This window comes from Methanocorpusculum sp., assembly GCF_030655665.1.
Taxonomy (GTDB): Archaea; Halobacteriota; Methanomicrobia; order Methanomicrobiales; family Methanocorpusculaceae; genus Methanocorpusculum.
In genome coordinates, this window is the sequence record NZ_JAUSPQ010000007.1 from 1 (window position 1) to 114799 (window position 114799).

Consider the following 114799-nt stretch of genomic DNA (forward strand, 5'->3'; position numbering starts at 1 on the left):
ATGATTCGCGTTTTGTCCTCCACTTAAACAGCTCTACTATATCAGCATCAGATGCTTATATAGTCTTCGAACCGAATCCCCTTGGAGCCAGGCACGGAGTGCCAAGCCCTTTGGAGGTCAAATCCGAAGGCCTTGCGAGGTAACATAGTTACCCCCAATCACTTATAAACCCACCGAAACAGAGAAGGAACACACCCGGAGAAAACCAGGAGATTTCCAACGCAGATCGGTTGGCTTGTGAGGTAATAATGTTAGGGATTCCGGCATATAAAGACGCCGGTTTTATGAAGACAGCTAGACCATAAACATCATTATCATGGACCACGCAGACAAAATAATAAACACAAATCACAGGACAAAACACCCTTGTCAAAAGAAGAAATAACCCTTAGCGAAGTCCGTTCGTGGAACTCATCCGAAATCGTCGACCTTTATCGAACCGGCGGATGGTGGGACATGGGATGGAGTACAGACCGTATCGCGCAAATTCTTGATGGAAGCTTCATCCTCATAATCGCCCATGACAAGCAAAATCGCGCAGTCGGCATGGGACGCATGATCTCCGATGGAGTAGCTGACGGATACATTCAGGACGTGGTCGTCTTCCCCGAATATCGTGGACGCGGCATAGGAGAGCGCATAGCAAAAACGCTCAGGCGACTCGGATTGGCACACGGTTTGACATGGATCGGCCTCATCTCTGCACCCAAAAAAGAATCGATCTATCTCAGAGCAGGCTTCTCTGAAATGAAAAACTACACACCCATGCTCTTTGAAAATGAAAAGAACTGACTTCCAAAGAATAACCCTCGCGGAAAAACCCATCATCGATGACTACTTTCAGCGATTTCCCCAATATCACTCGGAACACAACTTCCTTACGTTATTCTCGTGGGAACACTACTCGCCCTGTGAATATGCAGTGATAAATGACCACCTGATCCTCTCTAACACGGTCAACGGCAAAAGCACGTGTCATGCCCCTGTTGGTGAATTTGACCCCATCATATTTGAAGAACTCCTGCACTTCGCCAAAAAACATACCGGCGACTGCGCTATTGCCTTCTATGAAGAGAAATATCTCCCGTATATGAAAACGCATCATCCCGAAACACCGGTGTATGAATCACGCGGATGCAGCGAATATTATTACAGAACAGAGGAACTTGCCGAACTCTCCGGACAAAAATACCTCAATATCCGAAGACAGATCAACCGGTTCAATACCAAATACCAGTACACGACTGAAGCTGTCACACCAGATATCATTACCGAGATTCATGAAATGCTCGATAAATGGAGCGACGCCAAAAACACCGAAGCAAATATTGTTCTGAAAGAAGAAGTGGGCGCTGCACACGCTGCACTGGACAACTGGGATGAACTCGGGTGTGAAGGACTGGTTATCCGGGTCCTACCAAAGAACAGAATAGGGGCAGTCGCCATTTGGGGGGAGATGAATTCCGAGACCGCAGTCATCCATTTCGAAAAAGGTATCTCCCAATACAAAGGTATCTACAAAGTCATCAATCAGGAAACCGCACGACTACTCCAAGGCAGATATGAGTGGATTAACAGGGAATCCGACATGGACGTCCCAGGACTCCGCGAGGCAAAACTCCGCTATCACCCGGGAAAGTGTGCCAAAACCTGGTACATCAAACGAAAAGAGATCGTATGATGTTGAAGGACGTTGGTAGTCACAAAAACGTTACTGATGCTTCCTGACCCCACAGATATTATTAGCCAGACCGCACATCTATAAAGCGGATGAACCTGTTGTTTGAACTCTCCGGAGAGAATCTATCTCTGGCAACTGCCGAACTATCCTGTGTGGGAAACGTGATCCGCACAGAGAATGGTATTGCCATCGTAGATGTTGACGATCCGGGAAGAACGACACGGCTCGCTCAGACGCATGTCGTAATGCGCCTCCTAGGCGAATGTGATGCCACAAAAGAAGACCTCGAACGTCTTCTTGAAAGCCTCGCACTCACAGCCCCCGGCAGTTTCTGCTGTCGGGCAAGAAAGATTCATCCAGTCACTGTCAATGCATCCCAACTGGAACTCGAGCGCATGATGGGACAAAAAATTCATGGTAATGTTGACCTCAAAGATCCCGATATCGAATACCGTGCGGTATTCACAAACGGTAGATGCTTTTTCGGGGAAGTACTTCACACCATAGACCGTGGGTCATATGCTTACCGAAATCCCCAGAGAAGAGCATTCTTCCACCCGGGAGTTATGATGCCTCTGATGGCACGGACAATGGTCAATTTGACTCATGTTGAACCCGGCCAATTGTTATGCGATCCCTTCTGTGGAACAGGCGGCATGCTCCTCGAATGTGATATGATGGGGATCGAAGCAGTCGGAAGCGATTATGATCCCGAGATGCTCATTGGATGCCGGCAGAATCTCCCAAACGGAGCTTACATCCGGGCCGATGCAACAAACATGCCTTATCCAAACGAAGCATTTGATGCAATCGCAACCGACCTGCCGTACGGTCAGTCAACAACCATCGGAGCTGACAGCATTGATACCCTCTACACCGGATCCCTGAAAGAAATCAGGCGTGTTCTCAAACCCGGAGGGAGGGCAGTCATAGTGACTCATACAGACATCAGACCTCTTGCAAAAGATCTCTTCGAGATCGTCGGATACTACGAGCAGAGAGTGCATAAAAGTCTCACGCGACGGATTCTCGTCCTCGCATAAAATAAACTATGAAACAAGAAAGCGGAGAGTTGTAATGCTCTCATGGATTAGTGAGCAGTTCAGCCACTACAAACCTGACCGGGCAATTGCTGTAAGAGCACTGCGTCACATGCGTCCAGCCGAACGCAAAAACCTCTTCTCGGAAGACATAATGCTGATGCGGACGGCCGAAGGATACTGGTTTGAAAATCTCATATACGAACAGCTCATCAGGATCGCGGAAAAAACCGATACTATCAAGAAGGTCGTAAGAAAAGGCGCCGATGTCCCAAAACACCGAGAAAAAATCAGACTCGGAGTGAACGGCATCTATTCTGCGGAAAAAGGCGATATCAGAGTCAGAGGAAACGGTCAGGATCTGGCAGAGGTGGATCTCCTCCTCTTCGATAAAGATAAACAGGTCGTATTCAGTGAGATCGTGACCAGTCCTGCCGATCTAAAGGACCTTGAAGCAGAGATCATCTATAAGAAAAAGCTGTTCGGCTACATGTTCAATCAGGAGCATGTGGGATTCATTCTCTTCTCATCCGTTGATATCTCCGGAACACAGGTCGTGCGAAGGCTGGTTGCCGATCCGGATAATGCGTACATTGGGACACATGAATGTGAAGTAATGAAATCCTGCCTTAAAGGTCTCCGGATCACATCCATCCTTACACATCCGGAAAAAAATCCGGTACTCACCCCAAGTGAGACCTTAAAGATACGCGACTTCGATTATAAAAAACTCCACGATGACGCACTCACAAAGCTGTTTTTCGCAATGGATCATAATATGTCGCCTGACCAGTACTTCTCAGACCCTTCTGTCTCCCCTCTCGTAAAAAAAGTAATCTGCGGAGGCTTGTACCCCTCGGCGATCAAAGCAGTGATCGCAAATTATGGTCTTCGGGTAAAGTCGGAGATCCTTGATGCCGATTCGATCATGGAAAACTACTCTAGAGTGATCCTCGCCGTAGATTTCCCCGAGATGTCACCTGTGATTTATCTCAAACCAAAGAAACAGCGGACATATCTAAAGATGATCCCGTCAAAAACGGGCGGCTTCAAATATGAACGTCCCACTCCTTCACGGGTAGGATTCTATTTATGGCTGGAGGCAACAAAACCGGCAATCGGGGCCGAGCGGTTACTAAGTGTGCTGCAGTATTGTAATACCCCCGTAAAAGACTGTGTCTCTGCACCCATCACTGCGCTTCCACCGGGCAGTGTTGTACCCAAACATCATTACCATCCACGAAGAAAACGGAAGTAAGAACTATCATCCTCTTTTTAACGTTGGAGCATAGCACGGACATCGGACGATGAGAAGACCGCCAACCAAAACCACAACTCCGACTAAAATAAAGACCCCAAAATATCCGATGGGAAGAACAATGAGACCAGTGATGAACGGTAAAGCCGCCATGCCTGCATACTGCATCGTCGTAAAGAGTCCATTCATCACGCCCTGGGGGTGAGGAGTTCCGGCGATATAATTCAGTACGGCAACCGATATCACGCCAAATACAGCCCCGACGAGGATCATACCTATAGGTGTAAAGAAGACAAGTGGAACTGAAATGGCAAGAACAACCGCTGATTTCCGGATAACCCCTAGTGAATCCAAAAGAGCGAATCGTGATGCGGCGAAGACGCATATGGCTGTAGCTACACTCATCAGTGCAGTCACAACTCCGGAAATTTCGGCTGAATATCCGGACATTTCCGGATACATACTCGTAACAACACCTGTAGCTCCCGCAAAAACAAATAGAGTCACCCAGAGCCATTTATGATATTGAGTGATCGAAAAAATCATCTTTACCGGTATCATTATGGAAATAAATCCATCTGAATCTCGGAAAAAGATTCCAATAAGAAAAGCAGCCCCGGTCAAAATGCCGAACACGAGCACCCCAGCATACGGATAAATTACGGCGAGTACTCCTGGAATAATAAGCCCAGCCACCAGACCCACATTTATCAAAGCAACAAACGTACCTGACAGTTTTTTATGGTCAACCTCAGAGTTGACGTAGGATAGAGCGGATGACACAAACATCCCCGTAAACAGACCTTCCAGGAATCTGAGACCGACCGTAACCACAGGATCCCCCACCAAAAACCAGATCATGATCCCGGACAAAAAGGTTCCGGCAAGCCCTATTTTAATGAGAGGAGCTCTCCCGATTTTATCAGATATCCAGCCGGCAGGGAACACCATGAAAAAGGCGCCCAAAAAATAAGCAGAAAATACTGCCCCCTGCATTGCGGCATCCGGAGTGATAATTGCCAGAATAGGCACGACCGAATTTGAAAGTGCCATAGTGGCAAAAACTCCCAGATAAATGGCAATTCTTGAAATATTCATCAGCGTTTCAGGACACCTATTTCTGACAGCATTGACGGGAGATATTCTTTCGTAACGAAATCAAGACCGCGGCTTGCAAATGCCTGCTGTTCAGACTTCAGATTCATTTCAAGCTGCAGATTGATCTCCTTCCTCCAGAAATCAGTCGCAAACCGCGGATCGGTCAGTTCCGACCTTAGTGCAGCAACATCCTGTTCTGTGAGTTTATCGGCAGGCAGATTGTACCGTTGGATATCCGAAGGTTTTACCCCGATAAACTGGGCAGAAGGCGTTGCCAAAAGTTCTGACATGTGGGCAGACTTGATCGAACCGTAGGCAACAGATGCATAAATACGGTAAGACCAGGGATCGCCGTCGGTGAAAACCACAACCGGGATGCCCAGTTCCTCGTTCATTCGTTTCAGCATACGCCGTGTCGCCCGGGCTGGCTGACCCTTCAGGTGAAGAAGGACAGCATTGTAATCTTCATCAAAGCCGTTTTCCTGTAAACGGGAAAACATACCACCTGTTTCGATGGCGATAACGCAGGAAGCATCATGATCCACAAGTTCCACGTTTTCCACATTATTCGGAATATTGTATCCGGCTTCTCCCACATCATCCTGACAGTGGATCTCTTTCATACCCCGCCTGGTATTTTCCCGGATGCGGATCGGGCCGAAAATCGAGGCCCCGTCCTCTTCCGGACGCATATGGAAAAACTCCCTCTGCATAGCAGTGATGATCTCGAGATCTTCGATCAGATAGTTACTCTCGTTCTGAGCTCCGAACTTCGCCTGCTTCCAACCCTCAGAGATGTAATACATTTCTCTTAAAGTCGAGGAACGGTTCTCCTGCAGCTGCGTTTTTATGAACCAGATAACATAGGCCATCTTGAGCATGTGCGTGGCCGACTTCGCAGTCCCGGCATTTCTGACGGACTCTTTGTCACCATACTTCCAGACCTCGGATTCATCATCATATTCGATATTGTATTTTGTCCTAGTAGGAAGAGTGATCGACGGGATCTCCCCGCTGTTCATCTGGTCATACCAGACTTTGGCCATTTCCATAAGACGCTTCTTCGTTGCCGTGTCTCTTTCAGTTGGGTCAGACATCCAGATCCACCACCACTTTGAGGTTTTCAGCCACTCCCTGCATCTCAATCATTCCTCCGCCAAGACCAGTATAGATCACTTCGAATACTTCACCGGCAGCAAGACCGAATTTCCAGATCTTCGTGTACTCGCCATCCATTTCAGATACGAATGAAGGAGGTACGGTCGCATCATCTGCGTTGTCTCCAGAGATATCATACAGGGATATTTCCTGTGATTTTGTTGTGTAGTTATCGATATGGATCATGACTTTCCCGCCGGCTGAGCTTTTCTTGAGAACCACACGACGCATGATCCTTCCCTCAATAATTGAAGTGTCTGGGGTTGGAAGCTCCACGATCTCACCGACCTTCACGGCGATCAGGGGAATCACCGAGCAGATCGCCCGGGCACGGTCATCCTGAAGTTTGTTCCTGTCGCGGCGGGACAGAAACATCTTTAGATCACGACCAAGTTCCTGAAGAGCAAGCGTGATCTCACGCTCGATTTCTGGCACTGCCGCGACGGCATCCTTTGATTCGCTCGTGAACGGAACGTTGGTTGCTGCCACATGCACGAGGATCATTATGGGGCCGGTGGGAAGTCCGGACTGTGAAACCCCATAGGATTTCCAGTTCACATTCTGAACCGCGTTTGTGATCGCACAGGCCCCCTGCTGATAGAGAAGTGGGACACGATTCGCGAATCGCAAAAGAATGGCACTTCCCTCCGGAGGAAGTTTTCCGCCGTATCCTATCGCCGCTTCCACGATGAACGAGTGACCGCCGTATACACTTCCTGGACGTGTCCGTGCCTTGATGAAGTCAAGTTCAAACTCCTTTTCCATTCCTTTCACGATAAGTTCGTCGGTGATTGGGGACAAACACTGTGATGCAGAAGGAGCCGGAATCCTGGTTGTCTGCATGGCATCAAGAAGAGGATTGAGCGATTCGAGACCAAGCGAGGCAACCTTTACTGCGGAATCAAGTTTTGCAGAACTGCAGATCTCAAGAGCGGTTTTCTCCCCGACCTTCGAGAAGCTTTCAACTAAAAACTCTCTAAGAGGCAGATCGGATGCGGTCGTCATCCGTTTTAAGACGCCAAGCTCTATGCCGTAGGGATGGGGTTTGATGGCCACTGGACATGGCGGGACCTCGGATGAAACGCGCTCAAAAGTAAAGGATTCGTCATCGATCTCAACACGGAATTTTGCGTGGGGGTTGACGATCGAGGTGTACTTCAGATACTCAATGAGTTTTTTCCTGGCAGCGATGTTGCTTTTGAACTCGAGTTGGACACGTGTCCCGTGAGGAAGGATCCAGTCTACTTCTTCATGGGAAAGAACTTCAGGTTCGTTTGTCTCTGTTTTGATGACAAGGGACATGGTATGTGCCTTGTTCTTCGCATCGGTTCGGGATGTTACAATCGTCGGTTTACCGGTGGTGAGCTGGGCATACAAAACGGCGGCTGAGATACCGATTCCCTGCTGACCGCGTGTCTGTCTGACCTGATGAAAACGTGAGCCGTAGAGAAGTTTGGCAAAAACACTCGGCATTTTTTCAGGAACTATTCCAGGACCATTGTCTTCGACAACAACACGAAACACATCGTTTGAGATCCGCCTGACCGAGACGAGAATGTCCGGGAGGACCTGTGCCTCTTCGCAGGCATCAAGTGAATTGTCGATCGCTTCTTTTATTGTGGTGATGATGCCCCGGGTTGGGGAATCAAAACCAAGCATCTGCTTATTTTTTTCAAAAAATTCCGCTACACTGATGCTTCGCTGGTTCTTGGCAAGCTCATCGGCAAGAACCATGAATTACCTCGATGGCAGATTCTAGTGGCATCTCAGTCTGGACTGCGGTTGTAAGATCTTTGAGTGTTATTGTTCCGGCATTTGCTTCTTTTTCTCCGATAACCACAGCAAAGGATGCCCCGGATTTCAGTGCCGAAGAGAGCTGGGCCCCAAACCCTCTGTCGAGCAGATCCATGACCGCTGTTATGCCTGCACTACGGAGTCCCGCGGCAACTTTGTAGGCCGGAAGACGTGTTTCCGGGGTACAGACCACCGCAACCACCGGTTTTGTCTCAGGCGTGAACTCGCCCAGTGAGACGAGGACCCGGTCGAATCCTATACCAAACCCACAGGAGGGAACATCCTTTCCGCCGAAAAGGTGGGCAAGTCTGTAGACCCCCCCACCAAGGATCTGGTTTTCCGCCCCGAGATTGTCGGCAAATGCTTCAAAGACCATCCCTGTGTAGTAATCGAGACCTCGTGCAATCCCGAAATTCTGTTCAAACGGAATGTTCTGCGCTTCAAGATACCCAAAGGTTTCCTCGATCCGCCCTTTTTCCGGAATATCTCCCGTTACTGCAAATACTTCTGAGAGGGTTTTTGCGGTGGTGAGTACCTTTAACGGCTCAAACAAATCAGAACGGTCAAGAGCTGCAAGCACAGTTGCAAGCAGCTCCATATCTCGTTTATCGAGAGCGGCCATTACCTGCTTCTGGGAAGGAGCATCCAGACCTGAAAGAAGATGTTTCATCGGTGCAAGATGTCCGATTTTCATAACAAAATGGACACCAGTACATTGCAAAAGTGCATAAGAAAGAGCGATAACTTCCGCATCTGCGGCCGCTGAGTCAGCACCGATAAGTTCAGAACCAAACTGCCAGAACTGCCGGTAGCGTCCTTTCTGCGGACGTTCATAACGGAAGCATTCCGCAAAGTAGAACCAGCGCAGAGGTTTTGGCGCCATCTGCGCTTCGTTGACATAGGCACGGAGAACTGCGGCGGTGAGTTCAGGACGGAGGGTGATTTTTCTGCCGCCTTTATCCTCGAAGGCATACATCTCACCGATGATCCCTTCGCCGGATTTTATTGTGAAGAGCTCCTGCTCTTCGAACATAGGGGTCACCACTTCGCCATAACCGAATGAAGCAGCGACGGCACGCATTTTTTGTTCGATAAACCTGCGCTGCGCCATTTCGATCGGGAGGAAGTCCCTTGTTCCGCGGGGTTTTTGTATCATATTTATTTTCTCTCCTGACGAGGCGCCGATCCGATGAACCGGGACCATGCAGATTCATTTCCTACCCATACATCCTCTTTCTTCAGTCTTGACTGAAGATACAGTGCAATCAACATACAGCCGACACCCAGATACATAAATGTAGTTTCAGCAAAACCGGCAAGAGCACAGCCGAACCACCCAAGAGCTGAGTAAAGAACACCCTGATAGGCAGCTTTCCGATATCCTTCTTTGCCGGTCCGGACAAAGATTCGGGTATCTCTTAGCCAGAGGAACGAAACGGAAGCTGCACCAAAGGCGATGATTATTATTATCGGGTCGATGTAGGACATGGATGCTGTACTATTTGGCGGGATTATGCATTAAAGATGTCACCCGAATTTCTCTTCTCAATGAGTATACAGTGGAGATCCAGTTGGATAATGCCCGGTATCCGTGATGATATGAATCCAGACTGAAAAAAAAGAAAAAGATCAGGTCCCGTCTTCGCCTTCCGGCAGGATGGGATCGATCTCATCAGGCGGAACAACGGCAACACCCGTGACCTTATCACCGGAGTCAACACGGATAACACGGACGCCTTGTGTTCCGCGTCCCTGGATCGAGATGTCCGAAGCCTGGGTCCGCAGGACAACTCCTGCAGCAGTCGTGATGATGACCTGATCATCATCCGATATAGCAAGGGAGGAGACTACTTTGCCGCGCTCGAAGTTCGCCACGATAGACTTCACGCCCTGCGTACCGCGTCCATGACCCATGAATGCATCGAACTCGGTTCTCTTACCATATCCTTTGTCGGTGATCATCAGCAGATACTGCGTCTCGACCAAGGTAAGAGCACAGACATAATCTCCCTCATACTTCAGCCGGATGCCGATAACACCCTGGGTGCCGCGACCGGTTGCTCTGACCTCATCCTCGGAGAATCTGAGCGCCTGACCGAACGCGGTCGTGAGCACAACATCAGAACTGCCGCCGGTAACGACCACATCGACAAGCTCATCACCGTCAAGGAGCGTGATACCGATGATACCCCCGGTCCTTGGCCGTGAGAACAGATCCTGACTGAACTTACCCACACGACCTTTCTTCGTTGCATACAGAAGATTCTTTTCAGCATCGAAATCGCGCATCGGGATGATTGCCGAAACTTCCTCGTCAGTAAGGTTCAGCAGATTTACGATTGCCTTACCCTTACTGGTTCTTGATCCTTCAGGGATCTCATACACACGGAGCCAGTACACTCTGCCTTTGTTCGTGAAACACAGCAGATAATCATGCGTGCTCGCCATGAAAACTTTATCGACGGAATCCTCGTCTTTTGTGGTCATGCCGATCACTCCTCTGCCGCCGCGTTTCTGCTGGCGATAGAGATCAAGAGGGACCCGCTTGATGTAATCCTGAGTCGTGAGCATCACAAGGGTCTGTTCGTCCGGGATCAGATCCATCATGTTGAAGTCGGTGTTTGCCGTGTAATCGATCTGAGTACGGCGTTCATCAGCATATGCTGAACGGACCTCGGCGGTCTCGGTCTTGACTACAGAGAGGATGTTCTCTTCGGATGATAATATCCAAGTGAGCTTGTCGATGATCAACTGAAGTGAGGTGGTCTCATCCACGATCTTCTGCTGCTCAAGGGCTGCGAGACGGCGAAGCTGCATCTTGAGGATCGCCTCGGCCTGAGCTTCTGAAAAGCCCAGCTTCGAAACAAGAGCTTCCTGAGCCACAGAAGCCTCCGGAGAGGCACGGATGGTCGCTATCACCACTTCGATCATATCGAGAGCCTTTAAAAGACCTGCCATGATATGCATCCGTTCCTCTGCTTTACGCAGATCAAAGAGCGAACGTCTGCGGACAACAGCAACACGGTGGGCGATGAAATAGCGCAGAAGTTCAGCGAGCGAAAGAATCTTCGCTTTCTTATCAACGATCGCCAGATTGATGATACCAAACGAATTTTCGAGCTGGGTATGTTTGTAAAGCAGGTTCAGAACAACATTTGCCTGAGTGTTCTGCTTGAGTTCGATGACAACGCGGATCCCGTCTTTATCGGACTCATCACGGATGTCGCTGATGCCTTCGATCACCTTTGTTTTTACAAGTTCGGCGATCTTCTCGATCATCGACGCCTTGTTCACCTGATAGGGTATCTCGGTGATAACGATCTGCTCGAATCCTTTTTTGCGTTCCTCAATCTCGGCAATACCTCGGAGAATGACTTTTCCCTGACCGGTCTGATAGGCATTGATGATACCGTCAGTACCCATGATCTTGCCGCCTGTCGGAAAGTCAGGTGCCGGAAGAATCTTCATCATCTCATCGAGCTGCATCTCCGGGTTATCGATGTAGGCATTGACCAGATCACAGACTTCTCCAAGGTTATGCGGCATCATGTTCGTGGCCATACCGACCGCGATACCTGTCGTACCGTTTACCAGAAGATTCGGGATCCGGCTTGGAAGAACATCCGGTTCCCGGGAAGACTCATCGTAATTCGGAACGAAATCAACGGTATCCTTGTCGATATCCTCCAGAAGAGACTCAGCTGCTTTGGTAAGACGTGCCTCGGTATAACGCATTGCTGCTGCCGAGTCACCATCAATCGAACCGAAGTTACCCTGACCATCCACTAACGTACAGCGATAGGAGAACGGCTGGGCCATCTTCACGAGCGTATCGTAGATCGCAGTGTCACCGTGCGGGTGATAATTACCCATCGTGGCGGCAACTGCTTTGGCAGATTTCTTGTATGCCTTATCGCTCGTGTTCCCCTCATCGTGGAACATGGCGTACAGGATACGCCGGTGTACCGGTTTAAGACCGTCTCGAACATCCGGGATCGCACGGCCAATGATAACACTCATCGCATAATCGATGAAGCAGTTTTTCATCTCATCTTCAATGTTGATCGATATCGTTTTGTGCGTGATGTTCTCTTCAGATGTCAAGGTTCTTCACCTCCCCTGCATGACGTTTAATGAAATCTTTTCTGGGCATGACATCATCTCCCATGAGTTTTTCGAATATTTCATTTGCATAACCTGCATCCTCTATCCTTACTTTCTTTAAGATACGGAATTTGGGATCCATGGTGGTGTTCCAGAGCTGGTCTGCATTCATTTCACCAAGACCCTTATACCGCTGGACCGAGATACCTTTGTCGCCAAACTCGGCGATTGCGAGACGCATTTCCTCTTCACTGTAAACGTATTTTTCCTGTTTGCCTTTGGCAATTCTAAAGAGAGGGGGCTGAGCGATGTAGATGTACCCCATCTCCACGAGGGGCTTCATGAACCGATAGAAGAAGGTCAGAAGCAAAATCCTGATATGTGCTCCATCCACATCCGCATCCGTCATGATAACGATATGGTGATACCTGGCACGTTCAGCATCGAACTTTTCCCCGTATCCGGCACCGATCGCTGTGATGAGTGTCTGAATTTCGAGATTCTTGAGAGCCTTATGTTCCAGTGCCTTCTCAACGTTAAGGATCTTACCCCTGAGAGGTAAGATCGCCTGAAACTTTCTGTCGCGTCCCTGCTTGGCTGAGCCGCCTGCAGAATCTCCTTCCACGATATATATCTCGCTTTTTGCCGGATCGCGTTCGGAACAGTCGGCGAGTTTGCCGGGAAGCCCGGACATCTCAAGAGACGTCTTTCTTCTGGCAAGTTCCTTTGCACGGCGGGCCGCTTCACGGGCATTCGCCGCATCAAGGGATTTTTTGGCAATAGCGGCGATAACCTTCGGGTTTTCTTCGAAGAACTCGGTCAACGCCTGATACACCATCGAGTCGACAAGACCTTTGACACTGCTGTTTCCAAGCCGCATCTTGGTCTGACCTTCGAACTGCGGGTTGGCGATCTTGACGCTGATGACTGCAGTCAGCCCTTCACGAACATCCTCACCGCGGACGGAGATATCCTCTTTGAGATGTTTGTTTGTATGGGCACTATTATTGATCGCCCGCGTAAGCGCCGAGCGGAATCCTTCCAAATGGGTTCCGCCTTCACGGGTATTGACGCTGTTTACATAGGTATAGAGTATCTCCCCATAGGTATCATTATACTGGAGAGCGACCTCCACCTCGATCTTGTTTGCCTCGTCGGATTTATCGACATAGATCGGCTCAGGGTGAAGGAGTTCTTTTCCTTCGTTTAAGTGAGTAACAAACTCGCGAAGACCCCCTTGATAACAGAAGGTGTCGGTGTCTCCAGTACGGTGGTCCTCGATCTGGATCTCCAAACCTTTATTTAGATAAGCAAGTTCTCTGAACCGGTGGGCAAGGACATCGTAATCGAACTCAGTCGTCTCAAAAATTGAGCCATCGGGATAGAAGGTGATCCGTGTTCCCGTGGTGGTTTCTTTTGCCTGACCAACCTTGTCCATCCGTTTCTGGCGCTGAAGATACTCTTCATCCGTTTCAGGCCTGCAGGAAAGCGGCTGCAGAAGGATGCCTTTTCCAAAGACCATGGAATAGATGTTTCCTTCACGGAAAACTTCGGCTACAAGACGTGTCGAGAGAGCGTTTACGACGGAAACACCGACACCATGCAGACCGCCTGAGACCTGATAGGTGTTTTTATCGAACTTTCCGCCGGCATGAAGCACGGTCATAACGACTTCAAGAGCGCTCTTGTTCTGCTTTGGCATGATATCGACAGGAATACCCCTGCCGTCATCCTCTACGCATACCGATCCATTCGGGTTGATGATGATGACGATATGTTTACAGAATCCTGCTAAGGCTTCATCGATCGAGTTGTCAACGACCTCATATACGAGGTGATGAAGACCGCGGGTATCGGTACTGCCGATATACATAGCAGGTCTTTCGCGGACAGGGGTTAACCCCTCCAGAACTGTGATGTGGGAGGCGTCGTAATTATCAGTCATCTAAATTTGGTTCTCCTTATCAATTGGACATATATTTGAGGGCGGTTTCGAAAATGGTTAACATGCTCGGAAGCGATTCTCAAAAATATATTTTCATTATTATATTAGTGCGGATTCCTTATTAATGTGGGTGAACCATAAATAGTATACCCGATGAAAATGGTCAGAATAGACAGGGAATCCGCCCTCATCCAAACACAGATGAAGGCAAAAAAGGAAGTATTTCATAAAGATGAAAAGGAGAAAATAACATCCCACTTCTCACTCGGTCATCTGAACATAATTCTTCAGAATCCTGATCCCGGCGTCCCCGCTTTTTTCCGGATGGAACTGAACACCCATAACATTGCCCGCACAAACGGCTGATGCGTATGATACGACATAATCGGTCGTCGCAATCGTAAAGTCGGGAGTTGTATCAGCATAATACGAGTGAACAAAATAGACATACGTCCCATCAGGTATTCCTTCAAACAGCGGATGACCTGAGGAAGAGATAGTGTTCCACCCCATCTGAGGGATCTTCATGCCGGGTTGTTTTGGAAACAGACGGACCGTTCCGGGCACAAAACCAAGCCCTTTGTGGAAACCGTGCTCTTCACTTTCCTCCAAAAGCATCTGCATGCCGAGACATATTCCCAGAAGAGGTTTCTTTGCCGCCTCTTCTTTCACAAGATCGATCAGGGGCGTGAGTTTGTTCATTCCTTCGGCAAAGGCCCCCACGCCAGGAAGGAGAAGCCCATCTGCCGATTGGATGATCTCAGGATCGTTCGTGATTTTCGGGCGGGCACCTGCGGCTTCGAGACCGCGGACCACACTTCGGAGATTTCCTAATCCATAATCCAGAACTGCGATTTCAGAAGTGCCCATCTATGTCACCATCTTCTTCATTTGTTTCACGGATCCTCCATAAACCTTTCGACGCCCATTCCTGTGATTTTCCGTTTGCATCCCCCCATGCTTTCAATTTCCGTTCCCAGTCAGCCCACATCTCCGGATAGCGTGCCTCAATATCCTTCATGCAGGCTATGTCGGACGACGGGCACATGAAACAACCGATTCGATCCAGACCAAGTTCGTAGAGTGGATTGTAGGGTGCTTTTTCCCGGAAAAGATACAGCCAGTCGTGCATAGCAGTCCAATGCTGGATCGGGGCAGCAGAAAGCTGGCAGGGAACATTCCTGTTTCTCCAGACCCTTGGACTCTGCATACGTTTTGCGGATTCAAACTTCCGTTGACCAATAAATGAAATAGCCTCGCCCCACTCATTTTCGATCAACGTCTTGACCGGAGTAAGTTTGCATGCGTTGCAGCACCACCTATAATCCACCGCAGGTGGGCCCAGCTTCTCGAATGCGTCCCAGAATCCCGAATCCCCCGACTCCTGAATAAGCGGAAGTCCAAATAGTTCAGAGACCTGATGGACATTTTCGATCGTTTCCGGGAACTCAAGTCCGGTATCCGCAAAGATCAACGGAAGTCTGAGCCCTGCCTTGAGAGTGATGAGAAGCATTACCAGACTGTCTTTTCCGCCCGAGTAAGAAACGGTCGCCTGGAGACCGGGATTTTTGGCGATGACATCATTTATGAACTCGATCGATTTTCTTTCATAGAGATCGAGGATGTTTTTATTTGCGGCAATTGCATCCTCCCAAGTCGAAGGAGCAACGTCCACCACTGGTTTCTGGGTCCGGCGGGTCCGAACAAGCTGACCGCGGGTCGCACCAACAGTTTCCTGATAGGACATCTTTGCTCTGCCAACTGCCACGCATTCACCTGACTCGGCAATGACGAAAACACTATCTCCTACGGCGATATCGGGAGATATAAAGGTAACGCCGGGTATCAGAACACTGCTTCCGTCCTTGATATACCCAGCTGCGTCATCAGTGACTCTGATAAAACGCTTGGTTGGCACGACCAGTGATGCCGCCGCTTCCCTTGGGAGGACTTCCCATCGTGACTCAGCCGGAATATATCTGATTGCACAGATTACCGCTCCACCGATGATGATCTCTTCCATCCGGTCCTCGTCAGGGACTTTATTCAGAATTGCTAGAAATCCATCAGGGATCAGCGGAACCCCGAACTGCTCTTCGAACAGGCGGTTCACGAGATTCCGGTCACGATCAAAAGCAGGGCGTACATCGCCCGGCGGAGTGACCGAGACAGGGCGGGTATTTTCTCCGCATGTGCAGAGTCTTCCCATGACCGGAGTGTGACATTTGTCACACCAGTAAAACGGCACGGGGGCAAGGAATGGGGAGTTTTTCATAATATTCACTCTATTAAAAGGAGCATGACGGTCGTCATCGGAGAATCCAGAACGGATCCGCCGTCAACCTTCGTGCAGGAGAGGATCTCTAGATCCCAGCCGACGGATGCGCAGGTGGCATACACATCGATCCCTGCAGCTTCCATACTTGGGCGCATCTTTCTTCTGTTCAGGCAGTCAGTGAGCTCTGCACCGTCATCTTTTGCAGTACAGTGCGTGCATAATCCGCACTGATGACCCGTATAGGCAAATGCCTTGTAAAAACCTGCGGAGAATGCCATCTTCTCAAGATCAAACATGACCCCCTGGACATAGGAGGTCATCTCACGGGAAACTAACCTCTCCGGCGTGGTTTCGCCGACATCGCCTAAAAATTTTATGAGGATGGCAATTTTGTATTCTTTGAGGACTTTCCGGGTCTCTGCAGGAGTTGGTGTATACGGAGGGCAGGAAAACCGGCGGCCAAATCCATTGCAGCCGTAGAAACACTTTTGTCGAACCCATTCGGCGGTGACGATATCTTTTGCAGGGATCATGGTCGCATCCCCGCCTTTTTCGACGATGAATCTGACAAGCTCTGATAGGTTATCCTGCTTTTCCTGTTTCTTCTCCTGCTTCATTGCGTCCGTCTCCTAACAGCTTCCTCGATGATCTTTGTCGAGGAGGTGAACGGCATCCCGGTGTACTCAGAAATGCGGACGACATCCGCACAGATACCGCGTTCGTTCATATCAGTTTTGAGCTTATCCTCAGACCATTTCTGATTGAATCCTATAGTGATAACTGCTGGATCAATCTCCCGAATCGGTTTATACATATCAGTATGGTCCCCCAAAACTGCGTGATCCACGCATCGGAGACTCTGGATCATTTTGAGCCGCTGATCTTCAGAAACGATCGGCAGGGGTTTGTGAACGACATTCTTTTCCCGCGCAACGATGACCCATAACTCGTCACCAAGTTTTTTCGATTCTTCAAGATAGTATATATGTCCGGGATGGAGGATATCAAAGGTCCCGGTGGCAACTATTTTTTTCATGGTATAACTTCCAGAGTTTTCTGCTTCCCGTCCCTGCCGTAACATCTCCATGAATTTTCATCGAAGGGCGCCCCGACGATGATATGACACTGACCGCTCTGTGCAAATGTGGTCAGATCCGCGTCGGAAGGAGATAAACAGCCATTCGGATGACTGTGTGCGGTCCCTGCGATATGCATGCCCAGAGGGATCATGTCCATGAAAATGTTTGCACTATCCTGTGAGACAGTAGTCCCGGGGATTGGATAGGTCACGTCGATGACGCCCTTTTCCATGCCCAGCATGACAATATATTCATCAGGAAAACTGGATTTACCCATCTCCAGAAGGAGTTCAAGTACTTCCTGATCTATGGCACGGGCTAACATTCAGTTACTTATATTGGAGAGTAAGAGAGATAATGTTTCACATTATGGTTTTGTCGATCGTGTGGAATGGACAACATATTCTTATTGAGATTATCTACTCTGATAGGAGACGGTCCTGGGCAATCGAAGTCAAAACCACAGGCGAGGTTCTCGTTCGGGTCCCTTGTGCCGTCTCAGAAAAAAAAGTGATGGAGATCGCACAAAGCAAGGCTGAGTGGATCGCAAAACAGCAGGTGAAATTCCAGACAAGAGAGAAGGAACTGCGCAGATATGCAGACGGGGATATGATTTCGTTTTTCGGGGAGCAGCTGATCATTGCACGTACCGCAGGCCCCTCCCGGGCGGAGATCTCCGGAGGATATCTCAACATATCCATACCCGATTCTTTTTCACCGGATGATGCCGAAATGATTGCCCGTGATGTGGTGATGCTTTTGTACCGGCGGCTTGGGACCACAGTTCTGGACGCATACGTGGAAAAGTATGCAGGTCTTGCCGGCGTGATAAAACCAAAACTGCGCATGAGACTTCAGAAGAAAAAATGGGGATGCTGTACACCAAAAAACGGGATAATCATCAATGCAAGGGTTTTACTTGCACCCAGAATCGTTGCCGAGTATCTGGTCGTGCACGAGATAGTACATCTCAGATATCCTCACCATCAAAAAGCATACTGGAGTGAGGTTGAACGGCTGATGCCGGAGTACCGGAAAGTCGAGATACTGTTGAAGGATGATGGATGGAAGTGGGAATTTTAGTTCCAGGAATTTTGCCCCGCATAAATTATGCAGGACTAAAAAATAAAAAAAATAATATTTATGCTTTCTTTACAAATACTGTAAGTCCGGTGGAAACTTCCACGAGGGATTTCCCATCAGCAGAGACAGTATAGGTGCCTGCGTTGAATAATGCGGAGGTTCCAGTGATCTTATAGGTCTTCTCTTCGACCTTCTCCCATGCCAGAGGGACGGTGGAGATGACACCAAACAGATAGAGGGTCAGAGTTCCGGTTCCATCATCATGGAACACAACGGGGATCTCGGTACCTGAGACGAGCCAGTCGCCAACGATCGGTTCACTGCCAATACATCCTGCAGCTCCCACAGAGACAAGCAGGACTGCAAGCACAGCTGCAATCAGAATTTTCTTCATAAGAATAGAAATGAGAGAGTGAAGTATTTCACTCTTTCTTTTTCCGATTACGCGGTTTTTATCTTCGCAACGTCTGCGAGATCAAGGTCGACAATGGATATCTCCTGCATATCACCCTTCTTGATTTTGCCGGTGACGGTCATTGGGAAGGTATCAACGAACTTGTAGTAACGCGGGATCTTGTGGCGGGCGATCTTGCCCTCAGCAAATGCCCGGATCTCCTCTTCCGTGATCGTCGTTCCAGGCTCTGCTTTTACCCATGCACAGAGTTCCTCGCCGTACTTTGCATCCGGGACCCCGATGACATAGATATCGGAGATCTTCGGGTGAAGGTGGAAGAACTCCTCAATCTCTCTTGGATAGAGATTTTCTCCGCCGCGGATAACCATCTCTTTCAGACGGCCCGCCATCCGAACGTAGCCTTCCTCATCCATTGTTCCAAGATCACCGGAGTGGAGCCAGCCGTCTTTGTCAATGACCTGCTTGGTTGCATTCGGATTGTTGTAGTAACATTTCATCTTCATGTAACCGCGGGCACATATCTCACCTTTTTCACCGAGTGAGACGATCCTTCCAGTCTTCGGGTCCGTGATCTTGATCTCGGTATGCGGGAATGCTCTGCCAACGGTCGCGACACGGTTCTCAAGGGTGTCAGAGGTGGTGGACATAGTGATTCCCGGAGCAGTTTCGGTAAGGCCGTAGACGATGACGATATCTTTCATGTTCATCCTGGTCGCGACTTCCCGCATCTTCTCGATCGGACATGGGGAACCTGCCATGATTCCGGTACGGAGACTTGACAGATCATATCGATTGAAATTCGGGTGTTCCAGTTCTGCGATGAACATGGTCGGGACCCCGTGAAGGGCCGTACACTTCTCCGCTTCAATCGCTTGGAGAACGGACTCGGCATCGAAGAACGGTGCAGGAATGACCATCGTGGATCCATGCGTCATGCAGGCCATGTTCGAGAGGACCATACCGAAACAGTGGTAGAACGGAACCGGGATACAGAGTTTATCATTCTCGGTAAAACCCATACCGTCACCGATAAACAGTCCATTGTTCAAGACGGAGTGATGAGATAATACGACCCCCTTCGGGAATCCGGTCGTTCCGGAGGTATACTGAATGTTCAGTGCATCATCGAACGAGACAGACTCCTCACGGTTTTCCAACTCGAAGTCGGAAACATACTCGCCCATTTCAAGAAGTTCGCTCCAGCGATACATACCGTTGTAGATGATCTCTCCCATGAATACGACGTTGCGTAAATACGGGAACTTCTCGGACCGGATCTTGCCGGGTTTTGCTTCGAATGCCTCGGGACATGCCTCGTAGAACATTCCGACATAATCAGATGTCTTGAACTTGCCCTGTAAGATCAGGGTGTCCACCTCGGATTGTTTGAGAGCGTACTCCAGTTCGAACGTCCGGTAGGCAGGGTTGATGTTGACCATCACGGCCCCGATTTTTGCGGTCGCAAACTGTACGAGTGCCCATTCTGCATAATTCATTGCCCAGATAGCAACACGTGTCCCGTGTTCCACGCCAAGCATCATAAGACCTTTTGCCACGGCATCTGTCTCAGCAAGGAACTCCGCCCAGGTGTAGCGAAGGACCTTAGACCCGACAGTGGTTAGGGTTCGTCCGGTCTCGCGGTACGAGTTCGGCTCGTCGGAAACGAGCCCTTCGTGGCAGTAATTTGCCGCGTCAGACATACACCGTTTACTGTAGGGATTCGGCTGAAAGGAGACTAGAGCATCGTTGCGGGGATATTTAGCCGCAATGCTGTTCAATACGTATCCTACGGTACTTCCCATAAGTGGTTTTTGGGAAGTCCCACACGCGTAGCTTTCAGACATGTGCTTACTACGTTAGAGTGGAGAATATAAAAAGCGTGTTACACCTGATTAAATCAGGTGCGTTTTACGGTGATCATCACATCATCAAGCATGATGACGTCGACCGATTCACCGGAAACCGAGTAGATGTAGGATGTGGTCCAGGCATTTTCCGGAACAGGAATTTCCTCGCCGTCAATAACAACTGTTGCCGGCGGAGTGATCTTGTCGGAATCCGAAAGGAGATTGACAACCGCCATAAATGCGCCTGCTTTATTCCGGAGGGTTTTACCTACCACTCCTTTATTGAAGACAACTTCGCCAACAGTCTTTTCAAGTGCAGGCTCCTCTGCTTTCCAGACGACCATCGCATTTATGGTCCGACCAAGATCGCCGGAGTCATCGATATCATGGGAAGGAGTATATATCGTGACATTTCCAAGAGGGGCATTGAGAGCAAGACCTGAATCATGCTTGTACTTTCGGAGAAGGCTGACGATCTTTACAATGAGTTCCCCATCACGCAGAGCATCCTCATCTTCGTAGGAAAACGTGGTCCACGGCTGGTCGATGATCCGCTTTCCACCGGATAAGTGGTGATAGCATTCCTGAGCAAAGAACGGAATATAGGGTGAGAGCATCGTACAGAGTGAGTCCAGGGTCGTTTTCAGCGTATAGATCGCACCGGCACGTAAGGGATCTTCACTGTAAAGTCTGCCTTTCACAAACTCAAGATATTCATCAGCCATCACATCCCAGGCAAATTCACGGATCGCCTTCAGACCCTTATCAAAGAGATAAGCATCCATGGACTCAGTAACTTCAGCAACCGTCTTTGAAAGGTTCGCAAGCATCCACCGGTCGATAAGCGTGGACGGAGCATCCGTCTCCGGGACTGAGGATTCTTTCTGAATCTGCATCAGGGAGAATCTGACAATGTTCCACATCTTCGTCTGGAATCTAGATGCAGCAAGCACATCGTTCCAGTTGAAGAGAATATCCTGACCTGTTGATGAACCTGCGGCTGCCCACTGTCTGAGTGCATCCAGACCATATGGACCCATAACATCTTCCGGACCGATCACGTTGCCGCGTGACTTGGACATCTTGAAACCATCCTCCCCCAAAACCATGCCGTTGATGAGGATACCATCCCACGGCTTCTCTCCAAGAATGGCCATGCTTCTGAGAATCGTGTAAAACGCCCATGTACGGATAATATCATGACCCTGCGGGCGGATCTGAGCCGGGAAATACGGTGGCATGCCACTTCCGTCCCATCCGGTAACGTGAAGATCCGTGATGGAGGAGTCCATCCAGGTGTCGAGAACATCCTTCTCGCCGGTGAACTCGGTTCCTCCGCATTTCGGACATGCATGTTTTGGTTTTTCCATGGTCGGATCTACCGGGAGATCTGCCTCGTCAGGGAGGATAAGCTCACCGCATTTGTCACAGAACCAGACCGGGATCGGAGTTGCAAACAATCTCTGTCTGGAGATACACCAGTCCCACTCCATTTGATCAGCCCAGTTTTCCAGGCGCTGGAGCATGTGTTCAGGATACCATTTGATCTCTCTGGCGGCCTTGACGATCTCGCCGCTGTTCACCTTAACAAACCACTGTCTTTCGGAAAGAATCTCGATCGGAGTCTTGCATCTCCAGCACCCTCCGACTCTCTGCTCAATCTTTTTCTGGTCTTTGAGGATGCCGAGCTCTTTCATATCTGCAAGAATCGCCGCACGACATTCCTTAGAAGGCATGCCCTCATATTTCCCGCAGATCGCGGTCATCGTACCTTTGGTCGTAAGAGCCTTGCGCAGCGGAAGGTGGTGTTTTTTCCACCAGAACACATCGGTCTTATCACCAAAAGTACAAATCATCACAGCACCGGAACCAAACGCCATATCTACAGCATCATCCGCAATGATGACGACATCGTGACCAAAGATCGGGACCGTGAGCGTTTTTCCTACGATAGATTTGTACCGCTCATCATCCGGGTGAACTGCGACCCCAACACAGGCTGCGAGGAGTTCGGGACGGGTCGTGGCGATCTCGATTCCGTCGAAATCGAAGAAGTTGAGAAGCGTCTCCCCATCGTAATATGAAACTTCGGCAAAGGCGATCGCCGTTTCACAGCGGGTACAGAAGTTGACCGGATGCTCGTCCTGATAGATGTAGCCTGCTTTGAGCATACGCAAAAACGACAGCTGGGTCTTTGCGTAGTAATACGGCTCCATGGTGATGTATTCGTTACTCCAATCGATGGAGAAACCCATAGTCCGGAGACTCTGCCGCATCAGGGCGATGTTTTCGACGGTGAGTTCCCTGCACATTTTGCGGAATTCTTCACGCGAGACATCGTTCTTTGTGATATGGTGGGTCTCTTCGACTTTTACCTCGGTTGGGAGTCCGTGACAATCCCAGCCCTGGGGAAACATGACATTGAAACCCGTCATGCGTTTGTAACGGGCAATGATATCCATGTACACCCAGTTAAGAGCATGCCCGATATGGAGTTTTCCAGTCGGATACGGCGGGGGAGTATCTATTACGTATTGAGGTTTTTTCGAGTCTTTATCGAAGTAAAAGTCGCTGTCGTCCCACTGGTCAAGCCAGCGTTTTTCGACAGAGGCAAAGTCGTAGGTCTTTGGAAGTTCCTCGGTCAACATGTGGAATACGTTTTGTTTTTCTTCCCATATAATCCTCCCACACCCGAGAGGAATTATTCTTCTACTGCGTTGAGTTTGCGGGAGACCGCCGGACGATCGAGTCGGTTATGCTGGATGAACTCAGCAAGACCGGCGAGTTTCTGATACTCAGCGACGAGTCTGTTGTAAGAGTCGAACTTCTTCTTTAGACGCTCGACATTTTTGTTGTGGATACACCGAAGCGTTTCATACTCTTCAGTTTTGCCTTCAGCACGCAAGACCGGCAGTTCATCCCGTGATCTGGTGAGCTCCTTCTTGAGCAGGAGAAGTTTCTCATGGAGGCGAACGATCTCCAGCGTAAGTGTTCCATTCTCGGATATTTTTTCATTGAGTGAGGTGAGTGTCGCGAGGATTTTTGCGACCTCTCGGATGCAGTCATATCGTTTTGTTCCGTGACCGATCGGGAAGACCTTAGGTCTGGAGATCGTGTCGGCATACTCCCCTGCGGGATGGCCAATATAAGATATCGCCGTGGTTTCGACGACCGCCTGACCGCATCCGGCAAAATCATACCCCGCAGGAGCGGGCAGTCCTGCGGTCAAATGATTTTCCTTGCCAAACTGAAGAATGGATACCGCATACCCCTCGTGGGAGAGGAGACCCGCAAGAAGCAGAGATTTGTCGCTGCATATCCCGGTGCCGTCAACGATCGTTTCGACCGGGAAACGGGGGGCTATTTCTATTGAGGAGAGTTTGTCTGTGTCATACGGGAGCGACTGGACGTAGGCGGTCAAAAGTTCCAGATACTCATCACCGTTCAGGTTTCGCTCATTTCTGATCCTGCGAAACTGTGATAAAAGCGTCTGATAAACACGCGTCTGGAATGGATCGAGAGCGAAGGCTTTGTAGTAGCCGTCAAGCCAGGCATCCTGGATCCCGGCAGGAACACGGGCGGATTTGCCCGAGAGCTTCGCGCCTTCATACAGAGATAGCGGGACTTCGATGGTGAACGAGTAGTTCAGATGACGATACGGAAACGCGATTTTTGCGGAAATCATTTCAGACTTTTTTGTCGGAACGATCGAGGGGTAGGTCACATATTTTTCCAGACCGCGTTTTGCCATGCTGAGTAATTTATTAGGAGTAGTATGAGAAAAAACCGGAGATTGTGATCCCAGAAAGAAACAGTTTCAGAGAGAAGAAAAGTGATAGGACATCAGGACCACGCATCATCACAACCTTGCGGTTCAGCGGGGGTAACTTTCATCATCTGTCCGATTAACTATTATATCACTCATCAATATCATTAATTCTTTGCAAAACATACTAGAACACAACATACTGCTTATGGTGGACAAGAGGACAGTAACAATTGGAGTGACCATCAATCTGGGCAATTACGAGAGCCTGAGGGTTGAAGTCTCCGATATAGCCGAAGATGAGATCGCTTTCAGAGACCTCGCGGATTTTCTCGGGAAGGCTCTGGACGAATTCGGCACGCAGGACGCCGCAACGAGAGCGGCGGTCGAAAGATATAAAGAGCGGGTGCTGGAACGATACGCGCAGGAAAAGGAGGAAGAAGCAGGATACTTCCCGATGGAAGAGATCCCCCTGACGCACCCGGTCGAGGAATATGAAGCGGAAGAGGAGATCCCCATGCAGGTTTTGGAAGACACGCGAGTCTCTCTGCCGGCTGAAATTGAGCCAGAAACACCAGCAGTCATGCCTGAACCGACACCTGCTGCCTCACCAGTCCCGGAGGGCGAGTTTGTCTGCGAAAAATGCGGCGTTCCGATATCCAAAGTGCAAAGAGACGTATCAAATCTTTTTATGGGAAAAACGCTCTGCAAGAAATGCATGAAATGAGGAGAAAATGAAAAAGAATCTGCTGATGTGGGACCAGACTCTTTTCAGAGACATAGAAGTCTTTGATATCTCTTTTGTTCCTGAGCAGTTCGATTATCGTGACGAACAGATAGAACGGCTTGCTTTTGCCGTTAAACCCGCATTAATGGGCGGAAACATCCTCAATACCATCTGCAGGGGCGTTCCCGGGACCGGGAAAACGACCTCGGTGAAGAAATTCTTCGAAGAGATCGAAGGAGCAACAACAAAGATCGTGCCGATCCACATCAACTGTCAGATCGACAGTACTGAATATGCAATTTTTTCCAGGATCTACACAAAACTGACGAAAAACAGTCAGCCGTCATCAGGCACTGCGTTCAAAGTACTCATCGACATGATCGCAAAATACATTGAGAAGGAGGGAGTTATTCCTCTTATCTGTCTGGATGATGCGAATTATCTGATTTATAATAAAGAGTTCAATAATGTCCTTTACGCAGCCCTGCGAATCCACGAAGTCTATGAAAAAGTCAGGATAGGGATCATTGTCGTCATCAGTGATCAGGATATCCGTCTCGAGGAGGTACTCGATGCACGTGTCTCCTCGGTTTTCAGATATGAAACGATCAACTTTGAGCCGTACAGTGCCGCAGAAATTGCCGGGATTCTATCTCAGAGACTGGCACAGGGTCTGTATCCGAACGTATTATCCTCCGAACAACTGGATTATATCGTGGACCGGACGATGCGGTGCGGAGACATTCGAATCGGTCTTGATCTGATCAAACGTGCCGTGATGTATGCCGAGACGGATGCACGACGGGAGGTCATGCAGACAGATTTGGAAAAAGCCTTCTCCGCCTCGCAGGATCTGCATCTTGCCGGAACGATCAGGTCTCTTTCCCCCGACGAGCTGAGTGTCCTTAGACAGTTGGTGAAAATGACTACCGATGACACGCTGATGACGACAGGGGATGTCAGAAGAGCGATGCCGAAGGAGGCTCCGAAAATCACCCGGTTCAATGAGATCATGGAGAAGTTCGACCATCTCCGGCTGATCACGATGGGATATGCAAACAAGGGAGAAGGAAGAAAACGCTATGTGAACCTCAGATATGATAAAGAGCGGGTGAACAAGCTTCTCCAAAAGAAGAGCTGATAAAAATCCCGACTCATAACTCTTATCTATTTGACGGTCCCATATCTGAATAATATTCCTTAGGGTGATTTATTTTGGTAAGTGTAAACGAACTTGGACTTGATCTCTTCGAAGAACTCGTAGAGAACGCAGATCTGTTTAATGTTGCATACCACGAACTCGACAACGGTTCCCGTGTAGTCGATTGTGGTGTGAGTGTTGCGGGCGGCTATGGAGCCGGAGACTACTTTACCCGTATCTGTATGGGCGGTCTTGGCGATATCGCATTCCGTCAGGGTATGGTCGGCCAGTTCCCGATGACCTTCATCGATGTGAACACCGATTTCCCGGCGATCTCCTGCCTCGGCTCACAGAAAGCCGGCTGGACAATCAAGCAGGACAACTTCTTCGCAATGGGATCAGGACCCGCACGTGCCCTGTCCCTTCAGCCGAAACACACCTATGAGGTCATCGGCTACGAGGATGAGTCGGATGCAGCAGTTATCTGTCTTGAATCTGACCGCCTTCCAAGCGGAGCAGTCATGGAAATGATCGCAGAGAAGTGTAAGGTCGATGTCGCAAATGTCTGCGCTCTTGTCGCCCCGACTTCCTCTATGGTCGGTTCGATCCAGGTCGCAGGACGCTGTGTTGAGACCGCAATCTACAAGCTGAACGAACTCGGCTTTGACACGACGAAAATCATCGCAGCAGCAGGTACTGCCCCGATCCCGCCGGTACGCGGTGCAAAACTCGCGATGGGCGTTACAAACGATGCAACGATCTACCACGGACAGATCAACCTGACGATGAACGCACCGGAGATCGTGGACTTCCTTGAGAAGATCCCGAGCTGCTCGTCCAACGGATACGGTAAACCGTTCAATGATATCTTCAAAGAAGCAGGATATGACTTTTACAAGATCGACAAGAGTCTGTTCTCTCCGGCAGAAGTTATCATCAACGAAGTCTCCACGGGCAAAGTGTATCAGGTCGGAAAGATCGATACCGCTGTGACCCTGAAGTCATTCGGTCTTGCATAAGACTGGGATCAGAACAGGGATTTTTCCCACTCTTTTTCCGCAGGATTAATAACTCCGTAAATAGTATTTAGTAAGGTAATTTGGACTCGTGGTCTAGGTGGTTATGACGCCAGCCTTACATGCTGGAGGTCAGGGGTTCGAATCCCTTCGGGTCCACTGTTTTTGATTTTGTTTTTTGGGGATATGTTTCAGTGTGCGTTTCCATCACACAAAATTATCTTAACTCAACGAAATACGCGAAAAGGCGATGATTTTTCCAATCGAATACATCAAGTGCATGGGAAAAATAGCTGAACATATCAGAAAAGAAGCGTCTCAACCAAAACATACGTAATTATAATCTTGAATAGAGCAATAGATATAGTAAATATCACAGACCCTGTTAATCATATGTAATTTACCTCTTCTTTAGGAAGAGAAAATAGTCAGGATATTTTTCTCAGAACCACCTCACCATGAAACTCATAACTGTAGCCGGCCCGCCCTCATCGGGAAAAACGTCGGTGATTCTCAAAACCATAGCCCATCTAAAGGTACCGGAAAACAGTGTTGGTGTTGTCAAATTCGACTCACTCACCTCGTTCGATCATCTTCGTTACGACGAACAGGGCATCCCAAATCAGACAGGATTCGCCGGAAAAATCTGCCCGGATCATTTCTTTGTGAGTAATATTGAAGACGCTGTGCAATGGGGACGGAGAAAAGGACTTTCTATACTCGTCACAGAAAGTGCAGGACTTTGCAACCGCTGCTCACCCCACATCAACGGCATTCTCTCCGTATGTGTCATCGACAATCTTTCGGGTGTCAACACGCCGAGAAAAATTGGTCCAATGCTCAAATACGCTGACATCATCGTCGTAACCAAAGGTGACATTGTCTCCCAGGCAGAACGCGAAGTGTTTGCCTTCAATATAAAAGAAGTCAATGCAAATGCTCAGATACTTTTTATCAACGGCATTACCGGACAGGGAGCATTTCTCCTCGCGAAATACTGGCAGGATACTCTGGATATCGACACTCTCAAAGATCGTAAACTTAGATTTACCATGCCGGCTGCAATCTGCTCATATTGCACGGGTGAGACAATGATCGGTGATACTTATCAGATGGGGATGCTGAAACGCATGGAGTTTGATAACGAATGAATACCGACGCATACTTTACGGAAGTCTCCACAACAAAGATCTGTGAACTGCTGAAACGCTACCCTCTTGCATCCGATTATCTGGCAAACATTCGTCTCGGCAAAATCAATCACGATCTGACACTCCCGGAAGCACTTCTTGATGTGGATGAAGATATTCTCGAAGAATTCGGTCTCACGCGTGACAGTGTGGTTCTGCATTTTTGTTCGTTTCTCTTAGCATTCTCCCAAAATACAGAACTGAACGGAGGTATTTCTTCGATAACCATTCTTGGCGGACAGGATAAATCAGGTAAACCTGAGCAAATCGAAATAACCGTTGTGCCCGGAGAGATCGTGAGTATTGTTGGTCCGACCGGATCGGGAAAAAGCCGCCTTCTGGAAGACATCGAATGTCTGGCCCAAAGGGATACGCCAACAGGCAGACAGGTCCTCCTGAACGGGGCTGCCCCGGATGATGAACGACGATTTGCGACAGGTGGAAAACTCGTTGCACAGCTGTCACAAAACATGAATTTCGTCATGGATCTAACGGTGCGTGAATTTCTGGAGATGCATGCAAAAAGCCGGATGACGACGGACCCGGCAGAGACGGCAGAACGATGTTTTGTCTGTGCGAACACTCTTGCCGGAGAAAAATTTACTCCGGAAACAAAAGTGACACAGCTTTCCGGAGGTCAGTCACGGGCATTGATGATAGCAGACACTGCCCTCATGAGTGCATCACCGATCATTCTCATCGATGAGATAGAAAATGCCGGTATCGACCGAAGAGAGGCGATAAAACTGCTTGCAAATCACGAAAAAATCATTCTGATGTCGACCCATGATCCGCTGCTCGCTCTTCGGGCGGATAAACGGATCGTGATCAAAAACGGCGGGATAGCAAAAATTCTCGTAACAACCGAAACAGAACGGCAAAGCCTCAACCATATCCAGCAGATGGATGAGATTTTGCAGAATCTGAGAAATCATCTAAGAAAGGGTGATACCATCACCATGGAAATGATACCAAAAATGGAGGACAATTATGTGGGAACTTTATGACGCTTTAATCGAACATATCCCTGACGATATTACTGCAAAAACTATTATCATCGGTAATGAGACAACAATTGTGGAATCCGATATTGGCGGAGTAGGATTCGCTCCATTCCGTGCCTACTTCCAGCGGGCACCGTCTTTAACTCAGAATAAACTAGGTATGCCGCTGAAAGAACTTGCCGAATGTGTAAAATCCTGGAACTTCCCCGAAGCTTCTGTCGGGAATGCCGCAATCAATGCATGGTATAATCACCCGGATACTGCCAAACGTGCAGGAATCGATGTCCCTGACCGAAAAACGATAAAGGACAGACTAAATGACCCGTTTATCAACTCGCAGAATCAGGTGAAGGGTAAGATGGTCTGCGTTGTAGGTCATTTCCCCTTTATAGAGAAACTGTTCGCACCGGTCTGTGACCTGCGCATCATTGAATGGGACCCAATAGAGGGAGACTATCCCTATACGGCATGCGAATATCTGCTGCCGGAATGTGATTATGCATATCTGACCTGCGCAGGACTTGGCGACAAAAGTCTGCCCCGTCTCCTGGAACTTTCCGAAAATGCAGAAAAAGTCGTTGTTGTGGGTCCGGCAACCCCGCTAGCAGCACCATTGTTTGATTTCGGGGTCGATGATCTCTCCGGTCTCGTAATAACAGACAATGCACTTGCACTGCGGATAGCATCCGGTGCAGAAAACCAGCGGATCTACAATGCAGGACAAAAGGTACATTTTTTGAAAAAGTAGAGAGTGCCTAAACGTAACATGAAAATGATTACTGATAACTAATTGTACATCAAATATGATATCCATGCATGAACAGAATATGGTCCATTTCGCACCGATTGGATGTGTCCATTCTCCTCACCAAGATCTTGCCGGGATGCCGATCCAGCCTCCTGCAGCCAAAGAATTTGCCGGAACAATAGAGATATTTCCTGAGTTTTCGGACGGGCTGAAAGATATAGAAGCTTTCACGAGACTAATGCTTATTTATCATCTGCATAAAAGTACCGGCTGCAATCTTACCGTGACACCGTTTCTCGACACACAAAGCCATGGTGTTTTTGCAACCCGAGTCCCGAAAAGACCGAATGCGATCGGTTTTTCCGTAGTTCGCCTGCTTGGGCGTGAGGGGAATATACTCCAAATCGGGGATGTCGACATCCTGGACGGCACGCCTCTTCTGGACATCAAACCCTATGTTCCATTATTCGACGCGTATCAGAATGAACGGTATGGATGGTTTGAAGGAAAGCTGACTGATATCGACGTTGCCCGCTCCGATGACCGGTTCAAAAAATAAAACAAGCATATTTTTTCCAGCATTCTTTTTTCATCATGCGAATAAAGCCATGTAAAGAAAGTTTTTTGCATTTATATTAATCATGTTAACTTAACATTTTAGAAATATATAATTAAATTATTTACATATGGTTGCCAATCTGTACATATGAAAAGATCAATTCTCTCTGTCTTAGCTGTATTTGCCATTCTTCTGGCAATCATCTGCTCTGCTGGTTGTATCGCGGAAGATCAGAAGTATGACGGCAAAAGTCTTCTTGTGTATTCCGGTGCAGGACTTAAAGGCCCCATGGCTGAAATCGGACAAGTATTCGGGGATAAATACAATGTGACCGTTGACCTCACCTATGGAGGTTCCGGCGTTTTGATTTCCCAGATGGCAACCACGAAGCTCGGCGATATTTTCATACCGGGTGGAGAACCTGATTATCAGAACGCTGTTGCGAAAGGTCTTGTGAGTGCAGAGTATCAGCCGGTAGCCTATCACGTGCCGGTTATTGCCGTTGCCAAAGGAAATCCGTATGGAATTACAACCGTTGAAGACCTTGCCAAACCCGGACTCCGTGTTGCTCTTGGAGATGTAAATGCTACTGCGATTGGAAAAGCCAGTGTCGTCATCTTTACTAAAGCCGGTGTTTTAGATGCCGTTGAAAAGAATGTCGTTCTTCGCGGGGCTACCATCAACGAAGTCGTAACGGCTCTTTCTACCGGAAATGCCGATGCAGCTGTTTTGACGCTTGACAGTGCCAATCAAGACCTTTTCACCACTATCGAAATCCCAGTAACGGAAAATTCCATCCTCGTTACGCCGATCGGCGTGACAACGTTCACCACTCAGCCGGAACTTGCCCAGGCATTCGCTGACTTTGTAGCATCCGACGAAGGAAAAGCGATCTTTGAAAAGTATGGATTCCCCGGATATCCGGATGCGAAATACACCTGAAGCATGTCGGAAACATTTACCCTTGAACAGATAGGGGTAATCCACTCCCCCTATACGGACCCCATGCAGACCCCTTTACAGAGTGTGTTCAGCAAAGGCAGGGGAACCATAGAGCTGTTCGCCGAATTTGCAGAAGGACTGGACCAGATTGGGTCATTTTCTCATCTGATCCTTATTACCCGTCTGCACAAAGCTCCATCAGAAATGCTTGTTGAAACACCCATGGTTGACGGCGGAATGCCGCACGGTATTTTTGCCACCAGACATATGTGCAGACCAAACCGTATCGGATTTTCGATCGTAAAACTCCTGTCGGTAGCAGATAACTCTCTCGTGATCGAAGGGGTAGATCTGCTTGACGGGACACCCGTTCTTGACATCAAACCCTATATCCCGGCGTTTGACGCTGTTTTGGATGCATCCTCCGGGTGGCTGAGCAGCCAGCATCTGGATAACATCCGGAAAAAAAGTCAGTCTCTTTGAATTATGGTACAGAGACGCTTACCCACCTTTTTTCAGGCCGTATGCATCGGGATCACACTCATCACAGTTATCATTCTGATAGCAGTTTTTTTAGGTCTTATCCTCTTCTCATCCCCGGAAGCACTGATCGCGAGTTTTCTCTCGGACGAAATATGGTATGCAATCAAGTTATCCATAATAACTGCGGTGATATCAACGCTCATTTGTTTGATTATTGCGGTACCGATTGCCTATTCCATGACACGATTCAGTTTTTTTGGGAAACAGTGGGTTAACGTTCTCCTGAATCTCCCTCTCTCCCTTCCACCGCTCGTAGCGGGTGTGGCATTGTTGATTTTTCTCTCTCCAGTCACATCACCGGTCGGTCAGTTTTTCACCGGCATGGGAATATATGTTGTTTACACTCCTGCGGCAATCATCATAGCCCAAGTCTTTGTGAATGCCCCATACATGGTCAGAATCGCCCGATCAACATTTGCTATGATAAGCCCGCGGTATGAACACGTGGCACGAACTCTCGGGTGCTCGGAGTTTGGAGCATTTCAAAAAATCACGCTTCCTATGGCAAAGAACGGACTGATCGGAGGAGTCATCATCACTTGGTCAAAAGCCATGGGTGAGTTTGGAGCTGTGTTGATGCTTGCCGGCGCGATTGCCATGAAAACAGAAACCTTGCCGATTGCCCTTTTCCTGAACATGTCCACCGGAGATTTGGATATGGCAATTGCGGCAGCACTTATTCTCCTGATAATTTCAGGAACTGCTCTCATTCTGTTTGAATATTTCGGGAAAGATGTTGGTGATGTATATGCTTGAAATAGATGCACTTTCCATTCAGCTCGGTGAATTTTCCTTTACTGATCTAAATCTGAATGTGAAGGAGGGGGAATACTGTATCATCCTTGGTCCTACAGGTGCGGGCAAAACGATCCTGCTCGAAACGATCGCAGGTATCCATTATCCAAAAAGCGGCAGGATACTTTTGAACGGAAAGGACATTACGAATACTCCGCCGGAATCACGCGGAATCGGGATGGTCTATCAGGATTACATGCTCTTCCCCCATATGACCGTGGCAGAAAACATCGGATTTGGTCTTAAGGAACGAGGGGTGCCCAAGCCGGAACGGGATGCTGCAGTACAAAAAATCGCTGCTACGTTTGGGATCTCCCACCTTCTCGAGCGTCATCCAAAGACCCTTTCGGGGGGTGAACAGCAGAGAACCGCGATCGCCCGGTCACTTCTCCTGCGTCCCTCGGTTCTTCTTTTGGATGAACCTCTTTCCGCTCTGGATACGATCACACGTGAGCGTCTCCGAGATGAACTCAAGGCGATCCACAAAGAAACAGGAATGACGATCCTACATATCACGCATCATTTTGAAGATATTTATGCCCTTGCCGATCGTGTGGTTGTGATGCGGGACGGGGGAATCGTTCAGGAGGGGACGCCGGATATGATCATGCGTCATCCGGTCTCAAATTTTATAGCAAACTTCACCGGCATGGATAATATTTTCACCGGGAATGCAGTAATAACTCAGGCAGGAATCGTTGAAATCCACATGGGTACGATGATTGTTCGTGCAGTAACAGAGTTGACCGGTCGGGTACATGCAGGAATCAGATCAGAGGATATGATCATATCCTCTGAACCGTTTACTTCATCAGCACAAAACTCATTTACCGGGATTGTTACCCAGATCATCGACATTGGTGCATATTCGAAGATTGTTGTGGATACAGGTCTTATTCTGACAGCAGTTCTCACCCGTCAAAGCATTCAGCGTCTTGGGATAACGGTGGGAACTTCCGTGTGGATCACGTTCAAGGCAACTTCCGTTCACGTGTTCAGGGAATGATCACTGATAAAGCAAAAAACAAAAACGCTACGAGTTAATTATAACGGAAAAAAGTGAATGGTTGTCAGCAAAAGAAGCTGGCTTCATTCGGTATTAGTCAACGGCTACCAGTACTTCGCTTGACTTGATGACCGCGTAAACGTCTTTACCCACGGCAAGGCCCAGGGATTCAGCGGATGTTTTTGTAATAACGGATACGATCTGCTGACCTTTGCCAATATCAATGACGATTTCGCTACTAACCATCCCGTGAGTTACTTTGACTACTTTACCTTTGATCTGGTTTCTTGCGCTAAGTTTCATACGTATCATATGTTACATGACCATACTGGATGATATAGATATTGATAGAGGCATTTAATTAACATAATTAATATAACACTGAAATATCCACATAAAAATTGACATTATGATCACTAATACCTGTCATATACATTCTTAATTTTTTCGACAAAAACCGGAAAGTGGGGACATACTGTAACTCGAAAAAACATAGTATCTCATAGGTCCCGATGTATTTTCCAGTCTGTCCTGAGTTTTTCATCACCACATATGAGTCATTACATACACATTCATCATAATTTGTTGACACATAATCATAATTATTAGACATTTAAGATTAAATATACTAAATTTGAAAAAAAAATATCGTCATTAATAATGTATTTATCCTTGTGAGTGAGAATATGCAACATAATGAATTGTCATACGATGTATAATCGTACCGTTGAAAATTATTGACATATCTAGGGAAGTTCAGATGGGAATGAGCACGATATATCCAAAATATTCTTGGAGAAGAGAAGGAGATACGGTAATTATGGAGCAGCGTCTGCTCAAAACAATAACTCACCTTCACTTATTTACCACCCGGTGTGCAGGCTGCGGCGTCTGCGTAGATGCCTGTCCAAAGGAAGCAATTCACCTTGGCATGGTCGGCGCATCTATCCGCGGTTTAACTGAAGACCCTCCCATATACATCGACCCGGCAAAATGTTCCTATTGTGGTGTCTGTGTGATTCTCTGTCCGTATTACGCACTTCGCCTGGAAATAGACGATAAACCAAGGCTTCCCATTTTGGAACATGGAGGATTCCCAACCTATGATGCTATTGCGGAAATTGATCTGGAAAAATGTGTCCGTTGTACAATCTGCTATGAAGTATGTCCAAACAACGCAATCATTAATGATATCCCTGTTTTTGAGGGGAAAGGGGAGGGAGGCGTCCCGCGCCAGAATGCACTCAACGCAAAGACGACGTTCGTTGTGGAAAAGGATAAATGTTCTATATGCGGGATATGTTCCTCCTTATGTCCGGCAATAACACAGAAACGTGTTCCGTTTAGTGCAGAAAATATTGGTTTTCAAGGAGAAATCCTCTGGAATGAAGAACTCTGTGATGCCTGCCAAATATGTGTCGAGGCCTGTCCCTACAATGCAATCACCGTCGAGCGGAAAATTAACGCCAAAACAAAACTTCCGGGAAAAGTCTCGATTAACAAAGCCAAATGTATGTTCTGCAACTGGTGTGAACAATCCTGCCCTACGAAGGCCATTCATATTGATATGGCCTTTGTAGGCGCAATCCGTGTTAATACCTGGACGTGCCCAGGCGGTTGTTCCACTTGTATTGATATCTGCCCATGCCGGGCATTGTTCCTGCCAATCCCGGTACCGGTGAGCGAGATGAATAATGATAGTATCAGACCAAATATTGCAATAAATTATAAACTTTGTAATGTCTGCGGCGCATGCGTGAATGCATGCCCGTCCGAAGATGCGATCAATATGAGAAGAACCGGCATCCACGTTATCGGAGAAGAAACCGATTTGTACAAAAAGATCCTGGCGAAACTGTGTGTTCCCCGGACATCCAAAGTGGTGGAATCCAAATTCGGGACAAGCGAAACGAAAGTACTGCCGCCGCTAAAAAAGAAGAAGTGAACTAACAGATAGCAGGATGATGAACTCATCCCCATTCACGTTCCTGTTGATTTGAAACTCTTCAATGCATCTGCAGAAGAGCATGATAAGATACCCCGGAAAAATCGATTTTAACCCTGTTTTGAGAATCATTATTGATGGTAAATCATGAGAATCAAGATTTTCTGTCGTATTTTCGCTGAGAAATAAATTGAACGGCAAATATAATTCAAATTGCAGCAAGTGTAAAATATATATTACATAATGTAATACATACTAGTCAATTAAATTTGGAGCGATGCTATCCTCTGGTGAAAACTGATGAAAAATAAATTACGAAAATCTCTGATGATGATTGGAGGTACAGCATTTCTTGCAGCTCCCGCATGTGCTGCCGTATGTCCTCGGGGTCATTCAGAATGCCCGTATCCCGGCAAGTGTTTTCTCTACGTTGATGCTGATGGAAACTCTCTGTGCGACTACACTTCCACAGATTCGGGTTCTACAGTAAGTACGACAGATGCATCAGCAATATCTGAGAATTCTGTGCAGGTAGCATCTGGAAGTCAGACTGACAGTGTTGGCGATATCGTTTCGTCTGCTGTATCTACAGAAAGCATAACTACATCATCCGCAGACTCGGGACTCAGTCCGCTGGTATTTTCTGCGGCAGGACTCTTGATTGGCGGTGCACTCATTCTTTTCCTGTATTTTGCGATGAAATATCTCAGGAAAGAAAAACCGGAAGCATACGGGAAAATATTTTTCTATGCAGGTTTTGTCCCGGTCCTGCTTGGAATACTGATCATTCTCAATGATCCTGAGTCATTTGGATTTACAGGGACATTGGCTGATATAGCTGCATCTTATTCAGGCATCATGTATATGTTTGGAGGCACCCTTCTGATGGCTGCCCTCTGGATGAGAAAAATCCTTTCAAAAGCGGCTTTGATCTCTGTACTTCTCCTTACATCAGCGGCAGGATTTTTGCTTGTCGTGCCAATAACACCGGACGGTTTTTACGTAACCGTATCATCAATTTCTACCCTTTCATTTGCTGGTCTTGGTTTTGCGGGATTGTTGGCGCTTATCATTATCTCAGTTATCTTCGGCCGTGTGTTCTGTGCTCACATGTGTCCTGCGGGGGCACTGCAGGAACTGCTCTCCCGTATACCCGTGAAAAAACTGCAGATCAACAACAGGAAGATCCCAAACACAATACGTGCTCTCGTGTTTGTAGCCCTTTTGACAGGTGCGGTATTTTCCTATAATATCTTTGAATATGTCGGCATTTCGTCGTTCTTTGCCCTCATGTTTACAACGGCAGCGTTCGTGTTTGCTATGATCCTTCTTGTATCGGTCTTCGTCTACAGACCATTCTGTACGTTCTTATGTCCGTACGGATTTGTTCTTTCATTGTTTGCACGTTTCGGACGTTTCGGCCTGAAAAGGACGAACACATGCATCAACTGCAGAAAGTGCGAGAGGATCTGCCCGACAAAAGAAGCAGGAAGGAAGGACACAAAGGCTGAGTGCTATCTCTGCGGAAGATGTATCGAAGTCTGCCCGGTTGAATCAGCTATCGTATACGGAAAAAGGACGCATAAGCGGGAAAAATAGTAGTAATCTAAAAAAAGAAGGGGATTCAAATCTGGATTACCTTCTCAGAATATCCTTCGCGATCCAGTCGCCGATATCCGACGTATGCATTGATCCGCCCATATCCTTGGTGACCGCCTTTGCAAGGATCGAATGTTCAATCGAGCTGACAACAGCTGATGCCGCCGCGTGCTCACCGAGCGAATCCAGCAGAAGTGAGCCCGACCAGATCGTTGCAAGCGGATTTGCTACATTCTTTCCTTTATACTTCGGCGCAGATCCATGGATCGGCTCGAACATCGACGTCCCCTTCGGGTTGATGTTTCCTCCCGGTGCAAGACCCAGACCTCCCTGGATCATCGCCCCAAGATCCGTGATGATGTCCCCGAACATATTCGGCGTGACGACCACATCGAACCATTCCGGATTCTTCACAAACCACATCGTGATCGCATCAACGAAGTTATATTCGGTTGTCACGTTCGGGTAGCCCTTCTTCGTCTCCTCGAACACTTCACGCCAGAGTCCGTACACATCCGTCAAAACATTCGCCTTATCGACAGACGTCAGTTTCTTTTCCCGGGTTTCCGCAAGATCGAATGAATACTCCATCACGCGCTTCGAACCCTCGCGGCTCACGACGCCGATCTGGTACGCAAGTTCATCAGAATCGGTTTCCACATCGATCCCGAACTTGACCGAGTAAAGATCGCGGATCACCTCTAAATGATCCCGCTGTTTCCCCGCCTTAGCGCGTGAACCGATACCCACATAGAAGTCCTCGGTGTTTTCCCGCACGACCACGAAGTCGATATCCTCGGGCTTCTTATTCGCGAGAGGGGTCTCGACTCCCTGCAGCAGTTTGATCGGACGGAGATTTACATACTGATCGAAGTAGAATCTGATAGCGAGCAAGACCCCTTTCTCCAGGATTCCCGGTTTGACCCGGTCATCACCGATAGCGCCGAAGTAGATCGCCGGGAATTTTCCCAGTTCTTTCAGTTCATCCTCAGAGATCAGTTCCCCGGTCTGCAGATACTTCTCTGCTCCGGTATCGAAATCGGTCCAGTTGATATCGAACCCGAACTTCTCTCCGGCAGCGTCCAATACTTTTCTTCCTTCGGCAATGATCTCAGGACCAATGCCGTCGCCCGGCATACATGCCGCATTATATTTTGTCATTTATTTCCTCGCATTTTTGCGTATTCAACAAGGCCGCCAGCCTCAACTATTCTCATCATAAACACCGGGATCGGTTCAAGCGGATACTGCTTTTTGTTTACTTCGATGTATGCCTCCTTGAGGTTCACGAAAACCTCTGCTCCGTCGGCAATCTTGTCCGTATCCGGACAAACGAGCGGCAATACTCCGGTATTTATCGCATTCCGGTAAAAGATCCTGGCAAACGATTTTGCAACCACAAAACCGATACCTGCTCCTTTCAATGCAAGGGGTGCATGCTCACGCGATGAACCGCAGCCGAAATTCCTGCCGGCAACTATCACATCTCCGTCTTTTGCCTCTGCAGCAAATTCTTTCCGGGTGCCTTCGAAAGCATGCGATGCAAGCTCTTTTGGATCATAGATCGTCAGGAATCGACCCGGAATTATTGCATCGGTATCGATGTCGTCCCCGAACTTCCATGCTCTTCCCATGATTCAGACCCTCCTTGGGTCGGTGATCACGCCGGTAACCGCGCTCGCTGCAGCGGTCGCAGGAGAAGAGAGATACACGAAACTCTCGGTACTTCCCTGTCTTCCCCGGAAGTTACGGTTCGATGTCGAGAGGGAAACCTCTCCGGGAGCTAAGATCCCGAAAGCTCCGCCCATACACGGACCGCAGCACGGTGCTTCAACGAGTGCCCCTGCTTCGACGAACTTCTCGATAAGTCCTGCTTTGAGGACTTTCATGTACTCGGCTTTGGATGCCGGGACCATGATCACGCGAACATCTTCAGAGAAGACATTGTCGCCAAGAACCTCGGCCGCCTCAACAAAGTCTTCGTATCTGCCATTCGTGCATGATCCGATGAAGACCTGATCGATCGATTTACCGGCGACTTCGGTCACATCGACAACATTGTCGACATTATGCGGGACCGCGATCTTCGGATTGATCTTGGAAACATCATAATTTCGTTTTTCAAAGAAGACAGCATCCTCATCGCTTGCGAGGGAAAACGGCGTGCAGTCCGTTCTTCCCCGCAGATACTCCCAGGTTTTTTCATCCGGCGGGACGATGCCTGCCTTTGCTCCCATCTCGATGGCCATGTTTGCACAGGTCATTCTTCCGGGAATATCCATGTCGGAGAATGCGTTCCCGCAGAACTCAAGAGCCCGATAGGTCGCGCCGTCCGCACCGATATCGCCGGCGAGCGTCAGGATAAGATCCTTGGGACCTACCCGGTTCTGGAATTTCCCGTTTGCATTGATCTGGATAGTGTCGGGAACTCTGAAATAAAGTTCGCCGAATTTCAGAACATATGCCATATCAGTCGAGCCGATACCGGTGGAAAATGCACCAAGGGCACCATATGCACAGGTATGCGAGTCCGAGCCGACGACGATATCGCCGGGTTTTACGCGTCCCTTTTCGGGAACGACCTGATGACAGACTCCCTCTTTTATGTCATAGTTGTAGATACCCTGTTCGCGGGCAAACGTTCTCATCATCACATGATTTTCTGCTGCGCTGATAGAATCAGCAGGGATCTGATGGTCGAAGAGCATGATGACTTTTTTCGGATCAAAGACACTGCCTCCTCCCATCTCTTTCATCACATTGATCGCAAGAGGGCCTGTGATATCATGTATCATCGCACCGTCGACCGGTGCCATTACTACATCTCCTGCTCTGCACTCTTTTTTGCAGTGGGCGGAGAAGATTTTTTCTGTTATGGTCAATCCCATTTACATCACTTTCAGTTTTTTATTGTAGTTCATAGTCTTTTTACTGACGAAGAGCGGAGCCCGAGGATCCTCTCTGCAGAGCAACTCTGCCGGTTCGGACGAGTTCCAGAACACCGTAGGGACGCAAAAGGGACTCCATCGCAAAGATTTTTTCCGAGTCGCCGGTGATCTCAAGAACCAAGGTCTGAGCACCGACATCGATGATTTTCGCCCGGAAAATACCGGCGATCTGCATCACTTCGGAACGCTGAGATCCAGGTTCTGCATGAACTTTGATCATCGCGAGTTCGCGTTCGACATGCTCTTTTTCCGTGATATCCGTGATCTTTATGACATCGATCAGCTTATTGAGCTGTTTTTTTACCTGTTCAATGTGCATATCGTCACCGATAACCACGATCGTGATCCGGCTCATACCCGGCGTTTCACAGGTCCCGACAGCAAGACTTTCGATGTTGAATCCTCTTCGTGAGAAGAGACCGGCAACCCGTGCGAGGACACCCGCCTTGTTTTCAACAAGAACACTGATGATATGCTGTTTCATGTGTCGGACCCTCCGTTGTGATTATGTTTTCCGATCATTTCGCTGATAGCAGCACCTGCCGGAACCATGGGATAGACATTTTCTCCACGCTCGATTTGGAAATCCAAGAGATACGGACCGTCATAATCTAACGCGGTCCGGAGAGCCTCGTCGATCTGATCAACGGAATCAACTCTCATCCCCTGAATGCCGTAGGCTTTTGCGATCCCAACAAAATCAACGGACGGCAGTTCCGTGTAGGAATATCTTCTGTCGTAGAAGAGTTCCTGCCACTGTCTGACCATCCCGAGATACATGTTGTTCAGGATCACGATCTTCACCGGGACCTTGTACTGCGCGACGGTGGCAAGTTCCTGAATATTCATCTGGAAACTCCCATCACCGGCGATCACAACAACCGTCTCATCGGGCTTGGCAAACCAGGCCCCTATCGCAGCCGGAAATCCATATCCCATCGTTCCAAGACCCCCTGAGCTGATCCACTGGCGGGGCTTTTTAAAGCCGTAGTGCTGTGCGGTCCACATCTGGTTTTGACCGACTTCACTTACGATTATCCCCCCGCCGTCAAGGAGTTCAGAGAGCTTGCGGATGATGTTCTGCGGATGAACTTTCCCGTCATTTACCACCCGTAACGGATGATTTTTCCGCCATAACTTCACCTGTTCCAGCCATGGTTCAGAGATGCAGCCTTTCTTTTCCGCCAGACAGATCATATCGGCAAGGACGGATTTGGCATCGCCCACGATCGGCACGTCAGGATTGACATTTTTCCCGATCTCGGCGGGATCAATATCGATATGGATGATCTTTGCATGCGTTGCGAAATGACTCAGCTTTCCGGTTACACGATCATCGAACCGAGCACCTATCGCAATAAGCAGATCTGACTCGGATACGGCGTAATTTGCATATTCTGTCCCGTGCATCCCGAGCATTCCCAGATTTAACGGATGAACTGCCGGGATCGCACCAAGACCCATCAAGGTTGTCGTGACCGGGAGGCAGAAGAGTTCGGCCAATCGGACCATCTCTTCTGATGCACCTGCTGCAATTACTCCCCCACCCGCATAGATCACTGGTTTTTTCGCGTTGTATATCAGCTCAAGGGCCTTTTTGATCTGTTTGGAATGACCTTTTAATGTCGGCTTATATCCTCTGAGTTCAGGCTCGCCTGAGAGAACTTCTTCCGCTGCAACTTTTGCTGTCAGGACATCTTTGGGTAAATCGATGAGAACCGGGCCGTTACGTCCGGTTCCTGCGATGTAAAACGCGGCTTTCACCGTCATTTTGATATCACGCGCATCTTTTACCAGATAGTTGTGTTTGGTGATCGGCAGCGTTATTCCGGTGATGTCAGACTCCTGGAATGCATCATTTCCGAGCATTCCTGTCGGAACCTGACCGGTAAGTGCAACGATCGGAACCGAATCCATGTTAGCCGTAGCAATTCCAGAAATGAGATTGCAGGCTCCGGGACCGGATGTCGAAAGACAAACACCGACGCGTCCGCTCGCTCGTGCATATCCATCCGCTGCATGAACGGCTGCCTGCTCATGTCTTACAAGGATGTGTGTTAGCTCCGCATCATATAGCTCGTCATATATCGGGAGGACAGCCCCTCCCGGATATCCGAATATGATTTCAACACCCTCTTCTTTTAAGCTTTCAATCAGTATTGCTGCGCCTGTTTTCATTCTCATCTCTCAGTAATCTATTCATGCCTGCTATTACCGCCTCGACACTTGCCTCTACGATATCCGTTCTGGCACCCCGGGAGGTCAGAACCCTCCCATCCTTTCTCATTTTCACCGTTACATCGACCAGCGCATCTGTTCCACCGTTGATCGCATCCACATGAAACTCCTCAAGCGTGATGTCGCCGAACTGGGCGACCGACTGCTGAAGGACCTTGATGGTCGCATCGACCGGACCGGTCCCGGTAGCGGCTCCCGTAACCTTCACCCCGTTTACGAACATCGTTGCCGATGCCGTCGGAATCGCGTTACTCCCGCTTACGACCGTGAACTGTTTAAGGCTGATCACCGGTTTGCATTCAAGGAGCATCACCGAATCTGCGATCGCCATAACATCGGCATCGGTCACTTTCATGCCCATATCACCGACTTTCTTGACTCGCGCAACGATCTCGGCAAGATGTTTTTCTCCGGGTTCGTAACCAAGTTCCTTCAGGGCCGACTGAACCGACGCGGTTCCAGAATGTTTTCCAAGAACGATTCTTCGTTTTCTTCCTACCGTTTCAGGCGACATTGGTTCATATGTCGTCGGATCCCGCAGGAGTCCGTGTGCATGGATCCCGCTTTCATGGGTAAATGCCATTCCGCCGACGATCGGCTTATTGGCTGCGAGCGGTATCTTTGTCATCTGCGATACAAGGGTCGACAGTGCATAGATCTTGGTCGTATCGATCCCGGTATCATAACCGTATAGCTTTTCAAGCACCATCACAACCTCTTCGAAGGGCACGTTTCCTGCACGTTCGCCCATCCCGTTGATGGTCGTGTGGGCACAGGTAGCTCCCGATCTTAACGCCGAGATAGTATTCGAAAGAGCCAGTCCAAGGTCATTGTGACAATGGATGCTCAGGGGTGCGAAGCATAAAGGCGGGATAACCTCTGCGGTCCTTTCAGGCGTTAACAGCCCTACGGTATCACAGAAACAAAGCCTGTCAGCTCCGTGTGCTACTCCATCTCTAAAAAGTCGGGCCAGATATTCCTGATCTGCCCTCGAAGAATCTTCGCCCGAGAGTTCGACAGTAAGCCCTCTCTCTTTGGCATATGCAACGGTTTCCATTGCCATTGCATAGACTTCTTCGCGGGTTTTCCCGAGTTTTTTGGTTATATGAAGGTCAGAAACCGGAACTACAAGATGCACCGAATCCACACCGCATTTCACGGCAAGATCGATATCTTCGGTCTTTGCTCGCGCATATGTGCAGATCTCTGCGTTGAGTCCCGCGTCAGATATCAGCTTTATAGCCTCTCTTTCGCCTTCGGAAGCGATCGCGGATCCAGCCTCGATCACATTCACGCCGATTGCGGAAAGTTCTTCTGCGATTTTCAGTTTCTGTACGGGTGTCAGAGAGACGCCCGGCGTCTGTTCCCCGTCACGAAGTGTCGTGTCCAGGAAACGGATGTTTTTATAGCCAAATAAAACAATCACTCATGGGATTAAACTCCGGTTAGATAGTCTACATTCGATTGGTATATATAAGTTTTGGAGAATCACGAGAATCACGCGCTCCAAAAAATGATTTTTTAAAAATAGCGCATAATACCGGGCATGATGTCGGTTTTTGACGGATGAAGAGAAAGATTTATAATATTGTAATGCATTGATACTGGGTATGTCTCAGGAAGATGGGATCGGAGCAGTCACTGCGAAAGTGGCGGATTGCATTCTATTGCGATAAAAGTACAGTCAACACGAACAAAAGAGTGACTATTTTAGACACCACACTTCGTGATGGTGAACAGACTCCCGGCGTGTCATTCACACTGGAGCAAAAAATTGAAATCGCGCATCAGCTGTCCGATATCGGCGTTGATGTGATTGAAGCTGGCTTTCCGGCATCTTCGGATGTCGAATTTGAAACGGTCAAGAGGATCTGTGCTGAAGAGGGTATCCGCCCCCTGATATGCGGACTCGCACGCTCAGTAAAAGCGGATGTGGATCGTTGTATCGAGGCCGGCGTTGATATGGTCCATGTGTTTATTCCCGCATCTGAGATCCAGAGAACCTATACCATCAAAAAAAGTCATGCAGAAGTCCTGGCAATTACCCGGGAGATCATTACGTATGCACGTTCAAAGTGCGATCATGTGATGTTCTCACCGATGGATGCGACCAGAACAAAACCGTCAGAGCTGGTCGAAGTCTGTAAAGCAGCAGATGAAGCCGGCGTGACGATAATCAACATTCCCGACACCGTCGGCGTAAGCACTCCGTCGATGATGAAACCCCTCGTCGCGATGATCCGCGAAAACGTCAAATGCAAAATCGACGTGCATTGCCACAACGATTTCGGTCTGGCGACCGCAAACACCATTGCAGCAGTTGAAGGCGGAGCTGATCAGATCCAGGTCACCGTCAACGGTATCGGCGAGCGGGCAGGAAATGCGGATCTGGCCCAGACGGTCATGATCCTGAAATCGATCTATGGAATGGAAACCAACATTCAGACAGAAAAACTGGTCGAAACATCAAGACTGGTTTCCAGATTATCACAGATCGCCGTCCTCCCAATCCAACCGGTAGTGGGCGACAATGCATTCTCGCACGAAAGCGGGATCCACTCCCACGGCGTAATGGCAAACCCGGGAACATTTGAACCCGGGATCATGACGCCCGAAATGGTGGGTCACCGAAGACGCTTAAAGCTTGGAAAGCATGTTGGAAAACATGCCGTTCGGCAGATGCTGGAGGACGTAAACGTAAATCCGTCCGACCCGGAACTGGACATGATCGTCGCAAAGGTCAAGGAGATCTCCGGACGCGGACGAAAAGTAACCGAGTTCGACCTTTTCGAGATCGCAAAAAGCATCACCGGCAGTCATGATGACAAAAAAATGATCGAGCTGGATGATATTTCGGTATTTACCGGAAGCCATACGATCCCGACGGCAAGCGTACGGGTCGTGGTCCACGGGGAAAACAAAACCTGTTCCAGAACAGGAGATGGTCCTGTGGATGCAGCAATGAAGGCGCTTTTAGCGATCGCGCCGGGAAAAGTTCAGTTAAAGAGCTTTAAAATCGAGGCGATATCAGGCGGGAGCGATGCGCTCGGCTGTGTCACCATCGAAGTTGAAGACGAGAAAGGCAGGATCTTTGATGCAGCTGCTTCAAACAGTGACATCGTGATCGCATCCGCTGAAGCGATGGTGAATGCCCTCAATGTCGTTTACCGTTCAGGCGGATTCGACAGATAAACTATTTAATCATAAGAAGGTTAAATTACACAGTATTTACCAAAAAAGGAAGGAAAAAAAGATGATGGAAAAATATCATGAAACGGATGCGGACCTGAAAAATCTCTCAGGAAAAAAAATCGCAGTTATCGGCTATGGATCACAGGGAAGAGGCCAGTCACTGAATCTGAAAGACAGCGGCCTTGATGTGATCATCGGGATCAGAGCAGGAAAGAGCAGAGATCTCGCAAAGAAAGACGGATTTGCAGCCTACGACGTCGCTGAAGCTGCAAAGAAAGCAGATGTCATCATGATCCTCGTCCCCGACGAGACCCAGGCAGCAGTCTACAAAGCCGAGATCATGCCTTACCTGACAGAGAACAAGTGTCTCATGTTCTCCCACGGATTCAACATCCACTTCGGTCAGATCGTTCCCCCGGCAAACGTTGATGTGATCATGGTCGCACCCAAAGGTCCGGGCCACATGGTCAGAAGAACCTACGAAGAAGGAAAAGGTGTCCCCGCACTCATTGCGATCGAGCAGGACCACACCGGAAACGCAAAGAAATTCGCTCTTGCTTATGCAAAAGGAATCGGCGCGACCCGAGCCGTCGTTCTTGAAACGACCTTCAGAGAAGAGACCGAAACCGATCTGTTCGGCGAACAGGCTGTTCTCTGTGGAGGAGTCACCTCTCTCATCAAAGCAGGATTCGACACCCTCGTCGATGCAGGATATGCGCCCGAGATGGCATACCTGGAAGTTCTGCACGAGATGAAGCTCATCGTCGACCTGATCTACGAAGGCGGATTCACCAAAATGCGTGAAGCGATCTCCAACACCGCACAGTACGGTGACATCACCCGTGGCCCCCGTGTCATCGGTGAAGAATCCTACGAAGCAATGCGCGAGATCCTCTACGAGATCCAGTCCGGCGAATTTGCCAAAGAATGGATCCTTGAAAACATGGTCAACAGACCGGTCTTCAATGCACTTACCCGTGCTGACGAAGAGCATCTGATTGAGGAAGTCGGATCAGAACTCCGTGCAATGATGCCCCAGTTCAAAAAGAACTAAATTTCCCCTCCACTTTTTTTACGATTTTTATCGAACTGCTCTGCAGAATAAACATCCAGAGCACATGGTTTTATTACCGATCACGTGAAATGGTACTGGTATGTGTGACGGATGTCTGCCAGCAGAGCGAGGAATCGCAGCTAGCAGAAGCTCTGTACTGAGCACATCGCACAATTCACCTTTTGAAGATGTTCTGTCTGTGATCGCAGACACCCTAGCATCGGTATACTTCAGCGTAGCTGGCATTTTTAGCATTAGCTATGTATTCTGGTTTAGACAGTAGTCAAACTGCACCAGAATAGATTTCCATAAAATAACTCAAGCCTTTTATCGGGAACTCCTCTGGTGCAGTGGATACCAGATTTTTACAAAATTACCTGAATATTAAAAACACCGGAGAAAAAAATGAGAGGAAAAGAAATCAGACTCGAAAGAATCATGAAAAGAGATACAGGAACGACCGTCATTGTCCCGATGGATCACGGCGTGTCCAGCGGACCCATTCCCGGACTGATCGATCTGGAAAGATCGGTCGATCTGGTCGCAAAAGGCGGAGCCAACGCAGTAATCGGTCATATGGGCCTCGCCCTACACGGTCACCGAAAAGGCGGTCCTGACATCGGATTGATCCTGCATCTATCCGCAAGCACGGATCTGGGACCCGATCCGAACAACAAAGTCCTGGTCAACAGCGTGCAGAATGCGCTCAAAATGGGAGCAGACGGCGTTTCCATGCACGTAAATATCGGAGCCGAGTATGAAGCAAACATGCTTAGCGACCTTGGACGGGTCGCGATCGAGTGCATCGAATGGGGAATGCCGCTTCTCGCGATGATGTACCCCCGGGGAAAAGACATCACCTCCGAGAACATGCATGAAGCCGTCAAACTCGCGGCCCGTGTCGGCTCCGAACTTGGGGCTGACATCATCAAAACGGTTTACACCGGAGACCCGGATTCATTCAGAGAAGTGACCGAAGGATGTCATGTACCGGTAGTAATTGCCGGAGGTTCCAAGATGAGTGACTTTGCCACGATGCAGCTGATCGAAGGGGCGATGGAAGGCGGCGCTGCCGGAGTATCCATCGGAAGAAACGCATTCCAGCACAAATACCCTGACAGATTCGTCAGAGCTGCAGCGATGATCGTCCATGAACGCAGAACTGCAGAAGAGGCGATCGAGATCCTCCTGACCGAGGATTGAAGAGGGTCTGAAACGAAACAGAGGATCATCAGGTCAGGCAGTATATGAAACGAACCGCAGGAGATGAAGGGGTGGATCCGGGAAAAGTCGTTGGGATAATCGGCGGATTCGGCGGCATGGGACGGTTGTTCTCGGCTGTCTTCGAGAGGGCGGGGTACAAAGTCCTCAGTTCCGGAAGAAAAACGCCCGTCTCAAATGCGGATATCGCCTCGACCTGCGGCATCGTGATCATCTCGGTTCCTATCCATGACACCATCCGGGTGATCGATGAGATCGCCCCTCTCATGAACGAAAAGCAGGTTTTCTGCGATCTTACCTCCATAAAAACCGCCCCGATCGACGCAATGCTGAGATCCAAAGCGCAGGTCATCGGACTCCACCCGATGTTCGGTCCTTCGGTCTCCACGATCTCCGGTCAGACGATCGCTGCATCGCCCGCCCGATGTGATGAAAAAACCCGGGAAATGCTCTATCAGATATTTAGAAACGAAGGAGCGAAGATTTGTCCGATGGAGCCGAAGGAGCATGACAAGATCATGAGCATCGTCCAGGGTCTTGTACACTTCACGACCCTTTCCGTCGCCGAGACGATAAAAAACACCGGCATCCCGCTGGAAGCAATTCTTCCGGTGATGAGTCCGGTGTACCGGATCGAACTCGGGCTGGTCGGAAGGATACTCGGGCAGGATCCTTCACTGTATGCAGACATCCTGCAGATGAATCCGGAAACGACCGGTATTATTGAAATGCTCTCAGATTCGGTCGCTTCCCTGAAAGAGATCGTCGTATCAAAGGATCCGGAGAAGTTCGCCGCATTCTTTACGGAGAACAGTGAGGCATTCAGATCCTATATCCCCCAGGCAACAGAAGAGACCGACCTTATGATAAAGACACTGGTGAAAATGAAATGACATTAGCAGTACTTGGCCCGAAAGGCACGTTCTCCTGCGAGCTTGCCGAAAAAATCAGGGAAGAGAACGAGGAGATCCTTCTGTTTTCAACGATACGGGATGTTTTCACGGCAGTTCTCGAAAAAAATATCCGGGGCATCGTTCCGGTTGAAAACAGCGAGGCGGGCGGCGTCGGGGAGACCTTGGATGGCCTATTACAGACGGAGTGCCGGATCACCGCTGAATACTATATGCCGATACGCCATTTCTTCGTTTCACGCTATAGTCCGGACGAGATATCGGTCATCTACACCCACCCCCAGTCGCATGAACAATGCAGCATCTATCTGAACTGTTTGAAAGATGCCGCCATTATCCACACGAGCAGCAATGCTCAGAGTGCGAAAGAGGCAGCAGTTGTCAGCAAATCGGCGGCCGTAACGACAAAAAGCGCAGCGAAATTGTATGATCTGCCGATACTGCAGGAAGATATCCAGAACTCAAAAAACAATACCACCCGGTTTCTTGAGATAACAGCCGGCGTTTCGCATCCGGATGATCCGGAAAAATGCAGTGTTGTTATCATCCCAAGAGAGAACCGGCCGGGTCTTTTATACGGGATCCTGGGGATCTTTGCGCGCCAGGGGATCAATCTGACACGTATCGAGTCGCGCCCATCGAAGGAAGGAATCGGCAGATATGTCTTTTTCATCGATTTTGAAACGAATCGGGGATGGCAGGAAACGATCGCGGAGTTGAAAGAGATCACCGGCGTGAAGGAGCTTGGGTGCTATAGAAGGAAGAACTACGCATAAACGGGCGTGCTCGGCACACGTTACGAACCAGATCCTGCATCGAAACCCGGCTCATAAACGTATCTGATATATTAGTGTGAAGTTGAGGAGGTGGCATTTTGCATCATGCTTCACTTGACACTATATTATATAATTCAAATAGGACTTACGCGGTGTTGGTGTGGCTCCAATTCGGGAAGGAGTTTGTTGGGTGTAGAAACCTGAGAAAAAACCAACCGCGAATCGGCGCGAATCCGCCCTTCGGGCGAGGCGAATCGGATTTGCTGACCCTCACTCTCGCTCGTTGGGTCTAGTCGCAAGGCAAAGCCTTGCTTGGCTGAGGTCGTCGACTTCGTCGCCAACCCGCTCGACCCAACGGCTCGTCCCTTCATCGGGACCGTTCGGGCAAATCCTGTCGGCGCCCCAGCGCCTCCCGTGGGGAGAAATTCATTGAGCAGTTCTTAATCTGAAAAATATCCATTTTACTGACAACCACGACATAAGATCAAGAGGCAAATCAATAATGGGAGCCGCTGGGGCGGCGACAGGATTTGCCCGAACGGTCCCGATGAAGGGATGAGCAAGACAGCGAAGCTGGATTGCGAAAGTGAGGGTCAGCAAATCCGATTCACTTCGCCCGAAGGGCGGATTCGCGCCGATTCGCGGTTGGTTCTTTCTCTTGTGTCAAAACGAATGCCGTACACGAAATCGAAGTACATCTCATAAGCACGTCAGTTTTTTTCATTTGAGATCACACCACGTAACTCCTATTCAAAAATGAAACTGCGGAGAGAATAGCGATTCCTTTTTTACCCAGTAGTGCGTAGTAAATAAAGCCTGTTCCCAAAACCTGTTTAGCGGCGGTAAGGGAACAGGCATCCGTTTCTTTAAGCAAGTTCTGTGCTGTTTTTCTTAGTAGTCACATCCAGATCACCTGATGGCTCATTACACAGATACATAACAGAGCATCCGTATTTCTCCCGACATCACGACAACGAACTTGCACTATTATAATAGTGCATTTGAGAGGTGTCGACATACATCATTTCGGCATTAGATGGTTTTATCTATCTCCTGGAAAATAGTATTACTTGTTGAGGTGTGTGGTGAATGAAGATGCCCGATACGATACCCGAAGAAATGTTTGCTCCCTGCGGCATGGACTGTATGGCCTGTTACCGGCATTGCGTATCAAAAAAAGCCTGTGAGGGATGTTTTGGGGAAACAAATCAAAAAACAGAGCACTGCCGCAAATGCACAATAAAAAACTGTGTCAGGGAAAAAGGAATACCATTCTGCTTTTCCTGCAAAAACTACCCCTGCAAAACAATAAAAACGCTCGAAAAAAGAACTTTGCATCGATATGGTCAGAGTCTCATAGAAAACAGTCTCCAGGTCAAAGAACTGGGACTTCCCGCATTTCTTGAGAGAGAACGGGACAAATGGACCTGTCAGAAATGTGACGGAATCATTTCACTGCATGACAATGAATGCAGCGAATGTCATACCTTTTTTGGAAGAAACAGGATCTCGATGTGAAAAATCAGACGTTTTCCTCGTCTGAATCTTCATCCTGATCTTCTTCAGAATCTTCGTCAGGATCTATCTGATCACCAAGACGTTCGAGGATCCACTGCTGATCGATCGCCGCGCACTCCGTGATCGGCACATCCCAGATCGGCTCTCCGGTGAGAACACATGTCTGATACAGAGCATACGGCATCTCCAGATTGCCGAGGTACTCCTCTTCTCGGAATGCTGCAAACACAAGCACCTCTTCGCCGTCGACGACCTCGCGCTTCGTGAACTTCAGCTCATCCGGGATCTTTTCCGGATCATCATCCTGCATCTTTGCAAGGGTCAGGACCTTAAATAGCTCGATCACCCGGTCGTCAAGTCCTGCTTCGAAGATGAAGATCTTCTCTTTCAGGGCATTCACATCCGCAACAAGCCGCAGCGGTCTTTCATGATAGATCACCTGATCGGCAATATCTCCCTCGATACCGACCTCGCGGTCCTCGCATTCGGGTTCGAGATAGAGCAGAAATCCGCCGTTCGTTTCCTTATCTTCATACACGAACGGATATCCCGCATATCCGGCGAACCCGCATTTATCGCAGGTAAACTCAAAAAGCTCCCCGGTGAGGACCTTTTCCCGCATCTCGGGATCGGTCGTCACGTTCACCGACGGGCAGATCGTGATCGTCTGTTCATTTTCGCAGACAGGGCAGATTATAACATCTTCATCAGTGATCATACGCGGATCCACTCTTTATCGACTACGGTATATCCTTCGACAGGGCGTTCCCAGATCACGTGCATAAGCATTTTGATCTTTTCATAGGTATCGAACGGGATCTTGATCGGATCAAGATACTCGGTCCCAAGACGCGGAACAAAGATCAGCGACCTGCCTTCACAGGCGAACCGGTCCTCGGCATAATACAGAGCTTCCGGCATGAGCTTCTCCTTTTTTGATTCCATTTCTTTGAGGATCGAATCCTTCACAAGCTCAATGATCCGGTCATCCAGTTTGTCACGGAAGATGAAGATCTTCTCGCGCAGATCGTCCTGGGTGTGGACAAGTCTCATCCGGATCTCGGGCACAAGATGCGCGGGCAGAACGTTCGGCAGGTTTGCCGTGCGGTCGGTTGAATCAGGCTGGAAGAAGAGCGAGAACTTTTCGTTCAGATCATGATAGAGAAGCGGGTATTCAACAGCCCCGGAAAATCCGCAGTTGTCGCAGACGAGCATCGTCAGCGATCCGTCGAGGAATTTCTCACGAAGGTCATGGTTCGATGCGTTGATACTCTGATGAAGAGTAAACTCCTGTTTTGACCCGCACTTCGGGCAGGTGATGACTTTTACTTGTGATTTCATTACTCTTTCCTCCCGCTTGGGCCGCGGTGATGGTGCGCGAATTCACCGGTTTTTATCAGGTCGCCGGTGAAAACCGGACCGTCTTTGCAAACTCTGAGTCCATGATCGTCCATACAGCAGGATCCGCAGACGCCGACCGCGCATTTCATGTACCGGTGCATGGAGAACTGACCGCGGTTTTCGATCCCTTTTGCAACCAGACGGTCGAGGATCCCTTTCATCATCATCTCTGGACCGCAGACACAGATCGTATCGTATGATTCAACATCGATCTGATCAAGAATGCCGGTCACAAATCCGTGGAATCCAAAGGTCCCGTCATCTGTGGCGATCTTGAGGTCGCTGACTTTTGCGAGTTCCTCGGCAAAGACGAGTTCTTCGCGGGTCCGTGCCCCGAGGATAAACGTGTCGACCTCTCCTGATGCAGCGAGGGTGAAGAGCGGGGTGACCCCGATCCCTCCGGCGATTGCAAGTACTTTTCCGCTCGGCCAAAATCCATTGCCGAACGGACCGCGGATACCGATTTTATCTCCGGCTTTCAGTGAGAAGAGCGCTTCTGTGGCATCTCCTACTTTCATGACGGTGATGGAGTTTGCCCCGGAAAATGCCATCGGGATCTCGTCGACTCCCGGGATCCAGACCATACAGAACTGACCGGGTCTGAATGCAAAGAGTTTGTCGAAGACGAACGTTTTCACGGTGGGCGTTTCATTGACGACTGTTGTGATCGTGACGACCTCGGGCATTTCAGACATGGGCACACCCCACGATCTCCTCTGCGGGTATCCCGTCTGGAGAGTAAAGATCAGCTGCTATTTCCGAAAATACATTGACTGAGTCATGGATGGCGCTGCCGATCTCGACGGCGGAGGCGCCCGCCATCATCATTTCGAGCACATTATCTGCAGTCGAGATACCGCCGCATCCGATGATGGGGATGTCGACCGCTTCATACAGGTCGTAGACGCTTCTGAGTGCGATCGGGAAGATCGCTTTGCCGGAGAGTCCGCCGAAGAAGTTTCCAAGGACCGGGCGGCGCATTTCGGTGGATATCCGCATGGCTTTTACGGTATTTATTGCGACTATCGCGTCGGCTCCGCCGTCTTCTGCGGCTTTGCCAATTATTTTGATATCGGTCACGTTGGGGGTGAGTTTGACCCAGACGGGTTTATTGTATGTTTTGACGATATCGGTGCATTCCCTGACGATGCGGGGGTTTACCCCGATGGATGCCCCGTATCCTTCGGCGTGCGGACAGGAGAGGTTCAGCTCGAATGCGGCGGCATCCGGAAACCAGGAAGCTACGGTGCCGAACTGTTCGGGGGTCCCGCCGAAGATGCTGACGACGACCGGCTCTCCCTTGAGGGGAGCGATCTCTTCGACGAAGTCTTTGGACGGGTTTGGCAGTCCCATGGCATTGATGAGTCCGCCGTCGACCGGGATGAGGGCGGGTCCGTGATGGCCGGGAATCGCTTCCGGGCCGATGGATTTTGTCACGACGCCTCCTGCACCGAGATCAAGCATTCGTTTTAATGATGCACCGGTGGTCCCGAGGATCCCTGCTGCAAGGAGCATATGATTTTTGAGAGGGACACCGGCGATCTCCTCTTCTGGAAGCTGTATCTGGATCATTGTATTTCTTGAAGGTACTATTCGCGGTTTTGGGTTATGTAACTCTCTATCTTCCTGCGGTTGATCTCCCCATATCCGGAAAAGACTATCAACCATTTTAACTCTACCGCACTAAATAAGTACATAGGTTTAGAGTTTACATGGCAACAGATCAGATACGCAAAGGAAGGCTGGACGGTGTACGACCCGAGGCGGTCGAACGCTATCTTTCTTCGATGGAAGCGGACAAACAGATCGCATCGAGTGATATCCGGGTGGACATCGCCCACATCCTGATGCTCAAAAAACAGAATTTGATCGATGGGGTCTCCGCAAAAAAACTGCTGACAGCTCTGCAGGGTTACCTGGAAAACGGTCTCCCTGAGGATGCATTCGATATGACCCGTGAGGATATCCATGCCGGGATCGAAGCACAGCTCATCGCCGATGCAGGTTCAGATGCCGGAGGCCGCATGCATCTGGGTCGGAGCAGGAACGACGAGGTCGCGACCTGCCTTAGAATGCGTACCCGTGAACTGATTATCGATACATTAATCGCCCTATTTGAGCTGCGTCAGTCACTCATATCCCGTGCTGAGGAGCATACGACCACAATAATGCCCGGTTTTACGCATCTTCAGCACGCCCAGCCGACAACTCTCGCCCATTACCTCCTTGCCTACGAAAGCCTCTTTGCCCGTGACACGTCCCGTCTTTTCGACGCATATACCCGTGTGAATATCTCTCCTCTGGGTTCAGCCGCCTTTGCCGGAACGGGTTTTCCGATCGACCGTAACCTCACCGCCGAATACCTCGGATTTGCAAACCCGATGGAAAACAGCATGGACGCTGTTGCGAATCGTGATTTTATCGCAGAAACGCTCAGCGATCTTGCCATCCTGATGACAAATATCAGCCGGATCTGTGAAGAGCTGATCCTCTGGTCGACCTCGTTTGTTAAATTCGTTGATCTGGATGATGCCTACTGCTCGACAAGCAGCATTATGCCGCAGAAGAAAAATCCGGACACACTAGAGATCATGCGGGCAAAAAGCGCCGCCGTGATCGGTGAACTTACCGCTGCTCTCACCCTGATCAAATCCCTGCCTATGAGCTATAACCGGGATCTTCAGGATCTGAACCCGCATCTCTGGAATGCGTTCCATCAGACAAATACTTCGATCCCTCTCCTCGCAGAAATCATTTCTACTGCAGAGTTCAATGTTCCTGCGATGAAAAAGCAGGCAACGGTCGGCAATACTACCGCCACCGAACTTGCTGATTTCCTTGTCCGCGAGTATAATATTCCATTCAGAACTGCCCACAACATAGTCGGCAGGGCAGTTAAACTCGGATCCCTCGATCTCGATGTAGTGAATGGTGCGGCAATAGAGCTTGCAAAGATCTCACTCAAAGAAAAGGGACTGACTGAAGACACGATCAAAAAAGTCCTTCATCCGGCAACTATCCTCCGGCAGAAGCAGAGTTTCGGCTCGCCGAATCCGAAGATGATGAAAAAAGCCGTAAAAGTCGCAGATATCCGTCTGGTCCAGGACCAGGTGACCGGCGATATCCTGCAGGATCAGCTGAGAGATGCTGATGAAAAAATGAAAACAGCTATACAGGAACTTGATTTATGAATCTGAATAACAGTGACCCGGTAACCGTAGAATTTGCGGGAATCGAGATGGACGGTATTTTTATCAACCGTTCCGGCGAACATGCGATCGTAAAACTTTCGAGCGGCTACAATATCTGTGTCCCCGAATCGCTCTGCTCACCAAAGGAAAAGACCGCCTCTGCAGAAAAACCAGCAGTAATTCCTTTGAATCAGGATGCATCCCTGCCGCTTCTCTCAATAATCTCGACCGGCGGTACGATCGCAAGTACCGTTGATTACCGAACCGGTGCCGTATCATCAAAATTCACAGCCGAAGATATTCTCCGAAGCATCCCTGAACTTGCCGGGATCGCCCGTTATCATACGCTTCAGCCCTTCCAGGTCTTATCTGAAAACATGAATCCCGCCATGTGGCAGGAACTTACCCGGAACATTCACGACGAGATCCTCAAAGGTGCTCAGGGGATCATTGTCACGCATGGAACCGATACCATGCTCTATAGCGCTGCGGCCGTTTCCTTTATGCTGAGTACGCCTGTCCCAATCATATTCGTCGGAGCTCAGCGGAGTGCCGACCGTCCAAGCAGTGACAATGCAATGAATGCGATCTGCTCAGCAAAAGCTGCCGTCAGTGATCTTGGCGAGGTCGTTATCTGTATGCACGCAAACGAGAGCGATACGAAATGTGCTCTTCACCGGGCGACCAGAGTCCGCAAAAATCATACATCCCGCCGTGATGCGTTTCAGAGCATCGGCCGTGAGCCCGTCGGCAGTATAGAATATCCCGAAGGTACGGTCGTTCTCGCAAAAGATGCCGTCCTTCGCGGAACAAAGGAGCTTCGTCTCTCTGATAATCTTGTATCGAACTGCGGTCTTCTTCAGTATTATCCTGGTATGAATCCGGCGGTCATCGATGCATTCAAAGGCTACAAAGGTCTTGTGATCGCAGGAACCGGTCTTGGACATGTGGGAACTGATTGTATCGAGAGTATCACCCGCCTTACGGCGTCCGGAACTACCGTTATCATGACCTCACAGTGTCAGGCCGGCAGCGTGTGTGATCGGGTGTATGAGACCGGACGTGACCTTCTGGATGCGGGTGTCATCGAAGGAGGAAGTATGCTTCCCGAAGTCGCACTCGTAAAACTTATGTGGGTGCTAGGAAATGCCACCCGAAAAGAGGATATTCGCCGCCTTATGCAGACGAATCTCAAGGGTGAACTTGAATATGATCTCTGGAGGTGTGCATAATGGATTATGCAGCAATAGGTCTGAAAGCAGGACTGGAGATCCACCAGCAGCTCAATACCACAGAAAAGCTCTTCTGCCACTCGCCGACGGTCGTTCGCGACTCAGCCGAACACAACGGGGAGATCAGCAGGTATCTTCGTATCGCAACGTCCGAGATGGGCGATGTGGACCGTGCAGCTAAAGAAGAGCTGATGAATCAGCGTCTGTTTACCTACTACACGTATGATTCCACCGGTCTTGTCGAGATCGACGAAGAGCCGCCTGCCCCCCTGAACCCTGATGCACTTGACGTCGTGCTGACGATCGCCAAGATGTTTGACATGACTCCCCTTCCGGAGATCCACACGATGAGGAAGATGATCGTGGATGGTTCGGCAACGAGCGGGTTCCAGAGAACTGCCCTGGTCGCGCTGAACGGATCGATCGAGCACTCCTGTAGGGTCGAAACCATAGCAGTCGAAGAAGAGGCATGTCAGCGTATCGAGGACACGATCTTCTCTGTCGACAGACTGGGGATCCCGCTTATCGAGATCACCACCTCACCCTGTATGAAGACCCCTGACGAGGTCCATGATGTCGCTCAGTATATCGGTATGACGCTTCGCTCGACCGGTCGGGTAAAGCGTGGTATCGGCACGATCCGCCAAGACGTCAATGTCTCGATCAGAGACGGCGCCCGTGTGGAGATCAAAGGTGTCCAGGAACTTGATCTCATCGCCGAGGTCGTCCGCCGTGAGGTCCAGAGGCAGCTCTCTCTTCTTGCGATCAAAGACGAACTTGTCGCGAGAAATGCAATAGTCAACGGAGAAGTGTATGATGTTACCGCCGTCTTCTCCCAGACCCAGTCCCAGGTTTTGAAGAAAGCCCGCGTCATTCTTGGAACCGTTCTTCACGGTTTTAACGGTCTCGTTGGTCTGGAGATCCAGCCGGATCGCCGTCTGGGGTCGGAGATGTCCGATTACGCAAAGAAATGCGGTGTCGGCGGGCTCTTCCACACCGACGAACTTCCGGCATACGGCGTGACCGAAGCCGAGGTTCATGTCCTCAAAGAAACACTCGGCGCCGGGCCGAATGATGCGGTGATCATCGTTGCCGCCACCGAGCAGAAGTGCCGGTGTGCCATGCAGATGATCATCCGCCGTGCGAAGATGGCATTCGAAGGTGTTCCCGAGGAGACCAGAAAGATGCTTGAGGGTGGTTCGACCGCATATATGCGCCCGCTTCCCGGCGCGGCACGTATGTATCCCGAGACCGACATCCTTCCCGTTCCGGTCACGAAAGAGTACTGGGAAAGTATCGCGATGCCTGAACTTTTGTCGGTGAAGGCTGAACGTTTTGTCTCCGAGTACGGACTTGATGCCGGCATGGCGAGACAGATGGCATTCTCTGAAAAACTTCCGCTGTTTGAGCGCGCAGTTGCCGAAGGAGTTCGTCCGGTGTTTGCGGCAAGAACGATCCTTGCTTCACTCAAGGAGCTTTCACGTGCCGGGATCTCCTCTGAAACGTTGTCGGATGACGCCATTATCGCGGTAATGAAGACCGTTGAAGCAGGAAATGCGGCAAAAGAAGCCGTTCTCGATATCCTCACGGCATGTGCCAAAGGGATGTCAGTGTCAGATGCGGTCAGTCGTGTTGCCCCTGCATTCTCCCGGGAGGAACTTCAGGATCTGGTACACGACATCGTGTCCGACCGGGTGGATTTCATCCGCACACGCGGCAAGGCGGCCCTTGGCCCCGTCATGGGTCTTGTCATGAAGGAAGTCCGCGGAAGGATCGACGGGAAAGTTGTTTCCGAAGTACTGGATGAGGAGCTTGGCCGTATCATCTGAGTATGTACGGTTGAAGTATAGAGATATGTTTAAGTGACTGGGGCACTAACAAAATACGGAGTTCAATATGGGTAAGACAGGAAGTATCAACTGGCACCAGGTAAAAGGTGTCAACGGTCAGATTCGCCTTGTCCCGCAGAAAGAGGGAGAGGTCAAAAAGCCCGGACCGAATCAGAGATTCAAGAGAGCAAGCATTGTTTCCAAGATTGAGAGCCGCATGGCAAACAATCCGCAGCAGGGACGTGGACGTGGACGCGGTCCGAAGATCGCCGACCAGCGTATCCGCCGCCGGATCCGCCGCTCGAAGAAATCGATGATGGGCGCAAAAGCAAAAGCAAAGCGTTAACATTTCACATCAATTTTTCATTACATCAATACATGATGCGGAACCCCGCGTCATTATTTTTCTCTTGTTTTAGAAATCAGTGCAGATTTTTTTAATCGCATATCTCATTTCAACCGTGTCGAATGACGGTCTATTTCTCAAAAAATGGCAAAAAAGTGTCTGGTTTTTTATATTATTCTGCTCAGATCAGTTCGCCGATCAGATAATGGCGCCTGTGTCCGGTGATCTTCACCGTGATCTCGGTTCCGATATCGATATTTTCCATGATCACAATGTTCTGATAGGTCCGATCGCGCGCAGTGACACTTCCCTGTTTTACGACCTCCGTCACGACTGCCGTCATGATCTGACCGATCAGGGCTTCGTTATTCGCATCATACACTTCATTTGCTGCATTGGTGAGTTCCCGGGACCGCTGTTTTTTGATTTGTTCGGGAATTTTTTTCATCTTTGCTGCGGGTGTGTTCGGGCGCACGGAAAAACGGGTAATGTTCACCTTCCCGGGTCTTGTCCGTCTGATCTGTGCAGAAGACGCCGCAGCATCTTCGTCCGTTTCACCGGAAAAACCTGCAATGTAATCGGTACTTATGCGGATCTGCGGGAACGCTTCGCGTGCCCTTCGGCAAATCTCTTCATACTGCGCCGAGGTGTAGCGTCGTCCCATCAGTCTGAGGACCGAATCAGATCCGGACTGGACCGGGATGTGAAGAAACAGGAAGATCTTCGGGTCCCTGAGTGCGTCAAGAAAATCGTCAAGGATCGGGAGAAGTGTATCGGGATTTGCCATCCCGATCCTAATCATGAAATCTCCCCGGATCTTGCAGAGTTTTCGCAGGAGATCCGGGAGCCGTTGTCCGTCATTTCGGTCAAGACCCCAGGATGATGTATCCTGGGCAGTCAATTGGATCTCGGTCGCTCCTGCTTCAATGATACTCTCTGCCTGCCGAACGATGTCTTCGGCTGAAAAACTCACCAGCTTTCCCCGGGCGATCCGCGTTATGCAGTAAGTACAATGTCCATTACATCCCCGGGCGATCTGGAGAACGGCATTTGTGCCGGAATGTGCAGTTGCGACCTCCATATAGCAGGAGTGGATAAGGGCCGGGTCGATAATATGGATGTGGGGATATTTGGTATGGAGAACGTCTTCGGCGACCGGGGGAAGACAGCCGGTAACAAAAAGAAGTTTTCCGGCATACAGGTCGAGACGTTCATACATATGCTGTTCGGTTTTATCGATAACTACACAGGTATTGATCAAAATTGCATCTGCTTCTTCTGCGGATGATGCCGGCACGCATCCCTGGTTCCTCGCGATCTCCATGAGTTTCTCGGTATCCCCTGCATTATACGTGCACCCGTAGGTTTCGGCATAGAGGGAAATATTTTTGAGAAGCTTCAGTGATTCGGCGGTTTGTGCGTCCATGTTATACCTTACTATATCTTCCCAGAGATAAATAATTAAATAGTATTCAGACTATCATTTTAAAACGGAATATTTTATATGGGAAAAACAGAGAAACCCGGAAAAACGGAAAAAAACAAGTATCAGAAAAAATCAACGCGGTTTCCAAATGAGTCGGGGCGATACTTTAATCGGGAATTATCCTGGCTTAAATTCAATGAAAGGGTATTATATGAAGCAGAAAATACTGATAATCCTCTGCTTGAACGAGTGACCTTTCTCGGGATCGTTGCAGGAAACCTGGATGAATTTTTCATGGTGAGGGTGCCCTCTTATCAGAAAGGCGCCACCTACTCGGCTGACGAGTTCAGCGAAGTGATCGGGAGCGACACGCAGCTTGAGATGATCTATTCCCGCGCCATTGTTCTGATGCGGCACATGGCAACGGTGTGGAACAGTGATCTGGTTCCAAAGCTCGCCGCCGAAGGGATCTTTTTCTTAAAATATGCGGACTGTACCGATGAAGAGAAAAAAACCTTCAAGCGGGAATTTGAGACAGAGGAGTTCACCATTCTCCGTGGAGACCGTTTCTCAGATATCCATCACGATGAGTATCTTCGCGGGTTTGCCATGCTGGTTCAGACAAATATGGGAAGAGCAGTCATCCCTATCCAGAAGATCCTCGATTCTAAGGGAAGATTCGTCCCGGTGGGTAACCGAAAGAATACGTTCATCTTCCGCGAAGATCTTCTGAAAAAATTTATCCCGTCCCTGTTTCTGGATGAGGCCGTATATGCCGTAATGACGGTTCGTCTGACGCGTGATTCCGATCTTGGCCTCAAAGGCGACGATGCCGATGATCTGATCAGTGCGATCATCGACGCACCAAATACACTGGCGAAACGGCTGCCGAGCAGACTTGAAACACTGGATACGATGCCGTTTGGCTATATGGCCCCCTTGGTACAGGCACTCTCCCTTATCCCGGAACTGGTGTATGACATGGCTGCACCTCTGGGTCTTGTCGATCTGAAAGAGTTCCCGGTGAAGAGGCCGCCCCTCAGATTTCCGCCGTATATTGCATCGCTTCCCTCCGGCCTTACCGGCACCTCCGAAAAAATATTTTCCGCGATCGCCCGCAGAGACCGGTTCATGTTCACGCCGTACAACAGTTTCGATGGTCTGATCAATTTCATGTATGCGGCAGCGAATGATCCAACCGTTGTAAAGATCCAGATGACGCTCTACAGACTGGGTTCCGAGTCCCCGGTGATCGCTGCGCTCATCGCTGCGGCAAAAAACAACATAGATGTTACCGCAGTCGTCGAACTGAAAGCGAGTTTTGATGAGGAGACCAACTTCAAGTGGGCAACGAAACTCAAAGAAGGGGGAGTCAATGTCATCGTGGGATACCCTGGTGTCAAAGTCCATGCAAAATGCTGCCTCGTGACCCGAATCGAAAATGGACAGATCGTCCGGTATGCGAACATTTCTACCGGCAACTACAATGCAAAGACCGCAAAGATCTACTCCGACATGTCGATCTTTACGGCAAACGAGGAGATCTGCTCTGATGCTGCCGTATTGTTTGCAATGTTTTCAGGTTCTGTCCCGTCCCCGGTTTACCGCCGTATTATTGTAAGTCCGCACTCGATGAATGAGACGCTTATCAGTAAAATCGAACGTGAAGCTAATGTCTCCGGGAGCAGCGGGAGGATCATAATGAAGATGAACTCGCTGACCGACCGGGACATCATCAATGCGTTGTATGCTGCGTCAGAAAAGGGAGTAAAGATCGATCTTTCCGTAAGGGGTATATGTATTCTCAGACCCGGCGTTCCTGGATTGTCCGAAACGATCCGCGTGACCTCCGTTGTCGGACGGTTTCTGGAGCATACCAGAGTGTATTACTTTGAAAACAGCGGCGACCCTGAGGTGTATATCGGCAGTCCTGATATGATGCCGAGAAACCTGAACCGGCGTATCGAGATCCTCTGCCCGATCCTTGATAAAAAGATAAAAAAGGTCCTCATAGAGAAGATCATTCCCGAGTTCATTTACGACTCGGTGAAAGGCCACACTCTCGACGCGAATGGAAGATATCATCCCCCTGAACGAAAACCGGGCAATTTAAGTTCCCAGCAGAAGTTTATTTCCATGCAGAAGGTCTGGAGATAACGAATCCCATTCTTTTCAGTCGTTGTTGTTCGTCCTGTATGATACGCTGCATTTCGAGAGTATGTTTCCAAAAGGAGGCATTTTTAGGATACCTTTATCATCTTTTTGTGCGATAGTAAATCAATATGACAAGTGTTGTTATGATTGAGCAGGAACTCAATCCAAATGCCTGGAAATTCCAGGTCCTCAAAGCAGTCATTTTTGTTTTGTTTGGAATATTCTGTCTCGTCTTTCCGTTCGCGACCCTGAACTTAGGGGCCTATTTAGTAGCTTTTGTCCTGATTTTCGTGTCGATCGCGGCATTGTTCTCAGGATTTGCCGCATTCGGCGAACCAAAGACCACCTGGTGGATGATCGTGCTTGGTATCATAGGTATCATTATAGCCGTCTATTCCTTCCTGAACCCGGCGTTTATGATCACGTTCGGCACGATCTGTGTGGGAATCATCGCCCTTCTCTCCGGACTGACCGACATTATCCTTGCATTCAGCAAGGGACTTTCCGCAGGCATCCGTGTTCTGACATTCATTTTAGGCGTGCTCGGTATTCTCGTCGGTTTGATCTTTCTCCTTCAGCCGGGGATCGGTGCTGAATTACTGATCATTCTCCTTGGCATATTCCTTATCCTCGGCGGTATCGTCGCATTGATCGAAGGATTCATGTTCAAAAAATTCATTTCTGAAGTGACCAGCTGATCCACTCTTTTTTTTTGTTTTTTGAAAGGCAGTGAGTGCCAAACCTTTTATTATATCGGTGCCATAGAATCAGAGAAGAGCATTATGGCGGAAAATACTAAGAAAATCGCTGAGATCTCGGCAATTCTCGGCATCGATGAACACAGCTGCCGGGAGATCGCGAAAGAGTACGATGAGATCCTCCCCTGTAAGAAGATCGGGAAAGTCAGCGTCTATGAGGACAATACCGTAGACCGGTTCAGAAAGATCGCCGATCTTCAGGCGCAGGGTCTCCCAAAAGAGGTCATCATTCCTGCGATCCGCGGTGGAAAATCCCTGCAGGAGCGGGCAATAGAGGATATGAAAAAGATGGGGGTGGATATCCAGACCGAGCCGAAAAAAATAGTGCCAAAACCAATTCCGCGTTCCGAGACTGAAGAGGAACTTATCCTTGCCGTTCGATCTGCTGAGACAAGCATTGCCGCGATGGAACACCGGCTTTCTGCGTTCCGGGAAAGATCCGAGGCCGATACCACTGCGATCCTTGATGCGGTCTCTTCTGTCTCCGCTGAAGTTGCAGAACTGAAAACGCAGGTGCATACGCTCTGGGATCAGATCGCAGCCCTCGAAGAATACCTGCGTGCATGCCAAAACAGATCTATCTGGAAACGCTGAATCTTTCCCGCATCTTTTTTCCGATTTCGACGGGAGGGACATGCCGGTCAGGCAAAAACCCTAATCTCTCCCGCACCAATATCTACACAGTATTATGCCTTCCCAGTGTGCCGTATGCAAAGGAAAAGGACTCTGCGGTCTTCCGAGTTGTCCGATAACCCGGCGTTTCCATGCACTGAAAGACACACGACCCGTTTCTGAATACATGGGGGCGTCCCCATCGGTTTTTGTCGGGAGTTACGGGTATCCCCGGGTCGTCGGGGGTCCCCTCATGATCAACGATACCGACAACCCTCTTGACTGGGTCAGACAGGGTTTTTCCATCGACGATATCGTTTCAGTTCGTTCCCGAACGATTCGGGGAGGATCCGATCTGGATGTAAAGATCCCGGACATCGGGAAAGTTCAGGAGATCGCCCTTTCGGCTAAACCTCTCGATGTGGAGGTGGCGTTTGAAAAACCGGTATCGTTCGATATAAATTTCGATGGGACCGTCACGCCGATCGGCATGTCAGGTGCGATGAAAAAACTGGATGTCATCGACAATGCCTCGGTTTCCCGGATCGTCGACCGCTGTACCTCCGATACCGATCTCAAAGCGACCGAAGCCGCCAGGATCATGTTTGAAAACGGGACCGATGTCTACAAGATCACGAACCTTTTAACAGCCGGTCTTCTCGGGGTAAAACGCCGGGTGGTCCCGACCCGCTGGGCGATTACTGCTACAGACGACATGATCTCCACCTCGATCAAGCGTGAGGTCATAAAAATGCCTGCTCTTCCCGAGTATCAGGTGTTCTCCGGGACCCTGTATGGAAATACGCTGTGTTTCATCCTCATTCCGTCAAACGACTGGAGATTCGAGATGCTCGAACGCTGGCAGAAACATTCCCTATGGTCCGGAGACGAGGAGACGATCGTCGTTGACGGGGAGAAGGGGCTTACCAAATCGAAGTATTCTCCGATCGCAGGAGCATACTACTCGGCAAGACTTGCTGTTCTCGAGTATCTGAAAAGTGTCGGAAGATGTGCACGGGTCTTGTGTATCCGGGACATTTCCGGTGAGTACTGGGCACCTCTTGGCACATGGGTCATCAGAGAAGCCGCCCACGAATCCCTCTCTCACTCCCCGGACCGGGTCGGAACACTTGGAGAAGCCGTGACTTCTGCTTCACAAAAGCTTGGGACCAGTTTCTGGATCCCGAAAATGGATCTCCTCCGGGATATCAGACAGCAGAAGACGCTCTTTGAGTTCTGAGACGGATCATTTGGAATAGGACTTACTAGGTGTTAGAGTGTATCCAATTCGGGAAGGGTATGGCTGGGTGTCGAAGCATGAGATTAAAAAAACCGCGAATCTCCGCGAATAAACGCGAATAAACGCGAATCGCATTTTTCTTGCGCCGTCGTGCTCTGCGCCGTCGTGCTCTGCGCCGTCGTGCTCTGCGCCGTCGTGCTCTGCGCCGTCGTGCTCTGCTCCGGCTGATCGCCTACGCAGAATCGCACGACGTCTGGAAAAATGCTATAGGAAAAACCGGCGTGCCGGTTTTTCTTTCAAGTTGGCTCTCTTTTTGTGTCGTATGAAAAAATAATATAAGAACAGAAAAACCCGCACGCGGGTTTTTCCCTCAGCATTTTTCAAGAGAGGGTGCGATTCTGCGTAGGCGATCAGCCGGAGCAGAGCGCCCGAACGCAAGGAAAATGCGATTCGCGAAGATTCGCGGAGATTCGCGGTTGGTTTTTTCAGATATCAGAAAATAACCCGTACACGAAACCGAAGTACATCCCATAAGTACTTCTGTTTTATGATTGAGAGCACACCGCGTAAGTCCTATTGGAAAAATCTCCGGCAGTATCCTGGTGGTATACCAGCATCGCAAATATAAACTTCTCAGAAAGCATACCTGAAGGTACTTAGTATCCGTATTCCGGCTTCGGCCGATGTTCTGAAATGTTGGAAACGGAGGATGAATCATGAAAGCAATCGTTTACGAATCAAACACCGGATTTACCCAGAAATATGCATTTATGCTGAGCGAAAAAACCGGGCTTCCCGTATATCTTCTGGAGAATGCAAAGAGCGAACTCCAGAAAGGAGATGAGGTATTTTTCCTCGGCTGGATCTGTGCAGGCAAGATCAGCGGCTATGCGAAAGCCGCCAAACTGTATTCGGTAAAGGGGGCGGCAGGCGTTGGCATAATGTTCCCGGACGAGACCACGGTCCCTCAGTTGAGAGAAAACAACAAGATCAAAGACATCCCGGTCTTTTTCCTGCACGGGGGAGTCGCTCCCGAGAAACTGAGTCCCATCAAACGGAAACTCCTAAGCATGATCGCAAAAACCGTGGAAAAAGCCGGAGCGAAAAACGAAGGCGAAAGAGCGGTGATCGATGCTCTCAGGATCGGCGGGGACTTTGTCAGGCCGGAAAATCTGGATGAGATCGTTGCCTTTATTCAGTAAAACCCCCAACTATTTTTTTTTATTAATACGCTGCACTCTCCAGAAATGAGCGCTTTCCGGCAAAAAAAGATATGTTATTATGTTCGTTTCCCGTCAAGGAACTCGGCTGGGAAATTGTGTTCAAATGTCGTTCTGATATCCTGAGCCCGCATATATTTTACCATAACATTCTGGTTACAGTCTTTCCACTCAGGATCCCACCACTGACAGGAATCTTTAATGCAGGTCTCCCGTATCAGCGGACAATATCTCACATCACTCATAATGCAGTACTTATCTTCACAGGATTATAATGCCTTTCTTCTCTCCAGATACTCGGTGACGACACCGTTTCCCGCCTCGCGAAAAGCCCGGGAAACTCCCGCAGGTCCAAGCTTGATCCCGCCGAAGAGCCGGGAGATGATCAGAATATGACTCGTAAGACCGTGCCTTTCGAGGATCTCGGCAAGTGCACGCCCAGGAGAGCCTACTTCGCCGTCCGCCCGGCTGTCCGAATAATTCCCGCAGACGACCGCGTAACAGTGATGGGCCGCTTTTTTATAGAGTTTTTCGTGGATCTCCCGAACTTCGAGAACATCATCCACTGATTCGATCTCGTAAAGGTGAGCGTAAAACTTGGATTTCTTCTCATCCAGTCGTACGGCTGCTACCTCACGGGCCGCCATCTATCTGTCCCGCATCTCGCAGAGGGCATTCCTGAACTCGTTAAGATACTCCTGCATGGAAAGGCTGCCTTCCGGAAACGGGCAGTCGGCATCATACAGTTTGTCGATCATCGGGTTTGTCGGATAGATCTCGACAGGAATACCGGTCTGTTGGACTGCAGCCTCCATTGCCGTTCTAAAAAGTCCAATGCAGTAGGCTATCCTGTGCGTATAGGTATCCTTCGTCTTTTCCAGATAACCGGCGATACGTGCCGTCTCGATCCTGAGAAAATCGTCTTTTATCTTCTGATCCTTCACGTTCCCAAGCATATAATGATAGTGGGCAAACGGATACATCAGTTCAAGTTCAGCCGGAACCGTTCCGCAGGTCCCAAAGATCACCACATGATACTTTGATTTATCCGGAAACACTTCGCCAAATAATGCGTGAAACAGCTTATGGCTTGGACTTGTACTATAAGGTTTTCGTACAGCACAGGGGATAAAGAGCCCGATGTCTCTTGGAGCGACATAATATTCATTGATAATATACTGATATGCTTCCTCAAACTGCGGAAGATAAAACGGAGGGTCGGTCAGATCCTGTGGGTCCTCGGGCGGGCGCATGTTTTATTCCTTTACTTTGAACTCTGCATCGACTACGTTCGGGTCAAGGGCTTTTGGACCGACCGGGACAAAGATCCACATCAGAATATAGATCAGAATGCTTGGGACCGTGAGGTAGGGGATGAACGTCAGAACTACCCAGATTATCCGGACAAGCCAGGTTGGGGCCTTTATGTATTCAGCAACCCCTCCGCAGACGCCGGCAAGAAGTTTATCGGTCTGTGACCGATGAAATGTTTCGAGTACCATTGTCTTACATGTTTTGCCCGAGAGCCTATAAGGTTGCGCACATAGGACATCGCGGACTCTTTTTGACGGTAAAGATCTCCATCGAGTTTTCCGCCCCGTCATAGAGCAGAAGTTTCCCGGCAAGCGTGCTGCCTGTTCCGGTGAGATATTTTACGACTTCCGCAGCTTCAATGCTCCCGATAACGCCTGCTGCTGCTCCAAGGACCGGTGTTTTGGTCGTGGTATTTGCATTCTGGAAAATACAGGAAAGACAGGGGGTTTTTCCCGGGATGACCAGGGTCGCCTGACCCGTGAATCCTGCGACCGCTCCGTGCATCAGCGGGATATCCAGTTCCAGGGCCACTTTGTTCAAAACGAATCTGGCAGCAAAATTATCCATACAGTCGACGATGATATCGGCGTCCCCAATCAGCCGGAGAACAGAGGATTCGTCGATCCTCTCGGAAAATGCCGTGACATTACACTCAGGATTCAGGGACTCGAGTGTTATTTTCGCTGATTCGGCTTTGGAGGTCCCGATCCTGTCTTCAGTGTGGAGGATCTGCCGGTTCATGTTCGAGAGCTCGATCACGTCCATATCGCAGATCCGGATGCTGCCGATCCCGACCGCGGCGAGGTACATGGATGCGGGAGAACCCAGCCCTCCCGCTCCGGCGATGAACACAGTCGTATCGCTTAGTTTTTCCTGACCCATTTTCCCCAGAAGGGATTCCTGTCTGGCGTACCGCTCATTCATAAGAGAGCCCTCACGGCGTTCAGACACTCGATCGCGTCAAGGCGTTTCTGGTCAACGGCATTATCTTTGATCCAGGACAACAGCGTTGTTTTTGTTTCTCCGGAGATATCTGCATCTTTGATGACCCGCCGGTATGTCCGGTCAGGATAATAGATCGCTTTGCAGGCCTTGAGAAGCGATGTTTCTTCTTCTTTGGTAATGACCCCGTCCAAAAGGGCTTTTGAAAAACCTGCCCGGATATTTACCATGGGTTCGGAAAGAGCGATCCCTGTTTCCGTATCATACACGAGTCCGACCTCGTCATCGGCGATGATCTCCCCGGATTTATACTGGTGATAGATCTTTCCAATACCGGTCATCCCAAGCGTGTCCAGCTCGGAGGCACGAAGCGCCCCCATAGATGATGAGCCGTAGACTTTCACTCCGGACTTCATCACGCCGAGAAGTTCCCGATGACCAACTGCCTCATCCTGAAAAAAGACCCCGTCTATGATGACCATGATATCCGCATTTTCTGCCGCGGCAGCAGCAGCTCCGCGTTTTACCGGCGGTAAAAAAACTGCGTCCGGAAGGATCGATCCGGCAGTTACCAGATCAAGACTAGGACCGATGAAGACGACGACGTTCAATCTCCACACACCTCTGTCCTCTGCGTTCGTTGTCGATGGTAAAACATTCAAGACCCGGAACAACGACTCTCACGACAGGTATCTGCAGAACCGGGTCGGTGAGATCGAATACGATGACACGGTCAAGTCCGACGACCGCGAGATTTTTCACGATCAGTTCGATGTCGGTCTTGAAATCGTTCGATGCATTGTTTTGGATCTCGGCTGCGGACTGATACTCGTCGCCTTTGAACCAGTAGGCATTCATCCGTTTGACCCGGTCATACCCCATCATCTCGCGGAACTGGGCAAGGGTCGCATCCTCGCGTGCTCCGTGGATCTGGGTCGCTCTGCTCTGGGCAACCTCGGAAAGGGCTCTGATCATCGCGATCTCCGGATTGGTGTGGGTCCCCATACCTATCGTCAGAAGCCGGGAATCTTTGAGTTCGATATCATCAGAAACAGCAGCGATCGTCGGGATCCCGACATCCGAGGTGATGTCCCGGAGGGTCACTTCGACCCCGGCGGCCGTGAATTTTGCGAGCATCTCCGCGGCTTTTGGCGGGAGGTCGGTGAGTTTTGGTCCGGTATTTCTGGTCGTTTCGACGAGTGACCAGGCGTCACGCTCGATCACTTCGGTAAGTGCATAGAAGAGTGCCTCTTCCAGCGTGTTTCCGGACGCGATGCCGTTTGAACTGGTTCGAAAGAGTGTTGGATAGCTGAACGGGTTTGGGTGGATGACGGCGCAGAGCGGGACTTTGACCGATTCATTATTGGTGATGTCCCACCCTTCGACCCAGGGGATCTCGAGATTGGCATCTGTTGTATGCGGAAGGATCAGATCCTTCGGGTCAACGGCAGTTTCTGTTTTTCGAATACTGCTGTAGGGAAGATTTGCGATGTCCCGGGGTATCGCTTCTGCCGAGTATCGCTCGATGCCTTCCATGATCCCGGCGACTCTGGCTTCGGCAGGGGTCCCGCCTTTCCCGTTGTAGACAGAGATCGCCCCGTCGGCAGCTGTCGGACGGATGCAGGAGTATACGGGGATCCCGATCCGGTCAAGGTCGGTGATGTCGGCAACACGGGTTATGCCTGCCTCCGGAACGAACTGTTCGATCCGCTTAAGGGTATCTTCAGGTGTGCAGCTCCGTTCGGTCCAGCCGGTGTAAACTTTGGGAGACGACTGCAGTTCTATCATTGTATGAGTATCGGCGGGGAAAGCTAAAGTATGTTGCGGGATGGAAATCCCTGCTCTCGTTTTTCTCTTAGAATAGGCGTTACGCGGTGTGATATTAACCGGAAAAAAAACTGAAGATCTTATGAGATGTAATTCGATTTCGTGTACGGCATTCGTTTTGATACAAGAGAAAAACCAACCGCGAATCGGCGCGAATCCCGCAAGCCTTTGGCTTGCTCCCAGAATCGGATTTGCTATTCCTCACTCTCACAAGTCTCTCGCAAGGCAAAGCCTTGCTCGGCTGAGGCCGCCCCTACGGGTCAGCCCCCCCTCGACTTGCTCGTCCCTTCATCGGGAACGTTCGGGCAAATCCTGTCGCCGCCCCAGCGGCTCCTATTATTGAGTTTCCTCTTGATCATATGTCGTGATTGTCAGTAAAATGGATGTTATTCAGGTTAAGAACTACTCAATGAATCTCTTCCGCACAGGAGGCGCCGGGGCGCCGACAGGATTTGCCCGAACGTTCCCGATGAAGGGACGAGCCGTCGTGTCTTTGCCGAGCAAATCTTTGATTTGCGAGGGACACGACGAGCGAGAGTGAGGAATAGCAAATCCGATTCGCCTCGCCCGAAGGGCGGATTCGCGCCGATTCGCGGTTGGTTTCTCTCATGTGTCCACCCCCAGTAATACCCTTACCGACGTGGATTAAGGATAACACCCCGTGAGTCCTATTAGAAAAAATGGTTGATATTGCCTGTTTATAGAGGTATATATACAGACGGCGGTTAATACTCAATTATTTTGGGGAGAATTATGACGATGGAAAATAACCGGAAATCCAAAGAAAATGACGAAATATCGGTGATCTATTTTGCCGGAGGATGTTTTTGGGGAATGGAAAAACTGATGCAGTCGATTCCGGGGGTGATCCGGACGACGGTCGGCTATGCGAACGGGAAATCAGACCAGGTCCCGGATTACCAGGTCGTCTCTACCGGGCGGTCAGGCTACCGCGAGACGGTGCGGGTGGAGTATGATCCGGGAAAGATCAGTCTTGATGCCCTGCTTTTTTCGTATTTCCGGGTGATAGATCCCACCCTTGAAAACAGACAGGGAAACGACCGGGGCACGCAGTATCAGACCGGCATCTACTATGTCGATGACTCGTCGAAAGAGACGGTCATGCGGATCGCAGAGATCGAACGGGAGAGGCATCCGGCGTTCAAAGTGGAGATCGGTCCGCTGACTTCCTTTTATGATGCAGAAGAGTATCATCAGAAGTATCTGGATAAAAATCCCGGAGGGTACTGTCATATAGGTGCGAACGAGTTTAAGGAGGCGACCGAAATGATCGTCGATCCGGGAAAATATCAGCGTCCGAAAAAGGAGAAGATCGCTGAGATCTTAGACAAGACCGCGTTTTCCGTGACGCAGAAAGGCGATACGGAACCGGCGTTTCAGAATGCGTTCTGGGACCGGCACGAGAAAGGGATCTATGTGGATGTCGTGACCGGCGAACCGCTGTTCACCTCATCCGACAAGTATCAGAGCTCCTGCGGCTGGCCGGCATTTTCGAAAAGTATCGATGATAACACGATCATCCCCCTGGAAGACAACTCGTTTGGGATGAAGCGGACCGAAGTGAAGAGCAGGTCCGGGAATTCCCATCTCGGGCATGTTTTTTCCGGGGACCGTGAATCACCGAGCGGCACGCGGTATTGTATTAACAGTGCATCTTTACGGTTCATCCCGTATGCTGAGATGGAAAAGGAGGGATACGGGTACCTGAAGAGCAAGGTCAACTGAATATTTCCACCGCACTACATTTTTTCGGCATTAGTGAAAATCACATTCATCAGTTAAACAATGGGCTGAATGATGAAGATCGATTCAGTTATCGCTTGGATTAGGGGATAATTTACCGTACAATCACTATCTGATCCAAAAAGATTAGATACTTGTGGAAGGTATTCTATAGTATCAGAACATATTCTGATTAACACGAGAGTGATTCTATGAAAAAAATTTCCTATTTGTTTATTGCCCTGATCGTACTCTTCCTCTTCGCCGGTGCTGTTTCTGCAGACACTATTGGCGGCGACAAGGGTATCGTTCAGGTTAAGTGCGATGTGAACGGAGCATCCGCCTCTCTGATCTCGATCAGCGGGGATGTCTATGAGACCAAAACCATTACCAACGGTATGGCAGAGTTCTATGTGTACACAACCGGCACCCCGGTTGATCAGGTCATCGTCTCTGCAGACGGGTATTACACTTCGAGCGCTTCCGTATCGGTTCCTGCAGCCGGTGAGACAACTATTGTCTCAGTAACTCTTGAAGCAAAGCCGATTGGCGGCGACCGTGGTTTCCTTCAGGTAAACACCAATATTATTGGCGCAAAAGTTGATGTTATGTCGATCTCTGGTTCAGTCGGTTACTCTGGATACACAGACATTAACGGTAAAATCGAGTTTGCGGTCTACACGACCGGCACACCGATCAACTCTGTTGTCGTCTCAGCACCAGGCTGGGTCACCCAGACCGTTTCCGTAACTGTCCCTGAAAAAGGTCAGACCGAGACAGTCAACATTGAGATGGTTTCCACGAACCCCATTATTGGCGGCGACCAAGGCGTTATCAGCGTTACCAGCAATGTTGAAGGCGCAAAAGTTGAGCTGATCTCCATCTCTGGTTCTGTCGGTTACACAGGTACGATCTCCAACGGTAAAGCAGACATTACTGTCTACACGACCGGAACCCCGGTCAATCAGGCACGTGTTTCCGCGACCGGATATCAGACCGCAACTATTGGGGTAACAATGCCGACAAAAGGCGAGACCCTTACCTTCAATGTTCCGCTGACTGCAACATCATCCCCGATGGGCTTTGCCTTAATCGGTCTTCTTGGCGTCATCGGTATCATTGCTTTAGTCCGCAGGGACTAATCTTATTTTTTTCTTTTCTTCTTGACCCTATCCCCAAGAGTAATTAATCTAGTTTAATTTATTTAATTGATTTGGTTAACAAACGATGTTAAGTATCTGTCAACATAATATGTAAGGCAGATATGTCCAAAAAATCACATGCATTGACCTCGTATCCGGAGGCAATGGAGGCAATTTTTCACGCCAAAGATCCAAGGAGGTCAGTAACTATACCCTTGACTGAGGCTGCTGGAAAAATACTTGCAGAACCGGTATATGCCCGTTTTTCTGTACCTGAAATTGCTCTTGGAGCAGTTGACGGTTTTGCAGTTCAGAGTTGTCAAACTGCTGACGCATCGCAAAACAATCCCATATATCTGACCGAATGGAAACGATGCAACACAGGAAACCCGGTTCCAGGGGAATTTGATGCGGTGATCCGGGTTGAGTCTTCGGTCATTGACCCGTCAGACAGGCTTGTTGTTACTGCTCCAATCGCTCAAAATAAAAATATCAGGCTTCCTGGAGAGGATGCAGTTTCCGGAGAACTGATTCTTCCTGCCGGAGCAGGTATCCGACCAATGGACATAGCAGCGCTTGGAACCTACGGTATACGTGAAGTCACCGTCAAATCAGTGAAAATATGTATCATCCCTTCCGGCTCGGAACTCATCCCTCTTGGATCGGACCCGCTCGGCGGAGAAATCATCGATAGCAATACACCGATGGCGGAAGCTTATCTGAAATACTTGGGAGCTGAAGCTTCCAGAACGCACATCGTTCCTGATGATTATCAGGAGATCGAAAAAGCAGTAAAAGCAGCAGTCAAAGATGCTGATATAGTTATCATCTCTGCCGGGACCTCGGCGGGTACTGAAGATTACACGGAAAAAGTCATCAAAGATCTTGGAACGCTCGTATTCCATGGAATCGCCCTCAATCCCGGAAGACCAGCACTGTTTGGTCTGATTGACGAAAAACCGGTCTTTGGGATGCCGGGATATCCGGCAGCAGCTCAGACATTTCTCCGGGCGATAATTGCCCCACTTCTGATAAAATGGGGTATCAAACCTTTAGCTTCTGAAGAGACACTCCCCGTTAGACTCGGCAACTCATTTGAGTCCACTGCATCAATGGAAAACTACAGTCGATTTTCCGTTGGAAAAATCGGTGATGAATATGTCGCAATTTCACAGCCGTCTTGGTCCAGTGTACAGAAAACGACGGTCCAGTCCAATGCGTTGATCGTAAATCCCTTTGGGGCAGGTACATTCCATGCTGGTGATGTGGTCCCGGCAATCATTCGATGCAGCAGAGAAGAACTCAACTCCACCATCCTGATTGCCGGAGCATATGAGCGGATTTTTGAACATCTGAGTAATTTAGCGAAGAAACAGGGAATTACACTCAGGTATGGAGATCGTGACCCGAATTCTGCTCTTTTCCATCTGAAAAATGCCAGCACCCATCTCAGCTGTTTTGTCGGGACAGATACCTTACCGCTAGGAGATTTTATCTCTGTACCGCTTGCGGTATCTCCAAAGGGTGAAACAATTTACCTTGTACATAGAACCGATGTTCCCGAAAACGATCTGATAAATACGCTTTTTACTCTTACTGCGCATGATGAATTTGTAAAAGGAGCTACTGCTCTGGGGTATCATGTCATATAATATACCTGATTATGTCAAGCTCTGGGATGACATGATCGAACGTTCCTCTGCACAAAAACGAACGACCCGTGATGATTCCCTGAGTTTTTGGGATGATCCCGTAAACGTAGACAACTTTGTGCACCGACTTCAGTATAATGACCGGACCAGGATCGAGCATCAGTTATCTTCGATGCAGATTCCCCAAGGTTCGTCAGTATTGGATATTGGATCGGGACCCGGCACCCTTGCGGTACCTCTTGCTCAGTCCGGTTGCTCGGTAACGGTTGTAGAACCCTCTCTTCTTATGGTGAATGCTATGGAGAAATACCGGACTCTGGTAGGCTCACGGCCAATCCGCGTGATCCAAAAAGAATGGGAATCCGCACAACCTGATGAGATTGGAACGCATGACTATGTGATCGCTTCTCTCTCCCTCATGATGGGAAATATTCGGGAATCGTTGCTGAAAATGAATACTGCAGCGACCCATGCAGTACATCTCTTCTGGTTTCTGGTTCCTCCTTCGTTTTCACGTGGGAACTGCGACCTCTGGCCGCTCCTGCACGGTGAACCTTATTGCTATGAACCAACAGCTGACATGCTCTGGAATGTATTGTTCCAGCTTGGCATTCATGCAAATCTCATCGTCGAAACAAAGAAGAGCGGATCGAATTACCACGGTATCGATGAACTCAGACTGGACTATTATACCCGGCTTCTCGCGAAAACAGATGAACAGAAGGAGATCGTGAACAAATATCTGGAGGAACGGATGATAAAAACGGAACAGGGATGTGCCATGCCTGGAAACGCCAAGACTGCACATATCTGGTGGGAAAAATAACCATCCCACCTGTTTTTCCACTTTTTTCGAACAGCTTAATACCTTAAAGACCTATGTTGAATATACGCTATGACTGATTCAACACACACGGATGATCCAGACTACTGGTTTTCCTCAGGCGAACGCGAACGTGATGCAGGGAACCTTCGTCAGGCACAGTTGTGTTTCGAGCGGGCAACGGTACTTGATCCGTACAATGCCGTGTACTGGTCTGAGTTAGGGCTCGTGATGAATGAGAATGATAAATCCGGATATGATGCTCTTCGCTGTATCCGCCATGCTCTTGAACTTGATTCGAGGTGTGCTGCGATCTGGTGTGCAAAAGGAGTTGTCCTCTTTCGTCAGGGGGATCCCGAAGCTGCGGTTGTGGCATTTCAGCGGGCAACGAATCTAAATCCTCACGAGGCCGATTACTGGATGAATCTCGGACTTGCCTATGCAGCTCTCGAAGAGTACAAACATGCCCTTCTGGCATTTGAGATCGGTATCGAAATTGTGCCGACCGATTCCAGCTTCTGGGAAAGGAAAGGAACGGTTCTTCTTGCACTTGGTGAGAAGGAGCGGGCAGAACACTGTTTAGCGAATGCCCGACGCTTTTGCTAAAGCTGCTGCCCTTCTTATTCCGCCTGAATCACACCGGCAGTTTCGAGTTTATGGTAAAGGTATCCATCCCGTACCCCTGATTTGCTGACAACTATTTTTTTGCTGGCATAATACTCGGCGATCGTCTGAAGAATGATCATTCCCGGAAGAAGTGTATGGATCCTTTCCGGGGCGACTTTGAGGATCAGTGAGATGGCAGCTTTTCTGTCGGTTTCTGCCAGGTCTATCATCTTTTTCAGATCCTGGGTATTGTACTCAGTCGCTGCAGGCCCCTTTTCTTTGAGTGCATTATACAGTCCGCGGCTTGCCCGCACCGTGCCGCCAACACCACAAATCATATCAGTTGGAATATTTTTGCATGAGACGATAATTTTATCGAGCTCACTGATCACTGCCTTGCCGATATTTTTCCGCTCGTCCGGAGTCGGCAGCAGATCAGCAACATTTTCAGAGTATGTATTTAAGGACCCAAGCGGTATGGACTCAGTGAACACGATCTCAGAGTTTTGGTAAAAAACGAGTTCGGTGCTGCCGCCGCCGATGTCAACCAGCAACCCGTCACGCATATCAACGGTCTGCATCGCCCCGTAATAATCAAAGACGGCCTCCTCGTTACCACTCAAAACATCGATATCGAAGCCGGTATTTTTCTTAATCTCTGCAGTAACTTCCAGAGTATTTTCTATGTTTCGAAGCGATGCCGTTGCAAAAACATAAAGACGTTCAACCCGGACATTTTCCAGAATCATCCTGAAATCGTTCAGGACGTCCACGGCTTTTCTGATGCCTTCCGGGGTGAGACGCCGTTTTTTTACGTAGCCGACAAGACCTGCCGTATGCTTTTTACTGAGCTTCAGCTGGAGAGTGTTGTCGGTTACTTTGTAAAGTGCTAAACGTATGGTGTTGGACCCGAGATCGATAACTCCATACATATATTATATTGCCTCCATTTGGACTCTCATACTCTGTGCATATCTTACACGCAGATGATTATAATAATGTCCTATAGAGAAAAAGAGGATTATATATTTGGTATCAGCAGCCGATTTCTCTGATAACGTTCACCATCTCGATTGCACCGACCGCCGCATCATAACCTTTGTTTCCGACTTTTGATCCGGCTCGTTCTATTGCCTGCTCAAGATTGTCTGTCGTTAAAACACCAAACATGACCGGGATTCCGGACTTCAGAGACACCGTAGCTATACCTTTGGTGACCTCGTTACAGACATAATCATAGTGACTGGTTGAACCGCGAATCACGGCACCCAGACAAATGACTGCATCATACTTCTTTGACTCTGCCATCTTTGCCGCGATCAGCGGGATCTCGAAGGCTCCCGGGACCCAGGCGATCTCAATGTCATTTTCCAGAACATCATGTCTCTTGAGACCGTCAAGAGCCCCTCCAACTAACTTCGATACGATGAACTCATTGAATCTTGCTGCAACGATGCCTACTTTGATATTTTTTGAAACCAGATTTCCTTCGTAAACTTTCATACTAATCACCTTAACAATCCATGGGACTCATCTTTTTTTGTTCAACTGCGAGAGCGGATTCTTCCAGTCTTTTCCGGTAGGCCTGAAGATCCTGAATCGTGACAAACGTCATGCCGTACTGTTGTGCCATCCGGATAAGATCAGGAGTCCGCATCATCTCACCATTATCCGCCATAATCTCACAGCAGAGTCCTGCCTCTTTGAGACCAGCAAGTTTCATGAGATCAACAGTCGCTTCGGTATGCCCTTCGCGTTCGAAAACACCGTTGTCTTTTGCCTGGAGCGGGAACATGTGTCCTGGTCTTCGGAAGTCTTCGGGTTTTGCATCAATCTCAACACACTTTCGTGCGGTGATACCCCGTTCGACCGCTGAAATGCCGGTACTGGTATCGACATGATCGATAGAGACCGTAAATGCCGTTTCATGATTGTCGGTGTTCTTCGTCACCATTGGCGGGAGACAGAGTTTTTCGACAAGTTTTCTGCTCATCGGCATGCAGATCAGTCCTCTGCCGTATTTTGCCATGAAGTTGACATTCTTCGTTGTGGCGTGTTCAGCGGCACAAATCAGATCCCCTTCATTCTCTCGGTTTTCATCATCAGTGACGATGATCATCTCTCCATTCCTGAGCGAGTCCAGGGCTTCTTCGATCGAGTTAAAGGCAAACATAGCTAAAATCCTGCTTTGGTGAGGTATTCCTCGGTTATCACACATTTCTGCGGTTCTTTATTCTTCATCCGGGTGATGAACCGTTCAACATATTTTCCAATCATATCACATTCCAGATTTACTGATTCCCCTTGTGTTTTCGAGAGAAGGGTCGTGGATTTCTCGGTATGGGGAATGATCGCGACGCTGAACGAGTCCGAATTCACCGAAGCTACGGTCAGACTGATGCCGTCTACCGCGATGGATCCTTTTTCGATGATATATTTCATGATCTCCGGACCTGCTGAAAACGTCACCCAGATAGTTCGATCATCACGGCGGATCCCGGATATTGTTCCGGTACCGTCAACATGACCGGTGACGATGTGTCCTCCAAAGCGGCCGTTCGACGACATCGCACGCTCAAGATTCACATTACTGCCTGGTTTCAACGTTCCAAGAGATGTCCTGGCAAGTGTCTCGCTTGTCGTGTCCGCGTCAAAACTTTGTGTGTCGAGTCTGCTTACTGTAAGACAGACACCGTTTACTGCAACACTGTCTCCCATATTCAGGTCTTCAAAGATCCTGCTTCCCTGGATGGAAAGGACTGAAGAGTTCTGACCTTTTTTGATTCGGGTCACAGTGCCGATCTCTTCTACGATTCCGGTAAACATGATTATTGACTCCTGTGCAGGTTGAACCAGCTTGATTATCTATTCTACCCGTAGCTATATAATTATTATCATATTTGAGTTTCAAATCAAAAATGAGTTAACTGGTGCTCTTCAGATACTAAGTAAAAACTGACATTCACCAGAAATAATTTGATAAAAAAAGGCCATTGATGGATGAAAATTAAGTTGAAAATCCATCAACACAATAAAAAATAATATTATTCCGGCACTGCGCCCTTATCGGCCTGACCGGCGTAGCGTGCATAGCGTGCAAGAACACCCTTCAATTCTCGCTCTTTGGGGACCCATGTCTTTCTTCTTTCATCAAGTTCCATTTCATCAACGAGAAGATCCAGTCTTCGCTCATACAGATCAATGGAGATGATGTCACCCTCACGGACCAGTCCGATCGGTCCACCAACCTTTGCCTCAGGAGCAACGTGACCGATACACGGACCGCGTGTTCCGCCGGAAAAACGTCCGTCAGTCACCAGAGCAACATGGGTATAGCCAAGACCCATCAAAGCCGAGGTCGGGGAAAGCATTTCCGGCATTCCGGGTCCCCCTTTTGGTCCCTCATACCGGATAACGATCACATCACCCTCGACGATTTTTCCGGTGAGGATCGCATCCATCGCCTCATTCTCTCCGTCAAAAACCCGTGCCGGCCCCTGATGTTTCCACATCGCATCGATCACTGCTGCCGATTTGATCACCGACCCATTAGGTGCAAGGGAACCTTTCAGGATCTTCAGCCCTCCAGCCTTGTGCACAGAATTTTCCATACGGTGGATCACGTTCTCATCCACATATTTCACACCATCCGCGATCACATACACGGATTTTCCCGAGACCGTCATACAGTCGTCAAGATGGGACCTTATCTGTTTGAACACCGCAGGGATCCCACCCGAGTGATATAACGTCTGCATCGAGTGCGGCCCTCCCGGCTGCATCGAACAGATATGCGGGACGATCTCACCCATCTGGGTAAAATCGTCAAGTGTCAGCGGAACACCTGCTTCCTGGGCGATCGCCATCAGATGAAGGACAGTGTTCGTTGAACCGCCAAGCGCCATATCTACGGCGATGGCGTTTTTCAGCGAATTCTTCGTGATGATATCGCAGGGTTTGATATCCTCTCTGATCATCTCAACAACTCTGACACCGCTTTCATAGGCGAGCCGAAGTTTGGCTGAATCCACTGCGGGTATCGCGGCACAACCCGGAAGGGACATCCCCATCGCTTCCGTCATGCATGCCATAGTATTTGCTGTATATAGTCCCTGGCAGCTTCCACATCCAGGCATTGCTGCGGCTTCCAGCTCATGAAGTTCCTCTTCCGTCATCTTATGTGCGGCGACCTTTCCTACACCCTCGAAAATATCAGTAAGGGAAAGCTCACAACCTTTGTGATGTCCGGGAAGCATATTCCCTCCGGTGATAACGATCGCCGGAATATTGCATCGTGCCGCTGCCATAAGCATACCGGGCACGATCTTGTCACACGTACAAATACACACAAGGGCATCGAACCGGTGTGCCTGGATCATGAGTTCAACGGAATCCGCAATGTTTTCCCGAGAGGCAAGCGAGTACCGCATGCCTTCATGTCCCATCGCTATTCCATCACAGATCCCTATCGTGTTAAACTCGAAAGCGACACCTCCGCCTGCCGCAACTCCCTCTCTCACGCGTTCGGCAACCATTCTGAGATGCGTATGTCCCGGAACGATCGTGTTCCAGGAGTTTGCAATCCCGACAAAGGGTTTTTCCATCTCTTTATCTGATATCCCAAGTGAGCGTATAAGTGCCCTGTTGGGCGCTCTGGTGTATCCTGATTTCACATCATCGCTGCGCATCTGAATCACATAGATAAAGGTAATTGGCAATAATAAAACAAGCGGCCGAAAATCCCTGATTACTTAAAGGAGATATAGTGCACAAAAAGGGAGGAGGATGCTTATCTGTGATGCAGCTCCTCTTCTACCAAATTGTCCCATAAGATCTTCCCCATGATCTTCAGATCGGTATATTTTCCATCAAGATAAAACGCCATTTTTTTGGTTCCTTCCAGTTCAAATCCCAGTCGTTCGTACAGGCAGACTGCACGAGGATTAGTGTCGGCGACCTGACACTCCATCCGGATAAAACCGCGTTTACTGACTTCATCCTCAAGAAATTTTACTGCTTTTGTGCCGATGCTCATACCCCAGTACGCCGGTTCTATATAGAGGAAAAAGGTCGCACTGTGTGAAAGTCGGGTCCCGGGAGGCTGGGAATAAAATCCTGCGCCGCCGATTATCCGGTTTTTGTAATGCATGCACCAGAGAGAGACGACCCCGGACTGGATGTAAGACCATAACGCCAAGGTTGCCTCCATGGAAACCGGAGGAATGGATTCGAAATGCTCTGCTATCTCGGGGATATTGCATAACTCATTGATACGTCCAAGTTCCGACTCCTGGACAGAGCAAAACCGAACCTGTGCGGAGATACTATCAGCCATGAGCTAGTGTGGGAAGGCGGATACAATAAATATATCGTGCGTGGCATGGACGGATAAAGGGATGACAGGAATCGCTGTGAAAAAAAGCATTACAGCAATTTTGCGGTCAAAAACATATTGAAAGGGCGACATAATGGTGTTTCTGATCAGGATATCTCGGGAAATCCCATCAGGCGAAGTAAGGTATTTTCATCTAATAGAAATATTTGCTGTGCATGGTCGCCATCATTAAAGCCAACCAAAACCAATACAATACCAGATGACTATAGTTGCATGCCTAGGAGTGGGCAGAATAGGCGGAGAAGTTGCATACGTTTCTGCCCTCAGAAAATTTGCCGACGAACTCGTCCTGTTTGATATCAGCGAACCCCTGCAGCATGCACAAAAACTCGATATAATTCACGGGATGGATATTCCCGTATCCACAAATACCGCCGACCTCAAAGATGCCGACTACTGTATCTTTTCGGCCGGCTACTCGCGTTCTCCCGGAATAAAAACACGTGCCGATCTTTTTGATAAAAATCTCCCGATCGCAAAGGAATCCGCAGAACTCCTGAAAGGATTCACCGGCAAACTCATCGTCGTTACCAATCCAATGGACGTCTTTACCTGGTATTTTGCGAAGCAGAGCGGTCTTGAAGAGAGTCAGGTCGTCGGGTTCGGCGGTCTTCTCGACAGCAGACGGTTCACCGTAGCACTCCAATCTATGGGTATCGAAGCAGAGGGTCAGGTCCTCGGCGAGCATGGCGAACATCAGGTCCCGCTTTTCTCCAGTCTGGACATCGACACCCCTATCCCAGTAAGGGAAGAGATCCTGACTGGTCTTCGCGGCTCTTCGATGCCGGTGATCAAAGGAAAAGCCGGCACGGTTTTTGGTCCGGCTTATCACATCGTATCTATGATGGAGCGAATCGAGAAAGGAAAAAAGATCATCTGTTCCCTTCCGGCAAACGGTGCTTACGGGATAGAAGATTGTTCAATTGGACTTCCGGCAGTAGTAACACGTTCCGGTGCAAAAATCGATGAAAGCCTGAAGCTTGATCCCTGGGAACAGGAAAAACTCCTTGATGCCGCGGATTTCTTACAGGGACTTTGCAGGAGAGTATAAATGGAAATTGCCATCAATCAGGCAGAATACTCAAATGCGCCTGGAGGTCCGGTCGTTCACATATTCGGACGCGAAGCGGACGGGACCCCTCATCAGCTGAAAGTCACCGGATTTCGTCCTTACTTCTGGGTCCGTGAAAGCGAAGCCGATAAACCTCACACGGAAAAGATCGACGTCACCCAGGATAGGGGGATCTCCATCAAAGGTGAACCTCTTCGACGGATATACACCGAGAAACCCGGAGACGTCAGAAATATCAGGGAAAACTATCACCATTTCGAAGCCGACATTCCGTTTGCCACCCGGTTTCTGATCGACACCGGTCTTACCGGGGGGGTCCGTGCTCCATCAGATGAGTGTTCTTTCGCCGAACTTTCACCGGCAACGGTGATCTCCAGACCTCGGGTCTGCATGTGTGATATCGAGTGTGATGACAGGAACGGATTTCCCGAACCTGAACGTGATCCGCTCACCTGCATAACCTGCCACGACTCATTTGATGACCAGTATACGACCTTTGTTCTGAACGGAAAAACCAAAGGGGTGTATGATAAAGCTGCACCTCTCCCGAGCGGATGTTTTTCTGACAGTCATATCATCCTATCCTATGACACCGAACGCGATCTCTTCACCGGATTCATAGACTACATCCGGGAGAAGGATCCTGACATCCTCTCCGGCTGGAACTTCATCGACTTCGACGCCGAGTATATCCTCAAGCGTGCCGAAACCCTTGGATTCCGGACCGAAGTCTTTGCCCGTATGCCGGGGATGACCGAGAGAAATGCGATGAGAGGCCGGGTCATCTTCGATCTTCTTGCTGCATACAAGAAAATGCAGGGAAGTCAGAAGGAGTCGTATCGTCTGGATGCCGTCGCCGAAGATGAACTCGGCGAGACAAAAGTGCGGTACACCGGAACCCTCGGAGATCTCTGGGACAATGACCCTCTGAAAATGGTGGAGTACAACTTCAAGGATGTCGAGCTCTGTGTTGGAATCAACAAAAAGAACAACATCATCGAGTTCTATCAGGAAGTAGCCCGGTATGTGGGCTGTCCTCTCGACAAAACACTGAACTCGTCGAATGTGATCGACATCTATATCCTCAGAAAAGCGTTCGGCAAATTTATCCTTCCGTCCAAAGGAAACGCTTCGGGCGAGGAGTTTGAGGGAGCAACAGTCTTTGCTCCGAGCAAAGGCGTCAGAGAGAATGTCATCGTTCTGGATCTGAAATCACTCTATCCGATGGCGATGATGACCCTCAACGCCTCTCCGGAAACGAAGTCTCCCGACGGTGAGATCCATGCACCAAACGGGATAAGATTCAAAAAATCCCCGGACGGTCTGACCCGGTCGATCATCAGCGAGCTGATGGCCGAACGTGACGACCGGAAAAAACTCAGAAATAGTTTTCCGTTCGGATCGGATGAGTATACTCTGTATGATATGCAGCAGAATGTGCTGAAGGTGATCATGAACACGTATTACGGCGTCTCGGGCTTCTCCAGATTCCGGCTGTATGATCGGGACATCGGAGCTGCCGTCACCTCGGTTGGTCGTGCGATCATCCAGCACACGAAAGCAGTTATCACCAAACGCGGGTATGAGGTGATCTACGGGGATACTGATTCATGTTTTGTCCAGATCCCCCCCATGTCTCTCGAAGAAACAATGAAGGTTGCCCGTGAGATCGAAGAAGAACTTAATGCCAGCTATCAGGCATTCTCAAAGGAGACTCTTGGCGCAGATATGAACTTCTTCTCGATCAAGTTCGAGAAAATCTACCGGAGATTTTTCCAGGGAGGAGCAAAGAAGCGGTATGCGGGTCATCTCATCTGGAAAGAGGGACAGGATATTGATAAGATCGACATAACCGGCTTTGAGATGAAGAGATCGGATTCCGCGCAGATCACCCGCGAGAGCCAGGAGCGGGTTCTGGAGATGATCCTGAAAGGAGACGGAAAGGAAGATGTCAAAATGTATCTTCCGGAGGTGTTGAACTTTTACCGTGAAGGAAGATGCCCCCTCGAAAAGGCAGGCATTCCGAGCGGTATAAACAAGTCTCTTGCCGATTATGCTCATCTGGATTCACACGGAAGGGGAGCCATCTACTCAAATAAATATCTGGGGACAGACTTCAAACGCGGCAGTAAGCCCAAGCGGCTTTACATCAAGCGGACAAATATACCCGAAAAATATCCGGAGACAGATGTGCTCTGCTTTGAGTATCCAGATCAGATCCCGACGGGGGCGTTTGAGATCGACTGGGAAACGATGCTCGAAAAAACGATTCAGGCACCTCTTAACCGGATCTTCGATGCACTCGACTGGGACTGGGACGAATTTGATCCGACCAAGTCCAAAAAGACAACGCTGGATATGTTCTTCTAAGGAAAGGATACGGCATGTAGGAAAATGTGCTGTCATAACACCCGATACGCGCCGCGCCGCTACCAAATATTTCCGAAAACACTAATTCCTGACTAAGGGACTTTTTTCAAAAAAGTATGATAAATTGAGAGCTTTGGCAAAAACCTTAGTTCCCAACAATTATCCGGACCGGAGTCGGGAGTTTGTATCCACTGTGAAGAAGTGCATCCTTTGCCTGATCGATATACTGCTCGGTTGTCCAGACGGTGAAAATACGCTGTCTTTCTTCAACACGGGCTGCAGTTCCGACTGGTTTGCCGAATGCAAGTCTCATACCTTCAGAAATACGGTCCGCACCAGCACCAGTTGCCTGCTTATGTTCACGGAGAACGTGGTGAGGATATGGTCTGATCTTTAAGTGGAAATTGTTTCTTCCGACGTCTTTCATCAGACGTCTGTTCATATTGATACGTGCAGCTTCCATTGCCGTGTGACGGATCTGGCATGCTTCAAGTGCTTCAAGATGAATTGCGACCGGGAACTCTTCTGAAAGATTTCCCATATCAAACGTTACAACTTTTACGCCCGGTACACCACCCATATATTCACGGCGGCAATATGCCTTCTTGGCGAGCTTATTATACATTCGTGCTGGCTTTCTTACCATTTTTAGTTACTCCTAGCTCTCTTAAATGTGCAAACTACGTTAGTTGGAAACCATATTAAATGTTCTTATTCCCCGCCTCTAATTTCTCGATTTCGGCGAGAACATCTTTCCTGAGTTTGGCAAACTCTACACTAGTCCTATCACGGGGTCTTGGTAGAGGATTTGGATATATTTCATAAATTCTTCCCGGACGAGGAGTGAGAATGACGATTTTATCAGAAAGATAAACTGCTTCATCAACACTGTGCGTAACGAAAATTACCGTCTTTTTCGTTTCCTCCCAAATCTGGAGAAGCTCACGCTGCATTTTATTCCGGGTCTGCGCATCGAGCGCGCCAAACGGTTCGTCCATCAGCATGACGGCCGGATCTGTTGCAAGAGCCCGGGCAACTGCCGCCCGCTGACGCATGCCCCCGGATAATTCGTATGGGTAGCTGTCGCCAAATCCGGCGAGACCTACCAGCGCAAGACGCTTGTTGACTTCGGCGATCCTCTCTTCATTTGGAACGCCGGTCATCTCTAAGCCGAACCCTACATTCTCCGCGACGGTACGCCACGGATAAAGAGAGTATTCCTGAAAGACCATCGTCATCTTCGGGGAGGGACCGTCAACGATCTTTCCATCGATCGAAACGGTTCCACTGGTCGGAACATCAAGCCCCCCTATCATTCGAAGAAGGGTGGTTTTTCCACAACCGGAAGGTCCGAGCAGGCAGACGAATTGACCGTCATGGACCTCGAGATTGACATGCTCCAGAGCAGTGACGTCACCTTTCCGTGAGGAGAACGTCTTTGTGGCGTCCTCCACTTTCACCCATACCTTATCCCAGTCAGTCATTTGTCAAGCACCTCCCAGGCGAACTTTTTCCGCAGAACATACTGGAAGAACTGATCCATAAAGATGCCGATGATGCCGATGGCGATCATGCCGGCGATGACCATCTGGATCTGACCCCAGTTATATGTGTACATGATAAGATATCCAAGACCCGACACGGTTCCCGGCATCATTTCCGCAGCGACAACACTCATCCAGGCAATACCGAAGCCGACGCGAAGCCCATTCCATATGGCAGGACCCGCGGCCGGAACGATGACCTTGGTGATGATCTGGCGCTCATTTGCCTGATAGATCCGGGCTGTTTCGATCCAGCTTTTCCTCACCCTTTTCACACCATCTATAGTATTGACAAGGATCGGAAAGATACAACCGATCACGATGATAAACAGGATCGGAGTAAGACCCAACCCGAACCAGGCAAGGGATAAAGGCACCCAAGCCATGGGCGGGATGGGGCGAAGGATCTGGATCAGACTATCGGAAAACTGTTCAAGAACAGAATACCTGCCGAGAATGATTCCCAGAGGGACTGCGACCAGGCAGGCGATGATAAATCCAAGCGTTACCCGGTAAATACTGACCCAGCTGTTTTCCAGGAGACTTCCGCAGCCGTAAAGATCGGCAAACGGCGTCATAAAGACGGCGAGAACATTTTCCACCCGGGGAAGGATGTATGCATTGTTCATCAGAATCGCTGCAACTTCCCACAAAATGAGAACGAGTGCCGGAAGTATCAGCTTAATGTACCATTTCATGATCTGTGGTGTTCACCATCCTCTTTAATGTATGACATTTTACAGGATATCAAATGTGTTACTTGTTTTACGCCGGAACATATTATATATCTCACTAGAGAGACATCCTGGAAATATAAAAATACGCAAAAAATGTGAGTGGGTTTACGCGGATTTGACCACGTAGGCGATGCCGGCATAATCAAGAGCCGACTTCAGCATGACATCCTGGATAGAGCCGAGCTGGGGATCACCGAGAACAACATTTTTGCCTTCGGCGCTGCGTGACTTCACCCAGGCAACAAACCCATCCCAATCGTTGGCCGGGGAGGAGAGATAAGCTACAAGTCCGGATCCTTCAAGCATGATCGGTGAGAGGATCTTGAGACTCATGTCACCGGTACTCTTATCAACTGCGCTGATAAAAGGCGGAGTGCCGGCAAGTGCATACTGAATGGCATTCTGCTGGAGAAGGGTCATCAGCTGGGATCCGCCGGTTCCTTCGACAAGTTTGACATCGGCGACCTTCTGACCGTTGATGTAGAGTTCGGCATCAGTGATCTTACCGGTCTTTTCCGTGACAGGTTTCAGGTAACAGTTATAGGTATTCTTGAAGTATTCCCAGTCCTTCAGGAGAACGAACAGGGGTGCGTGATGATCACTGGGTAGGTATCCGATCGAGATGGTCGATGTAGGAGCAGGCGTGATGAATATTCCGCTTTCTACCTGTGCAACTGCCGAATCATACGGACCAAAGTCGTAAAGGATTGCTGCAGACTCATCCTTAGATGTCGATGCGAGTTTTGCAGTAACAAGACCAAGTTCACGCTGGGACTGGATAAACGCCTCATTGCTGTCCATCCAAGACTCGGTAACTTCGCTGGAGAACTTGATCGTCGGAATCGAGGTCTTCATCACATCAATCGAACTGACGGTCACATTTCCATAGGTCAGATTCTGACTCGAGAAGAGCCAGTCGGCGGTCAGGACTGCTGCTTTATCCGGATAATCGTTGATATATTTGTTTCCAAGGATCATCAGAGCCGTAAGGCTTGATGCGACATCAGGATTCTCCAGAGCTTTGGAGTTGGCACCGAACACACAGCAGGTATGATTTTTCCAGGTTCCTTCAGGTGGAAGATCCTGACTATATGAAATCACTTTTCCGATGTTACCTTCTAAGGCAACGGCAACAAAAGGCTGCCAGTTGATGTAACCGTCGATCTGGCCGGTTGCAAGAAGTCCGGGCATTGTTCCGGCTCCGGTATAGAGAATCTCCACGGTAGCATTGTCACTTCCGGGGTCGGTACATCCTGCGGTAAAAACCACCATGACACACATAACGAATGCCATAAAAATCAGAATCAGCTTTTTCTGCATATATCTATGTTGGCTTATCGAGGGTATCAATTAATCGCAATGCAATGTATAAAGTTATGTCTAAAATTTTCGATTTTAATATACATTAACACAACACAGTATAATTCACCCTCATTTTCAAGAATTTTGTATCCTTAAAGAGATTCACCACGGCGCCACTGAAAAACCTTTCTTTTAATGTGGTTTAGAAACAACATAGTAAGAACAAATGAGAATATTACTACTTGGTGCCGGAGCTGTAGGACTCTCAATCGCGGCAAAATTATCGAAATATGCAGAAGTCTTTGCTGTATGCCGGGAAAGATGCAGTACATCTATAGAAAAAGACGGGTTTTACCTGACAGGCATCTGGGGGACGGAGACTTTCCGGTTTCCCTGCGGTACAGTCCCTCCCAAAGGATCATGGGATTATATCATTATCTCCACCAAAGCAGCCGCCACACGGGAGATCTGCGAGCAGTATAATCATCTATTCGGTGAGGCAGAGGTAGTAAGTCTTCAAAACGGAATCGGCAATGAAGAGATCATTGCCGAGTACACAGACCATGTGCTTGGGGCAATGATCATTACCGGATTTGAGTGGAAAGCCGACAATGCGGTTTTTGTATCCGTCGACGGCGGTGAGACGGCCTTTGGCAGATTCCCAAGTGGGAAAGATGCAAAAGCAGACTGCCTAGCGGAGTTGTTCAACAAAGCAGGAATGCGGGCGACCTCCTCTGAAAACATCAGAGGTACAGTCTGGTCAAAGGCATTGTACAGCTGTTCTCTGAATCCGCTCGGCGCAATCATGGAATGTCCCTACGGAGAACTGCTCAGAGAACCTGCCTGGACCATCATCACCAGTATCGTTCACGAAGCATTCGAGGTTGCACGCGCAGAAATGGTCATACTAACCCAGAAGACCGCGGACGAGTATCTTGAGTTCCTGAAGACGAAAAAAATACCCCCGACAGCCGCGCATTTCTCCTCAATGTATCAGGATATTGCTGCGGGCCGCAAAACCGAGGTGGATTACATCAATGGGGCGATCGTAGCACTCGGAAAAAGACACAATATCCCCACACAGGTGAATGAAACGATCGTCAATCTCACGCATTTCAAAGAGGAGCTGTCATGCCGATAAAACGATCTGCGATGATTCTTGCAGGCGGCGAAGCAAGGCGGGTAAATGGACGCGAGAAATATCTGTTTTCCTATCGGGGATGTTCCTTCATCTCCCGACTTGTGATGACTTTCGAAGGGCTCGTTGATGAGATTGTCATCGTTGCAAAAAATGAGAGGCAAACCGAGCATTTTGCAGGACTACCCGCAATCGTCAGATGTACCTGGGATAAAAAATCCGGACTCGGGCCAATCGGGGGAATCTCAGCAGGTCTCGACGAGATACAGGGAGATATGGTGTTTATCTCGGCATGTGATATGCCCACCGTCCATAAACCGATCGTACAATATCTGTTTGAAAACATCGGAGAATATGATGCAATCATCCCTGAATGGGAAAACACCGACCTTGAACCGCTCCATGCAGTCTACAGAGTATCAGCACTCAGAGAGTATATCGCAAAACATGAGTCACTTTCGCTCCGCGACATGATCAATACGCTGAACACAAAACGAATCCCTCCCGAGATGTTTCGAACGATCGATCCACAACTTGAAAGTTTCAGAAATGTGAATACGCTGGAAGAGCTTCTTGCCATGGGTCCCGAAGCCGCATATCAGGAAAAACATCCTGAGAAGTAACACATCTACGATTTCGTGCGAATCAAGCCGTTGGATAAAACAGCAATAAAAAAAAGACGAAGTTATGACTCGTCTTCGTCTGACTCTTCTTCCTCTTCCTGTTTGAGCTCGACATTGGCGATATCAAACTGGCGGAAAGCGAGTTTCTTTGCTTTGATAATATTTCTGCCTTCTTTACCGATGGCAAGACCGCGGTCGGCATCTGCAACCTCGATATAGGCAACTTCAGTATTTTCCTCTTCATCCTCTTCGAAGATGACAGTCTGTACCTGGACAGGGAGGAAACAATTTCTGATAAACTGAACTTTATCTGGATTGTATTCAACGACCTCGACCTTCTTACCGAAAGCGTCAGATGCCTTCTTGATGCTGGCACCCTTCTTTCCGATTGCAAGTCCCATCTCTCCGGGGTTGATAACAAAGAGGATGCGGCCGAATTTATCATCGACAACACAGTCTCTTGCACCTGCACCGGTGAGATTCTCAAACTGGGCAATCATACGCATGGCGTCTTCGGAAATAGTAATCTCACTCATATTTATTCACTCTTAAGGGAGAGGATATCGGATTCGCCCGCATTAACGATCGCAAGGACACTGATCATGTGGTCACGACCACATTCTTTACCGAGCTGACGGGAGCTTCCTTTGAATTCATAAAGGGGGATGCTTTCGTTTGCTGCAAGAAATGCTCGGACTTTAATCGGGGCATTCTTTGCGATGATGACGAGTTCTGCTTTGTTTTCAGCAACGATTTTCTCAACAGAGTTCTGGCCGAGGGTGACCTCGCCGGTTTTCATTGCTCTTCTTAAAGATAAGTTGAAATCCATTTTTTTTTCACCTTTTTGAGGTTCACTGCACTCTGGACAAGACTCAGGGGAGGTGAGTCCCAAACAGTATTCTTGTCCTTCCCGCAGGCCGCCGGCTTCATACATGAGACCGGGAAGTTTCTTCAGGAGTTTCTTCAGGAGTTTCCTTCAAAACTCTGTATATATTAACACCCAGAAATAATGAAGGTATCCTCACACGAACGAAAATGATACAAATACTGGAACGAAAAAAAAGGAGAAGATTAATCTCTTCCGTAGAAGCCGTGACCGGAGTCCCTTCTGGGGGCTGCCGGTCCGCTGCTTCCGCGGCTGAAACTTCTTCTGTCACCGCTGCCGGAACTCCGGTCCCCGCTACGGTAGTTACTTCCGCCACTACTTCCGCCACGATTTCCGTAGGAGGAGCCGCCACTACTTCCACCGCGGTTTCCATAGGAGGAGCCGCCGCTTCTGTATCCACCAGAGGAACCTCCGCGCCGGTCTCCGCCTGAGCTGGATGATCCGCCGCTTCTGTATCCGCCAGAGGAACTTCCACGCCGGTCTCCGCCTTTGTCCCGGTCACGCTCATGTTCCTCTTCTTCAGCAGTACGTGGTGCTGCGATGGAGATCTCAAGTTCCTGACCACGGATGGTCTTGGAACCCATGACCTCGGCAACAAGATTTGCATGCTCTAAGGGAACATCGACATAGGAGTAGTTGTTGTACAGATCGATCCTGCCAATTGAGGAGCCCGGGATGTCGCACTCGCCTGCAAAGGCTCCGACGATATCCTTCGGGCGGATCTGTTGGTTCTTACCAAGGGAGATCCTGAATCTGACCATACCCGCCTCAGCACCGCTGCTTTCAACGGTCCCGGGCGTAAACGTCTCAGAGATTGAGGCAGAGGGTTGAAGAGGCTTAATGTCCTCACTTTGACTGACATTCTTACCGGAATCAAGGTGCATCTTCAGAAGAGCTGCCGCGACCTGAATACTGGTCACTTCTGCTGTGGATTCAGAGTCTGTCTCGGTTTCCGTCTCAAGAAGCTGCTCAACGAGGGGAAGATACATCTCAAGATTTCCTGAAGCCATGATATCCCGGACTTTGTCCAGGAAGATCTGCTGTTTCATCTCAGCTACATCATCCAAAGTCGGCAGAGGGGTCTTGGCGATCTGGATCTTTGCATACCGCTGGATATCCCTGAGTTTGTAGATCTCACGTGGAGCAACAAACGTCACGGATTTTCCGGCCCTGCCTGCACGGGCAGTTCTGCCAATACGGTGTACATAATACTCGACATCCTGCGGAACATCATAATTGAATACAATATCCACATCATCAACATCGATACCGCGTGCTGCAACATCCGTTGCAATCAGGACATCGATGGTACCGGCCCGGAAGCGTGCCATGACACGATCCCGCTGCTGCTGCTTCATATCTCCGTGGAGAGCTTCCACAAAGTATCCGCGCGCCTGCATCCGGCTCATTAAATCATCCACCGTTCTCTTCGTGTTACAGAACACGAGTGCGAGTTCGGGGTTGTTCATATCAAGAGTGCGGCAAAGTGCTTCGAGTTTGTCGCGTTCTCTGACCTCGATATAGGTCTGCTCGATCTGAGGGACCGTAAGTTCCTTACGGGTGATCTTCAGGAACTGAGGGTCATGCTGGAACCTTCTGGTGATGTCCAGGATCGGCTGCGGCATTGTGGCCGAGAACAGGATAGTCTGCCGGTCCTTTGGTGTATCTCGGAAAATATCCTCGATATCATCACGGAATCCCATATCAAGCATCTGATCAGCTTCATCAAGGATGAACATCTTGATCGAGTCGAGATGCAGGGTCCCACGTTTGATGTGATCAATTACACGACCCGGGGTTCCGATGACGACCTGCACATTGCCTTTGAGGGCACGGAGCTGGCGGTCGATCGGCTGTCCACCGTAAATCGGGACTACATTCAGCCCTTTTTTATATTTCATCAGCCGAGAGAATTCCTCGGCGGTCTGTATTGCAAGTTCCCTTGTTGGTGACAGGACAAGTGCCTGTACATTTTTGTTATCTGGATCAAGCCTTTCAATAATTGGAATCCCAAACGCTGCCGTTTTTCCCGTTCCCGTCTGAGCCTGCCCCGTTACATCTTTCCCATCAAGGATCTGTGGTATTGCCATTACCTGAATTGGTGTTGGCTCCTCAAATCCCATGTCGCCTATCGCCTGAAGTATTTCTTCAGAGATCGCGAAATCCGCGAATGTTTTTGTTTCCTCCATTCTTCTTACATATGAGCGTTATGAGGTTATAGAATGGTTGGTGGCATTTTTGGAGAGACGGTGTAACTATCATAATGCATGAGAAGCAAATATTCACCTAGAATGGTACGGGTATTTATAGCAGTTGAACCTGCCGAAGAGATAAGAGATAGACTGGAACAAGCCGGAATGTCGCTTCGGGAATCAAATGCACGACTGACTCTGCCAACAGCAGATCAAATGCATATCACGCTGAAGTTTTTGGGAGAGGTCCAAACGAGCAGCATTCCAAAGATCGCCACTACTCTGGAAAAAGTGAAGGGCACACCATTCCAGTTGACCGCAGCACGGGTCAGTACGTTTGGTCAGCGGGTAATCAAAGCTGAGGTGACCGATCAGGGATCCTGTGCAGCTCTTGCAAAACAGATCGACGGATTCCTGCTCCCGCTCGGATTTCCAAAGGAAACACGACCGTTTTCCCCCCACATCACCCTTGCACGAATAAAGGAATACGCACCCGATCTTGCGGCAAAGACAGACATACTCCAAGATAAGGAGTTTGGCACATGTATGATAGATGAGATACTCCTAAAGCAGAGTACATTAACCTCCAAAGGATCAATATATACCACACTTGCCCGGGTGAAGTTATGAGAGATAAAATAGAAGAGGAGGTATTAGAGAACGTTCGACCGGCGGATGAGGAGCGGCGCGAAGTTCAGGAAATGGGGCAAAAACTCATCGATGCAGTGGTCCGGATCGCCGGCGTGCCGGCAATGATGACAGGGTCCGTGGCACGAGGAACGTGGGTACGCGGAGACAAAGACATCGACATCTTCATGCTGTTTCCTCCTTCACTATCCCGGGATGAACTGCAGGAAAAAGGACTTGCCGCTGCATACGGCGTGGTGGAAATGTTCAACGGCTCATCCGAAGAGAAGTATGCCGAACATCCCTACCTGAATGCCGTTATCGATGGATTCGATGTGGATCTGGTCCCCTGCTACCATGTTGCATCGACCGCAGAGATGAAATGTGCAGTCGACCGGACACCATTCCACACCAGATACCTGCTTGACCGAATCGGAAGCCTCCGGGACGACGTCCTCCTTATGAAACAGTTTGCAAAAGGCGGAGGAGTATACGGATCAGACCATATGACCGGTGGATTCTCCGGATACCTCTGCGAACTGCTCATCCTCGCATACGGCGGATTTACCGAACTTCTCCAGGCCGCAGCAACGTTCCGTTATGGAGAGGTCATCGACATCGAAGGATTCTACCCGGACAAAAAAACGATAAGAAAACTGTTCTCCGAACCGCTGATTGTCATTGATCCGACCGATAAAGCCAGAAATGTGGCGGCAGCATTAACACCGACACGCTTCTCCGAGTTCATGGAGCTTGCCCGGGACTACTGCGCCAAACCGGATCCATGTTACTTCATCCCGGATGCACCCACGTCGATCTCAAAGCAGGAATTCACAGAGACACTGGAAAAACGCGGAACCACAATGCTGGCCTTATCCTTTAAGACCCCGGCATACGTTCCAGACACGGTCGTCCCTCAACTGAGAAAAACGATGGAATCCATCAAAAATCAGCTGGTCGGCGAAGACTTTCCCGTTCATCGGGCGGAAGTGGCGATGGGGACTGAACGCTGCCTTATCCTCTTCGAACTGCTTGTTGCGACCCTCCCGTCGATCATCCTTCGGGAAGGACCGCCCGTCTGGGTGCATGACAATGCGGACAGTTTCGTGGAAAAATATCTCCGGGAAAATGAGCACGCAGGGCCGTGGATCAGTGAGGACCGGTATTACACCGAGGTCACTCGCAAATACACACATGCCTTTGACCTTCTGGCAGATCCACAGAAAATTCTCTCCGGTTCTATCGGAAAACATGTGAGAATGTCTATGGAAGAAGGATACAAAGTACTCGTAGGCGAGGAGATATGGTCGCCCGAGTTCGCCTTCTTCCTCTCGGCATACTTTGCGAAAAGCTCACATGCTGTCAGAAAACTTCGGGTTATTGATCAGAGATGACACTATCAGAGATCCTGAAAGAAAATTCGCCCGCACTTGTCGCCCTCTCAGGAGGGACAGACAGTATGACTCTGCTCGCTGCATTCGTCAAAGAGAGACTGCCGGTTTCCGCTATCACGATCCGATCTGAGTTTACCGTGCCCGAAGAAGTTACACGGGCAGAGAAGTTCGCACGAAAGCTCGGCGTAGACTGGACCGTCATCGACGTTTCTGTGTTATCCGATGAACGTCTGTGGTTCAACCCGCCGAACCGGTGTTATATCTGCAAAAAACTCATCATGACCGCACTTCTCGAATTTGCTGACGGAAAAACAGTCTGTGACGGGACACATGCGGACGACTCCGCAGAAGACCGACCCGGGAGAAAAGCCCTAATGGAACTTGGTATCATCAGTCCGTTTGCATTGGCAGGTATCGGAAAAAAAGAGATTTACTCACTAGCAAAGGAACTTGGCGTCACGATAATTCCCTCATCTTCGTGTCTTGCTACACGGATTCCGTTCGGCGAGGAGGTCACCGAAGACAACATGAAAAAAATCGCAGAAGCCGAATTGTTCCTGCGGGAAAAAGGGATCTCAGAAATGCTTCGTGTACGTCTTTCATCAGGACACGCCGTCATCGAAACAGAAAAAAATGAGAGAGACAAAGCAGAATTATATTTAGATGATCTGAAAACCTTCGGGTTTTCCACAATAACATTCACAGAATACAAAACAGGAGGAGAAAACTCATGGAACAAAATACAGCAGTAATGGTTCGGATCGGGGAGCTCTGGCTCAAAAGCGAACCGGTAAAAAAACAGTTCATGCTTGCCTTGACACGAAACATCAAAACGGCTCTGGACGCACAGAAAATCGACTACTCCATCGAGGAGTATCGGGGCCGCATCCTGATCTTCGGCGACACAAAACGAATCGCCCCGATCGTTTCAAAGATCTTCGGTATCGTTGATGTCAGTATCTGCGAGACCACCACAAACCAGCCGGAAGACATGGCAAAAACGGCCCTCAAGTTTGCTGAGAAAAAACTTAAGCCAGGTATGCGGTTTGCGGTCAGGGCACGACGTCAGCATGTGAGCGGATTTACGAGCCAGCAGCTTGCCAGCATGATCGCCGATGTGATCTGGGAGAAGATCCCTGATTTCGTCGTCGATTTGGACGACCCCGAATATGAAGTTTTTGTCGAGGCACGGGAATACGGAGGTATCGTGTACGATGAAAGGATCCCGGGACAGGGAGGTCTCCCCCTTGGAACAGCAGGACGTGCCGTGACCCTTCTCTCAGCTGGTATCGACTCACCTGTCGCCGCATGGCTCATGATGAAACGAGGTGTGATAATCTCCGGTCTTTTCATGGACGGGGGCAGATGGGCGGGGCCTGCCACGCGGTATCTGGCTATGGACAACGTACGGATCCTTTCCACCTGGTGTCCCGGGCGCGGCATTCCCCTCTGGATCGCGAACCTTGAACCGTTCTTCGATGCGATGACAAACTCCTGCGACCGGCATTATACCTGCCTCTTCTGTAAGAGATTTATGATGCGGGTGGCCGAAGGCGTAGCAGAGCAAAACAAAATGGAGGGGATCGTTTCCGGAGAAAATCTCGGTCAGGTGGCATCCCAGACGTTACAGAATATGGGCGTGATTACTGCCTCGGTGAAGCTCACGGTCCTGCGCCCTCTCCTTACCTATGACAAAGAGGAGATTGTGGCGATCTCCCGGCGGATCGGCACATATCATGAAAGTCCGGGCGATACTGGATGCCTTGCGGTCCCCAAAAAACCGGCAACACGTTCTGCTCAGGAGCTTATCGACTCCGAGGAGAACAAACTTGACATGGATAAACTCGTCCGAGAAGCTGTCCTGTCAGCCGAACTCTGGATCGCAAAGGACGGAGAGATATTCCAGAAAATACTCTCCGAGTGAGCAATCAGTTTTTTCCTCTTAACAACACACAATCTATTTTTACCACAACGACTAATATCATAAGGTCCGGAGCCGAGATAGTCTAGTCCGGAAAGGCGGTGGCCTTGAAAGCCTCTGGTAGTAATACCTCGGGAGTTCAAATCTCCCTCTCGGCGCCATTTTGAATCAGTCTCTTTTCGCTGTCTTTATCTCCGTTATCGACCAATATAATTTCATATGTGTATCGCAGTTCCCGCAGAAATTCTTGAAATCCGCGACGGAAATGTCGCACTCGTTGATTACGGTGAACTCCAGCAGGAGGTTCGCATCGATCTTGTTGATGTAAAAGTCGGCGAGTTTGTTCTTGTACATGTCGGGTTTGCCATACAGCGGCTCTCGCGAGAGGAAGGATTGGAGACGCGGGAACTGTTTAAAGAAGTATATAAAGCAATGGAAGAACCGGACCATGCATGAATCCGGGATCGCCTACGATGTATACGTGACTTCAAAACGGGCGGCCGAAGAGAATCACGCAAAACTGGTGAAAACCATTTATGTGGATATCGGATCCATGGCCATGGTAAACCCTGAACAAGTGGAGTTCATGTTCCATACATTTATCACTGACGATCCGATGTTCGCGGAGACAAAACTCGTTTTTAATACCATTCTTCCTATTGCCGAGTGCACATGCGGATACAAGGGGCCGGAGATCTTTGTCTGTCCCAACTGCGGCAAACTGCCCCACATGATTCAGGGAAGAGAGATCTTGGTGAAAAATCTTGAAATCGAAACAGGTGAATCTGAATGAAAAAGGATACTGAAGTAAATATGATGCACGGTGCCGGCGGAGAGGTAATGGGAGAACTTCTCCAGACGCTCACGGCATTCAAAAACAATAATGCAGGCGGGATCGGCCTCGAGTCGCTGGATGACGGCTCGACCTTCACGGTCGGAGGAAAAACCATCGTTTTAACGACTGACTCGCACGTGGTAAAACCGATCTTTTTCCCCGGAGGAGACATCGGCAGGGTCGCGGTCTCCGGAACAGTCAACGATCTTGCCGTAATGGGTGCACGGCCAATCGCTCTGACCTGTGCAATGATCATTGAGGAAGGATTTCCAATCGCAGATCTCGAAAAGATTGTTGCTTCGATGGATGAAGCCTTAGGCGAAGTCGGCGCATCGATCATCACCGGCGACACGAAAGTTGTAGAGAAGGGAAGTCTGGACGGAATCGTGATCAACACTGCGGGGGTCGGCGTGATCGAGGACGAAGGATTCCTGATTCGTGACAAAAACCTCACGGTCGGTGACAAGATCATCGTATCAGGAACACTCGGCGACCACGGACTCGCCATCGTTTCATACAGAGAAGGTTTCGATCTTGGCGATCAGCTGAAGTCCGACGTTGCCCCGCTCTGGAAGATGATCAAGGCGGCGATGAAGGCGGCCGGGACAGATAACATTCACGCAATGAAGGACCCGACCCGCGGAGGCTTCGCCGCATGCATCAACGAGATGGCACGCAAAGCCGGCGTAAAAGTCGTCGTGAGCGAGGATACCGTCCCCATCAGGGAAAGCGTTGCTTCCGCCGGATCACTGCTCGGAATTGATCCTCTGCAGGTCGCAAACGAAGGAAAATGTGTCATGGGTGTCGCCCCAGAGGCGGCAGAACGTGTCCTGGCCGCCCTGAAAAACCACCCATACGGGAAAAATGCCGCGATCATCGGTGAAGTGGTTGAAGGATCCGGTGTTGTTATGCAGACACGGATCGGCGGCGAACGGTTCATCGAACCGCCGCTTGGAGATCCGGTTCCAAGAGTTTGCTGAATATGACCGAACTGATTCTTTCCAATGCACGGATGCCTGATGGAAGAATCGCAGATATCTCCATAGATCAGGGAATCATTACCCACATTGGAAGTTCCGGACATGCAGAAAGAGTAATTAACTGCAGAAACCGGCTCTGCATACCTGCCGCTACTGACATACATGTCCATATGCGTGATGGAAGTCAGGCCGCTAAAGAGACCTGGAAAACGGGCACACAGGCGGCGGCGGCAGGAGGAGTAGCTACGGTCGTCGACCAGCCAAACACCATCCCCCCGATGGAATCTGTGGAAAACTTTACGAAGAGGGTCTCCCTAGCTTCGAAGGAATCCTTCTGCCATTTCGGGATAAACGGTTCGGTTACCGAAAATGCTGATATACCAGGTCTGATTCAGGCGGGGGTCCTTGCATTCGGAGAGATGTTTGCTGCACCTTCAAGCTATGGAAATGCCCTTACCGTTGATGTGATCCGTGACTCCCTGAAGATCCTTGCGGATTACAATATGCTTGTGACCGTCCATGCAGAAGAAGTGAAGGACGGAGAGGTACACTCTCTTGCGGAACATTCACATTCCCGTCCAATATCTGGAGAGTTAAAAACCATACGACTCGTGCAGGATCTCGCACCTTCAGGCGCAAAACTGCACATATGTCATGTCAGCAGCGCTGAGGTGTTTGACACAATAAAAGGCAGCTTCGAAGTTGCACCTCACCATCTGTTTTTGTCCTATGAAGAGACAACACCGGAAAACACCTTCTGGAAAATGAACCCCCCGCTCCGCTCGAAAAAGGAGCGGCTTCTTCTCATGGAGAACGTCTCAAAGATCCCTGTGATCGCATCGGACCATGCCCCGCACACAATACAAGAAAAATCACAGGCATTCTCCGCCGCCCCTTCAGGTATCCCTGGAGTTGAAACGATGCTCCCCCTGCTGATGAACGCGGTCGCTGAACGGAAGATCACGCTGGATGATGTACTCGCAAAAACAGTGACGAACCCATGCAGCATTCTCGGCATCCCTGCCCCTTCGCTTACTCCCGGCTCAAGGGCTGATTTTGCCGTGTATGCCGACACCCCGGTGAAAATATCGGGCGAATCACTTCACAGCAGATGCGGCTGGACCCCCTACGAAGGAATGCCCGGACTTTTCCCGACGACAACCGTGATCGGCGGGGTCTCTGCTTGGCATGACGGGGAGTTCACCCGTGGCGGTGGACGAATGTGGTCAAACACCCATGCCAGTCAACTTCGCCGAAAAGAGTAATAACTTTCAGGACAAACAGAGTATTCGTGCCGAAAATACCAGACATGTTTTAGGCCCCCGTACAATCTATACGCGATCGCGTGAAATGAGTTCCGGGACAACATAACATGCCACAGGCGCCCCCTGCCAGGTCAAAGATCCGCGAGAACATGCAACAGCATACGATGAACGGGCTCGGTTAATGGCAGGGGACATTCATCTTTTCAGTCATGAAACGAAGGTTGTCTGAACAAAGCGATGACGGCGTATCGCCTGTTGTTGCCACGCTGCTCCTTATTGCCCTAACGCTAATTCTTTGTGCTATTATTGCCGCATGCCTCATGAATTATACGTCATCGGGAGTATCGCCTTCATACCCTCCGGAGATACTGGCGATCGAGTCGGTCAATCACTATAACGGCGAGATATTTGCCTTTGCAAGCAAAGTAACCCTGATAAACATCGGGACAGAAAAGCTCTGGAATTCCGATTACTCTGCTAAAGTGTATATAAACGGTGAAAAAAAGTTTATCATCATCAAAACACTAAGAGCGGATGAATTTATTCCAACACAACATTTCGGGATCCAACTTCTATATGGTAGCGGCCCTAGAGGATATGAATGGGAACCCGAAAACTCCGGTGTTTTTGATCTGAACGATGGAACGATTCATCCCGGAGATGTCCTCCGGATCGACATCATCAGAAAAGAGGATGGGAAAGTTATTTCACGTTCGATAAAATTGATCGAATGAATTTTTTTCAACATGTTGCTTAAGTAGTACAAGAATAAATATATCCCGTACCTATGGATTTTCATTACATTCATTCACACATCCATGGAGGCTTTACATGTATTCAATCGACAGTATCAAATATCTCATTCATATGCATATCGAAGCGGAGGGGGTGGTCGAAAAAACCGACGTAGTCGGGGCTATCTTCGGTCAAACCGAGGGGCTCCTCGGTGAAGAACTGGATCTCCGCGACCTTCAGAGGAGCGGACGAATCGGCAGGATCGATGTCCAGATCATCAGCAAGCACGGCAAAACTTCCGGCGAATGCTACATCGCCTCCTCCCTCGACCGGGCAGAAACTGCGATATTAGCTGCAGCTCTGGAAACGATCGACCGCATAGGTCCCTGTATGGCAGCGGTCCGCATCCAAAACATAGAAGATCTCCGGGCAATCAAACGCCGGCAGATCGTCGAGCGGGCAAAGGAACTTCTCCTGGAATCCTTTGACGAGGTAGGTATCTCCACCTACGACATCCTTGCCGAAGTCAGGCAGGCAAGCAGAGTCGAAAAAATCACGACGGTCGGGGCGGAGCGGCTCCCCGCAGGACCGGCCGTTCTGGATTCCGACGCTATTATCATCGTTGAGGGACGCGCAGACGTGCTGAATCTTTTGAAGTGCGGCATCAACAATACCGTGGCGGTCGAGGGAACAAAGGTCCCGGATACCGTAATTGATCTTTCATATAAGAAAAACACCACCGTATTCGTTGACGGCGACCGGGGAGGGGATCTGATTTTGCGTGAACTTCTCCAAGTTGCCGACATCGACTTTGTGGCATTCTCCCCACGCAGAAGAAGTGTAGAGGATATGAGCCGTAAGGAGATCGTCAAATCGCTTAGAAACAAGGTTCCTGCGTCAGTCCTGAAAGACCACATCGAAAAGGACGAGCCGATCTCCGATCTGGTCTTCGAGATCGAGGCAGGCCGGGAAGAGGGACAGACCACTCCTATTCCAGATGAAGACGAAAAAAATGCTGCTCCGGTTGAACCGGAGCGTATCTCCGCAGAACCAGCCCCAATAATCAAAGATGAGACGGCAATAACGCTACCCGCGGAGCCCGAACCAGTTCCAATCAAAAAACCGGAGAATCCCGTAACGATCAAGGAACATACCGAATATATGAAACATACCGGCCGAAGCAGGATCCTCACGGAAGATGCGGGCCTTATCGGCGATTACTCACTTCAGGAACTCAAGGCAGTCCTGCCGAAACTGAATGATGATGCTGCGGGAATTATCGTGGATGCTGCCGTCGATCAGAAATTCATTGACCAGGCATTTGCAAAAGGGCTGAAGTATGTCGCAGCACACAAATTTGAAGGGATCGTCCGGAGACCGACAGGTCTCAGACTGATCCCCTTCTGATTCAAAAACGTTTTTTATCAGCACAGAACCGGCCGATGATCTCCATATAATCCTCGGGCCGGTTCATCACGTCGAGAGTATCATTTGTTCCGACCATGCCGTAAAGACCACGACCCTGAACAAGCCCAAGCTCAGGAAGGGGAAGCGGGAGGATCACATGCATCGGGATCTGTTCGCCGTAATGCGGGTTAGGGACCCAACCCTCTTTTTTCATATAGTAGTATGCGGCCCCGTGCATCTCGTTGATCTCGCCGTATTCACTGGAAAAATCGGTAGACACCAGATTTGCCATAATCAAATCCTCACTGCCAGGATTAATGGTTACATGACCATATCCGGGAGGGATAAGGACAGTGTCACCCGTATGGGCCGGCACGAGTATGACATCCGTGTGATCGCGTTTCTGTAAAAGATAATAGGCGAATCCAGAAAGGACCTCATATACCTCAGGATACGGGACCCCGGCGGCGTTTGAGGGGTGATAATGCCCTTTTGTTTTTGTATATTCTCCATTGATGAACCCGGCGGGAATCCGGGTAATATCATATCTGAGATGATGACGTTCCAACCAGGTATGATCCCCATGTGTTTGATAGAGGTCGCGGTACATATAATATAACGGTGTGTCCGGATTCCGGTTTGACGGGCGTACTGCAAACACATTCTCCATATCCTCCATGGTCCGGACGGACGGGATTGGAAGGGAACCGGGCCAGAACATTTTCATGGAATAATGATATGCAGTTCCTGCTATAAGGACATGATTATTTCCCGAACCAAACGGAGATACTTTTTATTGAGAAATGACAATGGTATATCTATGCAGATTGCAATAACCCGTCTCGCGGAAAAAGGTACAACTGACCAGGCATTATGCGAACGATACGGTCATTCGGCCAGGATCGTCTCGCCGCTACGGGCCGAGCTGAGGGCAAGTCTTGTTCAGACCTTTGTTCTTGCCGCAAATGACGGAGATTTTGACGCGATCTTCTTCACGAGCGCATATCCGGCAAAACATATCGGCCTGCTTCTTGACCGGGAGATCACGAAACGCTGTCGTGTCATCGCAATCGGACCGCAGACCGCAAAGATACTGCATAATCAGGGTATTGCCGCAGAAACCCTCCCTACATTTTATTCACGAGACTTCGTGCCGTACCTCGGCGAGTGGATCGAGGGAAAACGGATCGGAATCCCCCGGGCGGATGTGCCGAATCCGGATCTGATCGAAGCAATCGAACAGGCAGGCGGAATGACCTTTGAGTACCGATGCTACGGGCTTGTCCCGACCGGTGAATTCCTTGATCTGGATGGGGCGGACATCGTACTTTTCACCAGCGCAAACTCTTTTTCACAGGCACGTCTGCCTGATCTTACCGGAATCATTCCCGCTGCTATTGGGGAAATAACCGCAAAACGCATGCAAGATGGAGGCGTCATACCGGTCGTTGTTGGAGACGGATCACTTGAAGGGACGCTCACCATCCTAAACGAATATCTGAAAACACAATAACTGAATATTCCCTCTTTTTTCCTGTCTTCGATGAGCGCGGACAAATAAGTCACGCGATGAACTGACAGATAAAAAGTCTAAAAGAAAAGATGCATCGACCGGGACTCGAACCCGAGTTTAGGCGTTGGCAACGCCTAGTGATAACCACTACACTATCGATGCTAGTGTGCCCTATTCTATTACATAAATTCGTATAAAAAGATTTCTACCAGATAAGCCAGGCCCAGGAGCCCGCTATCAGACAGCAGAGGAAGAAACCGATAATCGCACACCCGTTGATCAGCGGCAGACCCGGTTGGGGTTTTCCGGTGTTTACCGGCACTATAAGGATCAAAAGACCGATAATCCCGCCGACAAGAGCCCCTAATGCGGGAAGATACAGACCAAAAATCGAGATTACACCCTCGCCTCCGGCAAACACCTGTGCTGAGACCACAAGAATCGCCGGCATGATAACATCCCCCATACCTACCATATACGCGCCGCGTTCCCCTTTAGAATCACGGATGGAAAATCCGCTCTTCCGGTATGAGTAGCCCTTCGTCTTCGGAACAAGAAACATGATCGGCATCTTCTGACGAAGCACGCCGTCGGCGAGGGTCAGCATATGCTTCGACCGTTTCACCGCGATAAAATCATAGACCATCAGAAGAACAAGAAGGATCAGGACCGGGAGGAGTGAGAGCGACACCCCAAATATGGCTGCACATCCTGCCGCCACTACGATTCCGGCAATGTTGATCACGTACCACTCAGGATAGAACCAAAGAAGAGCGATGATCCCGATCCCGAAAATCACACCACCCACATCCGCCCAGATACCCAGTCCGAACTGAAGCAGAAGAGCCATCACCACATAATAGATCACTGCTGCCAGAGAAAAACCGATTATGATACTGATTATCTGCTGTGCCTTCCATTTGATGAGGATAAGCAGAACAGCGGTAACCACCAGCATTGCAAAGATGAACAGAAACGCATTTAAAATAGAGTCGGGATCCTCAAATGCACCTAAACCCGCCTCCATCACCGGACCAATAAGAAGGACCGCGAGAAGGCTGGTCACCGCCATCATCAGAATCAAACCGACATATGACGCAGCAGAACGCAGATTATATTCACTCATATATAGTTAAGTTAATATTAACCCTCACCTTAGTTAAACTATGAATGTTCGCGACATCATTCCGGAGATACTGCTCATCCTTCTGATGGCGGTATCCGCTATCGTGGTTGTCAGCAGATTATGGCAGGATGCCATCATTTCCATCGGGATTCTGCTGCTTATTCTTGCATTCGGCGGACTTATTCTGCAGGTACTGGTCCGTCTCCGCAGGCTGGAGGAGCAGGCAATTCAGCGTGAGCGCATGCTGAGAAGCAATCTGGAGGATCTGGGCAGACAACTGATCGCCAAGCAGGACCTCACCTCACAGACGGTCATCGAGGCGGTCGAAAGTATCAAGATGCGGATGTACCGTTAGATGGGTGTTGCCCTCCGGCCGCTTCTTGCGGAATATAAAGAGTCGCCCGGATGGGAAGGGCTCGGCGGGATTGCGGCGATCGATGCCTTCAACGCATTGTATCAGTTCCTTTCAGGTATACGGCAGGCAGACGGTGCCCCCCTTATGGACAACGAGGGGCGGACCACGTCCCATCTGAGCGGGTTGCTTTTTCGGAACGCGAACCTAATCGAGAAGAATATCACCCCCATATATGTTTTTGACGGGAAGCCCCCCGTGTTCAAAGCATCGACGCTGGCAAAGCGCCGTGAAGTTCGGGAAAATGCCGCGGACTCATGGGAGAAGGCACTGAAAGAGGGAGATGAAGAGAGCGCCAGAAAGTTTGCGATGGCCTCATCGAAGGTCGATGCTTATATTATCGATTCAGCTAAGGAGCTTCTCTCGGCTCTTGGGATAGCCTGGATCCAAGCGCCCGAAGAAGGGGAAGCTCAATCCTCCTATATGGCATTAAACGGGGATGTGACTTACGCGGTATCTCAGGATTATGACTCGCTCCTGTTTGGAGCTCCTGACCTGGTTCGAAACATTACAATTTCAGGAAAAAAAAGGATCCGCGGGAAGGTATTCTCGATATATCCGGAGAGGCTCAGGCTGGAAGCGGTCCTCTCAGGAATGAGGGTGACGCGAGAGGAGTTGGTCCAGATAGCTCTGCTGATCGGAACGGATTACAACAGCGGGGTGCCGGGTGTCGGACCAAAAACCGCAGTGAAAATCGTTGCAGAGGGTAAATTCTATGACCGGATCGACGAGTCGGAGAATGCAGCGGATCCAAATCAGCTGATCAGATACTTTCTGGATCCACCGGTCGAGCGGTCCTACCGGATCGAGAGCAGATCGCCGGACCCGGAGTTGGTCATCGACCTTTTGTGCGGGAAGCATGGGTTCACGAAAGAAAGAGTGGAGGCAGGACTTGAACGACTCGGCGCGAAAAAGGGACAAGCCACGCTGGACGCGTGGTTTTAATCACGTTTTTTGAGAGGGGAGGGACAACTCGTTTTCACAGATGCTTTCCCTAGGCAATATAAAAAAATATTAAAAAAAGTATCAGGCGCTTTTACCGACGATGACGATCGTCTTTTCAGTCATCTTAGCAAAGATACCGTTCTCCAGCACACCCGGGATCGAATTGATCGCAGACTCGAGCAAAACAGGGTCGTCCACTCTGCCGAATGCACAGTCGAATATGTAATTTCCATTGTCAGAAATGACAGGGCCATCCTTTTTCACGCCGTTACGCATAACCGGCTTGCCGCCAAGTTCAGCAAGCTTCCTGCAGACACTCCCGTACGCAAACGGCAGGATCTCGATTGGGACCATAGCGTCCAGAACGGGCACTTCTTTTGCCTGATCAATGACCACAACAAACTGTTTTGCCGCATCAGCAACGATCTTCTCTCTGAGATGCGCCGCACCGCGCCCTTTGATCATCTGCTTGGACGGGGTCACCTGATCAGCCCCGTCAATGGCCATATCCAGCACCGGGTGAAGAGACAGAGTCGTCAGCGAAATACCGTACTCTTCGGCACGCATCGCCGTCTGATGGGATGTCGGAACACCAAAGATCCGCAGGCCTTCCGACCTGATCCGCTCACCAAGACGTTCCATCGCGAAAAAAACCGTCGAGCCCGTTCCAAGCCCCACGATCATCCCGTCCTTTACCATATCAGCCGCACGATACCCGGCATTTCTTTTTGCTTCAACCACAGCATCCATTATGCACACAAATATGCGTGATATCCTAATAATGACTTTGGATAAGCATCCTCTCGATTGATTTATTATAGCGAAAAACCGTTATTAATTATGACAGATACCCTCCCTTCAGGAAAGACCCTGATATTCATACTGATCGTTGCATCCATCGCCTCATTCATGTCAGCCCTTGACGGGACGATCGTCAATATCGCTCTCCCAAGCATCGCGAAAGCATTCGATCTCTCCACCTCCTCCGTCGCCTGGGTCAGCACAATATATCTCCTCGTCATCGCCGGCCTGCTGCTGATCATCGGGAAAATTACCGACACTATCGGCCTCAAAAAAATATTTCTGGGAGGATTTGCCATCTTCGTCATCGGCTCTTTTTCCTGCGGGTTTTTCCCCGACCTTCTGCACTCGTTTAATATCCTCCTGATTTCCCGAATCGTCCAGGCAATAGGAGGCGGGATGATGATAGTCGTGGCCCCAGCCATGCTTTCCCGATTCATGCCGGGGGACCGACGGGCAAAAGGCCTCGCCCTCATTATGCTTTTTGCCGCCGTCGGCATGGCGCTTGGTCCGACACTTGGAGGATATCTTACCGAGTATCTTTCCTGGCACTGGATCTTTTTCATCAACGTCCCGGTCGGCATTTTTGCCGTCATCCTGGGACTTTTCGTCATACCGGAGAACAAACCCGATTCATGCCCTCTCAAGAGATTTGACACTGCCGGAGCAATCCTTATTTTTGTCGGCCTTGCGGCGCTGCTCTTCGCCTTCTCGGAAGGATTCTCTCTTGGCTGGACCTCACCCCAAATCATCATCTCGACCCTCCTTGCCGTGATCTTTATCGGCGGCTTCATTCGGCGTGAACTGCACTACGACAACCCGCTGATTGATCTTGGCATGTTCAAAAGCAGATCATTTGTTGTCCTGAACATCGTCTTCGCACTGCTCTATTTCACGTTTGCCGGAGCGAACTATATTCTCCCGTTTTACCTTGAGTATATACACGGTTTTTCGACCTCAAACGCGGGACTCATCCTGACAAGCCTCTCGGTCGGGATGATGATCACCGGCATTCTATCCGGTCTGATCTATGCAAAACTGGTCGGCAAAATAAAATATATGGTCATGGTAGGTGTTGTTCTGGTTGGAGTGGGATATTTCCTTCTCTCCCACTTGAGCCCTGTTACTGGGTTAGGGGTCATCATCACTGCACTTTCAATGATTGGTCTCGGAATTGGTGTGACGGTCACGCCTCTTACCACGCTGATCATGGGGGCGGCTCCTGCATCCAAGCAGGGAATGGTCTCAAGTCTGACCGGTCTGGAGCGGTATGCCCCCATGACGATCGGTGTGGCAGTCTACAACCTCATTGTGATCGTAGGCATCGTCACGATCGTCAAGGACTCAGGGATAACCTATAAAACACCCGCAGATATCAGCCCATCCATCCTCGCACTCGGTTTTGACATGGCGTTTGTGATCTCGGTGATCCTGGCCGTGGTAATTTTAGCTCTCTGCTTCTTCATCAAAGAAGAAAAGGCGGTAGAGGAATAAACCTTTTTTTTCAAACACACATAAATAGTTGCAAATGCAACTAAATTATACTGATGCAGCAAAAACCGATACAGGAAGGTCTCGGCCATAACATCATGGCATTTGACAAGTATTTCAGAATATATCTGAAAAATAACCTCAAAGTCTACAATCTCAATACTGCTGAAGGAATGGTTCTCCTCTCACTCTGCGGAGAGGAGCGAAGGACAGAAGGACAGATCTTCGACAGTATTCATAAGAATGAACCGGAAACGACCCAGGACCAGCTGGTTCATGAACTGCATTATGATAAAAGTGTGATGACGCGAACAATGCAGTCCCTCGAAAGCAAGGGGTATGTTACACGATCCATGAATCCAGCAGACAGCAGGTCATTTCTTTTTGGTCTGACAGAGGCGGGATCTGGTTTCAAAGCCGTCCTTATGGATATCATGCGGGAGTGGAACGACACGGTGCTGGAGGGATTTACGGCTTTGGAAATCTGCCAGATGAGCGACATACTTGCGAAACTTGCCCAAAACGCCCAGAAAACAGGTATCCGGAAAGAACGATGACGAACAATAACTCTATCGCAAAAAAAGCCGGCAAAGGTCTTGCAGCCTATCTAACCGACTGGAAAAATCTTCTGGCACATGCCCTTCTTGGATGTCTTCTGCTTTTGATCGCAATTATCGCGCCGGTCCCAATCTGGACAAAGCTGGTGCTGATCATCTGTCTGGTGACACTGAACATTCTTCGCATGAGATGGTCAAAGGCACGAAATGCGAAAAAAATGGGGGAAATATGAGCTCAAAAAACTCCTTTGGCAATTACCTTTAAATGCACGTGGCGTTATGTAGTTAGTAACGATACCGGAGACAGGATCATGACATACGCAGTAATTTACTTTTCACGAACTGGAACCAGCAGGAGGATTGCTGAAAAAATCGCGAAAAAACTCTCCGTCGAACCGGTAGAGATGACCGACAACATGGACTGGGACGGCACTCTTGGCTACATGCGTGCAGCACGTTACGCAATGCAGAACAAGGATGTGACAGTTCAGACCCGCGGTCAGATCGGAACGGTAGACGAATATATCGTGATAACACCGATGTGGTGCGGAAAAATCACCCCGGCGATCCGGATACTTCTGCAGGATCTTCCTAAAGACAAAGTCCACCTGATTGTTTCATCGGGGGGCATGAACTTAAAAGAACGGGACGGATATCTTTCCGTTCTGGACATCATGAAGAAAGATAAGAACGAGGATCAGCTGATTGACGCCTTCGTTGGCGGCTTATCCACGTAATCGATTATCTCTATTTTTATCCGGAGATCAGCATCTGGACCGCGATTACCAGCATCAGGATGAAAAATATCCGGCGAAGCCATACATCCGGGACATGTCCTGAGACCTTGACGGCAAAAATTACCATTGGTATCGCCGTGATAACGAGAATCGCCCACATCATGACGTCAATGTAGCCAATCAGATAAAATCCATATGCGGATAGATCAACTCCGGCAGAAAAGCCGTTCACCAGATATGAGAGGATCCCGCCGATTGTGATGAAGAGAATAGCTGCAGAGGAAGTCGCGGCAGCTTTTTTCATGGTGAACTTACCCAGAATTACCATGAGCGGTACCAGGATAGTGCCGCCTCCAACACCCAGAAGACCGGACATGAACCCGGCAGTCCCACCAATACTCCCGGCAAGGGGAGCGGCCATTCTCTCACCCGTTCCGGACGGGAGACAAGTCACCAGACGAACCGCCCCGAGGATCAGCATCACGCCAAAGAGGATCGTGAGTATCTGTACCGGAAGATACGTGGCGACCGTGCCGCCGATGAACCCGGTCACCGTGCCGCAAAGCCCCATGATAATGGCGTCCCGCCAGACCACATTTCTTTTTTTCGTGTGGCTGACTGCTCCGGTAAGGACGGTCGGAAACGCCGCTGCAAGACTGGTTCCAAATGCCACAAGAATCGCGATATCATCCGGGACCCCCGACTGTCGGAGAACAAAAAACATCACCGGTGCGTATAAAAATCCGCCGCCAACACCCAAAAGACCGGACATGAATCCGGCAAGAAGGCCGGTCCCGATCAAAATACAGATGAAAATGGGGTCCATGATATCAGGGTATTATCTCGCAGCCGTTATATCGCGTGTGGGCAAATGCTCCCGCGGGGAGAGAGCCATCATCCAGCATCGTCCGAATACGAGGGAGGTTTTCCACAAGGGCATCGTGCAGGTTTCTGACCGTGCCGCAGACGAGTCTGTATCCATCACGCCAGGGTCTGACGATGTTTGAGTAGAGACACCGCCCTCCGCAGAATCCATATATGTCGCAGGAGAGACACGGTTCACGAACCGGGATCTCGGGAAGGGAGAGAGGATCAGCGGTACGGATCTCGCCCGCATAAAAATCCGCCATCCCGACCATGATCGGACAGGGGGCGATTTGGCCGTTGGTCATCACACTGTAGTTCACATACCCCGAGCCGCATCTGAGTTTTGACGGGCGACCAAGCAGAAGATCCTCGGTCGTCGAAAGAAACGGATACCATTTTGGAACAACACCCGTTGTCTCGATTCGCGAGACCCACTCGGCAACAAGCCGACGAATCCCTGCATTGTACCCTTCGCTCCATTCGGCAAACCTCCGACGGGAGAAGTCCCCGGTGAAATCCGCGTCCATCTGCCAGTGGATAGAACTGAAATGTTCTGCAAGATGGGTGACGGCAGAAAATATCTCCGTGTCTTCTGCTACGGTCATTCTCGCGATAAGCTCACCCGTGAATCCGTTGGAACGGATCATATCAACTGTGCCAAGCACCAGATCATACATCCCCTTCCCCCGGTGTCCGTCGGTAAGTGCCCTTTCCCCGTCGATGGATATAAGGATAGTCTCGAACTGGTTTGTGTATTCTTTTGGAAGCTTGCCAAGAAGTGTACCGTTCGTCTGGAGCATGAACCGTTTCACCGGCGCATGATCCATAATCTCCATCACCAGATCAGATCGGATGAGCGGTTCACCCCCAATAAACGTGAGAACGGCATGCGGATCTTTTGAAAGAAATGCATACAGATCACGCAGCGGATAAGCCAAATCTTCGCAAATCGTTTCATCGATCGTGCCGGGAGAATTTCCGCAAAGGTCTTCCTCCTCGAACATTTTTCCTCTGCAGTAGGAACAACAGAGGTTACAGTCATCGGTCACGATCAGATGAAAAAACATAATTAACTGATGGTCAGACCATTCGTTTCGGCGATCTCAAGATAGGTGTCTGCAACATATTCAGCCTGTTTTCTGGTCATGCCGTAGGTGTTGATCTTCCAGACTTTGGTGGCCCCGGGAATGATGCCGGTGATACCCTTTTTGGAGAGAGCACTTGAGAGGTAAAATCCCCGCTTCTTGTGGGTTTGCGCGACCTGATCAAAGGAGCCGGTGGTGTCCAACCGGGTAAGCGTGTGTTTTCTCGGATACTCGGACATGATCTTCGTTCCCTCGATTGACCTGAGAGCCTCCACCACGATTCGGCTATTGGCAAGCTCCTCGTCAAAGTGTTCGACGCGGGCCTTCACCGTCGGAAATGAAGCAAGAAGTCCAACGATAGGAGCCCCCATCAAGGAACAGCCGAGAATGCCAACCTCTTTGATACCGAATTTCCGTCCGGTTATGTCACCCTCCATCTGTGTCGTACGGAAAACCTCGTCAGCACGTTCCTCGGTCGCGGCGAGAATTCCCGACGGGGCGGGGGCAGCCATACTTTTGTGACCCGACCCAACGATGAAATCGACCCCAAGCTCCTTGCCGTTCACCGGCATGATGCCCACGGTGTAGACCCCATTGTAGAGAACAGGGACATCATACTGATGAGCGACCTTGACGATACCTTTCACATCATGCATATTGCCGAACTGGTAATCCACATGATCGATGAAGAGCAGCTTTGGCGCAGTGCCAAACTCACGAACAACATCCTCGATCCGATTCGCGGTATCCTCAGCGGTGATATGGTTGTCGGCAGTTTTGGGGATCTCGCGAACGACCCCTTTCTGAAGTTCGACGGAAAGATACGAAGTATAGTGGGCAAGAGCACCGATCAAGACCGGATCGCCTTTTTCCACATAGGTGCCGGCGACCTGCTGGAATCCGCGGCGTGCTCCGGGAATCGTGCGTGCCTGCGCCATCCCAAGCCACTCGGCGACATCCACATGGAAATCCTTCAGCGGCGGGTTCTCGATATAATCCAGGCGGAACGGTTTTCTGCAATTGTCACAGACCGAGTAACCATCACCCCAGGATATCATCGCTTTCATCGCCTCGGTCGTCAGACGGCCTCCCACTTGGATTGGATCCAGATTGATGGACGTCTCCTCGACCATCCGCGCCTCAATATTATCACAACATTTCATAAGAGCTCCTCTCTAAGTATGGATATCTGTTTCTCCACCGATGCGAGGGCCTTAGCGGTTTTTGCCTTCTGATCCTCGTCAAGGGAATGATCCGGGGCAGTAGTCCGGAGAATGGCTCTGATATCCGTTAGGGAGAACAAAGCCTGAAATACTGCATCTGCGGCTCGCTGTGACATGATGGTATGTACGTCTACTCCTGGACAAAAGAAAATATCGTTACAGGCTAACGAGACCGAAGAGGAAGAGAACACCGATGATCACCGGAACATGGATGAGATAGATGATCAGCGTGTGGCGGCCGATGAAACAGAGCGGGGTAAATACCCGCGGCATCTCACCAAGCCGGGTGAGGATCCCATGCCGAACGCCGTCTTTGTATAATACCGATCCGAGTGCCACGCCGAGAAGAACGACCCCGAACCAGGGGATGAGCGGCTCGTAGTCCAGAGTCGCAAATCCATTGTAGGTAATACCAAACGGGATCAAAAACGCGGGTCCCCGAAGCATCGAGACGATCGGCGAAAGGGCGATACAGATAAGGCCAACGACGAGGGAGATATACGGTTTGACTTTCATCACAACAAACGGGATGGAAATGATCG

At 49.5% G+C, this 114799-nt stretch carries 117 protein-coding genes and 3 tRNA genes (1 of these 120 cut by a window edge); 62 read left to right on the forward strand and 58 right to left on the reverse strand.

Translation table 11 applies throughout. The annotated features are described in order from the left end of the window. Positions 1-366 precede the first annotated feature (366 nt). The 4 genes from Q7J08_RS05095 (at position 367) to Q7J08_RS05110 (ending at position 3979) form a co-directional block, all read left to right on the forward strand. The gene (locus Q7J08_RS05095) at positions 367-792 is read left to right on the forward strand and encodes a GNAT family N-acetyltransferase (RefSeq protein WP_304910617.1); all 426 of its coding nucleotides are present in this window, start codon (positions 367-369) and stop codon (positions 790-792) included. Next, complete coding sequence (locus tag Q7J08_RS05100) at positions 779-1681, forward strand: DUF2156 domain-containing protein (RefSeq protein ID WP_304910618.1); 903 nt, start codon at positions 779-781, stop codon at positions 1679-1681. Before Q7J08_RS05095 ends, Q7J08_RS05100 begins: the two co-directional genes overlap by 14 nt. Before the next feature lie 89 nt (positions 1682-1770). After that, a complete protein-coding gene (locus Q7J08_RS05105) occupies positions 1771-2724 on the forward strand; it encodes a methyltransferase domain-containing protein (protein ID WP_304910619.1) in 954 nt (317 codons plus the stop codon). 34 nt (positions 2725-2758) lie between these two features. Then, complete coding sequence (locus Q7J08_RS05110; protein ID WP_304910620.1) at positions 2759-3979, forward strand: hypothetical protein; 1221 nt, start codon at positions 2759-2761, stop codon at positions 3977-3979. 6 nt (positions 3980-3985) lie between these two features. Here Q7J08_RS05110 and Q7J08_RS05115 read toward each other — a convergent pair whose 3' ends face one another. The 12 genes from Q7J08_RS05115 to Q7J08_RS05170 form a co-directional block, all read right to left on the reverse strand. Next, positions 3986-5077: an MFS transporter gene (locus Q7J08_RS05115; RefSeq protein ID WP_304910621.1), complete on the reverse strand. Its 1092-nt coding sequence runs from the start codon at positions 5075-5077 to the stop codon at positions 3986-3988. Continuing rightward, a complete protein-coding gene (locus tag Q7J08_RS05120; RefSeq protein ID WP_304910622.1) occupies positions 5077-6174 on the reverse strand; it encodes a DNA topoisomerase IV subunit A in 1098 nt (365 codons plus the stop codon). Before Q7J08_RS05120 ends, Q7J08_RS05115 begins: the two co-directional genes overlap by 1 nt. Further along, a complete protein-coding gene (locus Q7J08_RS05125; protein WP_304910623.1) occupies positions 6167-7969 on the reverse strand; it encodes a DNA topoisomerase VI subunit B in 1803 nt (600 codons plus the stop codon). Before Q7J08_RS05125 ends, Q7J08_RS05120 begins: the two co-directional genes overlap by 8 nt. Further along, positions 7953-9185, reverse strand: coding sequence for a histidine--tRNA ligase (gene hisS / locus Q7J08_RS05130; protein WP_304910624.1), 1233 nt, complete (start codon positions 9183-9185; stop codon positions 7953-7955). Before hisS ends, Q7J08_RS05125 begins: the two co-directional genes overlap by 17 nt. Before the next feature lie 2 nt (positions 9186-9187). Continuing rightward, positions 9188-9517, reverse strand: coding sequence for an ABC transporter permease (locus Q7J08_RS05135; RefSeq protein WP_304910625.1), 330 nt, complete (start codon positions 9515-9517; stop codon positions 9188-9190). A 141-nt stretch (positions 9518-9658) separates the two neighbouring features. Beyond that, positions 9659-12133, reverse strand: a complete 2475-nt coding sequence (gene gyrA / locus Q7J08_RS05140) for a DNA gyrase subunit A (protein ID WP_304910626.1) — start codon at positions 12131-12133, stop codon at positions 9659-9661. Then, positions 12123-14078: a DNA topoisomerase (ATP-hydrolyzing) subunit B gene (gyrB, locus tag Q7J08_RS05145; RefSeq protein WP_304910627.1), complete on the reverse strand. Its 1956-nt coding sequence runs from the start codon at positions 14076-14078 to the stop codon at positions 12123-12125. Before gyrB ends, gyrA begins: the two co-directional genes overlap by 11 nt. A gap of 261 nt (positions 14079-14339) precedes the next feature. Beyond that, positions 14340-14948 carry an imidazole glycerol phosphate synthase subunit HisH gene (gene hisH, locus Q7J08_RS05150; RefSeq protein WP_304910628.1) on the reverse strand — a complete coding sequence of 203 codons (609 nt, stop codon included), beginning with the start codon at positions 14946-14948 and terminating at the stop codon, positions 14340-14342. Further along, a complete protein-coding gene (locus Q7J08_RS05155) occupies positions 14935-16353 on the reverse strand; it encodes a phosphoadenosine phosphosulfate reductase family protein (RefSeq protein ID WP_304910629.1) in 1419 nt (472 codons plus the stop codon). Before Q7J08_RS05155 ends, hisH begins: the two co-directional genes overlap by 14 nt. Positions 16354-16358: 5 nt before the next feature. After that, a complete protein-coding gene (locus Q7J08_RS05160; RefSeq protein WP_304910630.1) occupies positions 16359-16973 on the reverse strand; it encodes a DUF2284 domain-containing protein in 615 nt (204 codons plus the stop codon). Beyond that, positions 16970-17392, reverse strand: coding sequence for an adenylyltransferase/cytidyltransferase family protein (locus Q7J08_RS05165; RefSeq protein WP_304910804.1), 423 nt, complete (start codon positions 17390-17392; stop codon positions 16970-16972). The genes Q7J08_RS05160 and Q7J08_RS05165 overlap by 4 nt, the downstream gene beginning before the upstream one ends. After that, on the reverse strand, positions 17389-17760 hold the full coding sequence (locus Q7J08_RS05170; RefSeq protein ID WP_304910631.1) for a Mov34/MPN/PAD-1 family protein: 372 nt from the start codon (positions 17758-17760) through the stop codon (positions 17389-17391). The genes Q7J08_RS05165 and Q7J08_RS05170 overlap by 4 nt, the downstream gene beginning before the upstream one ends. 32 nt (positions 17761-17792) lie before the next feature. Here Q7J08_RS05170 and Q7J08_RS05175 point away from each other — a divergent pair, with 32 nt between their 5' ends. Beyond that, entirely contained in the window at positions 17793-18518 is a 726-nt protein-coding gene (locus Q7J08_RS05175) for a M48 family metallopeptidase (protein WP_304910632.1), read from the forward strand. A gap of 58 nt (positions 18519-18576) precedes the next feature. On the opposite strand, the gene Q7J08_RS05180 is transcribed toward Q7J08_RS05175, so the two are convergent. The 4 genes from Q7J08_RS05180 to Q7J08_RS05195 are packed head-to-tail and all read right to left on the reverse strand — an operon-like array spanning position 18577 to position 24531. After that, a complete protein-coding gene (locus Q7J08_RS05180; RefSeq protein ID WP_304910633.1) occupies positions 18577-18912 on the reverse strand; it encodes a hypothetical protein in 336 nt (111 codons plus the stop codon). Positions 18913-18959: 47 nt separating this feature from the next. Continuing rightward, the gene (locus tag Q7J08_RS05185) at positions 18960-20777 is read right to left on the reverse strand and encodes an AMP-binding protein (protein WP_304910634.1); all 1818 of its coding nucleotides are present in this window, start codon (positions 20775-20777) and stop codon (positions 18960-18962) included. A gap of 53 nt (positions 20778-20830) precedes the next feature. Next, complete coding sequence (locus Q7J08_RS05190) at positions 20831-23428, reverse strand: valine--tRNA ligase (RefSeq protein ID WP_304910635.1); 2598 nt, start codon at positions 23426-23428, stop codon at positions 20831-20833. A gap of 53 nt (positions 23429-23481) precedes the next feature. Beyond that, positions 23482-24531: a hypothetical protein gene (locus Q7J08_RS05195; RefSeq protein ID WP_304910636.1), complete on the reverse strand. Its 1050-nt coding sequence runs from the start codon at positions 24529-24531 to the stop codon at positions 23482-23484. Positions 24532-24754: 223 nt separating this feature from the next. Here Q7J08_RS05195 and Q7J08_RS05200 point away from each other — a divergent pair, with 223 nt between their 5' ends. The 10 genes from Q7J08_RS05200 to tsaA (Q7J08_RS05245) all read left to right on the forward strand — a co-directional run bounded on the left by Q7J08_RS05200 (position 24755) and on the right by tsaA (Q7J08_RS05245) (position 32356). Further along, positions 24755-25273: a hypothetical protein gene (locus Q7J08_RS05200; RefSeq protein WP_304910637.1), complete on the forward strand. Its 519-nt coding sequence runs from the start codon at positions 24755-24757 to the stop codon at positions 25271-25273. A gap of 7 nt (positions 25274-25280) precedes the next feature. Beyond that, positions 25281-26414: an ORC1-type DNA replication protein gene (locus Q7J08_RS05205; protein ID WP_304910638.1), complete on the forward strand. Its 1134-nt coding sequence runs from the start codon at positions 25281-25283 to the stop codon at positions 26412-26414. A 74-nt stretch (positions 26415-26488) separates the two neighbouring features. Beyond that, positions 26489-27433 (forward strand): methenyltetrahydromethanopterin cyclohydrolase, encoded by a 945-nt coding sequence (mch, locus tag Q7J08_RS05210; RefSeq protein ID WP_304910639.1) that lies wholly within the window; start codon positions 26489-26491, stop codon positions 27431-27433. 82 nt (positions 27434-27515) lie between these two features. Next, positions 27516-27589, forward strand: a tRNA-Val gene (locus tag Q7J08_RS05215). Between the two features lie 299 nt (positions 27590-27888). Continuing rightward, entirely contained in the window at positions 27889-28581 is a 693-nt protein-coding gene (locus tag Q7J08_RS05220) for a GTP-binding protein (protein ID WP_304910640.1), read from the forward strand. After that, on the forward strand, positions 28578-29627 hold the full coding sequence (locus Q7J08_RS05225; RefSeq protein WP_304910641.1) for an ATP-binding cassette domain-containing protein: 1050 nt from the start codon (positions 28578-28580) through the stop codon (positions 29625-29627). The genes Q7J08_RS05220 and Q7J08_RS05225 overlap by 4 nt, the downstream gene beginning before the upstream one ends. Further along, positions 29611-30372: a DUF364 domain-containing protein gene (locus tag Q7J08_RS05230; protein WP_304910642.1), complete on the forward strand. Its 762-nt coding sequence runs from the start codon at positions 29611-29613 to the stop codon at positions 30370-30372. The genes Q7J08_RS05225 and Q7J08_RS05230 overlap by 17 nt, the downstream gene beginning before the upstream one ends. A 64-nt stretch (positions 30373-30436) precedes the next feature. Next, a complete protein-coding gene (gene tsaA / locus Q7J08_RS05235) occupies positions 30437-30931 on the forward strand; it encodes a tRNA (N6-threonylcarbamoyladenosine(37)-N6)-methyltransferase TrmO (protein ID WP_304910643.1) in 495 nt (164 codons plus the stop codon). 147 nt (positions 30932-31078) lie between these two features. Then, positions 31079-31873 (forward strand): molybdate ABC transporter substrate-binding protein, encoded by a 795-nt coding sequence (gene modA, locus Q7J08_RS05240; protein WP_304910644.1) that lies wholly within the window; start codon positions 31079-31081, stop codon positions 31871-31873. 3 nt (positions 31874-31876) lie between these two features. After that, positions 31877-32356 carry a tRNA (N6-threonylcarbamoyladenosine(37)-N6)-methyltransferase TrmO gene (tsaA, locus tag Q7J08_RS05245; RefSeq protein ID WP_304910645.1) on the forward strand — a complete coding sequence of 160 codons (480 nt, stop codon included), beginning with the start codon at positions 31877-31879 and terminating at the stop codon, positions 32354-32356. Positions 32357-32388: 32 nt separating this feature from the next. On the opposite strand, the gene Q7J08_RS05250 is transcribed toward tsaA (Q7J08_RS05245), so the two are convergent. After that, a complete protein-coding gene (locus Q7J08_RS05250) occupies positions 32389-32559 on the reverse strand; it encodes a hypothetical protein (RefSeq protein WP_304910809.1) in 171 nt (56 codons plus the stop codon). Here Q7J08_RS05250 and Q7J08_RS05255 point away from each other — a divergent pair. Both Q7J08_RS05255 and Q7J08_RS05260 read left to right on the forward strand, forming a co-directional pair. Next, positions 32519-33172, forward strand: coding sequence for an ABC transporter permease (locus Q7J08_RS05255; protein ID WP_304910805.1), 654 nt, complete (start codon positions 32519-32521; stop codon positions 33170-33172). The two genes, Q7J08_RS05250 and Q7J08_RS05255, sit on opposite strands and share 41 nt — an antisense overlap. Beyond that, positions 33165-34217 carry an ATP-binding cassette domain-containing protein gene (locus tag Q7J08_RS05260; protein WP_304910646.1) on the forward strand — a complete coding sequence of 351 codons (1053 nt, stop codon included), beginning with the start codon at positions 33165-33167 and terminating at the stop codon, positions 34215-34217. The genes Q7J08_RS05255 and Q7J08_RS05260 overlap by 8 nt, the downstream gene beginning before the upstream one ends. A 93-nt stretch (positions 34218-34310) precedes the next feature. Here Q7J08_RS05260 and Q7J08_RS05265 read toward each other — a convergent pair whose 3' ends face one another. Beyond that, positions 34311-34529, reverse strand: a complete 219-nt coding sequence (locus tag Q7J08_RS05265; RefSeq protein ID WP_370651235.1) for a molybdopterin-binding protein — start codon at positions 34527-34529, stop codon at positions 34311-34313. A 508-nt stretch (positions 34530-35037) separates the two neighbouring features. Between Q7J08_RS05265 and Q7J08_RS05270 the strand changes: the two genes are divergently transcribed. Together Q7J08_RS05270 and Q7J08_RS05275 are read left to right on the forward strand one after the other, a co-directional pair. Beyond that, complete coding sequence (locus Q7J08_RS05270) at positions 35038-36162, forward strand: 4Fe-4S binding protein (protein ID WP_304910648.1); 1125 nt, start codon at positions 35038-35040, stop codon at positions 36160-36162. 300 nt (positions 36163-36462) lie between these two features. Further along, complete coding sequence (locus Q7J08_RS05275; RefSeq protein ID WP_304910649.1) at positions 36463-37761, forward strand: 4Fe-4S binding protein; 1299 nt, start codon at positions 36463-36465, stop codon at positions 37759-37761. Positions 37762-37797: 36 nt separating this feature from the next. On the opposite strand, the gene Q7J08_RS05280 is transcribed toward Q7J08_RS05275, so the two are convergent. Genes Q7J08_RS05280 through Q7J08_RS05305 form a run of 6 tightly spaced genes read right to left on the reverse strand, consistent with a single transcriptional unit; the run spans position 37798 to position 44373 of the window. Beyond that, complete coding sequence (locus tag Q7J08_RS05280) at positions 37798-38922, reverse strand: isocitrate/isopropylmalate dehydrogenase family protein (protein WP_304910650.1); 1125 nt, start codon at positions 38920-38922, stop codon at positions 37798-37800. Then, positions 38919-39395 (reverse strand): 3-isopropylmalate dehydratase small subunit, encoded by a 477-nt coding sequence (locus tag Q7J08_RS05285; protein ID WP_304910651.1) that lies wholly within the window; start codon positions 39393-39395, stop codon positions 38919-38921. Before Q7J08_RS05285 ends, Q7J08_RS05280 begins: the two co-directional genes overlap by 4 nt. A 3-nt stretch (positions 39396-39398) precedes the next feature. Continuing rightward, a complete protein-coding gene (locus Q7J08_RS05290; protein WP_304910652.1) occupies positions 39399-40649 on the reverse strand; it encodes a 3-isopropylmalate dehydratase large subunit in 1251 nt (416 codons plus the stop codon). 40 nt (positions 40650-40689) lie between these two features. Continuing rightward, positions 40690-41193 carry an acetolactate synthase small subunit gene (ilvN, locus tag Q7J08_RS05295; protein ID WP_304910653.1) on the reverse strand — a complete coding sequence of 168 codons (504 nt, stop codon included), beginning with the start codon at positions 41191-41193 and terminating at the stop codon, positions 40690-40692. Next, a complete protein-coding gene (ilvB, locus tag Q7J08_RS05300; RefSeq protein WP_304910654.1) occupies positions 41190-42887 on the reverse strand; it encodes a biosynthetic-type acetolactate synthase large subunit in 1698 nt (565 codons plus the stop codon). The genes ilvN and ilvB overlap by 4 nt, the downstream gene beginning before the upstream one ends. Beyond that, complete coding sequence (locus tag Q7J08_RS05305; RefSeq protein WP_304910655.1) at positions 42859-44373, reverse strand: 2-isopropylmalate synthase; 1515 nt, start codon at positions 44371-44373, stop codon at positions 42859-42861. The genes ilvB and Q7J08_RS05305 overlap by 29 nt, the downstream gene beginning before the upstream one ends. A gap of 197 nt (positions 44374-44570) precedes the next feature. Between Q7J08_RS05305 and Q7J08_RS05310 the strand changes: the two genes are divergently transcribed. The 6 genes from Q7J08_RS05310 to Q7J08_RS05335 all read left to right on the forward strand — a co-directional run bounded on the left by Q7J08_RS05310 (position 44571) and on the right by Q7J08_RS05335 (position 51619). Next, the gene (locus Q7J08_RS05310; RefSeq protein ID WP_304910656.1) at positions 44571-46139 is read left to right on the forward strand and encodes a 2-isopropylmalate synthase; all 1569 of its coding nucleotides are present in this window, start codon (positions 44571-44573) and stop codon (positions 46137-46139) included. Continuing rightward, positions 46105-47193 (forward strand): ketol-acid reductoisomerase, encoded by a 1089-nt coding sequence (ilvC, locus tag Q7J08_RS05315; RefSeq protein WP_304910657.1) that lies wholly within the window; start codon positions 46105-46107, stop codon positions 47191-47193. Before Q7J08_RS05310 ends, ilvC begins: the two co-directional genes overlap by 35 nt. A 405-nt stretch (positions 47194-47598) precedes the next feature. Then, on the forward strand, positions 47599-48396 hold the full coding sequence (locus tag Q7J08_RS05320) for a 2-amino-3,7-dideoxy-D-threo-hept-6-ulosonate synthase (RefSeq protein WP_304910658.1): 798 nt from the start codon (positions 47599-47601) through the stop codon (positions 48394-48396). Between the two features lie 44 nt (positions 48397-48440). After that, complete coding sequence (locus Q7J08_RS05325; RefSeq protein WP_304910659.1) at positions 48441-49307, forward strand: prephenate dehydrogenase/arogenate dehydrogenase family protein; 867 nt, start codon at positions 48441-48443, stop codon at positions 49305-49307. Then, complete coding sequence (locus tag Q7J08_RS05330; protein WP_304910660.1) at positions 49304-50101, forward strand: prephenate dehydratase domain-containing protein; 798 nt, start codon at positions 49304-49306, stop codon at positions 50099-50101. Before Q7J08_RS05325 ends, Q7J08_RS05330 begins: the two co-directional genes overlap by 4 nt. A 1095-nt stretch (positions 50102-51196) precedes the next feature. Then, a complete protein-coding gene (locus Q7J08_RS05335; RefSeq protein ID WP_304910661.1) occupies positions 51197-51619 on the forward strand; it encodes a DUF3795 domain-containing protein in 423 nt (140 codons plus the stop codon). Positions 51620-51623: 4 nt separating this feature from the next. On the opposite strand, the gene Q7J08_RS05340 is transcribed toward Q7J08_RS05335, so the two are convergent. From Q7J08_RS05340 to Q7J08_RS05355, 4 genes are read right to left on the reverse strand one after another with little or no spacing between them, the layout of a single operon-like run. Beyond that, positions 51624-52337: a CpXC domain-containing protein gene (locus Q7J08_RS05340; protein ID WP_304910662.1), complete on the reverse strand. Its 714-nt coding sequence runs from the start codon at positions 52335-52337 to the stop codon at positions 51624-51626. Next, on the reverse strand, positions 52334-52960 hold the full coding sequence (locus Q7J08_RS05345) for a CpXC domain-containing protein (protein WP_304910663.1): 627 nt from the start codon (positions 52958-52960) through the stop codon (positions 52334-52336). The genes Q7J08_RS05340 and Q7J08_RS05345 overlap by 4 nt, the downstream gene beginning before the upstream one ends. After that, a complete protein-coding gene (locus Q7J08_RS05350) occupies positions 52960-53715 on the reverse strand; it encodes a dihydroorotate dehydrogenase electron transfer subunit (protein ID WP_304910664.1) in 756 nt (251 codons plus the stop codon). The genes Q7J08_RS05345 and Q7J08_RS05350 overlap by 1 nt, the downstream gene beginning before the upstream one ends. After that, a complete protein-coding gene (locus Q7J08_RS05355; protein WP_304910665.1) occupies positions 53708-54592 on the reverse strand; it encodes a dihydroorotate dehydrogenase in 885 nt (294 codons plus the stop codon). The genes Q7J08_RS05350 and Q7J08_RS05355 overlap by 8 nt, the downstream gene beginning before the upstream one ends. 140 nt (positions 54593-54732) lie before the next feature. Between Q7J08_RS05355 and argH the strand changes: the two genes are divergently transcribed. From argH to Q7J08_RS05375, 4 genes are all read left to right on the forward strand, one after another. Next, a complete protein-coding gene (gene argH, locus Q7J08_RS05360) occupies positions 54733-56211 on the forward strand; it encodes an argininosuccinate lyase (RefSeq protein WP_304910666.1) in 1479 nt (492 codons plus the stop codon). Continuing rightward, positions 56208-57443 carry a Glu-tRNA(Gln) amidotransferase subunit GatD gene (gene gatD, locus Q7J08_RS05365; RefSeq protein ID WP_304910667.1) on the forward strand — a complete coding sequence of 412 codons (1236 nt, stop codon included), beginning with the start codon at positions 56208-56210 and terminating at the stop codon, positions 57441-57443. Before argH ends, gatD begins: the two co-directional genes overlap by 4 nt. Beyond that, entirely contained in the window at positions 57443-59272 is a 1830-nt protein-coding gene (gatE, locus tag Q7J08_RS05370) for a Glu-tRNA(Gln) amidotransferase subunit GatE (protein WP_304910668.1), read from the forward strand. Before gatD ends, gatE begins: the two co-directional genes overlap by 1 nt. A gap of 67 nt (positions 59273-59339) precedes the next feature. Further along, positions 59340-59618 carry a DUF5350 domain-containing protein gene (locus tag Q7J08_RS05375; protein WP_011832954.1) on the forward strand — a complete coding sequence of 93 codons (279 nt, stop codon included), beginning with the start codon at positions 59340-59342 and terminating at the stop codon, positions 59616-59618. 181 nt (positions 59619-59799) lie between these two features. Here the strand turns inward: Q7J08_RS05375 and Q7J08_RS05380 are convergent, their stop codons facing one another. Beyond that, entirely contained in the window at positions 59800-61044 is a 1245-nt protein-coding gene (locus tag Q7J08_RS05380; RefSeq protein ID WP_304910669.1) for a MiaB/RimO family radical SAM methylthiotransferase, read from the reverse strand. 78 nt (positions 61045-61122) lie between these two features. Here Q7J08_RS05380 and ppk1 point away from each other — a divergent pair, with 78 nt between their 5' ends. From ppk1 to Q7J08_RS05410, 6 genes are all read left to right on the forward strand, one after another. Next, positions 61123-63201, forward strand: coding sequence for a polyphosphate kinase 1 (gene ppk1 / locus Q7J08_RS05385; RefSeq protein WP_304910670.1), 2079 nt, complete (start codon positions 61123-61125; stop codon positions 63199-63201). A gap of 125 nt (positions 63202-63326) precedes the next feature. Then, positions 63327-63896 carry an HdeD family acid-resistance protein gene (locus Q7J08_RS05390; protein ID WP_304910671.1) on the forward strand — a complete coding sequence of 190 codons (570 nt, stop codon included), beginning with the start codon at positions 63327-63329 and terminating at the stop codon, positions 63894-63896. Positions 63897-63980: 84 nt separating this feature from the next. Then, positions 63981-64550, forward strand: a complete 570-nt coding sequence (locus tag Q7J08_RS05395) for a MerR family transcriptional regulator (RefSeq protein WP_304910672.1) — start codon at positions 63981-63983, stop codon at positions 64548-64550. A 94-nt stretch (positions 64551-64644) separates the two neighbouring features. Further along, positions 64645-65808, forward strand: coding sequence for a hypothetical protein (locus tag Q7J08_RS05400; RefSeq protein ID WP_304910673.1), 1164 nt, complete (start codon positions 64645-64647; stop codon positions 65806-65808). A 140-nt stretch (positions 65809-65948) separates the two neighbouring features. Further along, complete coding sequence (locus Q7J08_RS05405; protein WP_304910674.1) at positions 65949-66134, forward strand: hypothetical protein; 186 nt, start codon at positions 65949-65951, stop codon at positions 66132-66134. Positions 66135-66524: 390 nt separating this feature from the next. After that, positions 66525-67010 (forward strand): hypothetical protein, encoded by a 486-nt coding sequence (locus Q7J08_RS05410; RefSeq protein ID WP_304910675.1) that lies wholly within the window; start codon positions 66525-66527, stop codon positions 67008-67010. A gap of 77 nt (positions 67011-67087) precedes the next feature. Here Q7J08_RS05410 and Q7J08_RS05415 read toward each other — a convergent pair whose 3' ends face one another. From Q7J08_RS05415 to Q7J08_RS05445, 7 genes are read right to left on the reverse strand one after another with little or no spacing between them, the layout of a single operon-like run. Continuing rightward, positions 67088-67273 carry a hypothetical protein gene (locus Q7J08_RS05415; protein ID WP_304910676.1) on the reverse strand — a complete coding sequence of 62 codons (186 nt, stop codon included), beginning with the start codon at positions 67271-67273 and terminating at the stop codon, positions 67088-67090. Between the two features lie 24 nt (positions 67274-67297). Next, positions 67298-67675, reverse strand: coding sequence for a YigZ family protein (locus tag Q7J08_RS05420; RefSeq protein WP_304910677.1), 378 nt, complete (start codon positions 67673-67675; stop codon positions 67298-67300). Next, positions 67676-68281, reverse strand: a complete 606-nt coding sequence (locus tag Q7J08_RS05425; RefSeq protein WP_304910678.1) for a DUF5591 domain-containing protein — start codon at positions 68279-68281, stop codon at positions 67676-67678. It lies immediately after the preceding gene. 3 nt (positions 68282-68284) lie between these two features. Next, on the reverse strand, positions 68285-68530 hold the full coding sequence (locus Q7J08_RS05430) for a PspC domain-containing protein (RefSeq protein ID WP_304910679.1): 246 nt from the start codon (positions 68528-68530) through the stop codon (positions 68285-68287). Positions 68531-68555: 25 nt separating this feature from the next. Further along, positions 68556-69266 (reverse strand): HesA/MoeB/ThiF family protein, encoded by a 711-nt coding sequence (locus Q7J08_RS05435; RefSeq protein ID WP_304910680.1) that lies wholly within the window; start codon positions 69264-69266, stop codon positions 68556-68558. Next, a complete protein-coding gene (locus tag Q7J08_RS05440) occupies positions 69263-69904 on the reverse strand; it encodes a TfuA-related McrA-glycine thioamidation protein (RefSeq protein ID WP_304910681.1) in 642 nt (213 codons plus the stop codon). Before Q7J08_RS05440 ends, Q7J08_RS05435 begins: the two co-directional genes overlap by 4 nt. After that, positions 69867-71072, reverse strand: coding sequence for a YcaO-related McrA-glycine thioamidation protein (locus Q7J08_RS05445; protein ID WP_304910682.1), 1206 nt, complete (start codon positions 71070-71072; stop codon positions 69867-69869). Before Q7J08_RS05445 ends, Q7J08_RS05440 begins: the two co-directional genes overlap by 38 nt. 792 nt (positions 71073-71864) lie before the next feature. Between Q7J08_RS05445 and msrB the strand changes: the two genes are divergently transcribed. The 5 genes from msrB to Q7J08_RS05470 all read left to right on the forward strand — a co-directional run bounded on the left by msrB (position 71865) and on the right by Q7J08_RS05470 (position 77077). Further along, positions 71865-72857, forward strand: coding sequence for a peptide-methionine (R)-S-oxide reductase MsrB (gene msrB / locus Q7J08_RS05450; protein WP_304910683.1), 993 nt, complete (start codon positions 71865-71867; stop codon positions 72855-72857). A 209-nt stretch (positions 72858-73066) separates the two neighbouring features. Then, positions 73067-73996, forward strand: a complete 930-nt coding sequence (locus tag Q7J08_RS05455; RefSeq protein WP_304910684.1) for a hypothetical protein — start codon at positions 73067-73069, stop codon at positions 73994-73996. Between the two features lie 122 nt (positions 73997-74118). Further along, on the forward strand, positions 74119-75648 hold the full coding sequence (locus tag Q7J08_RS05460) for a molybdopterin molybdotransferase MoeA (RefSeq protein WP_304910685.1): 1530 nt from the start codon (positions 74119-74121) through the stop codon (positions 75646-75648). Then, on the forward strand, positions 75638-76474 hold the full coding sequence (locus tag Q7J08_RS05465; RefSeq protein WP_304910686.1) for a bifunctional 2-polyprenyl-6-hydroxyphenol methylase/3-demethylubiquinol 3-O-methyltransferase UbiG: 837 nt from the start codon (positions 75638-75640) through the stop codon (positions 76472-76474). The genes Q7J08_RS05460 and Q7J08_RS05465 overlap by 11 nt, the downstream gene beginning before the upstream one ends. A 69-nt stretch (positions 76475-76543) precedes the next feature. Beyond that, entirely contained in the window at positions 76544-77077 is a 534-nt protein-coding gene (locus Q7J08_RS05470; RefSeq protein WP_304910687.1) for a tetratricopeptide repeat protein, read from the forward strand. Between the two features lie 14 nt (positions 77078-77091). On the opposite strand, the gene Q7J08_RS05475 is transcribed toward Q7J08_RS05470, so the two are convergent. From Q7J08_RS05475 to Q7J08_RS05500, 6 genes are all read right to left on the reverse strand, one after another. Continuing rightward, on the reverse strand, positions 77092-78009 hold the full coding sequence (locus Q7J08_RS05475) for a hypothetical protein (protein WP_304910688.1): 918 nt from the start codon (positions 78007-78009) through the stop codon (positions 77092-77094). A 103-nt stretch (positions 78010-78112) separates the two neighbouring features. Further along, positions 78113-78586 (reverse strand): 6,7-dimethyl-8-ribityllumazine synthase, encoded by a 474-nt coding sequence (gene ribE / locus Q7J08_RS05480; RefSeq protein WP_370651238.1) that lies wholly within the window; start codon positions 78584-78586, stop codon positions 78113-78115. Between the two features lie 4 nt (positions 78587-78590). Further along, the gene (gene ribB / locus Q7J08_RS05485; protein ID WP_304910690.1) at positions 78591-79250 is read right to left on the reverse strand and encodes a 3,4-dihydroxy-2-butanone-4-phosphate synthase; all 660 of its coding nucleotides are present in this window, start codon (positions 79248-79250) and stop codon (positions 78591-78593) included. Positions 79251-79252: 2 nt separating this feature from the next. Next, entirely contained in the window at positions 79253-79903 is a 651-nt protein-coding gene (locus Q7J08_RS05490; protein WP_304910691.1) for a riboflavin synthase, read from the reverse strand. Between the two features lie 218 nt (positions 79904-80121). Then, complete coding sequence (ilvD, locus tag Q7J08_RS05495) at positions 80122-81765, reverse strand: dihydroxy-acid dehydratase (protein WP_304910692.1); 1644 nt, start codon at positions 81763-81765, stop codon at positions 80122-80124. Between the two features lie 101 nt (positions 81766-81866). Continuing rightward, entirely contained in the window at positions 81867-82412 is a 546-nt protein-coding gene (locus tag Q7J08_RS05500; RefSeq protein ID WP_304910693.1) for a GNAT family N-acetyltransferase, read from the reverse strand. A 259-nt stretch (positions 82413-82671) separates the two neighbouring features. Here Q7J08_RS05500 and Q7J08_RS05505 point away from each other — a divergent pair, with 259 nt between their 5' ends. Both Q7J08_RS05505 and Q7J08_RS05510 read left to right on the forward strand, forming a co-directional pair. Continuing rightward, on the forward strand, positions 82672-83523 hold the full coding sequence (locus tag Q7J08_RS05505) for a malate dehydrogenase (RefSeq protein ID WP_304910694.1): 852 nt from the start codon (positions 82672-82674) through the stop codon (positions 83521-83523). Next, entirely contained in the window at positions 83524-85914 is a 2391-nt protein-coding gene (locus tag Q7J08_RS05510) for a DNA-directed DNA polymerase (RefSeq protein WP_304910695.1), read from the forward strand. Positions 85915-86059: 145 nt separating this feature from the next. Here Q7J08_RS05510 and Q7J08_RS05515 read toward each other — a convergent pair whose 3' ends face one another. The 4 genes from Q7J08_RS05515 to Q7J08_RS05530 form a co-directional block, all read right to left on the reverse strand. Further along, positions 86060-86560, reverse strand: a complete 501-nt coding sequence (locus Q7J08_RS05515; RefSeq protein ID WP_304910696.1) for a 50S ribosomal protein L16 — start codon at positions 86558-86560, stop codon at positions 86060-86062. A 55-nt stretch (positions 86561-86615) separates the two neighbouring features. Beyond that, positions 86616-87398, reverse strand: coding sequence for an ABC transporter ATP-binding protein (locus tag Q7J08_RS05520; RefSeq protein WP_304910697.1), 783 nt, complete (start codon positions 87396-87398; stop codon positions 86616-86618). Further along, complete coding sequence (locus tag Q7J08_RS05525) at positions 87395-88156, reverse strand: ABC transporter permease (RefSeq protein WP_304910698.1); 762 nt, start codon at positions 88154-88156, stop codon at positions 87395-87397. Before Q7J08_RS05525 ends, Q7J08_RS05520 begins: the two co-directional genes overlap by 4 nt. A gap of 144 nt (positions 88157-88300) precedes the next feature. Then, positions 88301-89515, reverse strand: coding sequence for an ABC transporter substrate-binding protein (locus tag Q7J08_RS05530; protein ID WP_304910699.1), 1215 nt, complete (start codon positions 89513-89515; stop codon positions 88301-88303). Between the two features lie 208 nt (positions 89516-89723). Between Q7J08_RS05530 and Q7J08_RS05535 the strand changes: the two genes are divergently transcribed. Together Q7J08_RS05535 and Q7J08_RS05540 are read left to right on the forward strand one after the other, a co-directional pair. Then, a complete protein-coding gene (locus Q7J08_RS05535; protein ID WP_304910700.1) occupies positions 89724-90638 on the forward strand; it encodes a ketopantoate reductase family protein in 915 nt (304 codons plus the stop codon). Beyond that, positions 90629-91258, forward strand: coding sequence for a molybdenum cofactor guanylyltransferase (locus Q7J08_RS05540; protein WP_304910701.1), 630 nt, complete (start codon positions 90629-90631; stop codon positions 91256-91258). The genes Q7J08_RS05535 and Q7J08_RS05540 overlap by 10 nt, the downstream gene beginning before the upstream one ends. Positions 91259-91320: 62 nt before the next feature. Here Q7J08_RS05540 and Q7J08_RS05545 read toward each other — a convergent pair whose 3' ends face one another. The 3 genes from Q7J08_RS05545 to Q7J08_RS05555 all read right to left on the reverse strand — a co-directional run bounded on the left by Q7J08_RS05545 (position 91321) and on the right by Q7J08_RS05555 (position 94333). Next, entirely contained in the window at positions 91321-91794 is a 474-nt protein-coding gene (locus tag Q7J08_RS05545; RefSeq protein ID WP_304910702.1) for a NusA-like transcription termination signal-binding factor, read from the reverse strand. Positions 91795-91796: 2 nt separating this feature from the next. Beyond that, on the reverse strand, positions 91797-92087 hold the full coding sequence (locus tag Q7J08_RS05550; protein WP_304910703.1) for a 50S ribosomal protein L30e: 291 nt from the start codon (positions 92085-92087) through the stop codon (positions 91797-91799). A 242-nt stretch (positions 92088-92329) separates the two neighbouring features. Continuing rightward, on the reverse strand, positions 92330-94333 hold the full coding sequence (locus tag Q7J08_RS05555) for a DEAD/DEAH box helicase (RefSeq protein ID WP_370651236.1): 2004 nt from the start codon (positions 94331-94333) through the stop codon (positions 92330-92332). 102 nt (positions 94334-94435) lie between these two features. On the opposite strand from Q7J08_RS05555, the gene thpR reads away from it, so the two are divergent. The 11 genes from thpR (at position 94436) to dnaG (ending at position 103500) form a co-directional block, all read left to right on the forward strand. Further along, on the forward strand, positions 94436-94966 hold the full coding sequence (thpR, locus tag Q7J08_RS05560; RefSeq protein ID WP_304910704.1) for an RNA 2',3'-cyclic phosphodiesterase: 531 nt from the start codon (positions 94436-94438) through the stop codon (positions 94964-94966). Further along, a complete protein-coding gene (gene cca, locus Q7J08_RS05565; RefSeq protein WP_304910705.1) occupies positions 94963-96357 on the forward strand; it encodes a CCA tRNA nucleotidyltransferase in 1395 nt (464 codons plus the stop codon). Before thpR ends, cca begins: the two co-directional genes overlap by 4 nt. Further along, on the forward strand, positions 96354-97109 hold the full coding sequence (larE, locus tag Q7J08_RS05570) for an ATP-dependent sacrificial sulfur transferase LarE (protein WP_304910706.1): 756 nt from the start codon (positions 96354-96356) through the stop codon (positions 97107-97109). Before cca ends, larE begins: the two co-directional genes overlap by 4 nt. Next, the gene (thiI, locus tag Q7J08_RS05575) at positions 97088-98281 is read left to right on the forward strand and encodes a tRNA uracil 4-sulfurtransferase ThiI (protein WP_304910707.1); all 1194 of its coding nucleotides are present in this window, start codon (positions 97088-97090) and stop codon (positions 98279-98281) included. The genes larE and thiI overlap by 22 nt, the downstream gene beginning before the upstream one ends. Positions 98282-98352: 71 nt before the next feature. Further along, a tRNA-Ser gene (locus Q7J08_RS05580) sits at positions 98353-98439 on the forward strand. Between the two features lie 58 nt (positions 98440-98497). Beyond that, complete coding sequence (locus tag Q7J08_RS05585; protein WP_304910708.1) at positions 98498-98734, forward strand: HypC/HybG/HupF family hydrogenase formation chaperone; 237 nt, start codon at positions 98498-98500, stop codon at positions 98732-98734. Next, complete coding sequence (locus tag Q7J08_RS05590; protein WP_304910709.1) at positions 98727-99071, forward strand: hydrogenase maturation nickel metallochaperone HypA; 345 nt, start codon at positions 98727-98729, stop codon at positions 99069-99071. Before Q7J08_RS05585 ends, Q7J08_RS05590 begins: the two co-directional genes overlap by 8 nt. Beyond that, positions 99068-100093, forward strand: a complete 1026-nt coding sequence (gene hypE, locus Q7J08_RS05595) for a hydrogenase expression/formation protein HypE (RefSeq protein ID WP_304910710.1) — start codon at positions 99068-99070, stop codon at positions 100091-100093. The genes Q7J08_RS05590 and hypE overlap by 4 nt, the downstream gene beginning before the upstream one ends. A 2-nt stretch (positions 100094-100095) precedes the next feature. After that, entirely contained in the window at positions 100096-101358 is a 1263-nt protein-coding gene (gene pyrC / locus Q7J08_RS05600; RefSeq protein ID WP_304910711.1) for a dihydroorotase, read from the forward strand. Between the two features lie 209 nt (positions 101359-101567). Continuing rightward, a complete protein-coding gene (locus tag Q7J08_RS05605) occupies positions 101568-102092 on the forward strand; it encodes a type IV pilin (RefSeq protein ID WP_304910712.1) in 525 nt (174 codons plus the stop codon). 97 nt (positions 102093-102189) lie between these two features. After that, positions 102190-103500, forward strand: coding sequence for a DNA primase DnaG (gene dnaG / locus Q7J08_RS05610; RefSeq protein ID WP_304910713.1), 1311 nt, complete (start codon positions 102190-102192; stop codon positions 103498-103500). A gap of 1 nt (position 103501) precedes the next feature. Here dnaG and Q7J08_RS05615 read toward each other — a convergent pair whose 3' ends face one another. After that, positions 103502-104227 (reverse strand): glucose-6-phosphate isomerase family protein, encoded by a 726-nt coding sequence (locus tag Q7J08_RS05615; RefSeq protein WP_304910714.1) that lies wholly within the window; start codon positions 104225-104227, stop codon positions 103502-103504. Between the two features lie 93 nt (positions 104228-104320). Between Q7J08_RS05615 and Q7J08_RS05620 the strand changes: the two genes are divergently transcribed. Beyond that, positions 104321-105013, forward strand: a complete 693-nt coding sequence (locus Q7J08_RS05620) for a uroporphyrinogen-III synthase (protein WP_304910715.1) — start codon at positions 104321-104323, stop codon at positions 105011-105013. A 90-nt stretch (positions 105014-105103) separates the two neighbouring features. Here Q7J08_RS05620 and Q7J08_RS05625 read toward each other — a convergent pair. Next, a tRNA-Gly gene (locus Q7J08_RS05625) sits at positions 105104-105175 on the reverse strand. Between the two features lie 43 nt (positions 105176-105218). After that, positions 105219-106139 (reverse strand): presenilin family intramembrane aspartyl protease PSH, encoded by a 921-nt coding sequence (locus Q7J08_RS05630; protein WP_304910716.1) that lies wholly within the window; start codon positions 106137-106139, stop codon positions 105219-105221. A 40-nt stretch (positions 106140-106179) separates the two neighbouring features. Between Q7J08_RS05630 and Q7J08_RS05635 the strand changes: the two genes are divergently transcribed. Then, the gene (locus Q7J08_RS05635) at positions 106180-106494 is read left to right on the forward strand and encodes a hypothetical protein (RefSeq protein WP_304910717.1); all 315 of its coding nucleotides are present in this window, start codon (positions 106180-106182) and stop codon (positions 106492-106494) included. Then, entirely contained in the window at positions 106495-107496 is a 1002-nt protein-coding gene (gene fen, locus Q7J08_RS05640; RefSeq protein WP_304910718.1) for a flap endonuclease-1, read from the forward strand. It abuts the gene before it with no gap. A gap of 81 nt (positions 107497-107577) precedes the next feature. Here fen and rpiA read toward each other — a convergent pair whose 3' ends face one another. Continuing rightward, entirely contained in the window at positions 107578-108246 is a 669-nt protein-coding gene (rpiA, locus tag Q7J08_RS05645) for a ribose-5-phosphate isomerase RpiA (protein ID WP_304910719.1), read from the reverse strand. 90 nt (positions 108247-108336) lie between these two features. Here rpiA and Q7J08_RS05650 point away from each other — a divergent pair, with 90 nt between their 5' ends. The 4 genes from Q7J08_RS05650 (at position 108337) to Q7J08_RS05665 (ending at position 111082) form a co-directional block, all read left to right on the forward strand. Beyond that, positions 108337-109791: a DHA2 family efflux MFS transporter permease subunit gene (locus Q7J08_RS05650; protein WP_304910720.1), complete on the forward strand. Its 1455-nt coding sequence runs from the start codon at positions 108337-108339 to the stop codon at positions 109789-109791. A gap of 53 nt (positions 109792-109844) precedes the next feature. Continuing rightward, positions 109845-110345 (forward strand): MarR family winged helix-turn-helix transcriptional regulator, encoded by a 501-nt coding sequence (locus Q7J08_RS05655; protein WP_304910721.1) that lies wholly within the window; start codon positions 109845-109847, stop codon positions 110343-110345. Further along, complete coding sequence (locus Q7J08_RS05660) at positions 110342-110578, forward strand: hypothetical protein (protein ID WP_304910722.1); 237 nt, start codon at positions 110342-110344, stop codon at positions 110576-110578. Before Q7J08_RS05655 ends, Q7J08_RS05660 begins: the two co-directional genes overlap by 4 nt. Positions 110579-110656: 78 nt before the next feature. Next, positions 110657-111082 carry a hypothetical protein gene (locus Q7J08_RS05665; RefSeq protein WP_304910723.1) on the forward strand — a complete coding sequence of 142 codons (426 nt, stop codon included), beginning with the start codon at positions 110657-110659 and terminating at the stop codon, positions 111080-111082. Between the two features lie 16 nt (positions 111083-111098). On the opposite strand, the gene Q7J08_RS05670 is transcribed toward Q7J08_RS05665, so the two are convergent. The 5 genes in view from Q7J08_RS05670 to Q7J08_RS05690 are tightly spaced (at most 40 nt apart) and all read right to left on the reverse strand, a layout consistent with a single transcriptional unit that may run on beyond the window. Then, positions 111099-111908, reverse strand: a complete 810-nt coding sequence (locus Q7J08_RS05670; protein WP_304910724.1) for a sulfite exporter TauE/SafE family protein — start codon at positions 111906-111908, stop codon at positions 111099-111101. Between the two features lie 4 nt (positions 111909-111912). Next, positions 111913-113016 (reverse strand): TIGR04084 family radical SAM/SPASM domain-containing protein, encoded by a 1104-nt coding sequence (locus Q7J08_RS05675; protein ID WP_304910725.1) that lies wholly within the window; start codon positions 113014-113016, stop codon positions 111913-111915. Between the two features lie 2 nt (positions 113017-113018). Further along, positions 113019-114197: an O-phospho-L-seryl-tRNA:Cys-tRNA synthase gene (pscS, locus tag Q7J08_RS05680; RefSeq protein ID WP_304910726.1), complete on the reverse strand. Its 1179-nt coding sequence runs from the start codon at positions 114195-114197 to the stop codon at positions 113019-113021. After that, positions 114194-114373: a hypothetical protein gene (locus tag Q7J08_RS05685; protein ID WP_048061965.1), complete on the reverse strand. Its 180-nt coding sequence runs from the start codon at positions 114371-114373 to the stop codon at positions 114194-114196. Before Q7J08_RS05685 ends, pscS begins: the two co-directional genes overlap by 4 nt. Before the next feature lie 40 nt (positions 114374-114413). Beyond that, on the reverse strand, positions 114414-114799 hold the 3' portion of the coding sequence (locus Q7J08_RS05690) for a heparan-alpha-glucosaminide N-acetyltransferase (RefSeq protein ID WP_304910727.1). The gene runs 352 nt beyond the window's last position; only the last 386 of its 738 coding nucleotides appear in the window; its start codon lies off the right edge, out of view — the gene reads right to left on this strand; it ends in the stop codon at positions 114414-114416.

Bases quoted from the DNA above. Each gene is read 5' to 3' on its own strand.
- Q7J08_RS05100 (WP_304910618.1), top strand. From the start codon at position 779: ATGAAAAGAACTGACTTCCAAAGAATAACCCTCGCGGAAAAACCCATC.
- Q7J08_RS05105 (WP_304910619.1), top strand. From the start codon at position 1,771: ATGAACCTGTTGTTTGAACTCTCCGGAGAGAATCTATCTCTGGCAACT.
- Q7J08_RS05110 (WP_304910620.1), top strand. From the start codon at position 2,759: ATGCTCTCATGGATTAGTGAGCAGTTCAGCCACTACAAACCTGACCGG.
- Q7J08_RS05115 (WP_304910621.1), bottom strand. From the start codon at position 5,077: ATGAATATTTCAAGAATTGCCATTTATCTGGGAGTTTTTGCCACTATG.
- Q7J08_RS05120 (WP_304910622.1), bottom strand. From the start codon at position 6,174: ATGTCTGACCCAACTGAAAGAGACACGGCAACGAAGAAGCGTCTTATG.
- Q7J08_RS05125 (WP_304910623.1), bottom strand. From the start codon at position 7,969: ATGGTTCTTGCCGATGAGCTTGCCAAGAACCAGCGAAGCATCAGTGTA.
- hisS (WP_304910624.1), bottom strand. From the start codon at position 9,185: ATGATACAAAAACCCCGCGGAACAAGGGACTTCCTCCCGATCGAAATG.
- Q7J08_RS05135 (WP_304910625.1), bottom strand. From the start codon at position 9,517: ATGTCCTACATCGACCCGATAATAATAATCATCGCCTTTGGTGCAGCT.
- gyrB (WP_304910627.1), bottom strand. From the start codon at position 14,078: ATGACTGATAATTACGACGCCTCCCACATCACAGTTCTGGAGGGGTTA.
- hisH (WP_304910628.1), bottom strand. From the start codon at position 14,948: ATGGGCACTTCTGAAATCGCAGTTCTGGATTATGGATTAGGAAATCTC.
- Q7J08_RS05155 (WP_304910629.1), bottom strand. From the start codon at position 16,353: ATGAAAAACTCCCCATTCCTTGCCCCCGTGCCGTTTTACTGGTGTGAC.
- Q7J08_RS05160 (WP_304910630.1), bottom strand. From the start codon at position 16,973: ATGAAGCAGGAGAAGAAACAGGAAAAGCAGGATAACCTATCAGAGCTT.
- Q7J08_RS05165 (WP_304910804.1), bottom strand. From the start codon at position 17,392: ATGAAAAAAATAGTTGCCACCGGGACCTTTGATATCCTCCATCCCGGA.
- Q7J08_RS05170 (WP_304910631.1), bottom strand. From the start codon at position 17,760: ATGTTAGCCCGTGCCATAGATCAGGAAGTACTTGAACTCCTTCTGGAG.
- Q7J08_RS05175 (WP_304910632.1), top strand. From the start codon at position 17,793: ATGTTTCACATTATGGTTTTGTCGATCGTGTGGAATGGACAACATATT.
- Q7J08_RS05180 (WP_304910633.1), bottom strand. From the start codon at position 18,912: ATGAAGAAAATTCTGATTGCAGCTGTGCTTGCAGTCCTGCTTGTCTCT.
- Q7J08_RS05185 (WP_304910634.1), bottom strand. From the start codon at position 20,777: ATGTCTGAAAGCTACGCGTGTGGGACTTCCCAAAAACCACTTATGGGA.
- Q7J08_RS05190 (WP_304910635.1), bottom strand. From the start codon at position 23,428: ATGTTGACCGAGGAACTTCCAAAGACCTACGACTTTGCCTCTGTCGAA.
- Q7J08_RS05195 (WP_304910636.1), bottom strand. From the start codon at position 24,531: ATGGCAAAACGCGGTCTGGAAAAATATGTGACCTACCCCTCGATCGTT.
- Q7J08_RS05200 (WP_304910637.1), top strand. From the start codon at position 24,755: ATGGTGGACAAGAGGACAGTAACAATTGGAGTGACCATCAATCTGGGC.
- Q7J08_RS05205 (WP_304910638.1), top strand. From the start codon at position 25,281: ATGAAAAAGAATCTGCTGATGTGGGACCAGACTCTTTTCAGAGACATA.
- Q7J08_RS05220 (WP_304910640.1), top strand. From the start codon at position 27,889: ATGAAACTCATAACTGTAGCCGGCCCGCCCTCATCGGGAAAAACGTCG.
- Q7J08_RS05225 (WP_304910641.1), top strand. From the start codon at position 28,578: ATGAATACCGACGCATACTTTACGGAAGTCTCCACAACAAAGATCTGT.
- Q7J08_RS05230 (WP_304910642.1), top strand. From the start codon at position 29,611: ATGTGGGAACTTTATGACGCTTTAATCGAACATATCCCTGACGATATT.
- tsaA (WP_304910643.1), top strand. From the start codon at position 30,437: ATGCATGAACAGAATATGGTCCATTTCGCACCGATTGGATGTGTCCAT.
- modA (WP_304910644.1), top strand. From the start codon at position 31,079: ATGAAAAGATCAATTCTCTCTGTCTTAGCTGTATTTGCCATTCTTCTG.
- tsaA (WP_304910645.1), top strand. From the start codon at position 31,877: ATGTCGGAAACATTTACCCTTGAACAGATAGGGGTAATCCACTCCCCC.
- Q7J08_RS05250 (WP_304910809.1), bottom strand. From the start codon at position 32,559: ATGAGCGTTGATATCACCGCAGTTATTATGGATAACTTGATTGCATAC.
- Q7J08_RS05260 (WP_304910646.1), top strand. From the start codon at position 33,165: ATGCTTGAAATAGATGCACTTTCCATTCAGCTCGGTGAATTTTCCTTT.
- Q7J08_RS05265 (WP_370651235.1), bottom strand. From the start codon at position 34,529: ATGATACGTATGAAACTTAGCGCAAGAAACCAGATCAAAGGTAAAGTA.
- Q7J08_RS05270 (WP_304910648.1), top strand. From the start codon at position 35,038: ATGGAGCAGCGTCTGCTCAAAACAATAACTCACCTTCACTTATTTACC.
- Q7J08_RS05275 (WP_304910649.1), top strand. From the start codon at position 36,463: ATGAAAAATAAATTACGAAAATCTCTGATGATGATTGGAGGTACAGCA.
- Q7J08_RS05280 (WP_304910650.1), bottom strand. From the start codon at position 38,922: ATGACAAAATATAATGCGGCATGTATGCCGGGCGACGGCATTGGTCCT.
- Q7J08_RS05285 (WP_304910651.1), bottom strand. From the start codon at position 39,395: ATGGGAAGAGCATGGAAGTTCGGGGACGACATCGATACCGATGCAATA.
- Q7J08_RS05290 (WP_304910652.1), bottom strand. From the start codon at position 40,649: ATGGGATTGACCATAACAGAAAAAATCTTCTCCGCCCACTGCAAAAAA.
- ilvN (WP_304910653.1), bottom strand. From the start codon at position 41,193: ATGAAACAGCATATCATCAGTGTTCTTGTTGAAAACAAGGCGGGTGTC.
- ilvB (WP_304910654.1), bottom strand. From the start codon at position 42,887: ATGAAAACAGGCGCAGCAATACTGATTGAAAGCTTAAAAGAAGAGGGT.
- Q7J08_RS05310 (WP_304910656.1), top strand. From the start codon at position 44,571: ATGGGATCGGAGCAGTCACTGCGAAAGTGGCGGATTGCATTCTATTGC.
- ilvC (WP_304910657.1), top strand. From the start codon at position 46,105: ATGTCGTTTACCGTTCAGGCGGATTCGACAGATAAACTATTTAATCAT.
- Q7J08_RS05320 (WP_304910658.1), top strand. From the start codon at position 47,599: ATGAGAGGAAAAGAAATCAGACTCGAAAGAATCATGAAAAGAGATACA.
- Q7J08_RS05325 (WP_304910659.1), top strand. From the start codon at position 48,441: ATGAAACGAACCGCAGGAGATGAAGGGGTGGATCCGGGAAAAGTCGTT.
- Q7J08_RS05330 (WP_304910660.1), top strand. From the start codon at position 49,304: ATGACATTAGCAGTACTTGGCCCGAAAGGCACGTTCTCCTGCGAGCTT.
- Q7J08_RS05335 (WP_304910661.1), top strand. From the start codon at position 51,197: ATGCCCGATACGATACCCGAAGAAATGTTTGCTCCCTGCGGCATGGAC.
- Q7J08_RS05340 (WP_304910662.1), bottom strand. From the start codon at position 52,337: ATGATCACTGATGAAGATGTTATAATCTGCCCTGTCTGCGAAAATGAA.
- Q7J08_RS05345 (WP_304910663.1), bottom strand. From the start codon at position 52,960: ATGAAATCACAAGTAAAAGTCATCACCTGCCCGAAGTGCGGGTCAAAA.
- Q7J08_RS05350 (WP_304910664.1), bottom strand. From the start codon at position 53,715: ATGTCTGAAATGCCCGAGGTCGTCACGATCACAACAGTCGTCAATGAA.
- Q7J08_RS05355 (WP_304910665.1), bottom strand. From the start codon at position 54,592: ATGATCCAGATACAGCTTCCAGAAGAGGAGATCGCCGGTGTCCCTCTC.
- argH (WP_304910666.1), top strand. From the start codon at position 54,733: ATGGCAACAGATCAGATACGCAAAGGAAGGCTGGACGGTGTACGACCC.
- gatD (WP_304910667.1), top strand. From the start codon at position 56,208: ATGAATCTGAATAACAGTGACCCGGTAACCGTAGAATTTGCGGGAATC.
- gatE (WP_304910668.1), top strand. From the start codon at position 57,443: ATGGATTATGCAGCAATAGGTCTGAAAGCAGGACTGGAGATCCACCAG.
- Q7J08_RS05375 (WP_011832954.1), top strand. From the start codon at position 59,340: ATGGGTAAGACAGGAAGTATCAACTGGCACCAGGTAAAAGGTGTCAAC.
- Q7J08_RS05380 (WP_304910669.1), bottom strand. From the start codon at position 61,044: ATGGACGCACAAACCGCCGAATCACTGAAGCTTCTCAAAAATATTTCC.
- ppk1 (WP_304910670.1), top strand. From the start codon at position 61,123: ATGGGAAAAACAGAGAAACCCGGAAAAACGGAAAAAAACAAGTATCAG.
- Q7J08_RS05390 (WP_304910671.1), top strand. From the start codon at position 63,327: ATGACAAGTGTTGTTATGATTGAGCAGGAACTCAATCCAAATGCCTGG.
- Q7J08_RS05395 (WP_304910672.1), top strand. From the start codon at position 63,981: ATGGCGGAAAATACTAAGAAAATCGCTGAGATCTCGGCAATTCTCGGC.
- Q7J08_RS05400 (WP_304910673.1), top strand. From the start codon at position 64,645: ATGCCTTCCCAGTGTGCCGTATGCAAAGGAAAAGGACTCTGCGGTCTT.
- Q7J08_RS05410 (WP_304910675.1), top strand. From the start codon at position 66,525: ATGAAAGCAATCGTTTACGAATCAAACACCGGATTTACCCAGAAATAT.
- Q7J08_RS05415 (WP_304910676.1), bottom strand. From the start codon at position 67,273: ATGAGTGATGTGAGATATTGTCCGCTGATACGGGAGACCTGCATTAAA.
- Q7J08_RS05420 (WP_304910677.1), bottom strand. From the start codon at position 67,675: ATGGCGGCCCGTGAGGTAGCAGCCGTACGACTGGATGAGAAGAAATCC.
- Q7J08_RS05425 (WP_304910678.1), bottom strand. From the start codon at position 68,281: ATGCGCCCGCCCGAGGACCCACAGGATCTGACCGACCCTCCGTTTTAT.
- Q7J08_RS05430 (WP_304910679.1), bottom strand. From the start codon at position 68,530: ATGGTACTCGAAACATTTCATCGGTCACAGACCGATAAACTTCTTGCC.
- Q7J08_RS05435 (WP_304910680.1), bottom strand. From the start codon at position 69,266: ATGAATGAGCGGTACGCCAGACAGGAATCCCTTCTGGGGAAAATGGGT.
- Q7J08_RS05445 (WP_304910682.1), bottom strand. From the start codon at position 71,072: ATGATAGAACTGCAGTCGTCTCCCAAAGTTTACACCGGCTGGACCGAA.
- msrB (WP_304910683.1), top strand. From the start codon at position 71,865: ATGACGATGGAAAATAACCGGAAATCCAAAGAAAATGACGAAATATCG.
- Q7J08_RS05455 (WP_304910684.1), top strand. From the start codon at position 73,067: ATGAAAAAAATTTCCTATTTGTTTATTGCCCTGATCGTACTCTTCCTC.
- Q7J08_RS05460 (WP_304910685.1), top strand. From the start codon at position 74,119: ATGTCCAAAAAATCACATGCATTGACCTCGTATCCGGAGGCAATGGAG.
- Q7J08_RS05465 (WP_304910686.1), top strand. From the start codon at position 75,638: ATGTCATATAATATACCTGATTATGTCAAGCTCTGGGATGACATGATC.
- Q7J08_RS05470 (WP_304910687.1), top strand. From the start codon at position 76,544: ATGACTGATTCAACACACACGGATGATCCAGACTACTGGTTTTCCTCA.
- Q7J08_RS05475 (WP_304910688.1), bottom strand. From the start codon at position 78,009: ATGTATGGAGTTATCGATCTCGGGTCCAACACCATACGTTTAGCACTT.
- ribB (WP_304910690.1), bottom strand. From the start codon at position 79,250: ATGTTTGCCTTTAACTCGATCGAAGAAGCCCTGGACTCGCTCAGGAAT.
- Q7J08_RS05490 (WP_304910691.1), bottom strand. From the start codon at position 79,903: ATGTTTACCGGAATCGTAGAAGAGATCGGCACTGTGACCCGAATCAAA.
- ilvD (WP_304910692.1), bottom strand. From the start codon at position 81,765: ATGCGCAGCGATGATGTGAAATCAGGATACACCAGAGCGCCCAACAGG.
- Q7J08_RS05500 (WP_304910693.1), bottom strand. From the start codon at position 82,412: ATGGCTGATAGTATCTCCGCACAGGTTCGGTTTTGCTCTGTCCAGGAG.
- Q7J08_RS05505 (WP_304910694.1), top strand. From the start codon at position 82,672: ATGACTATAGTTGCATGCCTAGGAGTGGGCAGAATAGGCGGAGAAGTT.
- Q7J08_RS05510 (WP_304910695.1), top strand. From the start codon at position 83,524: ATGGAAATTGCCATCAATCAGGCAGAATACTCAAATGCGCCTGGAGGT.
- Q7J08_RS05515 (WP_304910696.1), bottom strand. From the start codon at position 86,560: ATGGTAAGAAAGCCAGCACGAATGTATAATAAGCTCGCCAAGAAGGCA.
- Q7J08_RS05520 (WP_304910697.1), bottom strand. From the start codon at position 87,398: ATGACTGACTGGGATAAGGTATGGGTGAAAGTGGAGGACGCCACAAAG.
- Q7J08_RS05525 (WP_304910698.1), bottom strand. From the start codon at position 88,156: ATGAAATGGTACATTAAGCTGATACTTCCGGCACTCGTTCTCATTTTG.
- Q7J08_RS05530 (WP_304910699.1), bottom strand. From the start codon at position 89,515: ATGCAGAAAAAGCTGATTCTGATTTTTATGGCATTCGTTATGTGTGTC.
- Q7J08_RS05535 (WP_304910700.1), top strand. From the start codon at position 89,724: ATGAGAATATTACTACTTGGTGCCGGAGCTGTAGGACTCTCAATCGCG.
- Q7J08_RS05540 (WP_304910701.1), top strand. From the start codon at position 90,629: ATGCCGATAAAACGATCTGCGATGATTCTTGCAGGCGGCGAAGCAAGG.
- Q7J08_RS05545 (WP_304910702.1), bottom strand. From the start codon at position 91,794: ATGAGTGAGATTACTATTTCCGAAGACGCCATGCGTATGATTGCCCAG.
- Q7J08_RS05550 (WP_304910703.1), bottom strand. From the start codon at position 92,087: ATGGATTTCAACTTATCTTTAAGAAGAGCAATGAAAACCGGCGAGGTC.
- Q7J08_RS05555 (WP_370651236.1), bottom strand. From the start codon at position 94,333: ATGGAGGAAACAAAAACATTCGCGGATTTCGCGATCTCTGAAGAAATA.
- thpR (WP_304910704.1), top strand. From the start codon at position 94,436: ATGGTACGGGTATTTATAGCAGTTGAACCTGCCGAAGAGATAAGAGAT.
- cca (WP_304910705.1), top strand. From the start codon at position 94,963: ATGAGAGATAAAATAGAAGAGGAGGTATTAGAGAACGTTCGACCGGCG.
- larE (WP_304910706.1), top strand. From the start codon at position 96,354: ATGACACTATCAGAGATCCTGAAAGAAAATTCGCCCGCACTTGTCGCC.
- thiI (WP_304910707.1), top strand. From the start codon at position 97,088: ATGGAACAAAATACAGCAGTAATGGTTCGGATCGGGGAGCTCTGGCTC.
- Q7J08_RS05585 (WP_304910708.1), top strand. From the start codon at position 98,498: ATGTGTATCGCAGTTCCCGCAGAAATTCTTGAAATCCGCGACGGAAAT.
- Q7J08_RS05590 (WP_304910709.1), top strand. From the start codon at position 98,727: ATGCATGAATCCGGGATCGCCTACGATGTATACGTGACTTCAAAACGG.
- hypE (WP_304910710.1), top strand. From the start codon at position 99,068: ATGAAAAAGGATACTGAAGTAAATATGATGCACGGTGCCGGCGGAGAG.
- pyrC (WP_304910711.1), top strand. From the start codon at position 100,096: ATGACCGAACTGATTCTTTCCAATGCACGGATGCCTGATGGAAGAATC.
- Q7J08_RS05605 (WP_304910712.1), top strand. From the start codon at position 101,568: ATGAAACGAAGGTTGTCTGAACAAAGCGATGACGGCGTATCGCCTGTT.
- dnaG (WP_304910713.1), top strand. From the start codon at position 102,190: ATGTATTCAATCGACAGTATCAAATATCTCATTCATATGCATATCGAA.
- Q7J08_RS05615 (WP_304910714.1), bottom strand. From the start codon at position 104,227: ATGAAAATGTTCTGGCCCGGTTCCCTTCCAATCCCGTCCGTCCGGACC.
- Q7J08_RS05620 (WP_304910715.1), top strand. From the start codon at position 104,321: ATGCAGATTGCAATAACCCGTCTCGCGGAAAAAGGTACAACTGACCAG.
- Q7J08_RS05630 (WP_304910716.1), bottom strand. From the start codon at position 106,139: ATGAGTGAATATAATCTGCGTTCTGCTGCGTCATATGTCGGTTTGATT.
- Q7J08_RS05635 (WP_304910717.1), top strand. From the start codon at position 106,180: ATGAATGTTCGCGACATCATTCCGGAGATACTGCTCATCCTTCTGATG.
- fen (WP_304910718.1), top strand. From the start codon at position 106,495: ATGGGTGTTGCCCTCCGGCCGCTTCTTGCGGAATATAAAGAGTCGCCC.
- rpiA (WP_304910719.1), bottom strand. From the start codon at position 108,246: ATGGATGCTGTGGTTGAAGCAAAAAGAAATGCCGGGTATCGTGCGGCT.
- Q7J08_RS05650 (WP_304910720.1), top strand. From the start codon at position 108,337: ATGACAGATACCCTCCCTTCAGGAAAGACCCTGATATTCATACTGATC.
- Q7J08_RS05655 (WP_304910721.1), top strand. From the start codon at position 109,845: ATGCAGCAAAAACCGATACAGGAAGGTCTCGGCCATAACATCATGGCA.
- Q7J08_RS05660 (WP_304910722.1), top strand. From the start codon at position 110,342: ATGACGAACAATAACTCTATCGCAAAAAAAGCCGGCAAAGGTCTTGCA.
- Q7J08_RS05665 (WP_304910723.1), top strand. From the start codon at position 110,657: ATGACATACGCAGTAATTTACTTTTCACGAACTGGAACCAGCAGGAGG.
- Q7J08_RS05670 (WP_304910724.1), bottom strand. From the start codon at position 111,908: ATGGACCCCATTTTCATCTGTATTTTGATCGGGACCGGCCTTCTTGCC.
- Q7J08_RS05675 (WP_304910725.1), bottom strand. From the start codon at position 113,016: ATGTTTTTTCATCTGATCGTGACCGATGACTGTAACCTCTGTTGTTCC.
- pscS (WP_304910726.1), bottom strand. From the start codon at position 114,197: ATGAAATGTTGTGATAATATTGAGGCGCGGATGGTCGAGGAGACGTCC.
- Q7J08_RS05685 (WP_048061965.1), bottom strand. From the start codon at position 114,373: ATGTCACAGCGAGCCGCAGATGCAGTATTTCAGGCTTTGTTCTCCCTA.